Source organism: Schnuerera sp. xch1 (assembly GCF_019931165.1).
In the GTDB taxonomy this organism is placed as follows: domain Bacteria; phylum Bacillota; class Clostridia; order Tissierellales; family Tepidimicrobiaceae; genus JAIOUP01.
Map to the genome: position 1 here is coordinate 230,686 of NZ_JAIOUP010000002.1, position 83,780 is coordinate 314,465.

Below are 83,780 nucleotides of genomic sequence, written 5' to 3' on the forward strand. Positions count from 1 at the left end.
TGCTGCTAGCCACGAAGGATTAGCGCTTATCTCAACCGCTGTTTGCTTTTGTAACTGTCCAAATAATATATTAGCTGAGGTATCACTACCAGTCACAAATGTACCAATAGCACCAATAAGAGGTGAGATGAAGGGATATGCCCTACCTGCTATACTTGCCAGTGAAATAGCTATTATAGATGTCATTCCACTATATCCCATAAGTTTAGCCATTGCTACTATACTAGATACTACTACAATTGTGGGAACTAATTGCTTAATTGTAGCACCAAAGGTTTTTATAAGATCTCTAATCTTCTTGCCTTTTTTCCCTTGAACTAAACCACCAATTACTGCTGAAATAAACATTAATGTTCCCGGAGTAGTAATCCATTGAAAGCTTACAGGCCTTCCACCAGGACCAAAATACAATTGAACTTTTGAAGCTATCTCTTGTAATGACATTAATTGAGGAATAAGATTTACTGACATAATAAGTATAAACAGTACAATATAAGGTGACCATGCTATCAATTGCTGTCTTGCACTAATGTCTTTTATATTATTTTGAGCAGTAGCAATTTCCTGCTGAGCATCTCTTTCCTGTGGAAAGAGCCATACATTTTTAACAGGACGTATTTTTACATATACAACAGTGCAAAGTAGAGAAGCTAGTGAACCCGCAATTGCTGCTAACTCTGGTCCTATATATACAGCTACTAATGTTTGTAATATGGCAAAGGAAAGTCCACTTACTAAAGATACTCCTAAAACCTCCTTTAAGGATTTAAAAGATTTTGTTAATACAAGGATAAGTACTGAAGGCAAAATAATGATAAAAACAATTAATTGATAAGATACAAAAGCTGTCAATTCATTCAACGGTAAGTTTGTTACTTGAGCCAATGTGATAACAGGAATTCCTATTCCTCCAAAGGATACAGGTACCGTATTAGCGATAAGACAAATAACCGCTGCAAATACTGGATTGAAACCAATTCCTGCTAGTAAACTTGCAGGAATTGCAACTGCAGTACCAAAACCAGCTGCTGCTTCTAAAAACCCACCAAAAGCAAAGGCCAGTATTAAGACTTGAATTCTTCTATCAGGTGATATATTAGAAAGAGTTTGATTGATAATATTCATTCCACCGGTTTTAACAGTTATGTTATATGTGAAAATCGACGCAATAATTACCCATATAATAGGCCAAAATGCTGTTAAGATTCCTTCTATGATTGCTTCCCCTGCATAAACAATAGGCATTTTCCAAACTGTTATGCTCAAAACAAATGACAGAATTAGCGCTAGCACTGTAGCTTTATAAGCCTTCATCTTTAAAAAGCCTAAACAAACTAAGACACATAATATAGGTACAAGCGCCAAAAATGTAGAAAAAAACATATTGGATAGCGCATCTCCTATAGGTTGCCACATAATAACCCCTCCTTATAGTATAAAAGTATTTATCTGCACTCTCATTTCTAAGAAAATAAAAATAGTTCAATTTGTTGTACTACTTATCTTAATGAAATTGATCTCTGTCTTAATTACTTAACAAGCATATAGATTAACTTTATAATTGGAGCCAAGTTTTCCTGGATTCATAATCTCATTTGGATCAAAGGCAAGTTTTATCCCTCTGAAAAGTTTCATGCCTTCTTCTCCAAATTCCTCTTCTAGATATGGTATTTTAGCAAATCCAATACCGTGCTCTCCAGAAACTGCCCCTCCCATAGAAAAGGCCTTATTGTACATCTTTTCAAATACTTCTCCAGCTTTTTTATTCCATGTTTTCTCATCCATTTCATCCTTTAAAAGATAAATATGAAGGTTTCCATCTCCAGCATGACCAAAGCTACTAATTCTCATCTCATATTCTTCTTGTAACTTATGAGTATAGATAATAAAATCTCCTACTTTATTTCTAGGTACTACTACATCACATTCATCCATATGAGTAGTAGATGCCTTAATAGCTTCCAAAAACGCTCCTCTGGCTGACCAAATAGAATCATGTCTTTCATCGGTATCTGCGATTAATACATCTAGTGCTCCACACTCAAGACAGATATCTGCAACCTTTTCATAAGCTCTTTCTAATTCTTGCTTTGAATTTCCATCAAATTGCAAAAGCAAATATGCATCCGATGAATTATCTGGGAATTTCTTTCCTAAAAATTCTTCTGCTGCAAGAATTACTTCTCCTTGCATAAATTCTATAGCTGTCGGAATACTTTTAGATTTGATAATTTCTGGTACAGTTTGAATGGCAGTTGGAAGATTTTTAAATGGGATCAATAAACTTAATTTATTCTTAGGAAGGGGTAATAATTTAAGAACAAGTTTGCTAACGACTCCTAAGGTTCCCTCAGAACCCACTACAATATCCTTTAAGCTATAACCAGAACTATTTTTTACAATTTTTCCACCAAACTCCATTACTTTTCCATTGGGAAGTACAAACTCCATACCCCTTACAAAATCCCTTGTTACACCATATTTTACTGCTCGCATACCACCAGCATTTGTGGAAATGTTTCCACCAATAGAAGCACTCTTTTCTCCTGGGTCCGGTGGATAAAAAAGATCATGGGATTCCACAAATTCTGTTAATTCCATTAGTAATACACCAGGCTCAACGGTTACTGTAAGATTTTCTTCATCTAGCTCTAAAATTCGATTCATTTTTTCTGTACTAAGCATGATACCACCACAAAGTGCAACTGCTCCTCCTACCAAGCCAGTTCCCTGTCCTCTTGTGGTAACAGGTATTTTATTCTCATTGGCGTATTGTAATACCTTCGAAATCTCTTGAGTATTCTTTGCATAGATTAGCACTTCAGGGTACTTTTCCATTCCTGCTAATTCGTCTCCGCTATAATCATCATGAATGTTTTCTTCCCCTACAAAAATACTATCTTCTCCCACTACCGATTTCAGATATTGTACATCCTTATCATCTATTTTCTTATAATTCACCATAGTTGTTGTAATCATTTTACCCCTCCTCATTTTATAAAGCTTGTGCAGCTACAGCTTCATCTATTTTTTTACGGTCTAATTTTTCAATTAGTTTAGGTATAATCTCATAAATATCTCCTATTACTGAATAATTTGCGATATCAAAAATAGGTGCCTTAGGATCCGTATTAATAGCTATAATCACATCAGAATTTTCCATACCTGCTCTAAATTGAACAGAGCCACTGACTCCACAGGTAATAATCAGTTTTGGTTTTACCGTTCTCCCAGAAAGCCCAATTTGTGTTTTAGGATCGGTCCATCCTGCTTCTATTAAAGGTCTGGTACTTGCAACCATTCCTCCCAACTTGTCAGCTAACTTATGAACCATTGCTAAATCTTCTTCTTTTTGTATACCTCTACCGGCTACTACTAATACATCAGCATCTTCAATGTATTTTGCCTTTGGTTTTTCCTTATGAGCAAGGACTGTAATTGCTGATTGAAAGGAATTTTTACTAATATAGCATTGAATAATTTCCCCTTTCGCTTTCTTTATTGGTTCAAGGGCAGTAAATATCTTATAGCGAACTGTTGCAAATTGGGGTCTGCTATTTAGAGTTTTAATATGAGCCATAATGTTTCCTCCAAAAGCCGGTCGAATCTGTGATAAATCAGTATTTTCATTAATTTCTAAACTAGTACAATCTGCAGTTAAACCTGTTCTAAATCTAGCAGCCACCCTAGGAGCTAAACTTCTTCCTATTGTAGTACCTCCTACCAGTATCACAGAAGGTTTTTGCTTTTTAATAAAGTCTTCAAAAACTGCTGCATAAGGTTCTATTCTATAGTCCTCAAGCTCCTTATAATCATATACAAATACCTTGTCTGCACCATAATGTAATAACTTTTCGGCTGATTCTATTATGTTGTATCCCGAGAATAATGCTAACACTTCATGACCAATTTTATCAGCTAATTCTCTTGCTTTACCTAATAATTCAAAGGTAACGGGATGAATATTGCCATAGGTATGTTCCACATATACAACCACGTTATTCCAAAGAGATTTATCTATTTCCTTTTTCCATTCATCTTCAACAAACTTAAAATATTCTGCTCTTTGTCTGGTACAAATCTTACAAATCTTACACCCAGAATTGATATCCAATTTCCCGTGCTTAAATTCTATTGCTCCAAAGGGACAAATTTTTGTAATTTCTTGCCCTTCATTAGCCCCTATACTCTCTTTTTGTATCACATCTATTCTTGCCATAATAAACCTCCTATACGATTTTTAGTTCTAGAATTTTTTGGGTTATCCTTTCCGATAGTTCCTCTGCATTTCCTTCCCAAGTCTCAGTTTCTTCATTCGATTCTGGTGGAAATATGCGAACTACTTGTGTAACAGAACCATTCATTCCATATTTTGAATCATCTGGATCTTCAAAATCGTCTACCCCAAAGGTGATAATTTTTTTATTTTGAGTCTTCTTCTTTAGCTTATAGGAAGGAAGTCTAGGTTGGTTAATATCCTTATCTAAGGAAATGAGACACGGTAATTGTATTTCTACTGTTTGTACCATAGTTGGTAGGTCAAAATCTACCACAATAGAGCTTTCTTTTATTTGTTTAACTTCTAATATATTGTTTGCATGGGGGATATCAAGAAATTCAGCAATTTCAGCTCCTACCTGAGCTGTATCTCCATCTGTAGTTTGTTTTCCACAGATAATCAAATCAGCATTTCCTATTTTTTTAATACCTTCAGCTAATGCTTTTGCTGTAGCTAGAACATCAGCGCCAGCACATTTTCTATCTGTAATTAGAAATCCTTTATCTGCTCCCAAAGTAAAGGATTCTTGCAGGACCTCTTCTGCCTGAGGTGGTCCCATTGTAAGAACACTTACACTTGCTTCGATTCTTTCCTTTAACCTAATGGCTTCTTCAATTGCAAATAAATCATAAGGATTGATTTTAGAATCTACACCATCCCGTTTTAGATTGCCTGTTTTTTCGTCAATTTCAACCTCTGAAGTACTGGGAACTTGTTTGATACATACTGTAATATTCATAGTTACCCTCCTTTTTTTATTGATATATACGAACTATTTAGTATGTCTTGAAAACGTTTAAATAAAAGTCATAAGTTTAGCAATTCTTAATCGATCAATTATTGCCTTTGAGGAAATTTATTTACTATAATGTTTCTATAGGTAAAATTATACAGTACAAAAAAATAAAGATAAACGGTCCATAAACCATTTATCTATAATATATGTATTGTTTTTTTGTTTTGTATAACATATAATCGTTATCAATTAACTGAATTTTTTTAATATAAAAGCTGTTCTGAGAACAGTAAAATCTCGAATTTTTCTCATATCATATCCAGTTATTTTATAAAGTTTGTTAATTTTATATTGAAGTGTATTTTTATGGATAAATAGTTCTTCTGAAATTCTTTTTATAGATCCATTATGTTTTTCATATAGTTCTATAATTTTTCCATATTCATTGTATTCTGATTGGGTTAATCCCTTCAGAACTTTATTTGTATATTCATAAATGTAATTAGAAGGAATATTACTTAGAAGTATTTCAAAATCCATTTCATCATAATATGCAACTTCTCTTTTAGTCACTAAAAGAGACCACTTTAGTGCATCATTCGCTTTAATATAGGATTCTTTTAGATTGGATAGCTCTTTTTGTATGTCCCCTATTCCAAATTTTAGATGAAGATTTGTTTTTTGTTTTACAATATTTCGTATATTTTCAATCATATGCTCTATTTGAGCTTTGTTTGTAGTCTTTACTATCATAACAATATTATTTCCTAATAAAGAAATTATTGTATTATCATTTTGTATTGTTCGAAATAATCGAAAGACTTTTTCTTTATTTAAAAGTCTTTTATTTTCATGACCAGCAATGGTTGATACAATTACAATACGTGGAACATGATTTTTAATTCCAAATAAATTTTCATATTTAATAACATAATTTTTATCTAATATATTTTCATTTAATATCAATGAATCTACTAGTATCCTATCTTTTTCAATTTTGTTATTCTCTAAATCTTTGATATAGCCTTCCTTCACTAAAATTTCGGTTAATCGCCTAATGATTTTTACATATTTCTTGACTTCTTCACTATCCCCTGTAATTCCTATAACACCGATAATGGCATCATTTAACTTTACTGGCATATTAATACCTTTTTTCGCTCCCTTATATTCTGCATCACTATTAATGACAAGGTCCTTTCCAGTTTTAGCTACCTTTCTCCCTCCATAATGAAAGTTTCCTAAACGGCTAGGAACAGTAGAAGCGATAATTTTGCCTTTCGGGTTCATAAAAATCAGATCTTGTTCTACAATTTCTCTCATTTCATATAAAATACATTGTAAATAGTTCTCTGATATATAAATATTATCTTGCATAAGAACTCTCCCCCTTATATATAAAAAAGCAATTCCTTATTTTTTCCTTTTTTATTATTTTAACATATAGAATATTTAGAATTGCTGTACAAAAATAAAAAAATACTTACGTAAGAATCATTTTTGTATACTATATATACTATTAAAAAATAGAAGGTTTAATAACAAGGGAGATATTTAATATCGAACCGGGAAGGCGAGAAAAAACATATGCATGATATTTTGTCCCGAATATCTCATTAGCCATATGCTGTCCCTACAAAAATAAAAACCTTCCTTTCGACAGGTTTGTTCTTAACGTTAAACCTCTATTATCTTGTAATTACATAATAATTAATTTTGTATGAATACTTATAATTCTTCTCAATCACTGATCAAAAATGTCTATAATTTTTTATCCAATGCTTCGATGCCTAAATCCAATGAATCCTAACCATGTAAGTGCCGCCGCAATAACTGTTAACACAATCAGTGGAGCAATTGAAAGCTCCTGTATTGGGATACTATAATGGGCATAGGCAAAAGGCGTCCATTGCAGTGCAGACCATCCAACAATTCCGACCTCCCAAAGCATCTCTATGAAGATAAACACTCCCAATATGAGCCAATTGAGAACAGAGGCCATACGGGGCAGCCAGCCGTATAGAAGGACGGCAATGCCAATAATTGTCCAGACGGGAGGGATTTTCGAAAGGCTCATGCCTAACACGCGTGGCAAATGACTGAACTCTCCCGCAGCAATGCTCCATCCCAATTCAGAAGACAAACCGAGGACAAGAAGTATCAATGCGTTGCTTGCAAAAACAACCGTCAAATAGCTTCCCATCCATTTGATCCTGCTCACGGGTTTTGACAATATCAGCTCGGCATAATGCTCCTTTTCTTCCTGCCGCAGACTTTGTACTTTTGTGATGGCAAAGACAGACAAACCTGCCATCAGTCCCAGGATGTAGATTAAAATGGCAATGAAAGCTTCCTGATTGCCCAGCTTTGCTATGGCAGTCCCCCAGGTGTTCATCTGGGCCAGAGTGGAGCTGATAGCTTCAGATATATTGGGCGCAGCCACTCCCATCATCCCTCCAAGCCAAGCCATGTCCAGTTGGTACTGCCACCACCTATATTATTGAGAACCATAGCTACCATGGTTAATCCATATACAGCAAATACACCTCCTCTTGCGCTGCCGCTATGAGCAAAAACCTGGGCACTTAATCCGCCCACCCCAGCAAAGATACAACCGGAAGCGGCAAGGGTTAGTCCAGCCAATAGGGAACCGCTCCCTGCGAAGCCAATCCCTATCAAAACACAGCCGTCAATAAGCCTGCTAACAAGCTCCCTCCACAGGAAAGAAGTAGGGCTGCCGATAGATTAGCATATTTTCCTACGGGTCTTCCTAGTATCAATTCATTTCTTCCAGATATTTCTTCCGTACGGGTATGACGAATCATAGTAAGTGCCGCTCCTATCATAACCGTTATGGAAGCCTGTAGCAATCCCCGCCATAGAATGGCTCCTTCTATATTTAATGGAACAACAGGTCCAAGTAAAGCAGTAACAAGAGGACTTTCTGATAGTTCAGCTATATACACCTGCCAATCTGGCATTGCTTTCACAAAAGACACCTGACCGTTAATCACTATCAAGGCAAGCAATATCCATATAGGCAGAATAATTCTGTCTCGTCGCAAATAAAGCTTAAGCAGCTTGCCTGTACCAGAAAAATGATTTCCTTTCATGTCAGTTCAACTCCTTTCCCTCATGCTTATCTCCGTAGTGACGCATGAACAATTCTTCCAGAGTAGGCGGTTCTGCTATAAGCGATTTAATACCCATTGGTGCAAGCGCATTCATAACTGCGTCGACGGCATTGGTGTCCACTGAAAAACGCCACTTTTCATCCTTTTGGGTTACATCGTGTACCCCTTGTAGTTGTTTTAGATTTGTAGGTTTGTCAAGCTCCACAGTTACGGTTGTGCGTGTCAAATGTCGCAGTTCTTCAAGAGTGCCGGATTCAACGATTTTTCCCTGCCGGATAATCCCTACCCTGTCGCATAGTACCTCTACTTCCGCAAGAATATGACTGGACAAAAAAACAGTTTTTCCCTGCTTTCTTACTTCGAAGATACATTCCTGAAAAACCTGCTCCATTAACGGGTCAAGACCGCTGGTAGGCTCATCTAAAATCAACAACTCTGCATCGGAAAGAAAGGCTGACACCAACGCCACCTTCTGACGGTTTCCTTTAGAATAACTACGGCATTTTTTCTTCGGGTCAAGCTGGAATCTGCCCAACAATTCTTTGCGACGAGAAGAATTGATTTTACCATGCAAGCGGCCTAAAAAATCAATCACCTCACCCCCAGTTAAATTGGGCCACAAGGTCACATCTCCAGGTATATAGACAAGCCGCTGGTGAAGAGCAACAGCGTCCTGCCAAGGGTCGCCGCCCAACAGCTTTGCTTCTCCTGCATCTTTACGAAGCATTCCCAGAAGGATACGAATGGTTGTTGATTTTCCTGCTCCATTTGGTCCAATAAATCCATACACCTCGCCTTGTTTTACGGTCAAGTCAACTCCGCGCAAAGCCTCATACTTACCATAGGACTTAGTAAGTTTTCTTGTCTCAATTACATTCATCATAATACCCTCCAATCATTTATAATAGGTTTTTCGCAATTCATTTAGATAACCATCAAATTCCGTGCGAATTTTTTCAAAATTAAGCTCTGAAATATCTGAACTCCTGAGCTTATCAACTATTTGACCTGCATATCCACTAACAGCCCAAAAAATTAGCTGCTTAGCTTTCTCTATATCCAGCTCACTACGGAAGTATGACGTATCAATATCGCCATAAAATCGTTCAAAACTACTAGTTTCCACCATCTTACGCCTTTTCTTCAGCTCATCCTTTATCACATCAGAATCCGTAAGTACAGCAATTTTAATAAAATCAAAAATCCACGGGTATTTTTGCATCACCTGAATTTTGAGCAAACAGGTTTGTCGAAGTCGCTCAAAAATATCCTTCTCACGTACATCAATTTGATCAAAATATTCTCGGTTCAATATATCTAGACAATAATCGTAAAGAAAGAGAAAAAAATCCTTCTTATTATTGATATAGTGAAACATCAGTGGCTTTGATATGCCAGCTTCTTTGGCAATCACATTAGTCGATGCATCGTCAAAACCTTTACTCGCAAACTCCCTGAGCGCCGCATTCAAAATTGCATTTCGTCTTTTAGGCTCTAACCCCAAAAATTTTGAGAACATTATAATCACCTTCTTGTTATTTTTTATATCATTAGAATGATTTACCTACTAGGTCAATACAATTATTATAACATTATTTACCTAATAGGTCAATAATAATGCATAGATTGTTTATTATGATGCTCTTGCAAGAGAAGGAAAAAAGTTTAATATTAATTTACAATAAATCAAGGGCAATAAGTTCTTTTATCTTTTTCTTAAGATCTCAAATTTCCTTTTTCCAATTTTTTGTTTTTCTAATCGTGTAAATTTTTCATTTCTAACTTTCTGTTTCTTATTCATACAAAGACCTATGATAGTATCTAAACCACAAATTCTATAGAGTGTATCTAATAACTTATCTATAACATTTTCTTCATTCCCTCTCCAATCTACCATATGACCATATGGAACATCAGTAATAATAATATCTGGTTTTGTCTTAAGATTAAGATCCTTTAATACGTCAGACTGAAAAATTTCATATTCAATATTGGTTTTAATTAAACTCTTAAGTGCAATTGCACTATTTTTTGCTTCAATATGTGATTGTTTTTGATAACTTGCTATCATTTGATTAATCTCTATTATCCGTTTATTTATTCCTTCTTCACTCAGTAATGATAAGTTCTTTTTTGCAGTATTAAGTAATTCTATATTTATATCACTTCCAATGATTTTCCCAATCGTATCTTGATTTAAAAATCCCAAAACAGTAAGTAAGTATCCCCCACCACAACAACAATCATATAAGCAAATATTGTTCTCTTTAGGTGAGTATTGTAAGCACCTTCCATATATCTCTTGTGCTAATCTTACTGGGAAGTTTGTCATACCACTTCCATGATACAGAACACGACCACTTGAAAAGTTTTCGTAATTATCGTTTTTGCTGTATTTATATTCCATATGAAGAACCTCCTTCACGTTTAATATTGATTTAATCTAATATCACTTTTGATATTTTAAAAATAATACTTACAGCAACTTCTAAGTATTATTTTCCCACATTTTCATCAAATAGAAAGAACTTTGTTGAAAAAATACTAGAGTTCTAGCAAGTGGATTTCTTAAAAAAAAGCAAGTACTGTCGGTTAAAATTGCTACATCCATATGGATTTGAATTATCAATTATTATTGCCTTTATGTCCTTAAAATTCATTACTACGTTCATAATACTTTACTTAAAGTAATTCGCCAAATCATATGATGCCTATTTTCTCCCCAATAGTTTTTAAGAAAATAATGAGGAGAACCAAATTTCTTAATCCATATTTTTTGAGCATTAGAATACCCACTATCTAAACAAAACTCTTCTATGCCTCTATTTTTCATAGCTTCATATATGGAATTCAAAAGTAAATTACCTATACCTTGTTTTTGATAATCTGGTCTAACAAAAACAGTTCCTACTTCAACGAGATGTTTCAATTCCCCATTAGTACAGCTATCAATCAGGTCACTGGATTGACCATATTCTATGGTACCAATAATATTTTCATTATGTTCTGCTATCAAAAAATATCTGAGTTTACCGTTACTATCTAGGTCATATTGTAAATACTTCTTCTTAAATTTAATTTCCTGTTCAAGATCATATACATTATTTTCAATACCTTCTCTTATAAAGGTATCCTTGATTACTATTTTGAAAAAATTATGTAATTCTTCTTTATCTTTAAGTTTTGGTCTTCTTATCTCAATGTTTAGCAACTTAATCTCCCCTATAGTATAATAAAGATTACTCTATTTCATAGTACCAAAATCAATAACCATTAACAATATACACGCTGAATAATATACCATATTTACTTAAGAATCTTCAAAGCCTTTGATATTAGCCTATTCTTCTCTATCAAGCAAATCATCTCAAATTGTCTTCTGTGCATTTTCTATGTAACAAGATAGCACTTTTAGCTATGCTTAGCATAGTATAATAATAAAAGCTTCTATTGAATCATTAAAAATTAAAGAAGCTTTTCTTGAAACTCACTGACGGAAAGTTCCGTATCTTAAATATTAAAGTAGAATTTTCCTTTTAGTTATAAAAACAATTAATGGAGGGAATGATATGACAATTCAACCATTTATAAATCCGTTACCTATTCCAAAGATACTTCAACCTAAAGAACGTAACAAACACCACACCTATTATGAGGTAAGGATGCAGAAGTTTCTACACCAATTTCATAGTGAGCTTCCACCTACAAGAGTTTGGGGATATGAAGGACAAATTCCAGGTCCCACTATTGAAGTTGAACAAGGAGAAAACATTCATATACAATGGATAAATGAATTACCGGATACTCATTTTTTACCTATAGACCAAACTATACATGGAGCAGGCGAGGGAATGCCAGAAGTAAGAACTGTTGTGCACATACACGGAGCCGAAGTAGAACCAGATAGCGATGGATATCCAGATGCTTGGTTTACAAGAAACTTTGAAAAATGCGGTCCACGATTTGTTAATAGAATTTATAAGTATCCTAACAATCAGAACCCTACTACACTCTGGTATCACGACCATGCTCTTGGTATAACCCGTTTGAATGTGTATGCGGGATTGGCTGGAATGTATATAATCCGTAATGAACAGGAACGTGCACTAAATCTACCTTCTGGTATTTATGAAATACCTTTGGTTATTCAGGATAAAACATTTAATGATGATGGCTCACTTTTCTATCCTAGTACTGTAGACGTGCCAGATCGACCTCCAGATTTTCCTGATGTTTCTATTACTCCAGGTGTTGATGGAGATACTATAATTGTAAACGGTAAAGCTTGGCCTTATCTTGAAGTAGAACAAAGAAAGTATCGATTCCGCATCTTAAATGCTTCAAATGAGAGATTCTATCGTATGAGTCTGGACTCTGGTCAGCAGTTTATTCAAATTGGATCTGATGGCGGCTTGCTTCAACGGCCTGTCAGATTAGATGAGATAACAATAGCTCCTGCAGAACGTATAGATATTGTTATAGACTTTACAAATCAACCCATAGGAACAAATATCATACTTACCAATAGTGCAAGAGTGCCATTCGATTTTGGCGAAGAACCTGATCCAGAAACAACTGGCTTAATCATGGAGTTTAGAGTTAGAGAACGTAATAGTGAAGATAATAGTGTTGTACCTCAGTTTTTAAATGTAATTAAAAGGTTTAATGAATACGACGCAGTTAAGATTAGAGATATCACTTTGGATGTAACTAGAGATAATTTCAACCGCCTGTTATTCCTACTAAACAATCATGAATATATGGATGGAATTACAGAGGACCCAACTATAGGCAACCTAGAGATATGGAGAATTATAAATCAAGGTGCCGCTGTACATCCTATTCACATTCATCAAATTCAGTTTCAAATTCTGGATCGAACACCCTTTGACGTAGACGCTTTTAATCTTACTGGGCAGTTAAGATTTACCGGTGAACCCGAACTCCCTCCAGCAAATGAAAGAGGTTGGAAGGATACAGTTCAAGCCCCTCCAGGATTCGTAACTCGAATAGCCGTACGATTTGGTCCTTATACTGGAAGATATGTATACCACTGCCACATTTTAGAACATGAAGATCATGATATGATGAGACCATTTGATGTATTACCACGAAAACATAAACATATTAAACACGATAATAGTTAAACACAAATAAATCTTATCTAAAGGAGACAGCTAAACAACTAAATGTCTCCATATTTTTTTGATAATTTATACCACATCAAAATAATATCTAATCTCTAAATCCTGCTATCTTTTAAACAGATAATTCCCCAAGCTTTACATTTATGAATATAGACTATTTCTTAATTTTTTAATCCTATTCGATAAATTCTCCATTTCAAGAACTATAATGTTTCAACATTGGATAAGACAAACCGTATCCTCCCATTATGGGTTTTGTTGAGCATCAAATAAAGACTTCATCCTATCGCCCCAATTAGCCAGTGCCTTAAGAGCCGCAATAAGATTTTCTCCGTTATCTGTCAGAGAATATTCGACCCGAAGCGGTATCTCCATAAACTGTTTACGATTGACAACGTCGTAAGACTCCAATTCCTTTAGCGACTGAGTTAGCATCATGTTAGTAATCCCCTGAATATCTCTTTTTAACTCGTTGTATCTCATAGTTTCGTTTTTGTGCAGAGACCAGATAATAGGCAACCTCCACTTACCACCGATAAGGTTTAAGGCAAATGTCAGCGGACAGTTATCAAAGTTGTTTTTATACGATTCTTTACCATTCATAAAATCACTCCAATACTCAGTTTTTTCTTACTTAGGCAGAAAATATTGCATACTTGTTATGATAGTCTCAGCTGATATAATTATAGTTGAAGGCTGATTAATCAGTCAAAATTATTTTATACTTATATGAAAGGGTGATTGATTTGAGTATACATTATGAAGTTATTTCAGAAGATAATATTATTTGTGTTAAAAACTTGTGTAATGATTTAATGGCTTATCAAAAATTAAAGGCACATATCTATCCTGAGTTTTTTGATAATATGTGTTTTGAAACAAGGATGATTCCTTCTATTAAGAGTGCTAAAGCAAATTACATAGTGGTAGCTAAACACGACAATGAAATCGTAGGATATGCCTACAGCACCATTGCCCCTAAGGAAATATACTCTGGTGGCTTTGCCACTTTACAATGTGATACCTTCTTTGACTTTGATTCCGTAAAAACTGATAACGTAGGCAGCCTCTCTCAGTTCTTTATAAAGGATGATTATCGCAATATGGGTATTGGTACAGCAATGTTCAACATGTCTATTGATTGGTTAAATTCATTTGAAGCAATAAATGATTTATTTATCTTTGTATCAAATGGAAATGATAATGCATTAAAATTCTATCAATATAAAGGTTTCAAGGTAAGCCACCAGATACTCAATGGATTTATTACGGTGCTGAGAAACACTTAATCCTTCTCCGCAGACCTCACATCGTCACATATAACCTTTACTTCTTCCTCTCTGTAACAATAATCTTCACGCTGTCGCCTGGCTGTTTGCCAATTTTAGCTCGAATATCCTTACGGAGTCCAATGATGTAGCAAATACTTCCATCGTCATTCTTAATTCCCATATTTACAATGCTCCCATCATATCCCTCTCCGTCAAATGTCGCGTGTACTTTTACTCTGCCTTTTCCAAATTCTTTTCTCACATCGAAGGGTATTTCTATATATGCTCCGTCAATATCAGGAACTTTCTTAATCTCCGCTTCAAACTCATATATTTTCTTCATTACATTCTCCTTTCAGTCTTGTATTGCAAGTTATTTTTTCTTCTCTTTCCAAAGCCTTATGCATTCGTTTTTCATGACTTACTACTTTGTGTATTTGATATAATATCCACTCATATCCGAAAACATCATAAAATATTGCATTTAATGCTTCATAATCAAACAATTTGGTCACCGGTTGCATCTCTTTACCACGATTGACGATGTAATCGACTTCCAATAAAAAAACTATTAAGACAATAGCAAGAAAACACCATATTCCCTGTACAAACAAGTGAGAATAACCGTACAATTGAATATTAATTAGAAATCCACCCCAACAATAACAGAATGATTACCAGAATTCCAGCTGATAACAAGCTAGAAAAATAAGATATATTGCTTAATAAAAAGAATATCGATCCTAATATTAATACAAACAAGCCTAATAGCCAAGGATTAGGAGCTAATTTATTTATGGATTTTGGATGATTATATATACTCATCTTTTTATCCTCATGAAATAATGTAAATCCTAAAACAACAAATATATTAATTAATATTGCGCTAATAATTAATTGTTTAGCTGAAGCAACAAATTGATATTCATATAAAACGCTTAGTCCCATTATAACAGAACCAAGAAAAGACAATATGGCATACATAGTAAAACCAAATCTGCCTAACCACGGTGTAGTTCGATGCCTCCAAAAGAGGGCCTCCGTCATTGCAATAGGGATGCTAATACTCCAGAAAACGTGAATGCTTAGGACATACACCGTCCAGAATGATCCTATACCTAGGCTTGGAATAAATCCATAATTTAGTAGTCCAATTCCAAGATAATTTGGATTAAAAAGAGTTTGAATGACAAATCCTTCTTCTATCAAACCATAGGCTAATGCTAGACAAAAAATTGTTGGCCATCCTCTACCAGTTAGCCGGACTAATTCTCGAATGAACAGTGCCCCACCACCATAAAGCAAAGCCAATAGTGAGAATATTATCAATTGATCTGAAGCTAAATTCCCCTATGAACGGTGATAGTATAAAAAGAAATAGTGCAGCACCAAACCGTGGCAATCTATTTACCCTTGATTTTTGTTTGTTTTCTTGATCTCTCATATCTTTTCTATTCATCAAAATTTTCTTCTAAGTTCAATAATTTTTATTTAATACAGCTAATAGAGCCATTATATATGATAAAGCATGTATATTCAAACATGTTATTAAAAACATAGCCATAAAAAGGTTTATTGTATATTATGATACTCTATAAATTATTTCCTTAAAATAATTGGAGCGTACCAACTTTAAAGCAAAACTTAATAAAATTACAGTTGCGATAATATCAAATTCATATTTTTCAAAATTATGTGCTTTATTCAATTATATTGCTATTTGTCCATGCCAAATATACCTTATATTAATACCAGGACTGACCCTTCCTTTTACTTCTTTTAAAATATCAAAGGAGACGATACGAAAACGTCTCCAATTTTATTATATTACGTTATTTATTTAATATAATTAATAACTAATCTTTCGATTTGCACTAAATCTTCCTTACATATAACTTCACAATTAGTATAAATATTTCTTATAGGATATGAAATATTAGCAACCTTACAATTGCATCCAGCTTTTAGTATTCCTAAAGAATCAGAATGCATATCTTTAGATACTGCTCTTTGAATTAAAATATTAGTATTTTGAGCTATCTTTTCTAAGGATGAAATAATTTCAGTATGACTTATAGTACCATTATCTCTAATAACTAGTACAGGACCCTTACCTAACTTCGTTTTATCTTTTAATGGAATAGCCCCTATACATATAGCTACCGTAGGACGTACACTGTGGGTAGCAACTATTGCTCCTCTTGCATTCAACATTCCATGAACTGAAAATACAAAATAAACATCGTTTTTTACTTCTGGCACAGATTTTATTATGTTTTTAACAATACTACATCCTGCTCTTGGATATAGAGCAACTCCTTTTATATAGTCACTATCTTTCAAATATTCACCATCTAATACACAAACTTTCCCAAGTTTTATTGCTCCATATCTTTTCTCATCTTCTGCAATAGTAGCAATATATAAGTTACTTACATCTAAATCGTTATCCTCTATGCCTTCTTCTTTTAAAATTGTACCCTTTACACCATTTTCAAATAATACAGAAGCATTAACCAATAAGTCTGCATCTACATTACTCAGCATAGAAAATCTATATTTTGTTTGGCCTTCTATATGAGTAACTATAAAACAAATCTGATCCATGGGAACAGATATCATTATTCTTTCTTTATCTATCTTTCCCTTTTTAAAAGCTATTAAATTACCGAGATTATCTACTACTATATCATCAACATTGTTTTTTATTTTATCTTCAATTAACTTTCTAATCTTTTCTTCGTGAGCTGATGTTCCAAATTCTCTTGATATGCTCATTAAGAATTCTTGCATTATAACATCCCTCCATTTTCTATTTCTTTGAGGAATAAATCTAAAAGCTTAACTGTATTTTCAAAATCCGAATAACTAGCAACGGATATAGGTGAATGTATATATCGACATGGAACAGATACTGTTAGACATTTAGCACCATTTCCTGAAACATGAATTGCACCAGCATCATTTCCCCCACCAGTAATTCTTCTTCTTTGATATGGAATTCCATTTTTTTCTGCCAATTCACATATGCCTTCACTTAAGCCAACATTAAAGTAGCTTGTCTTATCAGCAATTGAAATAGCAGGACCATGTCCAATAGATGTTCCGTGTCTATATGCTTCTACCATAGGAGTATCCGAACATACTGTTCCTTCAAGAACTATGCCTATATCTGGATTAATTAAATAAGAAGCTGCATATGAACCTCTATCTCCTATTTCTTCTTGAATAGTAAATACTCCGTAAATAGGAAGATCATAATTACCTTGTAAAATTTCTATAAGAACTTTGCAGCCTGCTCTATCATCTAAAGCCTTGGACTTGACAAGGCCATCTCCAAAATCCTCATATTCTGTAGTAAACATTCCATAGTCTCCTACTTCAACAATTTCTTCAGCTTCATTCTTAGTTTCTACGCCTATGTAAATATAGGAATTTTCATATCCATCTCCTAATCGTATTAGTCCAGGTATTTTATTTTCGCCTATATATACAGTCTTAGATGTCACAACCTTTTCATCTATACCTCCGGATGGTTCAAAGCTAAGGGTTCCATCCTCATTTACGCCTGTTATGATGATACCTACTTCATCCATATGAGCAGCAATCATCACGACGGGTCCTTCTTTTTTGCTATTCTTTTTAGCAATAACGCTACCTAGACCATCGTATGTTATTTCATCCACATAAGGTTCTACTTCACGTTTAATAATTTCCCTTACATCTTTTTCATCACCAGTAACTCCCCATGCCATAGCTAATTCTTTTAAAAGCAACTAAGTTCCCCCCAATCCTTTTTATCCAAAAAATAAATGAAATTTAACAATAATTTAGAAGTATAATCCAAGTCTATATTCTTTACAATTTCAGCAGAAGAATACTTGTACATCACAGGAGTTAGTAAAATAGCTGTTGGTATTCCTCCACAGGCTATTTGAATAGCCCAGGCATCTGTTGGGTTTTTGCCAGATGCAGCCTTTATTTGATATTTAAAGTCATACTCAATATTCTTTGCACACTTAATAAGCCATTTAGTAAGTTTTGAGTCTGCAGTAGGTCCAGAATAAATAGCAGGCCCAAATCCACTTTGTATTTTATTAAGTTTATCCTCTCTTGTTTTACTTGAAACTGAGTCCAAAATCAAAGCTATATCAGGCTTTACTTCATTTGCTGCTACTGTGGCTCCTATAAAGCTATTATAATGTTGCACTCCAAAAACTACATATAATTCCATATCTATATCTTTTAATGCTAACAACGTTTTATATAAAACTGGTATACCTATCCTGTCACATAGAGCTTTAGCACATATTGTATCATCTTTAAACGACATGCATCTTCTCTTAAATGTGACAGTATCACCAATATTTACATACTTCTTAGCCTTTTCCTTTGAAAAGCCTATATCTATTTTCATCTCTTCTAAGGTTACAGGAGCTTTTCTCTCTTTAGCCGACAATATATGAGGCGGCCTTAATCCTAATAGTCCTGGAACTGTTTTTTTGCCCCACACTAAAACTTCTTGCGATGCAAGATCTTTCGGATTAATATCGCCAACTATATCAAAATCTAAAAACCCTTTATCATCAATATTCGTAACTATAAGTCCTGGTTCGTCTATATGTGAAAATATCATGGCTTTTTGTGAATTTTTTTTACCATTTATTTTTAAAATAATATTTCCGATATTATCCATAAATACTTCATGTCCAAATTCATCAAAAATATCTTTAAGCAAATGTGATAATCTAAACTCATCACCACTAACTGCACCAATTTTTGTAACTGATTTTAATAATTCCTCTGCAGTCATATAATATGTCCCTCCTCTATTTGCTAAAAGGGTCCCTAGAAAGGAACCCTTCTTTTCTATAAGAATGTTTTCTCAATTATTGTAGTATATTGTAGAATTTTCATTTTATCTCATAATAAACCCTTTAAATATAATTGTCAATATGATTGAGAATTATTATAATTTTCCGAATCATTGCGATTGGATAAAAAAATCCCCCATGGATATAAAGGGAGACAATTTATTTGAGATCTTTTCATTAAAGGGTCAACTCCCACGTCTCCCCAATAAGGTCTTTGCCAAAGCTATGGTGTTCTTCGTGTTCTACTAGTTTAAATCCGGCTTTATCATAAATGCGACGTGCTTCTACAAGTACGCTATTGGTCCATAAAACAAGCTTCTGGTAACCTGCACGCCTCGCAAAAGTAATACACTCCTGTACTAAACGACTTCCAAGTCCCAATCCACGCGCTTTCGGTTCTACTAAAAGAAGTCGTAATTTCGCTACTGTCTCACTACTTTGAACAACGAATACCGAACCCACAATTTCACTATTCATTTCTGCTATTATGCATCGCTCACGCTCAGGTTTGTAGTTGTTAATGAAATCCGCTGCGATCTGAGCTACAAGAGCCTCAAAACGTTCATCCCAACCATACTCCTGGGCGTACAACACACCATGTCGGTGGGTAACCCAGCCCATATCGCCTGGATGATGACTTCTTAGAAAAAACGCTTCAGAAAATTTAAAGCTTTTCTTATCGAGGATATTTGCAATATCATGCATTGATTTTAAGAGTTTCTGTTGCTCTTCTTCACTAAGTTCGTTTAATATCTCGGCAACTTCATCTCGTGAACGCTGATCTAAAACCGAAAATACTTTCATACCTTCCTGTGTAAGGTGAATAAAAAACTGTCGGCCATCATGCTCTGAACGAACTCTTTCAGTAAGTTCTTTTTCCTCGAAGCGAGTTAGAATGCGGCTGAGATAGCCAGCGTCCAGCCCCAACTCACGACTTAACTTTGTAGCTGTTGGATTATCACTATTGGCAATTTCAAATAAAATCCGTACTTCAGAAAGGGAATAAGAACTGTGTAATAATCCTTCATGCAAGACACCTATCTTTCGTGTATAAATTCGATTGAACTTTCGAACTTGATCAACCTTGTTGTCAAGTGTACTTTTTTTCACAAATATCATCCTTTCATTGTTATTCTTAATTTAAATATATATTAATACACTTGACTTTGTCAATTAATTATTTGACTTTTTCAAATAATATTATCCGTGTCAGACACTAATATATAAATTTATTTTTTCATTGCAATTTTAATGCTTTTCAACCCTTTAACAACAGAATACAGTAATCATAACTCTGAAACCTACAAATGATAAAGAGATTCCCTATTATTTAGCTATTAGAAATTACATGAAAATACTTAGCAATAACGATTATTACCGCCAAATCGTTTACCTCCTTAAGCAAAAACTCCCCCAAACTCATCGTTCAGGGGAATAAAACACACCTAATATTAAACTAAAAAACTTAAAATCCTTTGATTTCAATCCACTTCCTCTCCATCAACAAAACTGTCTCAACGTGTGTTTTGATAGAAAAATGATACTAATACGCATTAATATTCGTTCTGTGTAAAGATATACCTTCTAGAATAATAGGGGTGTAATCTTTTCTAGCTTATACTTTTACACAATATATAGTATGCACCTCATGTATACAGTCATTTTATACCATTAATATAGAATTGATCACTAAGCTTTACTTTATAAATTCAACCTCTGGATATAGTGTTGATGGTGAATCCAATAATGGTTGAGGGATATCTTTTAAATGAAGATCAAAGAATGCGGCTATATAGTTTCTCTGTGCCTCAAACACTTGATTAGATTCAGCTGTACCGATACTTTGTTGAATTACTCTTGGTGAAATACTTAACTTTCTATTAAGTTGTGGAAAAAGAATCTGATAATCAGTAAAGGTATAATGTGCTCCATTAGGTATGGCAAGGTCCAATTTCCATCCAGTTGAATTCTTCCAGAAAGAATTTCTATCCTCTGCAGTTAGATGTGAATCTACTTCCCCATCATCATTATAACCTGCATTCATAAGCATAAATGGACGGTTTAAACCATACTTGGCTACAGGAAGTGGGTAATCAGGCATATATCCCATAGTACCATCCATATCAATACCTGCATCTACTCTGTCATCTTCATACATTACCTGTGCAGAAGTTGCACCACCAGCAGAATGTCCAAATATACCTACCTTCGTAAGATTTAATGCTTTAGCAAGACCTATAGGTAATTCTCGCCGATTGTGATCTGAATTTTTACCACCCTGTATTGCAGCAAGCTGATCAAGTACATATTTCATATCATCAACTCTTACATCCATCATCTTAAGCACAGTCTCTGCATTCATATCTTTTAATTTTCCAGTTTCAACACGTTCATCTGGAAATTCAACTGCAGAAGTTTCATATGTGTGGTCTACTGTAACCACTACGTAGCCTCTGCTTGCTAAATCTTCCACTACTGCAGTACCAAAGTTTCTTGGAACTGTACCTCCCGGAGAATATAAAATTACCGGCCACCCTTCATCACTGTTTGCAACTGGTGCATTAATCCATGCGTTCGTAACTATGCCTGATAAGTCAATTTGTCCAGGATCTAATCCAATAGTTGTAACAGTATTTTCATCATAATGTTTAGCTGCTCCAGGTTTCATATACAATGCTTTTTCTTCGCTTTCTCTCTGTGCAGGATACCAGATACTTACCATAAGCTCCCTTACTTCATCCTTCATCCAAGAATCAACTCGTGTATCATCTACCAGATGTATTTCAGTAGTGCCTATGTCATACTGACCTGTTGGTTCTGGAAGTTCCAAAATAATCTTCTCGCTGGTATAAGGTTCTTCCTTCTCTGCTGGTGGAGTAGTCCAAAGCAATGTTCCAACCAGTGTAATCATAAAGATAAAGACTAAAGCAACTAGTGCCCTAACTACTGGAAGAGATTTACCATTAACTATCTTAGTAGATGAGTTAACTGTAATCCCAAAATAAACTGCATATATAAAACTAAATATAATTACACATAAAACTATAGGCTGAATCAAATTAACTCCTGCTAAATTACTAAAAAATCGTTTGAGGAAGCTTATGATTGCCATATAATGTGCCACACCTATAACTAATGGTAAGCCAAATATAAATGCATTTTGCCTAAGTATGGACATGCTAATATCTCTATTGCTTACCCCTATTTTATTAATAATCTCGTATCGTGATTTATCTGAAGTCACTTCAGATAGTTGTTTAAAATAAATTATGCTGCCCGTTGCCATAATAAAGACTAATCCAAGAAACCCTAATATAAATACGTTAAAGGCTGCACCTTCTATACCTAATCTATATTCCGTATAAAATGTAGACAGCTTAGATTCTGGCGTCTTGATTTCCGCCAATGCGTTTGTAGTTTTCTTTGTAGCCTTTTGACCCTCTACAACATATCCAACATAGTCTACAGTTGAGCTTTGTGCTTCGATTTTATTATAAACCTCATCACTTACTACAATCATAACATCAGGATAGCTCCAGTTTATTACTCTCTCAACAGTCATACCTTCAAACTCAAGAGTTATATCTTCCTTAGGAAGATTAAGAGTAATAGTCTCACCCTTGTAATCAGATGTTTCATAGTCCGTGTACATTGGTCTTATTGCAATTGCTTTTTCATTTTCAATACTAGGTAGAGCAGTTAATCCTAAAATATTTGCAACCTTATTATATTGACCTACAGAGATTATCTTCACAGGATTCTCATCAGCATTTGCTTCTCTTCCTGACAGTATCTTTGAGCTTGAAGCTTCCCCTTTGCTTTTGATTACGGAGATTCTCGTTTGAGCAATAACAGGATGCTCTTCATCTCCTCGGATTATATTATCTACACTCTCATTAAAAGTTTCATCCTGAGAAATATACATATAACTAAAAGGTGTTGCCAATCGAGAGTTTTCTTCAAAACCATAGTACATTCCAACACCAACGCTAACGGCAGATAATGCAACTGCAGATAATAATGATATTACACTTAACATTCTGGAATTACCTTTAATTCGATAAACCAGATTAGATGTAGTTATCAGGTTCATTCCATTATAGTAACTTTTCTTGTTCCGCTTTTTTATTTTAAGCAGCAGAACCACCGCTGAAGAAAACAATAATATAGTCCCTAATATTATTCCTACAAGGGTTATGCCTATATTTCTAAGGACTTCTTCATTATCCGAAAACCTTTGGAATGCAAACCAATATCCTAAAATTAAACAAAGTACAGCCAGTATACCGGAGATAACAGATGCCTTAGGTTCCTGTTCTCCAACCTGTTCTGCTCTAAACAGTTCAATCAGTTTAAATTTATAAATCAATCTATAGTCTTGAATAGACGTAAGCAAAATAATAGATATAAATACAATGGTTGTATTAATAACAGCCTTAAGAGAAAATACCATACCTACATCTACTGCTATTCCAAGGAGTCGTATTAAAATCATGCTGAATAACCTAGATAAAAATGTACCAACTGCAATTCCTATTACTAACACTACAGTACCCATAATAAAGTTTTCATAAAACAGCATTCTACCTATAGTTTTTCTCTGCAGCCCAAGAAGTGAATACAGTCCTACTTCTTTTTTCCGTTTTCTTGCAAAAGTTTTATTTGAATACAGCATAAATACACTTACGAATAGTATCAGTATAACAGACGCCACCAAAAAAATTGACTGCATTGCCTCTGAGGATTCTATGCCCTTTACTATTTCTGTACTATACTGTAAAGAAACGAAGGTATAATAAATAACTACACTAAAAAGCATAGAAATAAAATAAATAAGATAGCTTTTAAAATTTCCTTTCATATTTTTCTTTGCTACATCAAATAATGTCACTCGCACTTCCTCCTAACATATTTAAAACATCCAATAACTTTTTAAAAAAGTCTTTTCGGGATGTATTTCCCTTCACAAGCTCTGTAAATATATTTCCATCTTTTATAAAAAGCACTCTCTTACAATAACTTGCTGCAAAGGCATCATGAGTTACCATAAAAATTGTTGCCTTATCTTGTTCATTAAGTGATTTTAAACTTTCCAAAAGGCCCGCAGCGGACTTTGAATCTAATGCTCCTGTTGGCTCATCAGCTAGTATTAAGCTTGGATTTGATATTATAGCACGTGATGCCGCCGTACGCTGCTTCTGTCCCCCTGAAATTTGATAAGGATACTTTTCAAGTATAGGACGAATACCAAACTTATCTGCAATTTCATCAACTCTGCGTTCCAGCTCTAATACATTCATTTTAGCTATTGCCAAAGGAAGCAGAATATTCTCCTTCACAGTTAATGTATCTAATAAATTATAATCTTGAAAGATGAAACCCAATTTATTCCGTCTAAAAGCAGACAATTGTTCCTCATTCATATTCAATATACTTTCTCCATCTATCACGATATCGCCAGAGGTTGGCTGATCAATGGTAGCTAAAATATTTAAAAGAGTTGTTTTCCCTGATCCGGAAGGGCCCATGATTCCAACAAATTCTCCTTCCTGAACATTCAGGTCAACTCCGTGCAAAACAGGAAAAACAGTTCCCTTTAGACCATACATTTTTTTGATTTTTCTTGCTTCTACAACTGTTTTCATATATTAAATTCCTCCATTTAAATAATTTCTAATCCTGTTTTAATATTAGCATTATAAAATCAAATAATCCCTTTATTAACCTTACGATTTAAAAGTTCAACCTTACAATTTTGTAAGCTGTTTCTAAACCCTTACATTTTTCAGAAAAAGAGGTATAATAAATTCAAGCAGTATTTTAGAACAATTCTCAACCATTGGAGGAATAGAGATGAAGATAATGATTGTAGAGGACGAACCAACTATTAGAGACATGATTGGAGAAAGCATAAGAAAATGGGGATGTGAAACTATAAATTTGGATGACTTTAGCCAGGTACTTGAAGTATTCCTAAAGGAAAATCCACATCTTGTATTAATGGATATAAATCTACCTGTTTACGATGGATTCTACTGGTGCAATAAAATCAGAGACATTTCAAAAGTACCTATTATATTTATTTCATCTCGTAATACACCTATGGATATGGTCATGTCTATGAATATGGGTGGAGATGATTTTATTCAGAAACCCTTCTATGAGGAAGTGCTAATAGCTAAAATAAAGGCTCTACTTCGCAGAACATACTCATATACTGAAACAGTTTCTACAATAATTGAACATGATGGAATTATGCTAAACCTAAATAATGGAGATGTTTTTTATGGAGATAAAAAGGCAGAGCTTACAAAAAACGAATTTAAAATTCTAAATATACTTATGCAAAACAAGGGGTCTGTAGTAAGCCGTGAAAAAATAATGCGCAACCTTTGGGAAGATGAAAGTTTTGTAGATGATAATACTCTGACAGTAAATATCACTCGTATACGTAAGAAGCTTGCTAAACTAGGCAAAGAAAACTATATTACTACTATGAAGGGAGAAGGTTATATAATAAGATGAAATTTTTAAAATATGTAGAAGAGAAACGTTATTTTTTGATACTATTCATAATAATGATGTTGTTTGTAACACTTATGATGATGGTCAGTTCTAGTAAAGAGCAACTTGTAATCAATATTGTATATACAAACTTAGGATGTATATTTCTAGCATCAATTTATATTATTACAGGTTATTTTTATCATAACTCTTTTTATAAACAGCTTAATGAATTGATTAAAAGTGATGAAAAAGAAGTATTGGCAGCAGCTCATCAGCCACAGAACTATGAGCAGGAATTATATATGAAACTGTTAAAAAAGGTGCATAGTAATTATATGGATGATATTGAAAAGCTTCATAATGAGAAAAAAGAACATCAAGATTTTATTATGTCATGGATTCACGAGGTAAAGCTTCCTATTACCGCAAGCCTTATGCTTATGAGAAATAGCGCAGGTAAAACAGTAGATTACCTTGTAGATAAGTTTGAAGATGAATTACACAAAATAGAAAATTATGTGGAGCAGGCATTGTATTATTCTCGTATCGACTCCTTTTCAAAGGACTATTTTATTACAGAAATATCATTGAATAAGGTCATTCGAGAAAGTATAAAAAAGCATTCTAAGTTGTTTATAAATAAACAGATTAACTTCACAATATGGGATGAAGAGCAATTTGTACAAAGTGATAGCAAATGGCTTAGCTTTATAATTGATCAGATTATATCAAATTCTTTAAAGTATACAAATGATGGCGGCTCTATCTTTTTTATATTTGAAGAGAATAGTAAAGAAAAACTACTTCAAATTAAGGACACTGGAATTGGTATCAAGCCCGAGGACATCAACCGTGTATTTGAGAAAGGATTTACAGGCTCAACTGGAAGAAATTACTCCAAATCTACCGGGATGGGACTTTATCTTGCCAAACAAATGGTTTTAAAGCTAGGGCATAATATATCAATTCAATCTGAAGAAGGAAAATACACTATGATTAATATCCATTTTCCTAAAGCTGACAACTATTATTTGCTCTAGTTTTTTCATGGTTAGCCTTAATTAAATGAATTTTTATTCTATACCATAGACAAATATGCAGAACTCTCTTTGGTTTTGCATATTTATTTATTTCTGCGTAATTGTACCACATCAACATCTCTGAAATAGCGAAGTAGCTTATCTACATAACTATCATAAATAGGGTAGTCCAAAGGTTTATGATGGCTACAGTATTTTGTTGTAAAGGTATAGAAGTTTTTCACAGTTCCATTATCCATATCGACTCTGGCAATTTCATTTACTAAAGTTACATCCCCCGTCATCAGTCTCTCATCAATGTTTGAATTTATGATGTGCTTTGCTACTTTAAGCAATAACGGTAAAAAGCATCACTATAAATTACACCCTTATCTTTCAAGTAATCATAATTGTCATTAAGGTATCTCTTAAATTATTGTCTTAGACATTTTATATGTGAATTTCTGATTTTATCCATCACTTAACTCCACTCTCAGCAAGCCAAACAAATGACAGCTGCCTTTCTTTTTCATTATATTTTTTTCTGATTCTACAAAGCTATAAAGTGTCTATTTGCATTTCGTTTTGAATTATCTGGCTATCTAACCAACAACTTGCAATTTGTCATAATGCCAAATCGATGTTTATTTGGCTCTCGATGAATGCTTTAGAAATGAGCATAGCTTGGATTAGGGGTTCAAAGCGATTGAATTGTGAAGTTCCTTTTTCATATTTACTTTGTGCTTTTGTAGTTTTATTTATGATTGAAACCACAGGAGGTAGTGCCTCTCTCAATTCTTTACTTGTATAATTTATTGTTTTATCACCCGTAAGAAGCGCCTCGGAAATATAGAGCGCTTTAATTCTGTTTTTTAAGAGCGAATGTTGAGATGTTCCCTCTGAAAACTTAAGTTGCATTTTTTCGCATTTAGTAATAGTAGAAGATAGTAAGGATATGGCCTTTCCCAATTCTTCTTTTTTAAATTCCATCATGATACCTCCTTATTTCAGTTTCTCTGATATCTTCTTATAATAACTCATTAACTTCAATCATGTTGTCCTCTCCTATCAATAACAATATCAACAACATTGTTATTACATTATATATTCACTCCCAGCTTTAGTCAATTGCAAAAGGAAAACCGCCAACTAAGAGAATTTTATTTCCTGATTGACGGTCGCTGCCAATGTCATGTTTATACATCAATTTCAACACCAGACTTGAATTCAACAGTGAATTTATCATCAAATACCGTAACTTTTTCAATAAGCCGCCTTACCAGTTGCTCATCATATTCCTCCAACTCGCAAAACTGTTCATTCAAGAAGCCTGTCATTTCAGCTATTCGCTGTCTTTTTCCTTCACGCTCTGCATTCTCTACAAGTGCATTTTGCTTCAATTCCCGAAGGAATCAGCAGATCAACCAGCCATGAATTCCTTGTTGGGAACTGTTCTAACAACTAGGCCTTTACCTGGAAGGTTTCAATTAATCGCATTGATGCTTAACATATGTTTCCACTAATGTAACCGCATGATTTTTAGTTTAGATATGTAATTGTGTTTTCTCCTAGTTTTGTTGATTGGTTGCTTTATATATATTTAGGGTAGAGGCAGGAGAATAACCATAAAACCAGCACGCTTGGATCTTATGGCTACTCTGTTTAATCAATTTTCCCATTGTTACCCTAGTGAATCTGTTTTCCCCGAGCATTTTCTTCCTATGTATATATCTTTAGACTACGGTCTATTGGTTAATATTCATTATTAAACCAATCCTCTTTGGGCACATCAATTCCTTGCCTTAGTTTGGCAATATCTCTATCTGTATATTGCTCTCGATTATAGGCGGTTTTTAATAGTCTTTTTATCACAACCATAGTATTTACCTATTTTAGTAAGACTATCGCCAGCTACCAGTTTATCCATAATATCATCTGCATTTATATTTTCCTTAAATGCAGGGTGCTTTTTCATTAAAGTATCGTTGACCTTTTCAAGCTTATCAATACTCTTTTGCATTTCATCTACAAACCAATTTAAACACAATATTTCTTGCACTAAGTCCTCATGCGACATTTCATCAAAATTATAATTTCCGTAGTACTCCATGTTCTTAGCCTCCATTTTCTTAATTCCAACAAACTTTGGAAATATATAAACCTTAAATTACAGTCCTTTTCATTTTGCTGTATCACTAATTTATCCGAACTGTACCATATGAAGAATTTATCCTGCTTTACCTTTTTATTGACTTGATTTTGACTAATTTTAGAAACCAACTAAATACTCACAATTGAATAAAATTTTAACATAATGTGGTAAGTAACTTCTGTTATTCAAATTTGCCAGACTGTATATCGTAAATATTTATAAGGCAGAAGGGGAGATGTTAGCCAAAATCAATCTCGCTGCTATCCTCATATTCCTTCATTTTGCTGTAAAAGTAGAGCGTGATACCCCTAATAGCTTACTTGCCTTAGATATGCTTATCTCATCATTTTTTACAGAAGTGTATTGCTCCGTGAAGTTATCCAATGACTTTTTAGGTCTGCCCTTGTTCTTACCTTGCTGCTTAGCAATTTCAATGTCTTCACGCTGCCGCTGCAACAGACATTCACGCTCAAACTGTGCCAGCCCTGCAAACATAGTAAACATCAATCGTCCCTGTGGTGTTGATGTGTCAATATTTTCTTTTTGGCTGATAAACTGCACTTTTTTCTGATTTAGCTTTTCTACCAAGTCCAGTAAATCCTTTGTGGAATGTGCCAGCCTTGAATAACTCTTAACCACTACGGTATCGCCCTCACGAACAAAGTCCAGCATTGCATTAAGCTATGACCTGTCCGTATTTTTCCCTGATAACATCTCGGTATATAATCTCTCTACCCCTAGGCCTTCCATAATTGCTTTTTGCCGCTGTGTATTTTGCTCTGCGGTTGATACACAAATATATCCTACCTTCATAGCTAATTCCTCCATATAACAAGTATTATTAAAGCTCCAAAACTCTAAAAGTCACCCTGTCTATATGACTATACCCTAATAGAGCAAACTGCCAATATACCCATATGGCGCAAAAGCTGTTCCAATAAAACTATATTGGAATTTTGAAACACCTTTTAGAGTATTGTACTATTTAACACCCTTTTATAATTTTAGAGCAATAATCCTCGATATTTTTGATTTTGGCTATGTTAGCAGAACCCAAACAAACACCGCATAAAGCAATTTATTGTGTCACATTACTATCCATTGCCTTAATTTCTGCTCTTTTTGCTGACACTGTGGTAGTAAAGCATTAAGCATAGAACTAATTTCCTTTATCGAATAACCCTGCTCCGTTAAGTACTTTACCTGTTTTCGAAGGCTGACACCTTTTAATTTTCTGCCCGATTGCATTTTCAAATGTTTCATCAATAAATCCTGATTGGCAAGAAGCTCATCTAATTTTTTATCTATGCCTTCTATGGAGATTTTTTCTACTGTCATCTTTTTATTACACCCTTTCACATATATTTTTTCTATTCCAGCAAATATTTTTCTCTAATAACTAATTTTCTAACTTTACATCCCCATTTTTACACCCATATTAAATCAAATTTTAGTTAGTTGACTAATTTCCTTCTAACTAAAACCTATCTTTGTCATTATTCCGTTGACACATGGCAGAACACACTTATGAAGAATGTCTTTCTCCTTTGAATTAGCAGGGGCAGTCAATTAAAACTGCTTATTTACTTTCACAACCAGTTATAAGAGTGCACCAATTATCCCTGCAATCTTCAATTTCGCCATTTTTCATACCGACTGATAAACTCTTTAATGCCTCTACCTCGCCAAGGAGCTTATCAATTTAATCACCAGAAGCCATGCTGGCAAGACTTTTAAGCCGAACGCTAATTTCAACTAGCTCTTCCAAAGCTTTTGAAAATCCTTCTCTTTCTTTTTTTAGGCAAACCATCTCCCTCACTTGAGATGTTCTACTTTTAAACCGAATGTCGCTCGCCATTGAATTTTCCTTACTGGTTAGCTCCAATATGTCAAGCATAAACCCTGCCGCCTGTCTATCGATCATATTTGTTTTAGTCGTATCGATGCGTATCATTCATTTCACCCCTAATCTCTAAAATCATGTCATGAAATAATTTTTGTGTAGCAACACTTGGATTTTTCAACCTCTTCAATAGTTTTAAGTCATGCTGCAATGATTCATGTGTTACCACGGGCAGCGACTGCAACAAATTGCTCTGTGGAATTGCGAAAAAATAAACATCAAAACTAATCTGTGTCATTATAGTTATTCTTGCTCATTCTTTTACAGCCTTGCCCGTCACAGTAATGGTTTCCTGATCAGTGGCTGCCTGCCAAAGCAGTGATGCACCATTTACTGGCATGATTGCAGATTGATCATAATAAGTAGCATGCAACAGTTCTTCATCATTTTTCTTTGTGTAATATCCAAGGGTGCAGTTTAATGCCAATGCAAGCGACCACATGTGTCGTAGCTATTCTACACAAATATTATGACTTATACCATTTTTATGTCTATAATCTATTAAAAACTTATCATATTTTAAATTTGTACAATTCAAGACTATGACATATAAAAACTCTTTTTTTAAAATTATATTCTACTATTAAACCTAAGGTTTTCATATAACTATTTAGCTCTTCTATGGACAGGTTAAATAATCGGCTCAGGAAGTATTCATCTCTTAGAACAATATTAATACCTCGTTTCGGTATTGATAATAATCCTCTATATCTATCTACATAAACCATATTAAATTCTTTAACTATATGATTACGTATATATAATTTATAATTATACATATATGCTGATTCATCAGGATAACATGTTGCTCACTCATCATAAAATTTTCTATTTCCACCTAAATCATCCCATACAATTTTTACATCTATATTATTTCTTAAATAAGCATGGTTGTATTCTTCTTTAAAAATCCAACCTTTTCTTTTTAGTTTGTATAATACCTATATATTCTTTTTCTGAATTTCTTTTTATATCTAGATCTTCAGAATTTAGTAATGCATTACTAAATTTCTATTAAGAATTTCAAGTATTATTTCCTAGACTAACTTCCCCCAATAAAAAAATACTATAATCATATTAAACATTCTATTTTTACAAGGAAAATCTTAAGATTTTATTATCACTATTTGGAAGTTAGGCCTTTTCATTCTGTTTGTCATGTACTGGAAGTTTTTCCTAGGTTGAACTTAATTACTATAGCCATCTATCAAGATATTATTATCTGATTGGTGGTTTTCATTTAATTTTAAAAAGTATTTTAATCTTGATAAATAAAGAAATTTATGATATTATTTGCATAATGACCAGATGGTCACTAGATGGGATTAGAATAAATAATAGTTATAAGGATGATAAAGATGCCAAGAAAGTCATTTTTTCAATTGAATATAAATAAAAGAAATCGAATTATTAATGCTGGATTAAGTGAGTTTTCTCAATATAGCTATAATGAAGCATCAACAAATAGTATTGTCAAAAAGGCTTATATAAGTAAAGGAAGTTTATTTAAATATTTCATTAATAAAGAAGATCTATATTTTTATATATTGGATTATGTCATAGCTGATTTAAGTAGAAGCCTAAAGGATGAGTTACCAAAGCTTAAAGGAGATCTATTTCAAATAGTTCTCATATATGCTGAGGCTGAATTTAACTGGTACATAGAAAATACTAATAAATATAGACTTTTAAAGCGTGCTTTTAGTGATGATAACTCAAGTATATACATAAAGACTATGGAAAGATATAAACTTATAGGAGATTCATTTTATTATAAAATATTAGAGAATATTGAAACACAAATATTAAATTGGGAAAAAGAAAAGGTTTTAAATATTTTGAAATGGATTCTTGAAGGTCTTAATGAAAAGTTTATGAAAGAAGCAGACCAATATTCTAATATTAATGATATTAAAGACTGTTATTTTAATGAACTTAATCAGTATATTGAAATGCTAAAAAAAGGATTATATAAATAAGGGAGGTATTATAATGTTTTATGAGGCTAAAGAAGGGAATATAAAGGTTGATAGAACTGATATGGACATGTTACTTTTGGGGATGGTCAAAAACCTTTTATTATTATACCAGGTTTAGGGGATAGATTAAAAACTGTTAAAAGAACACAAAAAATATTAGCAAGGGTGTATAAATTATTTGCTGGAGAATATAAAGTATATGTTTTTAGTAGAAAAAATGATATTAAAGAAGGGTACTCAACTAGAGATATGGCATATGATCAGAAGATTGCAATGGGGAATCTAGGCATAAAAAAAGCTCATATAATGAGTGTTTCACAAGGAGGAATGATATCTCAATATATTGCAATCGATTACCCTGATATAGTAGATAAACTTGTTATAGGAGTATCTGTTTCCAAACAGAATAATACTATACAAAATGTAGTAAAAATTTGGATAACATTAGGAGAAAATAATGATTATAGAAACTTAATTATAGATACTATAGAAAAAACTTTTACAGAAGACAAAGTTAAAAAATACAGGATTTTTTATCCGATTATTACAAGAGTTGGGAAACCCAAAGACTTTAAAAGATTTATTATTCAGGCTAATTCATGCCTAACTCACAATGCTTATGATGAACTAGATAAAATCAAATGTCCTACTTTAGTAATAGGTGGTGATAGAGATAATTTTGTATAAAGGTCTTGGGCATGGAGCATATGAAGAGGCTAAGGATTTTAATCAACAAGTGTTAAGGTTTCTAAGATGATATAGGGTAGTTTAAAATAATCTGTGCTTTTAGGAGATAAAATGCTCTTTTCTGACAAGAGTCAAAATAAGATTCAAACTAGAAAAGAGCATTATTTATGGCAACATTACCAAAAGAAACAATTAGTGATTGTGTACAGCCCATTATATCTCTAACTTTGGTCGGCATATCTCCACCAGAGCATAGTACCTATAAACCCAATTGCACTTGTCAGAATTACAATTATAATACTAAAACCTTCGACCATAGCGTTATCACTCCCAGCAAAACCACTTATAAGTGCAGGAACAGCTCATGGAAAATATTCTCCATAACCTGCTATTGCAATAATTTGTGCTAATATAACAATAATTAATATAAATCCAAATGATGATAGATATCCACGTCCAAATCTTGCAAAAAAAGCTGCTGGTGTCGATAATACTAAGGTAAACATGGAACAAATACTCTTCCAAAAATCCAACTGGTATTAAATCCGAATACTATTAACCCACCAATAGACATTGCTTGTGCAAGAAGATTAAGATAGGAAGGCCAATCGGCAGTTCCTACTATTTGCGCCTTAGTAGAAATAATACCTAATCTTTCCGCTAAGACAGGGTCTTTTAAAACAAATACGAAAAATCCACCAGTAAGTGGTACAAGTGTGAGAACAAGCATAGATATCAATGGTACTTTAGATTTGAAAATTTTCTTACTTTCTACTGAAATGCATGTTATTATCCTATTCATTTTACATTCCTCCAGTCTCTTTAATAGATCTTAAAAAATATTTTTCTAAATCTTCATTCTGAACTTTTAATAGTGTCGGAGGATGATCTGAATTTACAAGTAATTGAGCAATTTTATCAGAATTGTTTACAGCATTCTCATTCTCAATTTGCAAAGTAGAGTAACCCTCTGTGTCCCTATGGTAAACTTTATAGCCAGTCTTAGAAAGAACAACTAGATACAAATATTGTAACACCTGAATTTTTTGCTAAATCCAATAGCATTTGACGGACTTTAACAATGCCAGCAGGATCCAATCCATTTATAGGCTCATCAAGTATTAAAATCTTGGGTTTGTGTATAAGTACTTTTGCTATACCAAGCCTTTGTACGTTACCTAGCGACAGGTGCTTTGCTTTCTTAAAGGCATGTTCTTCTAACTTTAGTTTCTTAATAATCCAATTAACACATCTTTTATCTTCAATGTTTCTCAATTTACGAACAATTTCTAAGTTCTCTCTTACTGTTAATTCAGGATAAGAATATGGTGTTTCTACTATATATCCTACATTACGCCAAATATCTATATTGCCAGGGTTTACTTTTTGTCCTTTAAGATAGCACCTACCTGATGTAGGAGATATCATACCTATAACATTCTTATAGTAGTGTGGTTTTACCTGCACCATTAAGGCCTATAAATCCAAATATTTCTCCTTGTTTAACAGATAGATTCACATTGTCAACAGCATGAGTTTTTCCATAAATCTTTGTTAAATTAGTAGTGTTAATAATTTCAGTCATCATTATCCTCCTTAACTATTTGCTGATCAAGACCTCGTATTAAAAGTTTCAGTGCATCATCAAAATTCTTTTCTCCAATTTCCTCAATATGTATCATACTCATAAAAATTGCTCTTAGTGAAGCAGAAACAATGTCTACATCAACATTATCTTTAACTTTTATATAAGAAAAAATCTCCTTTGTAAGTAAATCATCTAAAGAGTGGTGGTTGATAATAAATTCTTTAGGTAATTTTCTCATAAGGAATTCAAATTCCTCATTTTGAATTATATTCATAATAAAAGACGATCTTACATTCTGATATAAGTTATAAATTAGTTCTGTAAATTCATCAACTCCTATATTATCTTTTTTTCTCAGTTTACTATTTAATTCATCTATAATTGATTTTTGATATTCTTCTAATACTGTGAAGAACAAAATTTCCTTTGAATCATAAAAGTTGTAAAAAGACCCCTTTGATATCCCTGTCATTCGAATAATTTGATCAACAGTAGTCTTCCTCACCCCATATTTTAGCAAACAATCATACGTTACTTCTTTTAATTTTTGTCTTATTAATACTTTTTCATTATCACTAAATGCAGTTGCCATAATCCACCCCCATACTCCGTGACTATATTTGTATTTGCAGTCATAAAGTATCATAGCAACAAAACTTTGTCAATAGAATCTATTTCTAATCTTCAATTAACTTTTAAATATTTTTTATTGTATAATTAGCATATTTTTATAATTCAATATTAAATTATAAAAATAATATGGACTATACTTAAAGTCCATATTAGTATTATTGACTCATAATCTCCATTGTACAATTACAAGGGGTTAATATACATATTAAAAATGAAACTACATAGAATTTTTCCTCTTTAGATTTCTATATTTAATTTAGCCCTATATAATAAATGCATCAAGATTTTTTACATCTTAATGCATTTTTGGAATGCTAAATTAATAGACATTCACTTATCTTTTTATTTTATTCTTAATTATTTCAAACAGTGTTGTAAAACTTTTTGTTTGAAATTTACCTTTATGAATTATAATAAGTATGTATATAAAACATTTTCTTGTGTCTACTTACACGACATCCAAACAGCTATTCCTATCTCCAATTCAAAAATAGGCTTTTTATTCCTAAAATCAGGTCCGTTTCTAACAAACTGAAAACTGTCCGAAGCCTTATAAAATCGAGCTATTTCGAAGATCAAACTTTTTGCATCTTTATCACGCACTCCACCGTAGAATGTTGCCAATCCCACTTCGCTATCGCTTGTGCTCTTGGACATTCCTGACATGAGACGTACATCTACTTACAACTCACTTCGTTCCTTGTAAGCATTGTTACGGCTTCAACATGCGGTATCACATTAGTCTTATACAATTTAACAAATCATATAAGAGAAGGGGTAAATACTCAATTCCTATCCTCCCATTTTTACTTCTAAAAGTCTCCATGTGGCTTGAGAGGACTCAATTAATATCTTTCAAATCACAGGTTTTCGGAAACATATCCACTTCATATCAACTTTACCGAATTAGGATCAACTTGTATTAATTTTTATAATATTTAATAATCACTTGATATATTTCGCAAGTAGTATTATACTTATATATAACACTATAATACAATAACACCACTAGTGAAAGGAGGACGCCATGAAGTCAGCTCTGGACAGTAACCGACCCATTTATCTACAAATCAAAGAGATTATTGAGGAGGACATTCTCAACGGGAGGCTGGCACCTGATGAGCAAATACCCTCAAACAGACAGCTTGTCAGCCATTACAACATAAATCCCGTCACTGTACTGAAGGGAATTAATCTTCTGGTAGATGATGGCATAATTTATAAGAAACGCGGGCTTGGAATGTATGTGAGCCCCGATGCCCCTGAAAAGCTTAAAAAACGCTTTTCGCACGCATTTTTTAAGGAACAGATAGAGCCTTTGACGTCTCTCGCAAAACCCTTGGGTTTTTCACTCCAGGAGATTCATGATATGATCGATAGTGCTTGGAAAGGAGAAAAAAATGATTAATTTTGAAAATGTATCGCTTAATTACGGAAATACTCTTGCACTCAATAATGTAAGTTTAAAGCTTCCCGAGCAGGGGATATGCGGGGTGCTTGGCAGAAACGGAGCAGGAAAGACCTCACTTTTGTCGCTGCTCTGCGCCTATCGCAGGCCAACCTCAGGAAAAATAACTATATTCGGCGAAAATCCTTATGAAAACAGGAATATAATGCCACGAATTGCTCTTATCCATGAAGATCAGAGTGGAATAGAAAATGACTTTAAGATAAAAGACCTTTTTAAAATAGCAGCTACGCTCCGCCCCAACTGGGATACCACCTATGCAGAAAAACTTATAAAGCTGTTTGAAATACCGGTGAAGAAGACAATAGGATCCTTAAGTCACGGTATGCGTTCAGCAGTACATGTGATTATCGGCCTAGCCGGACAGACACCGATTACCATATATGACGAGGCATATCTCGGCATGGATGCCGCTATGCGTAAACTGTTTATCAGCGAACTTTTATCAGACTATATGCAGAGGCCTAAGCTTATTTTGTTTTCAACACATTTTCTCAATGAGATGGAGGGGCTTTTTAGCGAAGCCATAATTATTGACAAAGGCCAGGTAATAGCCCACGACGACTGTGATAACCTGCGCTCAAAAGGAACAGCCGTAACAGGATTTAGCGAAGTCGTAGATAGATTCGCAAATGGTCGTGAAATCCTGTCCCAGCGAGCCTTGGGCCGACAGAAAGAGGTTGTATTGTTCGGGGAGTTATCAGAAAACGAGCGCCTTGCTGCAGAAAAAGAAGGTCTTGAACTCTCTCACCCCTCACTGCAGGATTTGTTCATCTATATGACCGAAAAAGGAGGGAAAGAATAATGACGAAAAAAGCTTTGAAGCTTATGCTATCACAACAGACTAAGTCCACATATTGGTTTATAGGTATCTATGCCTTGGTAATGGCTATTCTTCTTATAGTATTTTCTTTTGTAACAATTGATGATACTTCATGGATGCCAATTTCCATCGTGTATGCGCCTAAAATATATCTTCTGGTGATGGGAATTATATATCCTTTGGTTGCAACAAAACTATATGTGTCACAAGGCCTGACCAGAAAGCAGTTCTTTTGGGCTTATACTGTAGCCATAAGCATTATATCACTGTTTCTGTTCATTCCGGTTTTAGCTTCAGTTATTTACTATGATAACTTTTCACTGACGTCTGCAATTACACATTATCTGCAAATGCCCCTATTTTTTCTCATAGGTTGGACTTCTGTGGTTGGTTTTCAAATGAGGAAGTGGTATATGACAATACTTGGGATATTAGGTGCTATAGCTATGTTTCACACCATAACTACAATACCTAGAATCCTTGCATTATCAGACATAGCCGTATTAGGGTCAGTATTATTGCTATTAGCTGCATTGTTACTAATTCTACCACGCATAATTTCTCAAATTCCTTTTAAAAGCTGAGTGGTCTTGGATCAGCCAAATTAGTCAGATTAAAATGAGCAAGGCACTATACGATATTTCACGTAGAGTACCTTGCTTTATTTTAGGTGTAAACCCACAGACAAGCTTGAAAAGTAACTATTTTACCTATTTGGAATATGTTCAGTCTATGATTTCACCCTTGCTTTTGGCTAATTTTTCATGCCATTCGTGTCTATCCGTAGTTGTCAGTTTCGCCCACTCTGTTTCTTCACCAATAATTCTTAAAGGTTCTTGTGAGCGATAAGAACGTGTTAAGTTACCCGGAAATTTTTTATCAGTAAGATTTGGGTCGTTTTCAAATTCACCTGTTGGTTCTATTATATAAACCCGTTCTCTTCCTTCTCCTTTTGCTAATGCTGCTGCAAGTCCTGCACCATTGGCGTTAGCTGTGAAATAAATGTGATTCATTTTAAGCTCAGGCTTGTAATTTGAGATTCCACCCGGTGTCAGTAAATCACCAACCTTTAAATCAGCCTTAGTCCCATGATAAAACGGTCCTTTATCAGAAGGCGCTCCTTTATATAATTCAGATAATTCATAATTTATTTTTGCATTATCTGAGTCACACAATTCCTCATAGCATTTGGCAATGTTTACATACAACGTAGAGTATGCACTCTTTACATTATCATCATTTATATTTAGTGCGCACTGTAAAGATGTTTCCATCCATTTCAATTTGTCTGTAATATTCTTTTGTTGACGAGCTAAATGGTAAGCTGCAATAAATTTTTCATAGTCATCTGTAGCTTCATTCAATGCTTTTTGAAACATAGTGCTTGCTTCTTCTGCTTTCCCACTATCTTCTAAACCCATTCCCATCACACAGAGTTTAATAATAATGTTATTGGGATCAAATTTTATGTTCATCTAATCTTACCTCCAAATTAATAAAATTCATGATTACTTTCCCTTTATTGATAAGTATATTATAGCCAAGGTTGCATTACTTATATCATTATACTGGCATATATCAAATATTATAAGACTATATTTTCCATTTTCCTTGTGTTATAATTAAAGTAGGGAGAGTAATATCGAAGTTTCATTATTTCTCTCCCTGTTCTTTTTGACTTTGTTCTTTCTCAATCAGTGTCAGTGCAACCTTAAGAGCGGCGATTCGCCGTTCATGAAGGGTCTGCTGCGACTTGCCCAGCTTCGCGGCGTCCATCTTCTCACACTTGTGGAGTGTGGACAGTAAGGCGCGATGCGCTTCGCTCAACTCTTCGACTGTATAATCCGCATATTCAATCCTCTGCTTACGTTATTTATCACCGTACAATAACGGCTTTTACTGCATGTTTCTGCTAACAGACTCATGTAAAAAGAGCCGGTTTTTTTCAACATCCAACCTGCTCTCACAACCCCTATAAAATAAGAAAAACATCTAAATCAACCACTCACGAACACCCAACATCTATACTGACCACTCGCCAGACTATGATATCTAAATCGCTCTGCCACTATCATTAAGGCTTGTTTCGATATGTTCCCACGAAGCCTAAAAACAACATTTTTCATACCCTTATTTTCAAACGCAAAAACACACAAACGGCTTATATACTGGGCTTTACGAGCGCCTACTCTTTTACTCTTGACATCAAGACCACACACTCCACATGTGTTGTGATAATAAGATGATAACAATACGCAAAAATAATTCTATCTTTAGAGGGGGCAATCCCCTAGAGCATTTTAGACACCCCCTCGATTTAAAGAAGATTATAATTTCTATTATTCCCTCACTAAATTAAATAAAAAGCATTTTCCTTTGTTCCGCACGTCCTATTCTTCCCATAAAAAATATACTTCCTATCATAATAATTACACAAGTTCTCTATCCTATACCAATAACTGCATAACTGTAATTCCTGGAAAAGCTCTCAAAATCTAAATGCTGATTATAAATATACATTTATCAATATCATTTTATGGTGATTTTATACTATTTTGTAATCAAAAAAGCCGTCCCCAGTGGTTTAGTTAGAATTTTTTAATTTTTCTTTTGATATATTTACAAGATTCAATATTCTAGATATAAGTAGAACCAAACTTCCAATTGCTAAAGTCTCAACAAAAATTAATAATGATGGCCATCCGTATATTAATGTTGTTAATGTAATATCTCTTCCCCCAAATAGAAAGCCTAACATATTTAATAAGAATATTCCTATTAAAATCGAAATTACATAAGTAATATTTCTCATGAGTCTAAACCACCTTCTATGGTAAAATCTCTCTGCCCATTTATTTGCATTTTTAAAACTGTGCACAAAAAATACAATAGCAAATACCGTTAATATTCCTAGCACCATATCTACAATAAATGATACTGGCAATCCAAGTTCTGGAGTTTCATTTTGTACAATAGAAGTCAAACCATCTATAAATGACTGCTGCTCTGCTCCAGATGCCGAGGCACTATTAAACATGATCATAAATGAATATCCGCTTTCTGGAAATAGCGCAGCGTCAGAACTGTATGTGAATAGAGTTCCACCATGCTCGATTCTCTTAGAACCATTTGCAAGTATATCTTGTTCCCATCCATAAGCATAGTCGTTATCAGGTCCCGATGGGGTATGCATTAACTTAATACTTTCATTTGAAATAATTGACTTACCATCTAAAGATCTTCCATGATTGTTCTGCATTGAAATCCACTTAGCCATATCATTTGCACTACTTATAATTCCACCACTACCATTCACAAAATGTGGTAATGTGTTTCGTGCTATTTGTATCCCATAAGAAAATGTGTACCCACATTCAACGTCACTGACATCTTCTGCAAAAGTCATAGAAATTGTGTCATTCATATTAAGAGCACTTAATATATTATCTTTTATATATTGGTTATACGGTTGTCCAGATACTTCTTCCACAAGTCTTGCTAATATATGGTAATTCGGATTATGGTAGTTCCATTGCGTCCCCGGATCTGTAACTAACTTTGAATTACTTAATCTTTTCATTTCTTCACTTAGAGAATGGGGCTGTTTCAAGCTCATCTCCGGAAACCCCTTATCTGCAAGTCCAGAAGATTGATTTAAAAGTTGTGAAACTGTAATGCTTTCCGATCTCTTATCTTTTGTAACATAATCTGAAAGATATGATTTAACAGTTTCTTTAAGTTTTATTTTTCCTTCTTCCACAAGCTGCATAACTGCAAAAGAAGTAAATGATTTACTAACAGAACCAATGTACATCTTTGTATCAGCAGTGATTGGATTTCCCTTTGAGTCCTTTCCGTATCCAGCAGTATATATAACTTTATCATTTTTTGTTATACTTACCGAAACTCCAGGTAATCCAGTTTTTCTTAGATTTGATACCATAAATTCATCTATTAGATCAGAATTTATATGATCATCTGCTTTACTTATATCACGGGATATTGGAATAGGCTTTTGTCCTTGATAAAAACTATATATACTAGCGTATAATATAATTGCTATAAGTAAACCTATTACTAAAAATAATGATTTTGATTTTTTCATTCATACCACTCCTCGCATAAAATCTTTACATGAGCATTATAATATATGTTATTTAAGAATTAATTAATAATAGTCTTAAGAAAATCTTAAGTTTATTGGTAAGTGCTTCAAAAGATGACGTCTAGCTATATCACAATCATTGTGATAAGCTAATGCTATCATTTTTAGATACTCATACACATCCAAAGTATTTGATTTGGCAGATTCCACCAACGTGATTTAACTATATACGATTTAAAAGATGAATTCATAAAAAAACAACCAAGTTATGAAGAGATAATAGCACAGGCTGGAGAAATGCTAGATGTTTATGAGATTAGTTTTAAAGAAGCATCTGTAATTTTAGAACTTGGTAGAGGCGGTAAAATAACTTTATAATTGGATTTTTATTATAATCTTCAATTAACTGCTTAACTAGTTCTATAGAAAACCCTTCTTTATATCTATACCATCTTTGAAGTGGCTTCTTTAAGTCATCAGAGTAGTTCATAATGCTGGAATAGGTAGCATTTTTATTTGTTGGATGTATTACATTAAACTTATCTTCTAATTTCTGGTGCATTTTAAGTCCCTCTTTTTCTCTTTTTTTGTCCTTCTGTCTTCCGGTTTATTTGCATCCTTAGGTATAATCCACATATTGCCCATCTTTTCTGCACCCTCAATTCTGTTTTCTGAACAGAGTATCTGAACACGTCTTTTTGTGATCCCCCATTTATCAGCAGCTTCTTGAGCTGACATGTAATTCATGCTATACACCTCCATGGTCTATTACAATATTATATTCCTTTTCGCGAACATTATCAAGGATAGTTTCTTGAACTTAATGCCACATATCTACCATTTCTTTTGCTAAACGGTTGAACCTTTAAAGCAAAACTGCGTTTACATGGGTGAGCTTAATTCAGCTCTTTTTCCTTAATCCCTTAAAACACACCCAAAATCTATCACTTTACCCACCATCAAAAAATAAATAAACCCCTGAAAATACCGTAAATACGCCATTCTCAAGGGCTTATACATCTATTCTCTTGTCAGCAGACAGACGGTCTCCACGTGCCTTGAAGAGACGATTATGATGCTGCAGGTAGATAGTCCCCCCTTGGTGTCAGATTATATTTTCAATAATTCCAACACTCAACCATTGTTTTTATAAAATAGCTACATAGATTATATCATGACAACTATTATTTTTTGATGTCAAGTTTAGTAAAAATAAAAGCTGCCTACAATAAAACCCTCAGTGTACTGAGGATTTTACTCTAAGCAGGTTTTTAATAGAAACTAATACCATAGATTATACAGGAGAGTTATAGCAAAATCCTTTCTTTTTTATAACTGCTGTCTGTCTTTAAATTAAAATTAATTGCTCTCTGTTTCCAACTCTTATATAAATTGCAACCTTTGGAGTTCTGTTCTCTTTATCTACATTTTCATAATTATTCTTTTTCATGATTCCATCCTTTCTTAGTTTCAATACTTTACTGTTACAATTGATCCTGTAATAAATTCAAAATGATTAATAATATTAATCCACAATCAGATTGTCCTCATTATCCGAGCAGTAACTACTTCCTATATTCTAGTTACTGCTCCTATATTTCTAGTCATAATAATCTACTATCTGTTCCATAACTATCCCTGATTCAAACTGTATCTCCAGTCTTTCACCTTTACTCACTTTGGTGGTTTCAATTAACCTTCGTACCAAGTCCTCATCAAACTCTCTTACCTTTGGATTTACAGTCTTTAAGGTGCTGTCCGCCTCCGTTATTCGTTGCTCGTACATCTCATCCCTTTTCTTCTCTTGTACAAGCCTTATTTTTGCCTTTTTTAGCTCGTTTATCTCTTCGGATATCCTTTTGTATTCATCATCAAAATCTTCTGTTACAGCTCCTTGTTTTGCGTTTTCTTCGATTAATGACAGCATTTCTTTTTGCAGATTTTCTATCTTTACATCATATTCTGTTGAGATATCTTTTGTGGAATAGTTGCCTATGACCCTGATAATATTTTCTCTGAATGCTCCGATAAACTCTCCATTATTTTCTACCACATTATTAATAGCTGTCATTATTGTATGATGCAGTGGTTCTTCTTTAAGGGTAGGTGAGTTTTTACAAGTTGCCTTTACACCATTTTTTAGCCTATTTTCACATCTCCATACTGCACTTTTTTGCCCATATTTTGACCAGACTTGTCTACGATAGGGATGCCCACATTCGGCACATACCAATATTTCTGTTAATGCATATTTAGAGCTGAACTTACTTTTTTCTTTCTTTAGTTTATTTGCTTTTCTTGTGACTGCAGATTTATTAAGGCTGGCACGCCTTGCTTTTTCTTCCTGTACTCTATAAAATATCTCCTTTGGTATAATGGCCTCATGGTTATCTTCAATATAATACTGTGGTACGATCCCATTATTTTTTACTCGCTTCTTTGTCAGAAAGTCTACAGTATAGGTCTTTTGCATTAAAACATCTCCCATATACTTTTCATTAATTAACATTCTTTCAATTACACCAGGATGCCATGTATCTTTTCCTGTTACTGTTTTGATTTTATCTGCTTCTAAGGCTCTAGTAATCTCTAAAATACTAGAACCTTCCAAATACATTCTGAAAATACGCCTTACTATCTCTGCCTGCTCAGGCACTATGACTAGCTCACCTGTTTTTTTATCTTTGGTGTAACCCATAAACTTTTTATGATTAACTGTGATGATTCCATTTTCATATCTTCTAACGATTCCCCATCTTGTATTTTCACTTATATTTCTACTTTCTTCCTGTGCCTGGCTGCTTAAAATGGTGATTAGTAACTCTCCTGAACCCTCTAAGGTATTTACGCCTTCCTTTTCAAATAATATGCCTATATTTTTTTCTTTTAGCTTTCTTATTGTTTGTAAGGCATCTACGGTATTTCTTGCAAATCTGCTGACTGACTTAGTAATTATCATATCTATATTTCCTGCCATACAGTCTTCTACCATGGCATTAAAATCGTCTCTTTTTTTCGTATTAGTTGCAGATATACCATCATCTGCATAGATACCTGCCAGTTTCCAGTTAGGATTACTATTTATCTTCTCTGTATAATAAGCAATCTGGGCTTCATAACTGCCCTCTTGTTGTTCTAACTTTGTACTGACCCTGCAGTAAGCTGCTACTCTTAGGACTTTTAATTCTGGCCTGATACCCTTATTATAAATATTCTGCGCAGGAATAATTGACACTTTCTTCTTTACTGGTACTGCCACCTTTATCCATCCTTTCTTATGTTTTCATAATCTTCCTCCATAGTAATTTCATTTATAAATTCAACTAGGATTTTTCCATCCTTGTGGATGGTTATCTGTTTTATTATGGCTTCAAATAACTCTTCATCAAATTCCATCAGTTCTTCTTTCCCTGTCAGTGCTTGTCTCATTTTTTCAGTACTATAGGCATAATCATCTATTTTACTGATGCTATAATAGGCTTTCGCTCTTTTAAAGATTAGTTCCGATAGCTCCTTAGAAGAAAATTCTTCTTCATCCTCCAGTTCTCTGATTCTTTCTTCTATCTTTCTGATCTCTATAGTTGGCCTTAGAGGTTCTTTTTTCTTTTCTTCATCCAGTAGCCACATTTTTGATAGGACTTTATTGGTCGCTGATATAAATATATTTTCTATCTCTTCACCTGTTAGAAATGGATTTCTGCAGCATACTTTATTCTGATAAATATATCTTTTGCATTGCCAAGTTCTAGTCTCTGATGCTTTTCCGATATTTTTTATATACTCTCGGTAAATGTCTCCACATTCCCCACATATTATTTTCCCACTATATACGGCTTGATTTTTTATTTTATTTACCTGGCTAGTTTTCCCTAACCTAATTGCAATTGACTCCCTACGTTCCTGTACTAGATTGAAGGTTTTTTCATCTATAAGCTGAGGATGCATTGTATCTCCTAAGTATTTAACGTTGACCAATATTCTTCTTACAGATCCATAACTCCAACTAATCTTGTTATTTGCATTAGGTATTCCCTTGCCTATAAGATATTCTGCTATTTTATCCGTAGATACTCCATTCAAATAGTCCTTAAAAATCTTTTTAACTAATTCTGCTTTTTTCTTATCCAAGACTATTTTTCCATTTTTCATCTTATAGCCTATTGTTACATTTCTTCGCATACACCTTCACCTCACTTTCCTACATATACTGTTAGCTCTAAAGTATTAATCAGTCTGAAGGCAATTTCAGGATCTTTCCTTATGAAAATTTTATCTACGGTCTCCATAAATAAATTCTCATCGTAGTCTTCCAATATCTCTGAATTGCATTTGATAATGTCAATTAATCGTAAAGTTCCTTCTATCTCCTTTTCAAATCCATTATTAACTAGTAACTGGTTTCTTCTTTTCCTAGTTTCTTCAATCTCTATAGTCAGTGCATTTTGCTTTTCTATAAAAATAGCAGGGTCAATATATCCTTTTGATACTACTCGATTTAGGATTTGACCCTGCTCTGTTAACTCCATTATTTTATTATTTAATTCTGTTATTTCCTCTCCCTGTTCTTCACTAGTTCTTAGGTTTTTTAAGGAGCCAAGTAGTGGATACAGAATGTCTGTGTAGTTAGTCACTAGTTTATTCCACATGGTTAAGAAAGCTTCTTTTATAATTTCATCTCTCGTAGCCTTTATGCTACATTTTTCTTTATCTCTTATATGCTGAACACAGGACCATTGGACTCTTTCGCTTGGCTTTCCTATGTTCACTTTTTGTCTATGGTATATACCTCCACATTCACTACATATAATTTTACTGCTAAAATCATATCTGTTTTGGGTTTTACCACCCTCTCCTACTCCTATCTGTTTTCTTCTATATTCAAGGATTTCACTTACCATTTGTCCTTCTTCTCTTGTAATAATAGCTTCATGATTATTTTCAATAAAATACTGAGGTAGTTCCCCTTTATTTATTTTCTGCCTAAAGGGAAGTACCTCAGTGCTATATGTTTTTTGTAATAATAAATCACCTTGATAGACGGGATTTTGTAATATATCGTTTATCACACTATGTTTCCATTTTTCTGCTGTTCTAATGGTCGGTATATTATCTTGATTTAGCCCACTGGCAATTACATAAGTCCCTCTGCCATTTAAATACTCTGTGAAAATTCTTCTAATAATTTTAGCTTCATCTTCTTTAATTATCAGCTGTCCATTCTCATCATTCATATATCCATAGGCAGGGGTATTTATTTTATATGTTCCATCTTCAAACTGTTTTCTGATTCCCCACTTAGTGTTAGCTGAAGTATTTTCTGACTCAGTTTGTGCAATGGAACTTAGTATTGTAGGCATTTGTTCACCTTTTTCTGATAAGGTATTGATTTTTTCCTTTTCAAAGTATACTCCTATTCCCAAAAGTCTTAATTTCCTTATTGCCTTAATACTGTCTACTGTATTTCTGGCAAATCTTGTGAATGATTTGGTAATAATCATATCAATCTTACCATCTTCACAATCCTGCATCATTCGTGAAAAGTCATCTCTTCTTTCTACCTGTGTACCACTTCTACCCTCATCAGAATAAATTCCTACATATTCCCAGTCATCCCTTTCTTCTATATAACTTTTATAATACTCCACTTGATAATAAAGGGAATCCTGCTGCTCTATAGAATCTGTACTGACTCTTGCATAAGCACATACCCTTTTTTTAGGCTTTAATTCTAGCATGACCTTCTGATGTATAGGCTCTATTTTCTTGACTTTCTTCACCTTATTTATCATGGTTTTTCCTCCTTCCTTTGATATTTACTACTTCTTAGCAACATACACTACCACAGAAAATCATATATAGCTATTGTTATTAGACATATACTCCAGAAAATTCTGGTAAAAAGGTCTGACGGTTTAGTTCATCAATTTTTTCATATTCATCCTCTGTTATAATCCCTCTGGTAAGCAGTATATTTAGAAGTTTTAAAGCCATCTTATATTCTACTTCCTTAATTGACTGCTCCTTTGTCATATGAATTCCTCCATTCTATGTAATTTGTATTTTAATTCTAATATCTCTCTTCTTAATATCACAAAAATAGGGACCACTATATTTGTAAAACAAAATATATAAACTCTTGCCTTAAATAAGTGATCCCCATTGCTTCTAATATTAAAATTATTAGATACCTAAAAGTATGTGTTGTACTTAGACACTACTATCCCAAACACATAAAGCCTTATATAAGGCTTATAGGGCGATTTCATAAACTGAAGTTGGTTATTCTTCATCATAGGAGTTTCACCTCCACCGGGATCTCCGCTGGCTGCCCCCATTGTGATGTCTATGGCTGGGCAGAAGTATCATTATAGGCTGATAAGGTTATGGCGAACAATCTACCATAGATTGTTTTTAGGAACAGATGGGTACCGCTCTTTACCTTAGAAGGCCGACTTTTATATAAAATATATTTTATACAGGTGGTCCTGGCGCATCTACCTTTGTCGCTTTTCCATTTCTGGTTTATCAGCTAATGTATTTATAAAATCGGATATTTATTTTTCAAAGTACAACCTGTAAAAACAAAAAACAGGGAAGAGAAAAATATCCCTTCACCTGTTTCCACATTTAAAGCCTGTTTTTGAAGTCTAAAATTAAAAGTTTTTTATCTTTTCTTTTAATTTCCTTTTTGCAATGTCTATACTATACTTAACTGCACGTATAGAGCAGTTTTCGATTTTTGCAATTTCTTTTAGTGTAAATCCATAATCATAATATAAAAGTAATCTTCTTCTTTGAATATCAGGTAATTCACCTATGGCCTGCCAAAACAATTTCTTCATCTCTTTTTCTAGAATAAGTTCTTCTATTCCTTTTGGCTTTTTAAAAGATCTCTTAATTAAAGTTTCATCTGTAAGTTCAGAATGTTCTAAATTTCTTTCATCTAATCGTGTAAGATTTCTATCTCTTTTATTTAATTCAAATAAAGCAAAGTAAATATCTTTATTAATCTCTAATCTTTGAAACTCTCCATATCCATCTGTAAATGATACAAAGTATCTATCCTTGTGTTGCCCTTTAATTATATCTAAGCTATAATCATTCATAAAATTTGCCATTTCCATTCCTCCATTTTTTCTTTTTCTGTTTTTTAGAAAAAATTAGAGTCATGGATATCTGGCTATGTAAGTTTCCCAGCGTTTCATACTGCCCTCCTAATTTTGGGCAATAAAAAAGCCGAGAATAACAAAAGTTATTCTCGGCCTTTTTATATGCCGTATTATTGGAAAAGAGCATAAATATAGCCCTGGCAAATCTTTATCTGCCAAGGCTTATTATTTTCTTATTTAATTTATGCCATACTCTTCCATAATACTTAGTATAGGGTAATCCATATCCAAAGTCAGTATGTAGTTAGTATGTAATTAGTCCACAGTTTGTCCACTAATAAAAAAACTCATTTATTACAAATTCTTCTTCAATATCTCCTTTAAATACCTGTCCAAATTTCGGAAGTGCATATCCCCATAATGCTATTCCAAATAGTTTTATTGCCTCTTTTTTCTTTAAATAATAATTAGATCTTTCCATCCCTAGTGCTTCAAGCATTTCTCCTTCCACCATAGGATATGCTGTCACATAAGATTTCGATAAAATCTCATGATAGAGTTTTCCATTGTCATGATATTCATATACCTTTAACATTGCTGTATCAATTAAATCTATCATCCATTTAGTTTCAAAAACACCTGATATTTTCTCCATAAAATCTTCTTTTCTTTCTATAGGAGCAAAATCATGTAAATAAGTTAAAGCCACAGCCAAATCATTACTATAGTAGGCTTCACATATTTCCCTAACATTATCTACTTTTTTTAAAGATGCCCATACCACATCCCTATAATTGGCTAGTAATAGTTTCGCTTTTCGAAAAACTTGTTCTTCGTCAAGTTGCATCCCCTCATACATTCTTGAAATATTTTTCATCATCCGTGTTTTTCTCATAGTTCTCTATCCCCCTTATTTTGCTACTACAAGTTTGTATTATGGTAAAACTTACAACCATAATTTTTGTTGACAATATGTGCAATTTAAAGTAATATGAATATGCAAGTATCTTGCATTAAATTAATTATATGCAATAGAGTTTCTATTGTCAATAGATTTTAGTAATTTTAATGCAATTATATTGCATATTATAATTTGTTAAAGGAGGATGAGTATGAAATTCGGTGAAAAGCTCCACGACCTTCGCAAAAAAAATGGCTTAACCCAAGCTCAATTAGCTGAAAAGGCAGGCATTTCCTTGCGAACAGTTAATTATTATGAGAGTGGCACCACATATCCTAAAAATAGGAAAATCTATACAACCCTTGCCAATATACTAGATGTGGATGTAAATTATCTACGAAATGAAGGCGATATATTTATCACAAGTGCAAGTGAAAAATATGGTTATCGAGGTGCAAAACAAGCAGAAGAACTTGTAACAGAAATCGGGGGATTGTTTGCAGGAGGTGAATTATCTGAATCCGATAAGGATGCAGTTATGCAAGCTTTACAACAGGCTTATTGGAATGCAAAAAAAGAAAATAAAAAGTATACTCCTAAGAAATATAGAAAAGACAACGATTAATATTTAATTTATGGGTAATCATTTAATAGGACAAATAGGGGGTAGTCTTCTTTTTAGGAGGTGCTATTTTGATTGACTCTTTCGGAATATTTAATAAAGCAAATAATATTGTAAAACACATTGGTACAAGGAATACTTTACAAATTGCAAGTGAACTTGGTATTAAAATATATTATGGAGATTATCAAGATCTGCTAGGGATGTATACCTATCGCTGGAAGCAACGAATTGTTTTGCTTAATAATAACTTGGATGATTATTTACGCCAGATGGTTTTAGCACATGAAATAGGTCATGATACCTATCATCGTGACCTAGCTGAAACTGGGCTTAAAGAGTTTACTCTATTTAATATGAAGAATGATACAGAATATGTTGCTAATGCCTTTGCTTCACATTTGCTTTTAGATAATAATGAGGTTTTCGAACTTGCAGTGGATGGCTATGACATAGTTCAAATCGCTAGTTTTTTAAATTCTGATATAAAGTTATTACTGATTAAAATGCAAGAAATGAATAAAATGGGATATAACTTTAATGTACCATGTCATCCAGAAAGGAATTTTCTAAAAAACATTAAGGCATAAAGATAAAAAGCAAAGTATCATGCATCATACTTTGCTTTCTATCTTTTGGCAATATCCAACAAAAGATGTAAACAATTTTAAATATTCAGGATATTCTTCTAGCAACATCTCTGGATGCCATTGTACTCCAACAACAAATCGCTCCCCTTTCATTTCAATTGCTTCAACTATGTTATCTTCAGAAGTCATTGTTGCCTCAAAGTCTTCTCCCATAACTTTTATACCTTGATGATGAAAACTATTTACTGCTATTTTATCCACCGAAAAAATAGCATGTAACTTTGAAAAACGGTTAATGTTAGCCATATGGCTAGGCTCATCTTTAGGGAAAATATTAGTTAATGAATGATTAAACTCTGTCACCTTCTGACCTAATAAGTCTTGATATAAGCTTCCTCCTGCTGCCACATTTAGAATCTGCATTCCCCTACAGATCCCCAAAATTGGAATATCTGTATCTAATAAAATTTTTTTAGCCAAATTTATTTCAAATTTATCTCTAATAGGATCTACTAACCCTAACTCCATATAAGGCATTTCTTCATAATTAAGTGGGCTAATATCTGTTCCGCCCGTAAAAACAATCCCATCTAGTATTTGATTAATCGGATTGATAGTACTTATATTTTCTACCTCACTGAGTACAACTGGACACCCTCCAGCTTTCTCAATAGCCTTTATATACTCTCCTTGAGTTCCTTCACAATTAGTAGCTAATATGCCAATAATGGGTTTCATTCTATCTACCCCCTTTATAATAATTTACACTTATGTTGTTAATATTTTCTTTATTTCTTTTACAGAAAGGGCTTTTCCTACAGACTTGACTTCATCATTGACTACAAATCCAGGAGTGCTCATAACTCCGTAACTAACTAACTCTACCAAATCATCTATCTTTTCTATTGTGGCATCTATATTTAATTCCTTTAAGGCTTTATTAAGGTTTTTCTCTAATTTTTCGCATTTTGAACAACCTGTACCTAATATTTTAATCTCCATCTTTTATATCCCTCCCTCTTTTTACATCAATAATGCTGAAAAGGCATTAAGACCATATCCTACTATGATTATCCCTATGGATACTAAGACTATAAAAGTTCCTAATAACTTTGGTTTTATTACCTTACTTAACATTACCAAAGAAGGTAAAGACATGGTGGTTACACCCATCATAAAGGCTACAACTGTTCCTATTCCTACTCCCTTGGCAACTAAAGCTTCCGCTATGGGTATAGTTCCAAATATATCTGCATATATTGGTACTCCAATAAATGTAGCTATTAATACAGAGAATGGATTGCCACTTCCTAATACCTTTTCTATAATTGACTGGGGTATCCAATTATGGATTCCTGCCCCAATACCAACTCCTATTAAAATATAAGGCCATACTCTACCAAATATGTCCTTTACCTCTCCCTTAGCAAATTCGATCCTATCTTTAGGGGTCATTTCTTCTAATTCTGTTTCCCCAGCTTCCACTCCCCATACATAAGATTCAACATATTCTTCCATTTTCATCTTTTCAATTATGACTCCACCTACTATGGCTATTAATATCCCCGTAACCACATAGGCTATTCCAATCTTGACCCCAAAAGTAGAAATCAATAGCATAAAGGCCGCTAAGTCTACCATGGGAGATGATATTAGAAAAGAAAATGTTGCTCCTAAAGGTAAACCCGCTGAAATAAATCCTATAAAAATTGGAATACTAGAACATGAGCAAAAAGGTGTCAGAATTCCTAATATACCTCCTAATATATTTCCTTTAATACCCTTAATCCCTCCAAGAAGCCTTTTAGTTCTTTCTGGTGGAAAGTAAGATTGTATATATGAGATAGCAAAGATCATAACTGATAGTAGTATAAATATTTTTATTACATCATAGATGAAGAAGTGAACACTTTCCCCTATCCTACTTTCCATAGATAATCTAAATACCTTTACTACCAATTGTTCTACTAGATACCACAGCCACTGCATTTTTAGCAATTGAGCATTTAGCCAGCTAAATACACTCATATTATCACCCCTTTAGATTAATTAGCCTCTTTTATTTCAATATATCTTGCCGCAGCTTTACTTTTTTCTATATCTAATCTTAAAATTGGATACTCTTCCACATTATTTACTATATCTTCAAGTATATTAATAAATAGTTGTTCTTCAAGATTTAGTGAGTAAAAAGTATACTGTTCTTTTCTTTCATCTTTAACAAGGTTCATATCTCTAAGTCTAGCAAGATGCTTTGATACATTCGGTTGAGATATTCCAGTTATACCTGTTATCTGGCATACACAGAATTCATTATGAAATAGAAGAACCATTATTCTAAGTCTAGTTTCATCTGACAGTAATTTGAAATAATTTATTAACTTATTCATCTTTTGCCTCCTATCTTAATTTCATCTCTTTGCCTACCACTTCTTCCCAGGCATTAAATATAGGTCTAATTATTTGAGGTCCAATTCTAGATATTATTACTAGTTCAGACTCTGGAACCTCATTGTCTGTACTTTTATAATCAATTCTCTTGCCTACCACATCTACCTGATTCCAACCATCTTCCAATCTAAAGAATCCTTTTACTCTATAGCAATCCTTTTTAATAATCTCTAAAAACTGTGTAAGTTCTTTCTTAGTTATATCTCCATCATACTTTAAGGTTAACGTTTTTGGTCTGTTTTCAGGTGTATTAGTAGTGTCCTCTACTCCTAGCCAATCTTTCTCTATTAGGTTTTTCTCTAGGAAATTATAATCTATATTGCCATTTATAGATTCTACAATATCTACTCTTTCATTTATTTCTCTAATTTTTGATTTAACTCTATTTAACTTTTCTTCATCTATAAGGTCTACTTTAGAAATAATTACTAAGTGAGCAAATTTAAGTTGTCTCTCTACCGTTTCTATATCTCCTACTTGCTCTAAAAAGTTAACTCCATCCACAATACATATTGCTCCACTATAATCATAAACATCTCCCTTGGCCACTATAACAGAATCTAGAAATTCCCCTATATTTGATGGATCAGCAAGTCCTGAACTTTCGACAAATACATATTCCATTTCCCTATCTGCCATTTCTACTAAAGCAGATACAAAACTAAGCTGTAGACAGGAACAAAATATAGATCCACTGTTTAATTCTACAAGATCCATTCCTTCTTTTTGGACTATGGGTCCATCTATACCTACCTTCCCAAATTCATTCATTATTACTGCTACTTTACTTGTCTGTAAATCATTTAATACATTTGTAAGAAATGTAGTTTTACCTGCTCCTAAAAAACCTGTAAGTAAATATAATTTTGTTTTATTTGACATATATACTCCCCCTCATTATTATCATATTCCGATATGCCTATATGGGAATGTCGGTATATGATAATAATAACTCTTTTATCATTGATTGTCAATAGTTTATCATTAAATATAATTAATTAATTTAAATACTTTTTGCAAAAAGAAAAAGGCTAGCATTAACTAGCCCATCTTTATTATAATTTGATTTCATTATTCTTAATTCTTTCCGCTAAATCTTTTACCTTTTCTTCAATTATCTTAGCTGTTTTAATAAACTCTTCATCACTTTTGCCTGAAGGATCATCCAATCCCCAATCCTCTTCATGTTTAGAAGGCAAAAAAGGGCAAACAACATTGCAACCCATTTTTATGACTATATCAACTTCTGGTATATCATTTAATAACTTGGATTTCTGGGTCTTATTCATATCAATATCATATATATCTTTTATTATCCTCACTGCATCTTGATTAATTTCAGGTTTAGTTTCTGTACCTGCAGAATACGAATCAAAAACCTCTGATGCAAATAGTTTTCCTAGTGCTTCTGCCATTTGAGATCTACATGAATTGTGAACACATATAAATGCTACCTTTTTTTTCATTTAACTTTCACTCCCTATCTAAATAAGTTCATTCTATTATTATTTTATTGCTTCTATAATATATGAACTAACAAAATCCTCCACGTTTCTGTCGGGTGCCCATGACTTAACTATTTCTTTTCCAGTATCCTTTGGTATAAGTTTAATATCTTTAAAGCCAGCTCTATTCATCATGGCTCTAATATTTTCAACATATTCTGCACCAGCAATACAGCCTGTCATCATTGCAATATCCTCTTTTATTTCTTCAGGTATTTCAGCTGTGGCAACTATATCAGAAATAGATAGCCTTCCTCCTATCCTAAGAACCCTATATGCTTCTTTAAAAACCTGCTCTTTATCAAGTGATAAGTTAATTACACAATTTGAAATAATTACATCGATTATTCCATCAGCTACAGGCAAATACTCTATTTCTCCAAGTCTAAAGTCTACATTTGCATACCCATCTTCTTTCGCATTATTTCTTGCTAAATTTATCATATCGGGGGTCATATCAACACCTATGACCAATCCAGATTCTCCAACCCTACTGCTGGCAAGAAAGCAATCAAATCCTCCTCCACAGCCAAGGTCAAGAACTGTTTCTCCTTCTTTTAGACTTGCTATAGCTATAGGATTACCACAGCCTAATCCCATATTAGACCCAACAGGTACATTTAAAATATCATCTTCAGTATACCCTATCATTTTAGATGCTATATTGGCATCAGTTGTAGTGCTATTACAGCAACCACTTGTTGAACAACAGCCTCCTGCTGAACCCTTTGTAGCAATTGAAGCATAATTTTTACGAATAACTTTTCTTGTTTTTTCTTTATCACCCATCATAAAACCTCCAATTAAGAGTCAGTCGCTACTTTACTTAATTATTTCTTAAATTCAAATATACACGCACAAACACCATTTATTGAATAACTCGGATTCTCAAAAATTTTTCATAGTCTTTTCTTTTTCTTATTAAGATAAGGTATTATACATTCTACTTACAATCAAATATGTTCTCATATTATCAACTGGACCTTTAAATGCAACTTTTCCTTCTATAAAGGTAAGTGGTAGTTGATGACCTTTTTCTATAAATCTTTGTTCCTTTGGATAATGATTTAAGTCATTATCATTTAAATCTATAAATGATAATTCAAATTTATCCTTTACATCTGTATCTTCCAGAAATTTCTTAAGCTCTTCATACATTTCAATGGTTGTAGGATCCTCACTAGGACCGCAGCTACTGCTTGGCCCTCAGCCACATGAATCTAAAATTACATCATTTTTATAACCAAACATTTGAATATTAACCTTTTTTGACATTATATTACCTCCATATTTGTTTTTATAGAAGATTACAGAGAGAGTATTATATTATACTCCCTCTACAATTTATAACTTTGTTATTATTTACTCTTTAAATATTACAATTACTGTATTTTTAGCAAATTCTATTCTAAAACCTTACTCAGGTTTTCACCCTTTAATTCTTCTGGTGTCCACTTAATTATCGCTAGATTTCCCTTAGATACTTCATTTATCTTATTTATCCATTGTACTTCATTACTTGCCTTTGCTTTTAATACTTCATTTGTAGTATGAGTTGCATAGAGACTTGAGTTTATAATCCACCATTTACTATGGATACCTGCTCTATCTAAGTCCTCTTGTAATCTCTTTGCTTCATAAAATGGAGTAGCTTCAGCTAATGCTACAATTAATACCTCCGTCAAACTTTGATCTTTTAACTTTGGTAATAGATTTTTAACTGATTCTGGAATGTCACCTTGGGTACGTGCAATTTCATTATTATAACTTTGTGTCGATTCTAATAGTAATAATGTGTGCCCTGTTGGAGCAGTATCTATAACTACTATCTCATCTTCTGAGAGTGCTACTATTTCAGCCAATGCTCTAAATATGGCTATTTCTTGAGTACACGGAGATCTTAAATCTTCCTCTATATAGGCAATATCATCATCATTCATTGTTTCTCTTGCTTTACTAAGGACTTCTTCTGTATATTTTTCCAATTCCTTCTTCTCATCTATTTTACTTATAGTAATCCCATGGGTTTCTTCTAAAACAAATTTTAAATGATCAGCAGGATCAGTAGTTGTAAGATGTACCTTTTTCCCCTTCTTCGCTAATTCTAATGCAATAGTAGCGGCAATAGTAGTTTTTCCCACACCACCCTTACCCATGGTAAATATTACTTTCTTGTCTGTTTTATATAAATCATCTATCACATTATTTAATTTAGGAATATGATTTATAGCTAACTTTTCATCTGAATATTCTATATCTCCACTTTTAAATAATCCTCTTACATTATCTATTCCCGTTATATTATAAGCTCTTAGTGGTATTTCATATGTTTCAAGGGTTTTAAGACCATCTGGAATATTTTCTAATACCTTCTGTTGCATATTATACATCTGGTTAGAAAGGCTATCATCATGTTCTTGCAGCACTCCATTAACCACTAGTAATTGATTGTTTACTCCTATGTCTTGTAGCTCAATGGATGCTCTTTCAGCTTCTATTAAAGTTGATGTCTCAGGACGTGAAATTAGTATTAAGGTAGTCTTTTCTTTATCAGAAAGGTTCTCTACTGCCAGCTTATATGTTTCCTTTTTATCTTCAAGTCCCGATAACTGTCCTAAACATGATGCACCGTGTGTGCTTTCACTGATGAAATTAGTCCAGGCTGAAGGAAGCTCAAGCATTCTAAGTGTATGACCTGTTGGTGCGGTATCAAATATTATATGGTCATATGCTTGTGCTGCTTTTTCATCTGTAATAAAACTAGAAAATTCATTAAAAGCTGCTATTTCAACTGTACATGAACCTGAAAGCTGTTCTTCCATATTTTGCAATACTGCATCTGGTAGCTTTCCTCTATATGGTGCTAAAACACTTTCTTTATATTCTTCAGCTGCTGCTTCCGGCTCAAAATTTGCTACTACTAAGTTTGGAACTTTGTCTATAATTACCCCTTTATTGTCTAATTCTGTTTCAAATACATCTTGAAGGTTAGAGGCTGGATCGGTACTTACAAGCATAATCTTTTTACCTTCATCGGCTAAAGCTACTGCTATAGCACAAGCTGTTGAAGTCTTACCTACCCCACCCTTTCCAGTAAAAAATAAATACTTTGTCAGGTTTATATCATTTAAGTCAAATTCTTTAAACAAGTCTATTCCTCCTCTGTTATGTTAGCAACATCATTATTTTGTTTCATTAATTTTTTTGCTCCCAATCCAGACATTGTATATTCCTCTGGTATCTCCAAAAATTTTATAAATTCTTCATTTGTAGGATATTCCTTAGTCTTCACAACTTCTCCATCTACCATAGTAATAGGAAGTGCATCAACACCTTCATCTATCAAAAATTGATTTACTATCTTATTATCTATATAAGCCTTGGGATTTTCGGAAAGGTTATGCCTTTCTACCTTAACTCCTTTTTTCTCCAGTCTATTTAAAAGTGTAGACACTCTTAAAAGATTTTTATCAACCGATGGTCCACAAACTCCTGTAGAACAACACATTGCTGGATCAAATATTTCCATTCTTTTCATCATTTATCATCCTTTCACTTTGTATTAATGTTTATATTCGATTATACTCATATATGTTATAAAAAATATTCCATATCATACCCAAAATCAACCTTTAATTGTTTAATCTTCTCTTACTGTCTTTGGGAACCAATGCTTAGTATTGTTGGCTATCTTAACAAGAAACAACATTAGGGGTACTTCAGTTAAGACTCCTACTGTTGTTGCAAGTGCAGCTGGTGAATCCATTCCAAACAATGCTATTGCTACTGCAACTGCTAGTTCAAAGAAGTTTGATGCACCTATCATACCTGCCGGTGCTGCTATGTCGAAAGGTAGTTTAAGCCATTTAGCTGCCCCATATGCTATAAAGAAGATTAAAAATGTCTGGATGGTAAGTGGAATAGCTATAAGCAAAATGTGTAATGGATTATTCAATATAGTTTCACCTTGGAATGAAAATAACAACACAAGCATTAACAATAATCCTGCAGTTGTTGCACCATCAAATTTAGGTAAAAACTCATTTTCAAAATAATCAATCCCTTTTTTCTTTGTTACCTGAACTCTAGTTAATATACCACCTGCCAATGGAATTACTACAAAAAGAACAACAGATAATATTAAAGTATCCCATGGAACCACCACATTACTAACTCCTAGTAAAAACTTAACTATAGGAATAAATGCTACCAATATAATTAAATTATTAGTTGCCACTTGAACCACTGTATAAGCTGGATTACCTTTTGTTAATGTACTCCATACGAATACCATTGCTGTACATGGTGCAGCTCCCAGTAAAACTGCTCCTGCTAAATATTCCGTTGCAAGCTCTGGTGTTATAAAGGTTTTGAAAACTACAAATAAGAAAAATGAAGCTATTCCATACATCGTAAAAGGTTTTATAATCCAATTTGTTATCCATGTCACATACAACCCTTTAGGATTTTTCCCTACATTTTTTGTACTTTGAAAATCTACCTTCATCATCATTGGATAAATCATTACCCAAATAAGTATAGCTGTTGGTATTGAGACATTTGCATATTCAAACTTGCCAAAAAATTCAGGTATTGCAGGTAGATATTTACCAATCAATACTCCAGCTACCATACAGATGGCTACCCAAAGTGTTAAATATTTTTGAAAAAAGTTTATTCCTGATTGTATTTCTTTTTTTGCCATTATAATTCCGCCTTTCATTTATTATTTGATTAAGTATCTAATATAGTCACCAACTAACTGGACTTGTAATTTATTGATTGAATAACATTTATTTTTTCCCTGCTTTTCTTCTACTATTAATCCAGATTCCTTTAAAATCTTTATATGATGAGAAATAGTTGGTTGAGTTAACTCTAAATTGCTTTCCATATTCTTAAAAGTAGACTTCCCCTCTTTCAAAAGATATAGAATTTTAATTCTATTATTGTCTGATAAAGCTTTGAAAATTTTTATAATACCTTTTTCTTTCATATTTTTATCACATTAAAATCTCCTTTTTACGTAAAGACAATTGTATCCATTTCTTTTATATTGTCACAATTCAAGCCACTTTCTTTATATTTAGATAATCTATCTAGGTCTCTTATAAATTCATTATTTTGATCCATCTTTTCAATTAGAAACTTATATAATAATTTATTTTCTTTAGTAAACTCTGGGTTTATCTGATAATATGTCCATTGTGCTTTCTTTTCAAAAATAACTATTTCTTCATTCCTAAGCCTAGTTAAATGTCTTGATACATTAGATTGAGTTGTATCTAAGATAATTTCAATCTCACAAACGCATAACTCACCTCTTCGCAGTAAGTTTATTATCCTTAATCTATTTTCATCTCCTAATACTTTAAATAAATTATCCATTAACTTTCACCTCCTAATATGATTATATTCGATTATACTCATATAATATGCTTCTATTCTTTAATTGTCAATCCTTTTTTATTTTTTTTAAAAAGAGTTGACAAAATCAAAACTTATGAATATTATAATATTAAATATATATATCAATTTTTCTTGATATATATATCAAATTTTCTTGATGTATATAGAAAGTAGGTGAATAGGATGGATATGTTAGGTGGATATGTTACATTATTTAACGCTTTATCCGATGAGTTACGCTTAAAAGTTCTCTTATATTTATATGTTAATGGAGAACGGTGTGTGTGTGATATAGAAAGTTTCTTTGATATTAGTCAATCTAGTATTTCTTATCATTTAAAGATACTCTCTGATGCTAGCATTATCAAAAAGAAGAAAGTAGCAGTATGGAACTACTATTCATTAAATGAGAATAGTAATGTTAATAGTATAATAATTGATATTTTTAAAAATATAAATAAAGAGGAGTGGAAAGATAATGTTCCAAATAACTAATCTTGTGGATGTAGGAAAAATGTTTTTATTTCTAATGGGCGAATTATTGCTACTTTTTATAGTTATTAGCTTTATTGTAGCATTAATTCAAATTTACTTATCTAAAGAAAAGATAAAAAAAATACTTACTACACCAAATAAGATCTTAAACAGTATATTAGGTGCTCTTTTAGGTGCTGTAACACCATTTTGTTCTTGCTCAACCGTGCCTATTTTAGTTGGATTATTAAAATCTGGAGCTCCATTTTCCGGTGCAATTTCATTCCTTCTAACTTCTCCTGTATTAAATCCTGCCATCATAATATTGTTTTTAACCTTCTTTGGATTAAAAGCAACTATAATCTATACAGTCTTTACATTTTTTATAGCAGTTGTAATTGGACTATTGCTTGATAAACTCGGCTATCAAAAAGAAGTTAAAAACGTTAGTATCAAAGGAGAAAACGACGATGAATTAGTTTATGAAAATCTTGAAGGAACATTTTTAGAAAAAAACAAAATAGCATTTAAGCATGCATTTACTGAGTCTTTAGTATTACTTAGACAAGTAATACCATACTTACTTCTTGGTGCTGGTATAGGTTCATTTATCTATGAGTTTATACCTCAAGATTTATTATCTAAATTTGCTGGAAAGTCAAATATATTTTCAGTGCCTGTGGCTGCTATAGTTGGAATACCTATGTATATAAGAACAGAAACCATGATACCAATAGCAAGAATACTTATTGATAAAGGTGTAGGCTATGGTACAATGGTAGCACTTATAATAGGTGGTGCAGGAGCAAGCATACCTGAACTATCCATACTAAATTCAATATTTAAAAAGAAAATGATGATTGCATTTGTCCTCTCTATTTTCTTTGTAGCTGTTATAACGGGTTATGTATTTAATATAATTATGTAGGAGGGGGTGTTAAATATGTCCGATAAAAAGAAATCATTCTTCTCTAAAATTCGAAAACCTAAAAAGTCTTCTTGTTGTTCTATGGAAATTGTAGAAGAAATTAATGATGAAGAAAACAAGAATGAAGAACAAGCAAATAAGAAAGATGATTAATAAGAAAAATACAGAAAGAATAATTTTACTATTCTTTCTGTATTTTTCTTATTAATATTATTTTTAATAAATTTAAATCATCCATTATACTCACAACGATAAAACATTGACGCAACAAATTCAGCATGCTTTTTTCCGAGTAATAGTGCTAAGTTTATGATAACTGCCATAGTTCCGCTTCCTGTAATAGAATAGCCAACTAAAGCCATCTTAACTTTTGCTCTAATCGCGGATATTGTCGCCCCATCTAAGGGCACATCTTCGCCCAGTTATATTCTCACTTTCCTATATTCTTTCCCTTATATCTATTGAGCCATTTAGTCATTAACCCTTGATTTACTTGTTCCATATCTTGGAAACCTTCATTAAATAATAAATCAAGTATATGATAAGATTTTTTATCACCCCTACGCATAGATTCTACACATTCTTGACAATAAGTAATTATATATTCTGTTTTTGCTTCTTCAGCTCTTCTCCTAGTATGGGCACTAGCTATTTCATTTTGAGTAACAAATACCATACCACCAGAGCCGCAACAAAGTGTTTTTCCTTTGTTATACTTCATTTCCTCTACCTTAAAACCTAGATCATCTATTATTTTTCTTATGGAACTATGTATTATATCTATATCCCTAGTAGGACATGGATCATGTATGGTAAATTCTTCTGTTACGGTTTTGCCAATACCTTCTCTGCTATTTGGAATCCCTATATCAGCTAATACTTCCCATAGGGAAACTACTTCTATATCCTTACTATTATTTCCTATGGTCATAAAACAGTTTTGACATCCTGTTACTATCCTTTTAATATTTTTATCTTTAAATTCTTTTTCAAGTATAGAATAATATTCTTTAAACTTATTATCTTTTCCCATAAAAGCTGTTGGTTTTCCACAACATTTAGTATATATTCCAATTCCATCTATTTTAGTTCGAAGATAATTATATGCATTTTCTACTATCTTTGGACTATAAGAAAGAAGCCCGCAGCCAGGGAAAAATATAGTATCTGATTGTAGATTTTGGATATCAGATGTAAATAGATTAGAGAAACTAAGCTTTTGATGGAACTCTACTCCGCCAATATTAAGTTCCTTAGGTAATTTACCATCACCCTGATTAACTACATCCCGTCTGAGTTCTAAAAATAAATTCTTTAAATCTACTTCCTTTGGGCATACTTTAGTACAATACCCACATAACATACATGAGTAAGGCAAGGAATATTCAAAATCCACATTAGAGTTAAGCTCACCTAATAATTCCTTTGGAGAATCGCAGAACTTATCTAACATAGGACAACCTTTCATGCACTGTTTACAATCTATGCATTTTTCCTCCTCTTTAATTATCAATTTCATAGTCTTACCTGATATTTGCATATTCTACACCCTTCTTATTAAAGTAATCAAATTAGCCCCATATCTAATGACTCTGGTAATCTATCATAAAAATAGAAGGGTCACCTCTTTTTTTGAAGCAACCCCTGTATAATTTTTATTTTACAGATTTCTTATTCCTATCAGTCCAAATCTTTCTAACAGTATATACTAATGCACTGATTCCAAATAAGAGTAATAACCCTCTTACAAATGTAGATGGATCAGAGGACTTAGCTGAAGCATAGGAATAAACAATAGTTGCTGGCAATTGCCCAAGACCTGTAGCTAAGAAAAACCCACCAAATTTCATAGGTGTTAATCCTGCTGCATAACTAATGGGGTCAAATGGTACAAATGGCAAAAGCCTCGCTACAAGTATAGTGTTTTTTCCGTATTTTTCAAAAAAAACTTCTACATCGTCAAGAGCCATCTTACTAGCAAATTTCTCAGCGACTCCTCTTCCATAAAGTCTTGAAATTCCAAAACATATAGCTGCACCAGCCATGGCACTAGACCAAGATAGTATAGCTCCTCTCCACCATCCCCAAATAGCTGCATTTGCAAAAGTTATAAAAAAGGCAGGTATCGGAGCAGCAATAGATTGCAAAATCATCATCATAAAAGAAATGACTACAGCCCAAACTCCAAAAGATCTAATATATTCCTTTACCGATTCTACATCTTTAAATGCGCCAATCATGTTTTTCAAACCAACATTTAGTGGTTTAACAAAAACAAACAACAGTATCACTACGACTAAAAGTAAAATTTTTATAAACGTAGATTTTTTAATTTTATTCATTTATACCCTCCCAATATCTTTATGGTATCTCTTTGCAATAATTACAAATACTAGGATTGATAATATAAGTCTTATAAATGTCGTTCTCATTTCATAGCTATAGCTATAATAACCTTTCTTTATTGAATAGGATACAGTTGTAAGGATAATCCAAACAATTGAGTTTAGCATATACTTTTTTGAATCTAATTGTATAATCCCAGCAACATAACTGATTAAATCAAAATTTAATGGTAAAATTCTAATAAATACATGTACTAAGCCACTACTTCTCATATAATTGGTTGTGATTTCACTTATATTTAACTTCTTTATGATTAATTCTATTCTGTTAGATAATAAGGTTTTACCAATATCATAACAAATATAAGCTCCGATAATCCTACCTATAAGACTTAAACCAAGTCCAATTAATTCACCAAATACCTTTATGTTTGCAAAAATCATAATTTCATACTTAAAAGGAAAGATCAATGCTTGCAATAACATTAAAGCAATAGAAACTGCTGGTCTAATGATATCATAAGAGTTTAGATATCCTATTATAGACTCTGAACTCTTTGAAGTAAATAACATAACAGTTTCGCTACTGAAAGCCTTAAAGGGCTCATAGGCGATATAAAGTACTGCTGCTGATAATAAAATAGTTAGGTATATATAGCTTTTTTTAGTTCTTCTTGTACTTTCCAACTTTTAATACCCTATGATTAGTTCTCTACTTCATTGTGAACACACCATGTGTTATAGGAACCTTCATAATTTTTTACAACTTCATAATCTAACATTTCCATAATCAATTGTGTATAAGCCGATCTAATTCCAGAAGTACAATAAGCAACTACTTTATCAGTCTTTTTAATATTTGCATTTTCAAATAGCGAAGTAATCTCCTCATTTGATTTTAAATATCCATCAGAATCAAATAAATCTATAAATCTTACTTGAATCGCTCCAGGTAAACGTCCACCTTTTGCTTCTCCATAATGAACTCCACCATTATATTCCTTATCTTCACGGACATCAAGCATTATATAATCATCATATGATACTTCTAATTCTTTTGTATTAATAACATGTTCATAGTCCAATGCATCTATTGCTACTTCTACAGGATCAAGTTTTTTAACATCCTTTGACTTAGGTAACCCAATATCTTGAAGAGCTTTTAATCCTCCATCAACCATCCTTACATTCTCATAACCTGCTGCTCTAAGCGTCCACAGAATTCTACCATCTTCACCCCAACCCTTTGGCCCTTCTGCAAACAAAATTATTTCTTTATCTTTTGATAACCCTAATTCACCTAGTTTTTTAGATAGTACTTCCGGTTCAAGGATTAAACCCCAATCATAATCTCCTTTTTTTGCATTTTCAATATTAGATAGATTTTGCCATGTAGTAGTAATTGCTCCTTCTATTGTACCTTTCTTTGTAGCTTCTTCACCTCTAGCATCCATTAATATAACATTATCGTCTCCATAATGTTCCTTTACATAATTTGCATCTACAATATATTTACCTGTAAATACAGATTCTTTTGATGTTCCTTCATTATTCGTAGCTTGTTCATTACTGCAAGCTACCATTGAAAAAGTTAATACAAATGCTAATACTAAAAATAACAATTTTTTAATCTTCATTAAAGCCATCTCCTTATTTAATTAAGTAAAATATCTGCCCTACTAATTTGAGTTAATTCTTAAGCACCTTCATACATCATCCCCTTTCATGTAAAAATATGACTGTCTTTCCTTCTCTCCTTAACCATTAGATAATATCGTATTATCACCCATAATCTTTTCCAAATAGTCAACTGTATTTTTAGGCAAAACCTTGTCCAAGAAATACCCACTATTTACTTTTTCTTTAAAACTAATTATATCTTCCTTTGTATCAATATCCAGATGCTTACTAACTAGTCCAATACTTAAATCTAAATTATTTGCTATATGCATAGTGCCCTCAAAAACCGATTTTTTACCCCATTTTATACTTTCATCAAACACCTCTTTATATAACCTTTTCATTCCTATTAGATAATAACCGCCATCAAATGTGGTCCCTAGACATATGTCATTGCTCTCTAACATTTCAAATCCTTTAATTATATCCTCTGGTTGCATGCTAGGTATATCAGAGCCTATTAATACAATCTTTTCATATCCCAAGTTAAACACACTCTTAAAAGCATTTTCCATTCTTTCACCTAAAGTCTCTCCTACTTGAGGAAATGATTTGGTATATTTAGGCATAATGTTTTCTATAATATTCAAACTGCCTTCTGGTGTATAGGTTAAATAAATATCAACATCTTCCTTAATGTACTCAAAAATATTGAACAAATCTAACAAAAAGCATTTATGAATTTCCGCACATTCTTCTCTAGTAAATATATCCATTAATCTAGTCTTAGTTTTGCCTGGTATAGGTATTCTTGTCATAAGTATTAGCGCATTCATTATCTGGCCTCCCTATAAATTTTATTGAGTTTAGAAGGAGAGACTCCTAGTACATATAGTATTTTAATCTTATGCATTAGAAGCAAGGTCCTAAGCTGGCCTCCGTTTTTAAACCTTCTTGCTGATGTGCCTATTTTTATATCAAGCAATTTCATATTTCCTTTTTTCTCCATCCTTTTAGATATATCCCAATCTTCCATTAAGTCTATTTCCTCATATCCTTCAATCTCATTAAATATGTCCCTTCTAATAAATAAACCTTGATCTCCAAAGTACAGTCCCAAGTATTTAGCCCTCCAATTAGAAGTTCTAGATAAAAATCTCATGAATTTAGTATCATAGTCATAAAAAAACAGGGAAAAGCCTCCCCCAATATATCCTTCATTAATAGCACTTTCTATCTCATACAGGGAATTTTCAGACACCATAGAATCAGAATGAACAAACCATAGTATATTTCCTTCTGCTATTTTAGCACCTTTATTCATTTGATTAGCTCTTCCTTTTTTGCTTTTCACTACTTTACAAAATTCAGAGGCTATTTCTATTGTATTATCATTGCTACCACCATCAATAACAATTAATTCCTTTTCTCCACTAAGACTATTAAGCTGCTTGAGGAGTTTCTCTATAGTTTTCTCTTCATTCAATGAAGGCACAATTATTGAAACCAAAGTACCACGTCCTTCGATCAAAAAAATAAAATATTATTAAACTCTTATTTCTCTTCACTTATACTTTCTCTTCTCATTTTATATATCTTTTTTATAATAAATGATACTATAAATAATACTATTAGCATGGTTATTGCTTGGTAAAATCCTTTTGAACCAATTTCATTAGCTTTATCTCCAAGGTTTGTATATACAATGATTCCGGGAAGTGAACCAATTACTGTTGCCATAGAAAAATCTTTCAATCTAATGTCAGACAAACCGGCGCTATAGCTAACTACTTTAAAAGGAAATAAAGGTATAAGTCTAAGAATTAGAATCACTAAAAGTCCACCTATTTTATTATCCTTATTAAACAAAACTAAATCATTTTTGATTAACTTTTTTACAGCTTCACGCCCAAGCTTTCTAGATATTATAAATGCAATAATACCTCCAAGAAGTGAACCTATGGACGTAAGAATAGTCCCCCCCACTAATCCATATACCATACCTCCACCTATTACAAGCACTGAATCTGGAAATAATACAAGGGGCAGCAATGCTAACAATATTATATATACTACTGGACCTAAACTTCCCTTGCTTAAAATAAACTCCTTTATATCCCCAGGACCGTAGTCATTAATATTAAATTTATTAAACAAAAATACTATGGAAACAATAATGATTACGAAGATAATTATTTGTAATAAGGACTTATCTACTTTCCTTTCCATCCGCTTCGACGCTCCTTCCTTTTAGTTTGTTGGACCATCTAACCATAAGACTTTGGCGTTCTGGCTAAGTAAGCCCGCCACCACAACTAGAACCAGCTGCGGCTGTACATCCATAACAATGATTTTCAAATACAATTTCTCTATCTAAGGTTTCCACCTCTAACAATTCCTTTAGATTTTGTGGACCATTTGCTTGAAGTCCTAACATTTGATTAAAATCACAGTCATAAATAATTCCTCGGTAATCTACAGAAATCTGACTTCTACACATAATTTTCTTTGCGGCTTCCCCATTATAGTTGTCTTCCAGCGTATTCATATAATCTTCTAATAAATTTTCACTCCTTAAATGCTGTGCAAAACGACCTATAGGAAGGTTGGTAATGGCATAGAGATGGTTGAATTTAATTCCATGGTTTTCTCCTAGAACTTTTTTATATTCATTCTCCAGTTCTTCTTGGCTTCCTGGTAAGAAATCTCCTCCAGGGTTATGTACTAGATTTAGTTCTAGGTCTTCCTCTATTCCATAACCAGCTGCATTGAGATTTTTAAGGACTGAAACACAAGCAGTAAAGGTATCGTCCCCCCTCATGGCATCAGTATTTTCCTTTGTATAGCATGGAAAAGATGCAACCAAGGTTACCTTATTTTTTACATAAAAATCAATATAATCCTTATAGCTCTTCTCTTCTAGGATAGCTAAATTAGTTCTCACTATAATAGTATCCACATAATTTCTTCCATTTTCTATAAGATATTTAAAGTTAGGATTCATGGCTGGTTCTCCCCCAGTGATATCCAATACCTCGAAATTAAACTTTTTTAATACTGCCAGTACCTGATCTACAGTTTTCTTAGACATAACTTCAGATCTGTTAGGTCCAGCATTGACATGGCAGTGGGTACAAGTCAAATTACAAACCTTCCCTAAATTTACTTGTAATGTAGTAATAGAGGTTGTCCTTCTACACGAGTCCTCTATTTTATCTATAAATTTCATTGAATTGTCTCCTACTCTCGTTTAATTTGTAATTTCTCATCCTTAATTTTTCTATACTAGCTATTGTTAATAATATCACATGAATTCTTATGAGTAAATTAGGAAAACTTAATAACAAGGGGTAATGTTATTAATCTTATCTATTCACCAACTCCTTCAACTTGTATAAAGATATCCATCCATCTTATAATACGAACTTTAAAAAACATAATTTTTCTTTATCTAATAATAATTTATATTAATACAACAAATTCATCATACTCTTTTCTATAGTAATAGTGTAGAGTTTATGATAACAACCATAGTTTACGCTTCCTATAATAGAATAGCCATTACTGGATTTAAAGACTATAATGCATCAATTATAATTCCAATAATATTGAAACTTTCAAACTACAAAAACAATAAACTTTATCATTTCTATACTATCTTGTTTTTTCAGGTTCATTTATATATTGATTAAATACAGGAAGGTATATTGTTCTTTTTCTGATGTTATATAAATTCTTAAAGTGAGTCCTTCTTGTAGGTTCACCCTGAACTCCACCTCAGTCCATGTAAAAGACAAACTATCCTCTTGGCGGATAGCTTATCTTCTTCACTTATATCCCATTATTTTTTCAAAAGATATCTATTGGATGAATTACTTCCATTTTCTCTATACCGTGGTTCTTTGGTAAGTAGACCACATCGTATAAGATCAGCTATACCTCGTTTTACTGTACTCCTTGACATGGAAGTTTCCCTTGCAATGGTATTTATAGCTGGCCAGCATTCTCCCTTTGCATCACTTCTATCTTTTAGATACATATATACTGTTTTTGCACGGGTTGGAAGTTCATCCGATGTATAGGAATAAATTGTTCCAAAATAACTCAAACCTTATCCCTCCTATGTTCTTAGTGTCGACCTTCTCTTTTTATTAATTGGATCTATTTTTGATGATGGATTATGTGATATTCCACCACTTTTACTTTTTATATCTCCTGATTCCATTTCTTCAATATCTTCATCTATCCCTTGTTCTTCAATATTTTCTTCTAAGGTTTCTTTATCTGCATATAAAACCCTTCGATGGGATTTTTCATCCATAATATATGGTTTACCAAAAGTGATACCCCAGTCTAAAAACAACCGAAGTACAGTCCTCATTGGATGCACCCCGGTTTTCATGATTACAAAATTTCCCTTTGGTAAAGACTTTAATTCATCGGCTGTTAAAAGTGGCCTCTCCATCATCTGTAAGCTTTGGGAAGGATCATTTTTACCCCTGCTAATACTTCCACTCATAACAGTTCTACTGCCAAGTGCCTTTGATAAGACTTCAGCTGTTTCTGAATTGGGTGCAAATCCTCCAAATATAGTTAACTGACAATTATCAGTTATGATTTCACTACCTTCCTTTCCATAGTTTTTATCAAGCTGTGCAAAGGATTGAATAATGGGTACTAATGATATTTTTCTGGAACGACCTGCACTAAGCATCATTTCAAAAGATTCTATTTTTGGAATTGTACCTATTTCATCTGCATAAATCATTACTCGATTTGGAAGCTTTCCCCCATTTTCATCAGCTACTGTTAACATTTCACGATAGAACTGCTGTAAAAATAAGCTTACCATAAAATACTTCGTATTATCTTCCTCCGGAAGTATTAAAAAAATAGCAGATTTTTTATTACAGAAGGTTTCCGCATCAATTGCTGTATCAAAACACAAAATCTGTTCCATTTCTGTGTCTAAAAATGCATTAAGTCTTGACAGTACTGTAGATAGAACTGATGCCATTGCTTGTTCAGCTGAGTTCAAAGCTGCACCTGCAAACCATCTCGCCTTATGTTCTGGTGGAAGTTTATCCATTAGTAACTGAAATTGACTTTTTCCCTTTACTTTACTTGGTTCCATTAAATCCTGTACCATTTTGAATACACTAATTATATGCCTGGTATCTGCTACTTCACCATCTTCTTTTGTAGGTGGAAGATACTCTGCTATAAGTAAAATAACAGCAGTTAAGAGTCCTTCAGCTGCATCATAAAAGAAGGCATTTTGTCCATAGGCAGAACTATCACCTGTGGAATTTATAATAGTCTTGGAGATAATTTTTGCATATTTTTCAGCCTTTGCTTTTGCTGAGATATCATTATTATCTTCCCTATATTTGTCCATATACTTATTAACCAAATGCAATAAATTGTTGCCATCACTTCGTGTTGGATTTCTTAAATCTATAACTGCAATATTATATCCATAGCATTCTTTAGCAATCCTTCCATAGTTTCTGGCTAGATCTCCTTTTGTATCCGTAGTTATAAAACTCATTCCAGTTGCACAGGCATATTCCAAGTTAGGATAAAGAAAAAATGCAGTTTTTCCTACACCTGCTGCACCAATCATAAGACAATGGACATCTGCAGTATCTACAAGTGCTATTACATTATTTTTAGCTCCCTTACACCCAACTATGATCCCTTGCTCTGTAGGTAAATTCTTTCCTTGCCTCCAATCTGAAACATTAAATGGTACATGCTTATAGGTTTTTAGAATTTCATTCTTAGTAGCAAATCTAGCTGTGCCATGTTGACCATCACCAACTGTTTTTGACTTAATTCCATTTAAGGTATAATAGTGTGCAATTAGTGAAATACCACCTATTACCATAAACATCAAAGCCGCCATTCCCATAAGCCAATATACTTGCGAGTCCATAAATCAACCCCCTTTCATCTTCCGCACTTTAAAATCACATTATAGAATTTATCTTTTCTTCAACTACATAATCATCTCCTTGATTTGATTTTGATCTTGTCTTTGTTCCTGCTTTTGTTCTTGTAGTTCAATCAAAATAATTGCCTTTAAACTATGTTGGGCAATTGCTTCATAAGCTTTTGCAATATTTAATTTTTCATCTTTGGAAATAATTCCTTCAGACCCACTGATTTTTAATATTTCCTGTCCAATCATATCTAAACGATTATTGAGTCTACTGCGATTCTCATATGCTTTAAATCCATGGTAAAATCTATTCTTAACTAGATCTATATCCTGGCTACTTCCTAGTTGCTTATATTCCTTTTCAGCTAAAAGCAAAGAAAAAGCAGATAGTTGTTTTAAAGTTTCAACTATCTGCTCCATATTACTTGTTTTGGTTTTTTGGAATAATTTATTTAACTCTTGTAAAGAAATATCTTTTTCTTTCAGCTGGGATATTAGGTTGTAAATCTCTAAACAGATTTTATCTCGTAAAGGATAATGTGGATGTTCCTCTGCTGGTATTGCAGGAAGATTAAGACTTGCTTTTAGGTCTTCGTTCCAGTCTTTATATTCAGGCATAAGCTTACCACACCCTATTTTCTTATAGGTCAATATATCGTAGAACTTTTCGCTTGTTTCAATACCTGCATTATCATGATCTAAACATAATATTACATAATCAATATGAGGATTTACTTCAAGCATCTTTAACATTGCCTGTTCTGATAATCCACATAATGATATATAACTATTGGACTGCCAATCCTTCTGATATATTGTAATAAAGGATAACATGTCAATAGGTGCCTCAAAGACATAAAGCCTATTACTCTTTCCAATATAATTAAAGCTATAGCATGGATTACTGCCATCAATATTTCCTTTAAAAGGTTTACCAATGCTATATAATCCTTGCTTATGGCCATGTCTTGGAACCTTATTTTCATCGAAACCAACAAATACCGCATTATGATATTCCCTTGTTTTATCCTTTGATAATTCACAGCTTTCATATATTAATTTTTCTTTTGCAAAAAAACTGATTATATCCCTATCTATATGTCTTTTCTTTATTAAATAAGCAAAAACCCTACGCATATTAATATTCTTATTTGGCAAAGCGAAAGGTTTTTTATCTTCTTGTTTATTCTCTTCTGCTCTTTTATATGTTTCCCCATAACCATCTCCTAGCAAGAATGTAACTGCATCCGGGAAACTCATTTGGTAAAAATATTGAACAAAATCAATTGCTAAACCACCTTCCCCATTACTATGATCATACCACCTATTTCCCCTGATAGTTATGCTGCGATCACTGTCTAGTCTTTTTTCTCTTCCTGATTTAAGTAGTTTTTCTCCATGTGCTTCAAGAAAATTTACAAGATCAATTTCATTTGCTCGCTGTTTTTGTTCTTCTGTAAAATGAATATAAGTAGACATTATTATCTCTCCTTTAATCCTATAATTCAAGATTCTGCTCTTCATAGTCATCTTTCTTGTGTCCCTGTGCCATCTTCTTTTCTCTTAGTTTTTTCAATAGCTTGCTATCAATCTTAACTCCAACTCCAGATGACTTTAATGGAACATTATCTTCAAATGTTTTACTCATATGATGAAACATCTTTGATACTGCAAGTGAAACAGATGGGTTATAAAACTTATCCATATTATCTAGAAAAAACTGAGCATATTCATTTCCTTGTTCAGCAGATAATGTAAACCACTTTATTGCTTCTTTCTTATCCCTTGGCACCCCTTCACCCATTAAATATATTTTTCCTAATAAATACTGTCCATATTGATTTCCTTTTTCTGAAGATAACTTAAGCCATTTTACTGCCGATGAAATATCTTTTGTTATGTCTTCTCCCTTCAAATATAATTTACCAAGCTGATATGCTGCATATTCATTTCCTTCTTCTGCTGATAGTTTAAATAATTCCAAAGCTTTCAGTATATTTTTATCTACATACTCCCCATTTAGATGAAGTTTCCCGAGGGAATACTGAGCAAATTGATTTCCAGTGTCCGATGTCTGTTTTAAATAATCAATTGCTTTTTTAACTTCTTCTTTTTCTGGATTTTCCTCTGCAAGAATTAATTTTGCAAGGGAATAACATGCAAATGTATTTCCAAGCCTTGCTGACTTTTCATAATATTCTTTTGCTTTTCCTATATCTTTTTCAGTACCAACTCCATTTTGAAGCATCCAACCAAGCCTATATTGAATTTTATCATCGTGACTTTTCTTTTCTAGTTTTTTAAATCCCATAAAGGCAGATGAGAAATATTTATTTGACTCTTCCTCATTTCTATTAGTTCCAATCCCATCATGATACATCTTTGCCAGTTCGAATTCAGCATAGGGGAAACTCTGTTTTGCAGATTTTAAATATAGCTCAAAGGCTCTTTCACAACTTTGCTCAACACCTTGACCCCTGTAATAAAGACCACCCAGGGAATACTCTGCAAACTTGTATCCTTCCTCTGCTGATAGACTAAGCCAGTATGCTGCTCTTTCATAATCTACTTCTGTTCCAAGTCCTTGTGAGTACATTTTACCTGTACAGTACTCTGTATATTTCCAAGACTTTTTATCTTCTACCTTATGAAAGGCATTAAGAGCTTTTTCATACCATCTATATGATTCTTCCATATCAATTTCTACACCAAGACCATCTGCAAAGATTCTTCCCATATTCAACATGGCCAGGGCATTTCCTTTTTCAGCTTCAGATTGAAATAAATAAAGGGCATCCTTAAAATCTTGTACTATATCATCTGTACCATATAAGAATTTGCAAGCCCTTTTATAATCATCACTCCACCTGACATAAACATCTTCAGCTATATCCTCACTAACTTCTATTTCATTGGTTAAATCTAAGTTGCCGCCTTCTAGCTCAATAAATTCTGTATTTTCTTCAGCTCTATTATCCATTACTTTATCTATTTCTTCATCAACAATATCAATATCATCATTGGTTATTTCTTCAAAGGAAAAGATGCCTTTATTAAAATTATCTGCCTCTTTAATAATCATGTTTTTTACTGATTTAAATTCTTTTTGTTTTGATAATGGTAAAGGCTCTGGTAGGTTATCTATATAGCTATTAAGAACTTCCTTACGCATTTCATACCATAAGCCATATGCCTTGCTTATCCTTTCATCCTTAGCTAGTTCATCTACAATCTCATCTACCATAGCTTTAAGCTTTGGTTGTAAATATCCATACTGTTTCTTTCCTTTGCTGAATTTCAATCTTTCTGCAAACCCTATAAATAATTCTTCTACATTACTGTTTTGAAAAGTATCCTTTTCCATTTCAGAGATTAGCTTTAATAACACTTCCCTTGATTCTTCTTTTAGTTTATCCCTTCTTTTACTTTGTTCTATATAGATTTCTTTTAGCTCTTGACCAAAGATATTTTTTACAAATCCTGATTTCATCTTCTCTATACCTTTTTTAGTTAGGTATCCTTCCTTTGGATCTGTTGAATAACAAATCATATGGATATGGGGATGATGACCCTCATTATGAAAGGCTGCATACCACTGAAAGTTCTCAGGCTTTATCTTTAAAGATTCAGCAATGTCTATAGCATAATAGGAAAGCATATTATGCCAGCTTTCGGCATTATCAAAACCAAGTCTTTTAGCATCTTCTCTTCTAAGTGAAATAATTGGAGTCCAAACATTTCCCTCATGATTTACAACTTCATCTGCAATCCTACTAAGAACTAGGTTATCATCCCCACCAGTAAAGAGACCATGCTTTCCCATTCTTTCTACCCTTGGCCTATTTGCAATATAATCCACATAGTTTTTTCGTTTTCCAATCTTATCGAAATTTTCTTCTATTGCTATGGAAATAAATTCAGAGGCATTTTCTAATGTTGGATTTTTAATATAGTCTTCATACTCAAATAAATTTTTGGTATTTGGAAATTCTTTAATCAGTTGCAATATTAGTTCTTCCTGTTTTGTTGTAGAAGAAAGATTTCCATTCTCTATATTAATTTTTTCTACTCCATCACGAGTAGCTATATAATTTACTAAATTTCCAAGGTGGGCTGATGCTCTTTTACTTCCTCCTTTAAAATAAGGGCATTTTAAAATTAGCCTTGCCATGGACTATCACTCTCCAATTCCTTGCTGAAACTTTACCGCCTCCTCCATGGATATTTTACCTCTTGTTTTTCTTACTTGCTGGACACATCTTCCCCTAAGACTACGAAGTTCTTCATCACTAATTTCTAACCCTGCGGCGAGTATATTCATCATCATACTCATTTCAACTGATAGACGAAATAAATTATTAGCGTTTCTATTTTCTGTTTCTTTAAGTATTCCTTGCATGGCTGAAATTAATATCTTAGACAGATATCCTGTAGTATCTTCACTTAATAAATATCCCATATAAAAGTTTAAAGCCTTATCTATAAATTCACTTCTGCTTTTGCAATTATCCCTTTCTAGTAAACTATCCATCTCTTCCATTGTTTCAGGATATAACCATACTGCTGTCCTTTTCTTTACTGAATTCTTTTTCTCTGTCAATTTATCACACCTCAAACATCTATTATTTTCCCTTGACCACCTATAGGGTACACCTATTAAGTCCTTGTTTTATGGGGTTCTTACTAGATAGTGACCACCTATGACAGCACAAACCCCATTTTCCGACCACCTAGCTTAATTCCTTCAACCCACGGCACTGCCGGGGGATGTGACTGGAAGGTGGAATCTTTTGACCACCTTCCTTTATCCTGCACAGAAATCAATAGGGTGGTTCACCCCTATTATTCTAATAACAATCACCTATAACCCAGTAGTTTAGCCACTTCTATACTATTCGTGGTAGTCGGCACATTCGCCCCAAATTTTGATTTACTTTATATTAGGTATAAACATACCAACCCCTTCCTTTAAAGGGCACACAAGGGCCATGTGGCTCTCAAAAATTGTCTTATTCCTCTTTTATTGATGGTATATTAGCATTTACCTGCTTTTCAGCTGATTTTTTAGGTCTTCTCTTCTTTTTTTCATCTTCTTGCTTTTCATCAATATATTCTCTTACATTGGCTGGAACATATTTCTCATATTGTTTTTGAAGTTGATCCATTAGTTCATCTTCCAGATCCAATTCTTTTTTCTCCATATATAGGTTTATAGCTCTTAATTTTTCGGCATTAAAATCTACCCTAACAATATCTTTTTTCATCTACATTACCCTCCTTAAAAGTCAAATCCTATAAACTCCATCCTTGGCTGTGCTTCTGGTTCTTCCCCAGTAAATTCTTGAATCTGTCCAAATTCATCTGCATATTCTTCTATTTGGTCATCAGTAAGGGATATAAATTCTCCATCTTGGCTATCTCCTACAATAAAAAAAGGACCAGCAATAATATAATTACCAACCCTTCGATTTAATTCCATTCCATTTATTTTTCCTTCTTCATTACATACTAATATGCAATTATCATCTAGATAAATACATTCAAATAATCCTTCGACTTCCCCTTGGATACCCTCTAAATCATTATTTATTTCCTTTTCATAGGGTAGCCTTTGTGGTTCAATTTTTAAGATACGAATTCTCTTTTCTATATTATCCATATATATTCCTCCTACATTTCCATATTTTCAAATGGTTTTATTTCACTCCAATGCTCAATATAAAGCATCATATCAAAGCAATCCTCTCCTATTTCTAGCTCTGCAAGTTCTTCCCTATTTTCTAATTCTGCCAGTACCATTGATCCTATTCCATTGTTTTCCTTTATTATAAGACCATAGTTTTCTTCTATCTCATCAAAGTATATTACCCAACTTCCATTGGAGGTATTTCTCATGGCTTCTTCCATGATTTTATCTACAACCATAGATATCTGCTTATCAATATAAGATTTTATATTTGGCATAAAAGCAGTATTTCTCGGATAGTCATAGCCCTGGCTATCTATTAAAATCCCATCTCCACTATCCATATTAAGTGCCAATAGAGCATGAACTTTCCCAGTGGAATCTATATACATTTCATCTTTCCTATCTTTAATAAAATCTCTGTCCTTTAATAAATCCATACTAAATTCTTTAAATTCCTTTTCATCCATCAATTCAATTCCTTCAATTACACAATCCTCTGTATTAAACCTTGGAATTTTTCTTTCAAATACTCCTTTTGTAATTAACATAGGGTCCTCCTTTTTATTTTAAAATATGTGGTCTTCCATATAAAACTTGCTTATTAGAATCAAATAAATTTCTATATACAACCTTCCCTTTTGAATATGATGCATCGACAACCTTACCACCACCTGCATAAACTCCAACATGAGTAATATTCATAAATCTACCATTTGGTTTATGACTCCAAAATACTAAATCCCCAGGTACTAAGTCTTTTTTTGAAATAGTAATCTTCTTTTTTACACAAAATCTTGCCTGCTCTGCTGCAGTTGCTGGAAGATTAACACCTATCTGTCTATAGCTCCATAAGGTTAAATAGCTGCAGTCAGTATATCTACCTTGTCCCCTTTTTTCTTGTGAATAGGGGTCTCCAAGTCTTGACATGGCTAGCTGTACAATCTTTGAACCCTTATCACTATTAGGTAAATCATTATATAAATCTTCTAATTCTTCAGGAGTTAAACCTTGAACCCAATCTTCCCATTCTGTAAAACCATCACCTTCATTTGGGGCAGGGGTTCCATATTGTATCCTATAATAAATTTCATTAGCATTTGACATGCTTTCATAAGCTACAGAATTTCCCATCTTTTCTTCTATATTTTTATAAACCTCTGATAGATTAGTTATAGCTACTGGCACTATATAAGTCTCTTCGTATTCATTACCTTCATCAGTTACAGTTCTTTTAAGCTCTTCATACTTAATAAAGCAATCTACAAACTTTGCTTTATCTATATTTGACGGTTGATTTTCGCCGAAATACAGAGAATAAAAAATAGCCTTAATCCTAATGGAATCTAGACTATTTCCATCCTCTATTTGCATATTTATATCCCTTATCTTTCCATCAAGCATTGCAAAACTTCTACGCATATCTTCTATATGTCCCCTATATTCTTTTGGAATATTGGCTGATATACTGCTTTCATCAAAAGATAAATACATAGCATTATTGTTATGGTTTGTTGTTCCCGAGAGAAGACTTATTACAACAACAATGATTAATATAAAGGGAGAGAGGATTGCTGCAATAGTCCACCCTATCCCTTTTCTTAGTCTTCCATCTGATAAAGCGGCTAAAGCTGTTTTTACAATAATCCCTAATGTTCCAGGGTCTGCCATTTATATCACCACCATTTCATCCCAAATATATCTCCCTGTTCAACTTCTTCTTTCTTTATTTCTTCAAAGTCTTCCATTTGACTAAGGGTTTTTTCCACTGCATTATATAAAATATCTAAGTCAAATCCTGAATCAATATAACCTTCTTCTATGGTTTTTAAATAGTTATCCGATGGATTTCCAAGTCGATGGCCTTCTGTCATTATATAAACCATGGCTGTGGCTTCATGATCACCTACAATAATATCTACTCCAGATTTCCCATAAAAGCTTGGGTATCCTTCATACCTATCAAGGGCCTTTTCATCTTCTGGCTTTATACTCCACAGTAAAATAGGAACTTTACCACCTTCACATGGTTCAATAGTTGCAACTGCACTATGCTTTGATCCTCGAAATACAAGTTCGTAGTCTTTTAACTCCGAAGCACCTATAACCTTTGCAGTGGGGCATCGGTACTTCATCTGATTTAAATTTAAATTACTTCCATAGGCGATATATAGTTTATAAATTGAATCTTTAGCCATATTTGTTTCTTCCATATTGACCTCCTTTTTAGTTCATAGACATAGTAAAAGCAGGAGAATCTTCCTCCTGCTCATTTATTTCTATATCATTATTTTCGATTTCTATCTCTTCTTCCTGACATAAAAGTTCTAATTCTCTCTTTTTTCTTAGCCTTTCTTTTTGTGCTTCAGCCTGCTCTGGTGACTTCCAAGCAATATTTCCTTCTAGATTATCTAGCAGATGTTTTCTTGCTGTTTTAAATTCATCCCCAATTAGGTTGAGTCTTAAAAGCCATCCTCTAAATGTATATTTCTCATTCTCTGATACAGTTTTTCTTGGACTTGCAGACCTTTGATTATAGGCCTGTGCTGTAATTGCCATACAAAATTGAAGGTAAGCCTTAAGTTTTCCTGCATGAAGTGATCCATTAAAGGCACGAAATTCTATTGTACCTTTTTGGAATACAGAATGTAAATTTAAGCACCTATATCTGCTGTCATGATAATGCTGATGACTTCCATCCCTTCCCTTATACCAAAGATTTTGTACTCCACTGATTGTTTTAGGCTTCTTTTTATTTAATTCTTCTAGAAAATCTTTATCTATCTTTCTGCAATATCTCCTTTCCCTTTCTGAATCTACCTTTAATGCTTTATAGATCATATCTTCTTTTGCTGCTATAATATTCACAAGATTTCTAAGCTGATAAGCCTTAAAGGGAGCTGCATTTATGTGGATATGAATACCACAGGATTTATTACAAAATGCCCCAGCCCTTCTTAATTCTCTTATCATCTCCTGAATATCTTCTATATCTTCATAAAAACATATAGGACTTACTAACTCAACACTATATTCGCCATCTGCTATTTGCTTTCTATTTCCTACTTTCTTTTGGCAGGTGATACTAGCATCCCTTACTAGCTGCCATTTTCTATTTTGATTATCTGTTACAGTATAATTTCCATATCCCCCTCCCATATAATTTACTCTACCATTTAAATATTCGCCTATAACCTGTGCGGCTCTTTTTCTTGTGATACCTGTCATTTCAACTTCTACACCAAATTTTTGCTCCCTAAGATCCATCTTCTCACCACCTTACCATAATCTTTTTTCATTTATAATGTTTATGGCATTTTCATATCCTAGATATTTTACAGAACTAGCTATCAATTCTACAAGTCTTGTATTTCTCCAAGAATCTATTAATTCTCCATAACATTTATCATGAAGTTCATTGATTTTAAAGATGGTATCTCCAATAATCTTTTCAACTTCCTCATCTAAATCATTAGATGCTTTGCTAATAAATCTTACTTTATCAATAAATTCATCTAGAATATTATCTAGCTCTTTTATATCTTTATCTTCATAATAGTTATAGGCTAGGAATGGATTTATATATTTTTCTCCATTAATACATTTCTCTATTTCCTTTAATATTTGGGGTCTATTTTTTTCTTCTGCCTTTAAATATTGCTCCATAAAACATAAAAGGTCATTATCTTTATTTGGGGTATAACTGATACACACCTTTAAATCCCCTATAATATCTTCCTTTTGATTTATAATTGATTTAAATTTTTCAATTATCACTACCTGCCACCTGCCTTTCCAAATAGCTTTTCCTTGTATGAGGGAGCATGGACAGCTAGGTTATATCTTTCATTACCACATTTATATAAGCAGACTCCCCTTTGTGGAAATTTAATTAAATTATATTCTGATTCCTCAAGCTGCAGTGTATCCATGTAAAACTGCTTATCAATATTTCCTGCATTAAATAAAAAAGCGTGTGCTGGAATAGAAAACAGCGGTTTAGTCAGTTCCTTAATTCCTTCTATATTGAAGTCTTCAAGGTTTTGGCTGCTAAGTATCACTGCTGATTCTTTCTTTCGCACTCGCTTCATAAAATTACGAATATACTCAATTGCTGTAAGATTTGTTAGGAATAAATATAATTCATCAATTCCTGCTGCAGTATTTCCTTCTGTTAGTAGCTTATCTGACATAAAGGATAATACATTAAATAGAAGGGCATTTTTAACATTTTTACTAGCTTGAAGTAGACCTTTAACCCCAAATACAATAAACCTATCTGATTTTATATTAGTGTGTCCGTTGAAAAACTTACTCTCTGCCCCTTGGCACATGGAGTGAAGTCCAAGGAGTATTTCCTGTAATAATTCTTTAGTATAGAGTTGGTACTTTTCATCATCATAGCCTTTGTATTCTTCCTCTATTAATAGATGAAAATCTGATAAAATAGGATAGTCCATGGATTCCAGCCTAGTAAAATCTGTACTGTCACTGATCTTATATTTGGTATAAAGCTTTCCCAGCATAATTTCAATTACATCAATATGCTTATCTTCAAAGTCTTTATATGAACGGAAAAAGTCCTTTAAAAAACTAATATGCTGACTTAACTTAGTTGATTGTCTAAATGCAAGAGGGGCATCATTATCATGTGGACTTCCTTCCTCATCCCAAGTTTTAGGTTCTAGCGGATTAATCATATATTCCCCACTCATTAAATCTACAAAGCATCCACCTGTATTTTCAGCTAACTCAACATATTCATGCTCAGGATCTAAACATATTACATTCTTTCCTGATTCTAAAATATTACAGAGGATTAGCTTTAATAAATAGCTTTTCCCCTGCCCGGAATTTCCCAAAATCAGAATACAGGGGTTGGTTTTATCATCATCTCTTTTATCAAAATCTACGATAATATTTGAACCAAATTTATCTCTTCCTAGATAAAATCCATTGCTATCTGTTTTGCCTGAATAGTTAAAAGGATAAAGATTAGCTACAGAAGATGCAGGCAGTACCCTTTCATATCGAGTGTCAAATACATTTCTTCCTGCTGGTCCAACACATAAAAACCCTTGCTGTTGGCGAAGCATTAGCCTATCTACATTTAATTTACTTCTTACCAGTTCAGTTAACACATCTGTCTGAAGTAGTTTTAACTCCTCATAATCATTGGCAATAAGCTCAATATATACTGCACAATGAAATAGTGGCTCCCTATTTCTATGCATGGTAGATACTAGTGTTACCACATCTTGCAGATTACTTTCTGCTGTTACAGTCTGCTGTAAATCATTTGTATTTGAAGTATTCATCCTGTTTTTATTGGCTGCATTATGAATGATTTTCTTTTCCTCATTTGGCGTTACCTGCCTTGTATAGATTCTGAGGGTAACTCCATCCTTTTCTCCAAGGTGACGGAGGATTGCCTGTTCATTTGTATTTGTAGGGTATTCCCTTAAGGCCCATACACATCTAAAGGTATTTCCACAAATAAAGTGATCCGTGTTAAATTTGATAATAGATGGTGCAATCATGTCTATAAAACTTTTGATTTTTTCATCTTCCACTATAGGTATTTTCTTTTTTATCATATTATTATATTACCTCCATTTCATTTTTTACATAAAAAAAGCCCTACACATTAGTGCAAGACTTAATCAATATAATACATAAATCATCTTCCTATTCAATTCCTAACCTATCACAGGAATGAAACATCATGACATCAAATATTTCCCCCTCAATCCTTATGATTTCATCAATAGGAATCGAGGTACCATTGGTCATAAAAATAATATGCTGGTATTCGAGGTCACTGAAAAACATTAAGTGTTTTCTAGATTTATAATCTAAAGTAATAAAATTAAAACGAACTAGTAATATAT

Annotated in this window: 99 protein-coding genes (1 of these 99 running past the window's edge); 15 read left to right on the plus strand and 84 right to left on the minus strand. The window is 33.1% G+C overall.

Translation table 11 applies throughout. The features are described from left to right. The 12 genes from K8M07_RS03475 to K8M07_RS03530 form a co-directional block, all read right to left on the minus strand. A protein-coding gene (locus K8M07_RS03475) for an L-lactate permease (protein WP_223376496.1) crosses the window boundary here: on the minus strand, positions 1 to 1,416 show its 5' portion. It extends 183 nt beyond the left edge of the window; 1,416 of the gene's 1,599 nt are visible here — the first part of the coding sequence; it begins with the start codon at positions 1,414 to 1,416; its stop codon lies beyond the left edge, outside the window. Positions 1,417 to 1,533: 117 nt separating this feature from the next. After that, positions 1,534 to 2,979 carry an FAD-binding oxidoreductase gene (locus K8M07_RS03480; protein WP_223376497.1) on the minus strand — a complete coding sequence of 482 codons (1,446 nt, stop codon included), beginning with the start codon at positions 2,977 to 2,979 and terminating at the stop codon, positions 1,534 to 1,536. 16 nt (positions 2,980 to 2,995) lie between these two features. Next, positions 2,996 to 4,219 carry an electron transfer flavoprotein subunit alpha/FixB family protein gene (locus K8M07_RS03485; protein ID WP_223376498.1) on the minus strand — a complete coding sequence of 408 codons (1,224 nt, stop codon included), beginning with the start codon at positions 4,217 to 4,219 and terminating at the stop codon, positions 2,996 to 2,998. Positions 4,220 to 4,229: 10 nt separating this feature from the next. Further along, complete coding sequence (locus K8M07_RS03490) at positions 4,230 to 5,018, minus strand: electron transfer flavoprotein subunit beta/FixA family protein (protein WP_223376499.1); 789 nt, start codon at positions 5,016 to 5,018, stop codon at positions 4,230 to 4,232. A gap of 246 nt (positions 5,019 to 5,264) precedes the next feature. Further along, positions 5,265 to 6,392: a CdaR family transcriptional regulator gene (locus K8M07_RS03495; RefSeq protein ID WP_223376500.1), complete on the minus strand. Its 1,128-nt coding sequence runs from the start codon at positions 6,390 to 6,392 to the stop codon at positions 5,265 to 5,267. Between the two features lie 394 nt (positions 6,393 to 6,786). Further along, a complete protein-coding gene (locus K8M07_RS03500; protein ID WP_223376501.1) occupies positions 6,787 to 7,467 on the minus strand; it encodes a hypothetical protein in 681 nt (226 codons plus the stop codon). After that, the gene (locus K8M07_RS03505; protein WP_223376502.1) at positions 7,464 to 7,613 is read right to left on the minus strand and encodes a hypothetical protein; all 150 of its coding nucleotides are present in this window, start codon (positions 7,611 to 7,613) and stop codon (positions 7,464 to 7,466) included. The genes K8M07_RS03500 and K8M07_RS03505 overlap by 4 nt, the downstream gene beginning before the upstream one ends. 77 nt (positions 7,614 to 7,690) lie before the next feature. Then, positions 7,691 to 8,128, minus strand: coding sequence for a hypothetical protein (locus K8M07_RS03510; RefSeq protein ID WP_223376503.1), 438 nt, complete (start codon positions 8,126 to 8,128; stop codon positions 7,691 to 7,693). Position 8,129: 1 nt separating this feature from the next. Next, positions 8,130 to 9,029 carry an ABC transporter ATP-binding protein gene (locus K8M07_RS03515; protein ID WP_317845467.1) on the minus strand — a complete coding sequence of 300 codons (900 nt, stop codon included), beginning with the start codon at positions 9,027 to 9,029 and terminating at the stop codon, positions 8,130 to 8,132. Between the two features lie 15 nt (positions 9,030 to 9,044). Continuing rightward, a complete protein-coding gene (locus tag K8M07_RS03520; RefSeq protein ID WP_223376505.1) occupies positions 9,045 to 9,668 on the minus strand; it encodes a TetR/AcrR family transcriptional regulator in 624 nt (207 codons plus the stop codon). Between the two features lie 186 nt (positions 9,669 to 9,854). Further along, positions 9,855 to 10,556, minus strand: a complete 702-nt coding sequence (locus tag K8M07_RS03525; protein WP_223376506.1) for a hypothetical protein — start codon at positions 10,554 to 10,556, stop codon at positions 9,855 to 9,857. A 261-nt stretch (positions 10,557 to 10,817) separates the two neighbouring features. After that, complete coding sequence (locus tag K8M07_RS03530; RefSeq protein ID WP_223376507.1) at positions 10,818 to 11,360, minus strand: GNAT family N-acetyltransferase; 543 nt, start codon at positions 11,358 to 11,360, stop codon at positions 10,818 to 10,820. A 358-nt stretch (positions 11,361 to 11,718) separates the two neighbouring features. On the opposite strand from K8M07_RS03530, the gene K8M07_RS03535 reads away from it, so the two are divergent. Continuing rightward, on the plus strand, positions 11,719 to 13,296 hold the full coding sequence (locus tag K8M07_RS03535; protein ID WP_223376508.1) for a multicopper oxidase family protein: 1,578 nt from the start codon (positions 11,719 to 11,721) through the stop codon (positions 13,294 to 13,296). A gap of 246 nt (positions 13,297 to 13,542) precedes the next feature. On the opposite strand, the gene K8M07_RS03540 is transcribed toward K8M07_RS03535, so the two are convergent. Continuing rightward, positions 13,543 to 13,899 (minus strand): winged helix-turn-helix transcriptional regulator, encoded by a 357-nt coding sequence (locus K8M07_RS03540; protein ID WP_223376509.1) that lies wholly within the window; start codon positions 13,897 to 13,899, stop codon positions 13,543 to 13,545. Between the two features lie 143 nt (positions 13,900 to 14,042). On the opposite strand from K8M07_RS03540, the gene K8M07_RS03545 reads away from it, so the two are divergent. Continuing rightward, positions 14,043 to 14,585: a GNAT family N-acetyltransferase gene (locus K8M07_RS03545; RefSeq protein WP_223376510.1), complete on the plus strand. Its 543-nt coding sequence runs from the start codon at positions 14,043 to 14,045 to the stop codon at positions 14,583 to 14,585. A gap of 37 nt (positions 14,586 to 14,622) precedes the next feature. Here the strand turns inward: K8M07_RS03545 and K8M07_RS03550 are convergent, their stop codons facing one another. The 9 genes from K8M07_RS03550 to K8M07_RS03590 form a co-directional block, all read right to left on the minus strand. After that, positions 14,623 to 14,910, minus strand: a complete 288-nt coding sequence (locus K8M07_RS03550; protein WP_223376511.1) for a DUF1905 domain-containing protein — start codon at positions 14,908 to 14,910, stop codon at positions 14,623 to 14,625. Continuing rightward, a complete protein-coding gene (locus tag K8M07_RS03555; protein ID WP_223376512.1) occupies positions 14,894 to 15,082 on the minus strand; it encodes a hypothetical protein in 189 nt (62 codons plus the stop codon). Before K8M07_RS03555 ends, K8M07_RS03550 begins: the two co-directional genes overlap by 17 nt. 124 nt (positions 15,083 to 15,206) lie before the next feature. After that, entirely contained in the window at positions 15,207 to 15,896 is a 690-nt protein-coding gene (locus K8M07_RS03560) for a hypothetical protein (protein ID WP_223376513.1), read from the minus strand. A gap of 507 nt (positions 15,897 to 16,403) precedes the next feature. Next, complete coding sequence (locus K8M07_RS03565; RefSeq protein WP_223376514.1) at positions 16,404 to 17,360, minus strand: hypothetical protein; 957 nt, start codon at positions 17,358 to 17,360, stop codon at positions 16,404 to 16,406. Then, a complete protein-coding gene (locus K8M07_RS03570; RefSeq protein ID WP_223376515.1) occupies positions 17,360 to 18,343 on the minus strand; it encodes a M42 family metallopeptidase in 984 nt (327 codons plus the stop codon). Before K8M07_RS03570 ends, K8M07_RS03565 begins: the two co-directional genes overlap by 1 nt. After that, positions 18,334 to 19,380: a hypothetical protein gene (locus K8M07_RS03575; protein WP_223376516.1), complete on the minus strand. Its 1,047-nt coding sequence runs from the start codon at positions 19,378 to 19,380 to the stop codon at positions 18,334 to 18,336. The genes K8M07_RS03570 and K8M07_RS03575 overlap by 10 nt, the downstream gene beginning before the upstream one ends. Before the next feature lie 238 nt (positions 19,381 to 19,618). After that, positions 19,619 to 20,551, minus strand: a complete 933-nt coding sequence (locus K8M07_RS03580) for a GNAT family N-acetyltransferase (protein ID WP_223376517.1) — start codon at positions 20,549 to 20,551, stop codon at positions 19,619 to 19,621. A 586-nt stretch (positions 20,552 to 21,137) separates the two neighbouring features. Further along, positions 21,138 to 24,332, minus strand: coding sequence for an FtsX-like permease family protein (locus tag K8M07_RS03585; RefSeq protein WP_223376518.1), 3,195 nt, complete (start codon positions 24,330 to 24,332; stop codon positions 21,138 to 21,140). After that, positions 24,319 to 25,086 carry an ABC transporter ATP-binding protein gene (locus K8M07_RS03590; protein ID WP_223376519.1) on the minus strand — a complete coding sequence of 256 codons (768 nt, stop codon included), beginning with the start codon at positions 25,084 to 25,086 and terminating at the stop codon, positions 24,319 to 24,321. The genes K8M07_RS03585 and K8M07_RS03590 overlap by 14 nt, the downstream gene beginning before the upstream one ends. 208 nt (positions 25,087 to 25,294) lie before the next feature. Between K8M07_RS03590 and K8M07_RS03595 the strand changes: the two genes are divergently transcribed. Both K8M07_RS03595 and K8M07_RS03600 read left to right on the plus strand, forming a co-directional pair. Next, entirely contained in the window at positions 25,295 to 25,966 is a 672-nt protein-coding gene (locus K8M07_RS03595) for a response regulator transcription factor (RefSeq protein WP_223376520.1), read from the plus strand. Further along, a complete protein-coding gene (locus K8M07_RS03600; protein WP_223376521.1) occupies positions 25,963 to 26,988 on the plus strand; it encodes a sensor histidine kinase in 1,026 nt (341 codons plus the stop codon). Before K8M07_RS03595 ends, K8M07_RS03600 begins: the two co-directional genes overlap by 4 nt. A gap of 83 nt (positions 26,989 to 27,071) precedes the next feature. Here K8M07_RS03600 and K8M07_RS03605 read toward each other — a convergent pair whose 3' ends face one another. The 9 genes from K8M07_RS03605 to K8M07_RS03640 form a co-directional block, all read right to left on the minus strand. Further along, on the minus strand, positions 27,072 to 27,272 hold the full coding sequence (locus K8M07_RS03605; protein ID WP_223376522.1) for a hypothetical protein: 201 nt from the start codon (positions 27,270 to 27,272) through the stop codon (positions 27,072 to 27,074). 319 nt (positions 27,273 to 27,591) lie between these two features. Beyond that, positions 27,592 to 27,957: a hypothetical protein gene (locus K8M07_RS03610; RefSeq protein WP_223376523.1), complete on the minus strand. Its 366-nt coding sequence runs from the start codon at positions 27,955 to 27,957 to the stop codon at positions 27,592 to 27,594. A gap of 206 nt (positions 27,958 to 28,163) precedes the next feature. Further along, entirely contained in the window at positions 28,164 to 28,304 is a 141-nt protein-coding gene (locus K8M07_RS03615; protein ID WP_223376524.1) for a hypothetical protein, read from the minus strand. A 503-nt stretch (positions 28,305 to 28,807) separates the two neighbouring features. After that, on the minus strand, positions 28,808 to 29,077 hold the full coding sequence (locus K8M07_RS03620) for a hypothetical protein (RefSeq protein ID WP_223376525.1): 270 nt from the start codon (positions 29,075 to 29,077) through the stop codon (positions 28,808 to 28,810). A 318-nt stretch (positions 29,078 to 29,395) separates the two neighbouring features. Beyond that, the gene (locus tag K8M07_RS03625) at positions 29,396 to 29,791 is read right to left on the minus strand and encodes a recombinase family protein (RefSeq protein WP_223376526.1); all 396 of its coding nucleotides are present in this window, start codon (positions 29,789 to 29,791) and stop codon (positions 29,396 to 29,398) included. Positions 29,792 to 29,800: 9 nt separating this feature from the next. Continuing rightward, positions 29,801 to 29,932 carry a hypothetical protein gene (locus K8M07_RS12610; protein WP_263282431.1) on the minus strand — a complete coding sequence of 44 codons (132 nt, stop codon included), beginning with the start codon at positions 29,930 to 29,932 and terminating at the stop codon, positions 29,801 to 29,803. A gap of 273 nt (positions 29,933 to 30,205) precedes the next feature. Continuing rightward, a complete protein-coding gene (locus K8M07_RS03630) occupies positions 30,206 to 30,457 on the minus strand; it encodes a hypothetical protein (RefSeq protein ID WP_223376527.1) in 252 nt (83 codons plus the stop codon). Positions 30,458 to 30,821: 364 nt separating this feature from the next. Next, entirely contained in the window at positions 30,822 to 31,073 is a 252-nt protein-coding gene (locus tag K8M07_RS03635) for a hypothetical protein (RefSeq protein WP_223376528.1), read from the minus strand. Positions 31,074 to 31,275: 202 nt separating this feature from the next. Continuing rightward, positions 31,276 to 31,449 carry a hypothetical protein gene (locus tag K8M07_RS03640; RefSeq protein WP_223376529.1) on the minus strand — a complete coding sequence of 58 codons (174 nt, stop codon included), beginning with the start codon at positions 31,447 to 31,449 and terminating at the stop codon, positions 31,276 to 31,278. Between the two features lie 931 nt (positions 31,450 to 32,380). Here K8M07_RS03640 and K8M07_RS03645 point away from each other — a divergent pair. Further along, on the plus strand, positions 32,381 to 33,001 hold the full coding sequence (locus tag K8M07_RS03645) for a TetR/AcrR family transcriptional regulator (RefSeq protein ID WP_223376530.1): 621 nt from the start codon (positions 32,381 to 32,383) through the stop codon (positions 32,999 to 33,001). 153 nt (positions 33,002 to 33,154) lie between these two features. Further along, positions 33,155 to 33,688, plus strand: coding sequence for an alpha/beta fold hydrolase (locus tag K8M07_RS03650; RefSeq protein WP_411741950.1), 534 nt, complete (start codon positions 33,155 to 33,157; stop codon positions 33,686 to 33,688). Between the two features lie 362 nt (positions 33,689 to 34,050). On the opposite strand, the gene K8M07_RS03655 is transcribed toward K8M07_RS03650, so the two are convergent. The 7 genes from K8M07_RS03655 to K8M07_RS03680 all read right to left on the minus strand — a co-directional run bounded on the left by K8M07_RS03655 (position 34,051) and on the right by K8M07_RS03680 (position 36,575). Further along, positions 34,051 to 34,194 (minus strand): hypothetical protein, encoded by a 144-nt coding sequence (locus K8M07_RS03655; protein ID WP_223376532.1) that lies wholly within the window; start codon positions 34,192 to 34,194, stop codon positions 34,051 to 34,053. Beyond that, complete coding sequence (locus K8M07_RS03660; RefSeq protein WP_223376533.1) at positions 34,182 to 34,490, minus strand: hypothetical protein; 309 nt, start codon at positions 34,488 to 34,490, stop codon at positions 34,182 to 34,184. The genes K8M07_RS03655 and K8M07_RS03660 overlap by 13 nt, the downstream gene beginning before the upstream one ends. Position 34,491: 1 nt before the next feature. Beyond that, a complete protein-coding gene (locus K8M07_RS03665) occupies positions 34,492 to 34,644 on the minus strand; it encodes a hypothetical protein (protein WP_223376534.1) in 153 nt (50 codons plus the stop codon). A gap of 46 nt (positions 34,645 to 34,690) precedes the next feature. Then, positions 34,691 to 35,158 carry an ATP-binding cassette domain-containing protein gene (locus K8M07_RS03670; RefSeq protein ID WP_263282432.1) on the minus strand — a complete coding sequence of 156 codons (468 nt, stop codon included), beginning with the start codon at positions 35,156 to 35,158 and terminating at the stop codon, positions 34,691 to 34,693. Then, positions 35,130 to 35,273, minus strand: coding sequence for an ATP-binding cassette domain-containing protein (locus K8M07_RS12615; RefSeq protein WP_263282433.1), 144 nt, complete (start codon positions 35,271 to 35,273; stop codon positions 35,130 to 35,132). The genes K8M07_RS03670 and K8M07_RS12615 overlap by 29 nt, the downstream gene beginning before the upstream one ends. Beyond that, the gene (locus K8M07_RS03675; protein ID WP_223376535.1) at positions 35,266 to 35,868 is read right to left on the minus strand and encodes a TetR/AcrR family transcriptional regulator; all 603 of its coding nucleotides are present in this window, start codon (positions 35,866 to 35,868) and stop codon (positions 35,266 to 35,268) included. Before K8M07_RS03675 ends, K8M07_RS12615 begins: the two co-directional genes overlap by 8 nt. A gap of 485 nt (positions 35,869 to 36,353) precedes the next feature. Then, positions 36,354 to 36,575: a hypothetical protein gene (locus K8M07_RS03680; RefSeq protein WP_223376536.1), complete on the minus strand. Its 222-nt coding sequence runs from the start codon at positions 36,573 to 36,575 to the stop codon at positions 36,354 to 36,356. 361 nt (positions 36,576 to 36,936) lie between these two features. Here K8M07_RS03680 and K8M07_RS03685 point away from each other — a divergent pair, with 361 nt between their 5' ends. Genes K8M07_RS03685 through K8M07_RS03695 form a run of 3 tightly spaced genes read left to right on the plus strand, consistent with a single transcriptional unit; the run spans position 36,937 to position 38,784 of the window. Continuing rightward, a complete protein-coding gene (locus K8M07_RS03685) occupies positions 36,937 to 37,317 on the plus strand; it encodes a GntR family transcriptional regulator (protein ID WP_223376537.1) in 381 nt (126 codons plus the stop codon). Beyond that, a complete protein-coding gene (locus K8M07_RS03690; protein ID WP_223376538.1) occupies positions 37,310 to 38,182 on the plus strand; it encodes an ATP-binding cassette domain-containing protein in 873 nt (290 codons plus the stop codon). The genes K8M07_RS03685 and K8M07_RS03690 overlap by 8 nt, the downstream gene beginning before the upstream one ends. Next, complete coding sequence (locus K8M07_RS03695; RefSeq protein ID WP_223376539.1) at positions 38,182 to 38,784, plus strand: hypothetical protein; 603 nt, start codon at positions 38,182 to 38,184, stop codon at positions 38,782 to 38,784. Before K8M07_RS03690 ends, K8M07_RS03695 begins: the two co-directional genes overlap by 1 nt. Positions 38,785 to 38,925: 141 nt before the next feature. Here K8M07_RS03695 and arr read toward each other — a convergent pair whose 3' ends face one another. Both arr and K8M07_RS03705 read right to left on the minus strand, forming a co-directional pair. Beyond that, positions 38,926 to 39,351, minus strand: a complete 426-nt coding sequence (gene arr / locus K8M07_RS12765) for an NAD(+)--rifampin ADP-ribosyltransferase (protein ID WP_317845468.1) — start codon at positions 39,349 to 39,351, stop codon at positions 38,926 to 38,928. Positions 39,352 to 40,784: 1,433 nt separating this feature from the next. After that, on the minus strand, positions 40,785 to 42,305 hold the full coding sequence (locus K8M07_RS03705) for a serine hydrolase domain-containing protein (RefSeq protein ID WP_223376541.1): 1,521 nt from the start codon (positions 42,303 to 42,305) through the stop codon (positions 40,785 to 40,787). Positions 42,306 to 42,554: 249 nt separating this feature from the next. Between K8M07_RS03705 and K8M07_RS12820 the strand changes: the two genes are divergently transcribed. Continuing rightward, on the plus strand, positions 42,555 to 42,683 hold the full coding sequence (locus tag K8M07_RS12820) for a hypothetical protein (protein ID WP_411741951.1): 129 nt from the start codon (positions 42,555 to 42,557) through the stop codon (positions 42,681 to 42,683). Here K8M07_RS12820 and K8M07_RS03710 read toward each other — a convergent pair. The 8 genes from K8M07_RS03710 to K8M07_RS03745 all read right to left on the minus strand — a co-directional run bounded on the left by K8M07_RS03710 (position 42,628) and on the right by K8M07_RS03745 (position 50,309). After that, on the minus strand, positions 42,628 to 42,867 hold the full coding sequence (locus K8M07_RS03710; RefSeq protein WP_223376542.1) for a hypothetical protein: 240 nt from the start codon (positions 42,865 to 42,867) through the stop codon (positions 42,628 to 42,630). The genes K8M07_RS12820 and K8M07_RS03710 overlap by 56 nt on opposite strands. Next, entirely contained in the window at positions 42,852 to 43,052 is a 201-nt protein-coding gene (locus K8M07_RS03715) for a DNA-binding protein (protein ID WP_223376543.1), read from the minus strand. Before K8M07_RS03715 ends, K8M07_RS03710 begins: the two co-directional genes overlap by 16 nt. Positions 43,053 to 43,905: 853 nt before the next feature. Next, positions 43,906 to 45,564, minus strand: coding sequence for a recombinase family protein (locus tag K8M07_RS03720; protein ID WP_223376544.1), 1,659 nt, complete (start codon positions 45,562 to 45,564; stop codon positions 43,906 to 43,908). A 2-nt stretch (positions 45,565 to 45,566) separates the two neighbouring features. After that, positions 45,567 to 46,484 carry a recombinase family protein gene (locus tag K8M07_RS03725; protein ID WP_223376545.1) on the minus strand — a complete coding sequence of 306 codons (918 nt, stop codon included), beginning with the start codon at positions 46,482 to 46,484 and terminating at the stop codon, positions 45,567 to 45,569. Positions 46,485 to 46,495: 11 nt separating this feature from the next. Beyond that, complete coding sequence (locus K8M07_RS03730; RefSeq protein ID WP_223376546.1) at positions 46,496 to 48,094, minus strand: recombinase family protein; 1,599 nt, start codon at positions 48,092 to 48,094, stop codon at positions 46,496 to 46,498. A gap of 79 nt (positions 48,095 to 48,173) precedes the next feature. Beyond that, a complete protein-coding gene (locus tag K8M07_RS03735; protein ID WP_223376547.1) occupies positions 48,174 to 48,335 on the minus strand; it encodes an SHOCT domain-containing protein in 162 nt (53 codons plus the stop codon). A 623-nt stretch (positions 48,336 to 48,958) separates the two neighbouring features. After that, complete coding sequence (locus tag K8M07_RS03740) at positions 48,959 to 49,423, minus strand: RNA polymerase sigma factor (RefSeq protein WP_223376548.1); 465 nt, start codon at positions 49,421 to 49,423, stop codon at positions 48,959 to 48,961. A gap of 325 nt (positions 49,424 to 49,748) precedes the next feature. Next, entirely contained in the window at positions 49,749 to 50,309 is a 561-nt protein-coding gene (locus tag K8M07_RS03745; RefSeq protein WP_223376549.1) for a hypothetical protein, read from the minus strand. 217 nt (positions 50,310 to 50,526) lie between these two features. Here K8M07_RS03745 and K8M07_RS03750 point away from each other — a divergent pair, with 217 nt between their 5' ends. Further along, positions 50,527 to 50,940, plus strand: a complete 414-nt coding sequence (locus K8M07_RS03750; RefSeq protein WP_223376550.1) for a helix-turn-helix domain-containing protein — start codon at positions 50,527 to 50,529, stop codon at positions 50,938 to 50,940. A 68-nt stretch (positions 50,941 to 51,008) separates the two neighbouring features. Continuing rightward, positions 51,009 to 51,527, plus strand: coding sequence for an ImmA/IrrE family metallo-endopeptidase (locus K8M07_RS03755; RefSeq protein ID WP_223376551.1), 519 nt, complete (start codon positions 51,009 to 51,011; stop codon positions 51,525 to 51,527). 24 nt (positions 51,528 to 51,551) lie between these two features. Here K8M07_RS03755 and K8M07_RS03760 read toward each other — a convergent pair whose 3' ends face one another. The 13 genes from K8M07_RS03760 to K8M07_RS03820 all read right to left on the minus strand — a co-directional run bounded on the left by K8M07_RS03760 (position 51,552) and on the right by K8M07_RS03820 (position 60,871). After that, positions 51,552 to 52,265: a gamma-glutamyl-gamma-aminobutyrate hydrolase family protein gene (locus tag K8M07_RS03760; protein ID WP_223376552.1), complete on the minus strand. Its 714-nt coding sequence runs from the start codon at positions 52,263 to 52,265 to the stop codon at positions 51,552 to 51,554. A gap of 30 nt (positions 52,266 to 52,295) precedes the next feature. Next, on the minus strand, positions 52,296 to 52,529 hold the full coding sequence (locus K8M07_RS03765; RefSeq protein ID WP_223376553.1) for a thioredoxin family protein: 234 nt from the start codon (positions 52,527 to 52,529) through the stop codon (positions 52,296 to 52,298). 21 nt (positions 52,530 to 52,550) lie between these two features. Further along, entirely contained in the window at positions 52,551 to 53,555 is a 1,005-nt protein-coding gene (locus K8M07_RS03770; RefSeq protein ID WP_223376554.1) for a permease, read from the minus strand. Positions 53,556 to 53,572: 17 nt separating this feature from the next. Next, positions 53,573 to 53,917: an ArsR/SmtB family transcription factor gene (locus tag K8M07_RS03775; protein WP_223376555.1), complete on the minus strand. Its 345-nt coding sequence runs from the start codon at positions 53,915 to 53,917 to the stop codon at positions 53,573 to 53,575. A gap of 10 nt (positions 53,918 to 53,927) precedes the next feature. After that, on the minus strand, positions 53,928 to 54,860 hold the full coding sequence (locus tag K8M07_RS03780) for a CobW family GTP-binding protein (RefSeq protein WP_223376556.1): 933 nt from the start codon (positions 54,858 to 54,860) through the stop codon (positions 53,928 to 53,930). Positions 54,861 to 55,033: 173 nt separating this feature from the next. Beyond that, the gene (locus K8M07_RS03785) at positions 55,034 to 55,444 is read right to left on the minus strand and encodes an arsenate reductase ArsC (RefSeq protein WP_223376557.1); all 411 of its coding nucleotides are present in this window, start codon (positions 55,442 to 55,444) and stop codon (positions 55,034 to 55,036) included. A 39-nt stretch (positions 55,445 to 55,483) separates the two neighbouring features. Further along, positions 55,484 to 56,272, minus strand: a complete 789-nt coding sequence (locus tag K8M07_RS03790; RefSeq protein ID WP_223376558.1) for an arsenite methyltransferase — start codon at positions 56,270 to 56,272, stop codon at positions 55,484 to 55,486. 132 nt (positions 56,273 to 56,404) lie between these two features. After that, positions 56,405 to 56,641 (minus strand): hypothetical protein, encoded by a 237-nt coding sequence (locus K8M07_RS03795; protein WP_223376559.1) that lies wholly within the window; start codon positions 56,639 to 56,641, stop codon positions 56,405 to 56,407. Between the two features lie 245 nt (positions 56,642 to 56,886). Further along, positions 56,887 to 58,632, minus strand: a complete 1,746-nt coding sequence (gene arsA, locus K8M07_RS03800) for an arsenical pump-driving ATPase (protein WP_223376560.1) — start codon at positions 58,630 to 58,632, stop codon at positions 56,887 to 56,889. A 2-nt stretch (positions 58,633 to 58,634) separates the two neighbouring features. Further along, entirely contained in the window at positions 58,635 to 59,021 is a 387-nt protein-coding gene (gene arsD / locus K8M07_RS03805; protein WP_223376561.1) for an arsenite efflux transporter metallochaperone ArsD, read from the minus strand. Between the two features lie 102 nt (positions 59,022 to 59,123). Further along, positions 59,124 to 60,188 carry an ACR3 family arsenite efflux transporter gene (gene arsB / locus K8M07_RS03810; RefSeq protein WP_223376562.1) on the minus strand — a complete coding sequence of 355 codons (1,065 nt, stop codon included), beginning with the start codon at positions 60,186 to 60,188 and terminating at the stop codon, positions 59,124 to 59,126. A gap of 21 nt (positions 60,189 to 60,209) precedes the next feature. Then, positions 60,210 to 60,479, minus strand: a complete 270-nt coding sequence (locus tag K8M07_RS03815) for an ArsR/SmtB family transcription factor (RefSeq protein WP_223376563.1) — start codon at positions 60,477 to 60,479, stop codon at positions 60,210 to 60,212. A 26-nt stretch (positions 60,480 to 60,505) separates the two neighbouring features. Further along, positions 60,506 to 60,871: an ArsR/SmtB family transcription factor gene (locus K8M07_RS03820; RefSeq protein WP_223376564.1), complete on the minus strand. Its 366-nt coding sequence runs from the start codon at positions 60,869 to 60,871 to the stop codon at positions 60,506 to 60,508. 210 nt (positions 60,872 to 61,081) lie between these two features. On the opposite strand from K8M07_RS03820, the gene K8M07_RS03825 reads away from it, so the two are divergent. The 3 genes from K8M07_RS03825 to K8M07_RS03835 are packed head-to-tail and all read left to right on the plus strand — an operon-like array spanning position 61,082 to position 62,447. Then, positions 61,082 to 61,387 (plus strand): ArsR/SmtB family transcription factor, encoded by a 306-nt coding sequence (locus K8M07_RS03825; RefSeq protein ID WP_223376595.1) that lies wholly within the window; start codon positions 61,082 to 61,084, stop codon positions 61,385 to 61,387. Then, on the plus strand, positions 61,371 to 62,294 hold the full coding sequence (locus tag K8M07_RS03830) for a permease (protein WP_223376565.1): 924 nt from the start codon (positions 61,371 to 61,373) through the stop codon (positions 62,292 to 62,294). Before K8M07_RS03825 ends, K8M07_RS03830 begins: the two co-directional genes overlap by 17 nt. 15 nt (positions 62,295 to 62,309) lie before the next feature. After that, positions 62,310 to 62,447: a hypothetical protein gene (locus tag K8M07_RS03835; RefSeq protein WP_223376566.1), complete on the plus strand. Its 138-nt coding sequence runs from the start codon at positions 62,310 to 62,312 to the stop codon at positions 62,445 to 62,447. Positions 62,448 to 62,524: 77 nt separating this feature from the next. Here the strand turns inward: K8M07_RS03835 and K8M07_RS03840 are convergent, their stop codons facing one another. The 23 genes from K8M07_RS03840 to K8M07_RS03950 form a co-directional block, all read right to left on the minus strand. Next, positions 62,525 to 62,704: a hypothetical protein gene (locus tag K8M07_RS03840; RefSeq protein WP_223376567.1), complete on the minus strand. Its 180-nt coding sequence runs from the start codon at positions 62,702 to 62,704 to the stop codon at positions 62,525 to 62,527. 20 nt (positions 62,705 to 62,724) lie between these two features. After that, complete coding sequence (locus tag K8M07_RS03845) at positions 62,725 to 63,834, minus strand: (Fe-S)-binding protein (RefSeq protein WP_223376568.1); 1,110 nt, start codon at positions 63,832 to 63,834, stop codon at positions 62,725 to 62,727. A gap of 115 nt (positions 63,835 to 63,949) precedes the next feature. Further along, entirely contained in the window at positions 63,950 to 64,636 is a 687-nt protein-coding gene (locus tag K8M07_RS03850) for a TVP38/TMEM64 family protein (RefSeq protein ID WP_223376569.1), read from the minus strand. Next, positions 64,637 to 65,326, minus strand: coding sequence for a TVP38/TMEM64 family protein (locus K8M07_RS03855; protein WP_223376570.1), 690 nt, complete (start codon positions 65,324 to 65,326; stop codon positions 64,637 to 64,639). It abuts the gene before it with no gap. A 17-nt stretch (positions 65,327 to 65,343) separates the two neighbouring features. Then, positions 65,344 to 66,276: a sulfurtransferase gene (locus K8M07_RS03860; protein WP_223376571.1), complete on the minus strand. Its 933-nt coding sequence runs from the start codon at positions 66,274 to 66,276 to the stop codon at positions 65,344 to 65,346. Between the two features lie 120 nt (positions 66,277 to 66,396). Beyond that, positions 66,397 to 67,095 (minus strand): TIGR04282 family arsenosugar biosynthesis glycosyltransferase, encoded by a 699-nt coding sequence (locus K8M07_RS03865; protein ID WP_223376572.1) that lies wholly within the window; start codon positions 67,093 to 67,095, stop codon positions 66,397 to 66,399. After that, positions 67,095 to 67,769 (minus strand): TIGR04283 family arsenosugar biosynthesis glycosyltransferase, encoded by a 675-nt coding sequence (locus tag K8M07_RS03870; protein WP_223376573.1) that lies wholly within the window; start codon positions 67,767 to 67,769, stop codon positions 67,095 to 67,097. Before K8M07_RS03870 ends, K8M07_RS03865 begins: the two co-directional genes overlap by 1 nt. A 44-nt stretch (positions 67,770 to 67,813) precedes the next feature. Beyond that, on the minus strand, positions 67,814 to 68,488 hold the full coding sequence (locus tag K8M07_RS03875; RefSeq protein WP_223376574.1) for a TVP38/TMEM64 family protein: 675 nt from the start codon (positions 68,486 to 68,488) through the stop codon (positions 67,814 to 67,816). A gap of 64 nt (positions 68,489 to 68,552) precedes the next feature. Then, positions 68,553 to 69,488, minus strand: a complete 936-nt coding sequence (gene arsS / locus K8M07_RS03880) for an arsenosugar biosynthesis radical SAM (seleno)protein ArsS (RefSeq protein ID WP_223376575.1) — start codon at positions 69,486 to 69,488, stop codon at positions 68,553 to 68,555. A 612-nt stretch (positions 69,489 to 70,100) separates the two neighbouring features. Next, the gene (locus K8M07_RS03885) at positions 70,101 to 70,367 is read right to left on the minus strand and encodes a helix-turn-helix domain-containing protein (RefSeq protein WP_223376576.1); all 267 of its coding nucleotides are present in this window, start codon (positions 70,365 to 70,367) and stop codon (positions 70,101 to 70,103) included. A 12-nt stretch (positions 70,368 to 70,379) separates the two neighbouring features. After that, on the minus strand, positions 70,380 to 72,197 hold the full coding sequence (locus K8M07_RS03890) for a VirD4-like conjugal transfer protein, CD1115 family (protein ID WP_223376577.1): 1,818 nt from the start codon (positions 72,195 to 72,197) through the stop codon (positions 70,380 to 70,382). Positions 72,198 to 72,260: 63 nt separating this feature from the next. Beyond that, positions 72,261 to 73,682, minus strand: coding sequence for a DUF3991 and toprim domain-containing protein (locus tag K8M07_RS03895; RefSeq protein WP_223376578.1), 1,422 nt, complete (start codon positions 73,680 to 73,682; stop codon positions 72,261 to 72,263). A 19-nt stretch (positions 73,683 to 73,701) separates the two neighbouring features. Continuing rightward, the gene (gene mobP3 / locus K8M07_RS03900) at positions 73,702 to 76,374 is read right to left on the minus strand and encodes a MobP3 family relaxase (RefSeq protein ID WP_223376579.1); all 2,673 of its coding nucleotides are present in this window, start codon (positions 76,372 to 76,374) and stop codon (positions 73,702 to 73,704) included. Positions 76,375 to 76,380: 6 nt separating this feature from the next. Further along, positions 76,381 to 76,803 (minus strand): hypothetical protein, encoded by a 423-nt coding sequence (locus tag K8M07_RS03905; RefSeq protein ID WP_223376580.1) that lies wholly within the window; start codon positions 76,801 to 76,803, stop codon positions 76,381 to 76,383. Between the two features lie 409 nt (positions 76,804 to 77,212). Then, a complete protein-coding gene (locus K8M07_RS03910; protein WP_223376581.1) occupies positions 77,213 to 77,467 on the minus strand; it encodes a DUF6103 family protein in 255 nt (84 codons plus the stop codon). Positions 77,468 to 77,481: 14 nt separating this feature from the next. Further along, a complete protein-coding gene (locus K8M07_RS03915; RefSeq protein WP_223376582.1) occupies positions 77,482 to 77,862 on the minus strand; it encodes a DUF3846 domain-containing protein in 381 nt (126 codons plus the stop codon). Positions 77,863 to 77,873: 11 nt separating this feature from the next. Next, positions 77,874 to 78,440, minus strand: a complete 567-nt coding sequence (locus tag K8M07_RS03920; protein WP_223376583.1) for a DUF6329 domain-containing protein — start codon at positions 78,438 to 78,440, stop codon at positions 77,874 to 77,876. Positions 78,441 to 78,453: 13 nt separating this feature from the next. Then, a complete protein-coding gene (locus tag K8M07_RS03925; RefSeq protein ID WP_223376584.1) occupies positions 78,454 to 79,560 on the minus strand; it encodes a C40 family peptidase in 1,107 nt (368 codons plus the stop codon). A 5-nt stretch (positions 79,561 to 79,565) separates the two neighbouring features. Further along, positions 79,566 to 80,102, minus strand: coding sequence for a gamma-glutamylcyclotransferase family protein (locus K8M07_RS03930; protein WP_223376585.1), 537 nt, complete (start codon positions 80,100 to 80,102; stop codon positions 79,566 to 79,568). 13 nt (positions 80,103 to 80,115) lie between these two features. After that, complete coding sequence (locus K8M07_RS03935; RefSeq protein WP_223376586.1) at positions 80,116 to 81,156, minus strand: amidoligase family protein; 1,041 nt, start codon at positions 81,154 to 81,156, stop codon at positions 80,116 to 80,118. Between the two features lie 12 nt (positions 81,157 to 81,168). Further along, on the minus strand, positions 81,169 to 81,666 hold the full coding sequence (locus K8M07_RS03940) for a hypothetical protein (RefSeq protein ID WP_223376587.1): 498 nt from the start codon (positions 81,664 to 81,666) through the stop codon (positions 81,169 to 81,171). Next, positions 81,666 to 83,486: a VirB4 family type IV secretion system protein gene (locus K8M07_RS03945; protein WP_223376588.1), complete on the minus strand. Its 1,821-nt coding sequence runs from the start codon at positions 83,484 to 83,486 to the stop codon at positions 81,666 to 81,668. Before K8M07_RS03945 ends, K8M07_RS03940 begins: the two co-directional genes overlap by 1 nt. A 91-nt stretch (positions 83,487 to 83,577) precedes the next feature. Then, on the minus strand, positions 83,578 to 83,780 hold a 203-nt coding region (locus tag K8M07_RS03950), incomplete at its 5' end, for a hypothetical protein (RefSeq protein ID WP_223376589.1).

Coding starts and splice junctions, on each gene's coding strand:
- K8M07_RS03480 (WP_223376497.1), bottom strand. CDS start 2,979: ATGATTACAACAACTATGGTGAATTATAAGAAAATAGATGATAAGGAT.
- K8M07_RS03485 (WP_223376498.1), bottom strand. CDS start 4,219: ATGGCAAGAATAGATGTGATACAAAAAGAGAGTATAGGGGCTAATGAA.
- K8M07_RS03490 (WP_223376499.1), bottom strand. CDS start 5,018: ATGAATATTACAGTATGTATCAAACAAGTTCCCAGTACTTCAGAGGTT.
- K8M07_RS03495 (WP_223376500.1), bottom strand. CDS start 6,392: ATGCAAGATAATATTTATATATCAGAGAACTATTTACAATGTATTTTA.
- K8M07_RS03500 (WP_223376501.1), bottom strand. CDS start 7,467: ATGATGGGAGTGGCTGCGCCCAATATATCTGAAGCTATCAGCTCCACT.
- K8M07_RS03510 (WP_223376503.1), bottom strand. CDS start 8,128: ATGAAAGGAAATCATTTTTCTGGTACAGGCAAGCTGCTTAAGCTTTAT.
- K8M07_RS03515 (WP_317845467.1), bottom strand. CDS start 9,029: ATGAATGTAATTGAGACAAGAAAACTTACTAAGTCCTATGGTAAGTAT.
- K8M07_RS03520 (WP_223376505.1), bottom strand. CDS start 9,668: ATGTTCTCAAAATTTTTGGGGTTAGAGCCTAAAAGACGAAATGCAATT.
- K8M07_RS03525 (WP_223376506.1), bottom strand. CDS start 10,556: ATGGAATATAAATACAGCAAAAACGATAATTACGAAAACTTTTCAAGT.
- K8M07_RS03535 (WP_223376508.1), top strand. CDS start 11,719: ATGACAATTCAACCATTTATAAATCCGTTACCTATTCCAAAGATACTT.
- K8M07_RS03540 (WP_223376509.1), bottom strand. CDS start 13,899: ATGAATGGTAAAGAATCGTATAAAAACAACTTTGATAACTGTCCGCTG.
- K8M07_RS03550 (WP_223376511.1), bottom strand. CDS start 14,910: ATGAAGAAAATATATGAGTTTGAAGCGGAGATTAAGAAAGTTCCTGAT.
- K8M07_RS03565 (WP_223376514.1), bottom strand. CDS start 17,360: ATGCAAGAATTCTTAATGAGCATATCAAGAGAATTTGGAACATCAGCT.
- K8M07_RS03575 (WP_223376516.1), bottom strand. CDS start 19,380: ATGACTGCAGAGGAATTATTAAAATCAGTTACAAAAATTGGTGCAGTT.
- K8M07_RS03590 (WP_223376519.1), bottom strand. CDS start 25,086: ATGAAAACAGTTGTAGAAGCAAGAAAAATCAAAAAAATGTATGGTCTA.
- K8M07_RS03595 (WP_223376520.1), top strand. CDS start 25,295: ATGAAGATAATGATTGTAGAGGACGAACCAACTATTAGAGACATGATT.
- K8M07_RS03600 (WP_223376521.1), top strand. CDS start 25,963: ATGAAATTTTTAAAATATGTAGAAGAGAAACGTTATTTTTTGATACTA.
- K8M07_RS03605 (WP_223376522.1), bottom strand. CDS start 27,272: ATGACGGGGGATGTAACTTTAGTAAATGAAATTGCCAGAGTCGATATG.
- K8M07_RS03610 (WP_223376523.1), bottom strand. CDS start 27,957: ATGGAATTTAAAAAAGAAGAATTGGGAAAGGCCATATCCTTACTATCT.
- K8M07_RS03615 (WP_223376524.1), bottom strand. CDS start 28,304: ATGACAGGCTTCTTGAATGAACAGTTTTGCGAGTTGGAGGAATATGAT.
- K8M07_RS03620 (WP_223376525.1), bottom strand. CDS start 29,077: ATGGAGTACTACGGAAATTATAATTTTGATGAAATGTCGCATGAGGAC.
- K8M07_RS03625 (WP_223376526.1), bottom strand. CDS start 29,791: ATGCTGGACTTTGTTCGTGAGGGCGATACCGTAGTGGTTAAGAGTTAT.
- K8M07_RS12610 (WP_263282431.1), bottom strand. CDS start 29,932: ATGAAGGTAGGATATATTTGTGTATCAACCGCAGAGCAAAATACACAG.
- K8M07_RS03630 (WP_223376527.1), bottom strand. CDS start 30,457: ATGACAGTAGAAAAAATCTCCATAGAAGGCATAGATAAAAAATTAGAT.
- K8M07_RS03635 (WP_223376528.1), bottom strand. CDS start 31,073: ATGATACGCATCGATACGACTAAAACAAATATGATCGATAGACAGGCG.
- K8M07_RS03645 (WP_223376530.1), top strand. CDS start 32,381: ATGCCAAGAAAGTCATTTTTTCAATTGAATATAAATAAAAGAAATCGA.
- K8M07_RS03655 (WP_223376532.1), bottom strand. CDS start 34,194: ATGTTTACCTTAGTATTATCGACACCAGCAGCTTTTTTTGCAAGATTT.
- K8M07_RS03660 (WP_223376533.1), bottom strand. CDS start 34,490: ATGAATAGGATAATAACATGCATTTCAGTAGAAAGTAAGAAAATTTTC.
- K8M07_RS03670 (WP_263282432.1), bottom strand. CDS start 35,158: ATGGTGCAGGTAAAACCACACTACTATAAGAATGTTATAGGTATGATA.
- K8M07_RS12615 (WP_263282433.1), bottom strand. CDS start 35,273: ATGACTGAAATTATTAACACTACTAATTTAACAAAGATTTATGGAAAA.
- K8M07_RS03675 (WP_223376535.1), bottom strand. CDS start 35,868: ATGGCAACTGCATTTAGTGATAATGAAAAAGTATTAATAAGACAAAAA.
- K8M07_RS03680 (WP_223376536.1), bottom strand. CDS start 36,575: ATGTCAGGAATGTCCAAGAGCACAAGCGATAGCGAAGTGGGATTGGCA.
- K8M07_RS03685 (WP_223376537.1), top strand. CDS start 36,937: ATGAAGTCAGCTCTGGACAGTAACCGACCCATTTATCTACAAATCAAA.
- K8M07_RS03690 (WP_223376538.1), top strand. CDS start 37,310: ATGATTAATTTTGAAAATGTATCGCTTAATTACGGAAATACTCTTGCA.
- K8M07_RS03695 (WP_223376539.1), top strand. CDS start 38,182: ATGACGAAAAAAGCTTTGAAGCTTATGCTATCACAACAGACTAAGTCC.
- K8M07_RS03705 (WP_223376541.1), bottom strand. CDS start 42,305: ATGAAAAAATCAAAATCATTATTTTTAGTAATAGGTTTACTTATAGCA.
- K8M07_RS03710 (WP_223376542.1), bottom strand. CDS start 42,867: ATGCACCAGAAATTAGAAGATAAGTTTAATGTAATACATCCAACAAAT.
- K8M07_RS03715 (WP_223376543.1), bottom strand. CDS start 43,052: ATGAATTACATGTCAGCTCAAGAAGCTGCTGATAAATGGGGGATCACA.
- K8M07_RS03725 (WP_223376545.1), bottom strand. CDS start 46,484: ATGCGAAGAAATGTAACAATAGGCTATAAGATGAAAAATGGAAAAATA.
- K8M07_RS03730 (WP_223376546.1), bottom strand. CDS start 48,094: ATGATAAATAAGGTGAAGAAAGTCAAGAAAATAGAGCCTATACATCAG.
- K8M07_RS03735 (WP_223376547.1), bottom strand. CDS start 48,335: ATGACAAAGGAGCAGTCAATTAAGGAAGTAGAATATAAGATGGCTTTA.
- K8M07_RS03740 (WP_223376548.1), bottom strand. CDS start 49,423: ATGGCAAATTTTATGAATGATTATAGCTTAGATATAATTAAAGGGCAA.
- K8M07_RS03745 (WP_223376549.1), bottom strand. CDS start 50,309: ATGAGAAAAACACGGATGATGAAAAATATTTCAAGAATGTATGAGGGG.
- K8M07_RS03750 (WP_223376550.1), top strand. CDS start 50,527: ATGAAATTCGGTGAAAAGCTCCACGACCTTCGCAAAAAAAATGGCTTA.
- K8M07_RS03760 (WP_223376552.1), bottom strand. CDS start 52,265: ATGAAACCCATTATTGGCATATTAGCTACTAATTGTGAAGGAACTCAA.
- K8M07_RS03765 (WP_223376553.1), bottom strand. CDS start 52,529: ATGGAGATTAAAATATTAGGTACAGGTTGTTCAAAATGCGAAAAATTA.
- K8M07_RS03770 (WP_223376554.1), bottom strand. CDS start 53,555: ATGAGTGTATTTAGCTGGCTAAATGCTCAATTGCTAAAAATGCAGTGG.
- K8M07_RS03775 (WP_223376555.1), bottom strand. CDS start 53,917: ATGAATAAGTTAATAAATTATTTCAAATTACTGTCAGATGAAACTAGA.
- K8M07_RS03780 (WP_223376556.1), bottom strand. CDS start 54,860: ATGTCAAATAAAACAAAATTATATTTACTTACAGGTTTTTTAGGAGCA.
- K8M07_RS03785 (WP_223376557.1), bottom strand. CDS start 55,444: ATGAAAAAAAAGGTAGCATTTATATGTGTTCACAATTCATGTAGATCT.
- K8M07_RS03790 (WP_223376558.1), bottom strand. CDS start 56,272: ATGGGTGATAAAGAAAAAACAAGAAAAGTTATTCGTAAAAATTATGCT.
- K8M07_RS03795 (WP_223376559.1), bottom strand. CDS start 56,641: ATGTATGAAGAGCTTAAGAAATTTCTGGAAGATACAGATGTAAAGGAT.
- arsD (WP_223376561.1), bottom strand. CDS start 59,021: ATGAAAAGAATGGAAATATTTGATCCAGCAATGTGTTGTTCTACAGGA.
- arsB (WP_223376562.1), bottom strand. CDS start 60,188: ATGGCAAAAAAAGAAATACAATCAGGAATAAACTTTTTTCAAAAATAT.
- K8M07_RS03815 (WP_223376563.1), bottom strand. CDS start 60,479: ATGAAAGAAAAAGGTATTATAAAAATTTTCAAAGCTTTATCAGACAAT.
- K8M07_RS03820 (WP_223376564.1), bottom strand. CDS start 60,871: ATGGATAATTTATTTAAAGTATTAGGAGATGAAAATAGATTAAGGATA.
- K8M07_RS03825 (WP_223376595.1), top strand. CDS start 61,082: ATGTTAGGTGGATATGTTACATTATTTAACGCTTTATCCGATGAGTTA.
- K8M07_RS03830 (WP_223376565.1), top strand. CDS start 61,371: ATGTTCCAAATAACTAATCTTGTGGATGTAGGAAAAATGTTTTTATTT.
- K8M07_RS03835 (WP_223376566.1), top strand. CDS start 62,310: ATGTCCGATAAAAAGAAATCATTCTTCTCTAAAATTCGAAAACCTAAA.
- K8M07_RS03845 (WP_223376568.1), bottom strand. CDS start 63,834: ATGCAAATATCAGGTAAGACTATGAAATTGATAATTAAAGAGGAGGAA.
- K8M07_RS03850 (WP_223376569.1), bottom strand. CDS start 64,636: ATGAATAAAATTAAAAAATCTACGTTTATAAAAATTTTACTTTTAGTC.
- K8M07_RS03860 (WP_223376571.1), bottom strand. CDS start 66,276: ATGAAGATTAAAAAATTGTTATTTTTAGTATTAGCATTTGTATTAACT.
- K8M07_RS03865 (WP_223376572.1), bottom strand. CDS start 67,095: ATGAATGCGCTAATACTTATGACAAGAATACCTATACCAGGCAAAACT.
- K8M07_RS03875 (WP_223376574.1), bottom strand. CDS start 68,488: ATGGAAAGGAAAGTAGATAAGTCCTTATTACAAATAATTATCTTCGTA.
- arsS (WP_223376575.1), bottom strand. CDS start 69,488: ATGAAATTTATAGATAAAATAGAGGACTCGTGTAGAAGGACAACCTCT.
- K8M07_RS03890 (WP_223376577.1), bottom strand. CDS start 72,197: ATGGACTCGCAAGTATATTGGCTTATGGGAATGGCGGCTTTGATGTTT.
- K8M07_RS03895 (WP_223376578.1), bottom strand. CDS start 73,682: ATGTCTACTTATATTCATTTTACAGAAGAACAAAAACAGCGAGCAAAT.
- mobP3 (WP_223376579.1), bottom strand. CDS start 76,374: ATGGCAAGGCTAATTTTAAAATGCCCTTATTTTAAAGGAGGAAGTAAA.
- K8M07_RS03910 (WP_223376581.1), bottom strand. CDS start 77,467: ATGAAAAAAGATATTGTTAGGGTAGATTTTAATGCCGAAAAATTAAGA.
- K8M07_RS03915 (WP_223376582.1), bottom strand. CDS start 77,862: ATGGATAATATAGAAAAGAGAATTCGTATCTTAAAAATTGAACCACAA.
- K8M07_RS03920 (WP_223376583.1), bottom strand. CDS start 78,440: ATGTTAATTACAAAAGGAGTATTTGAAAGAAAAATTCCAAGGTTTAAT.
- K8M07_RS03925 (WP_223376584.1), bottom strand. CDS start 79,560: ATGGCAGACCCTGGAACATTAGGGATTATTGTAAAAACAGCTTTAGCC.
- K8M07_RS03930 (WP_223376585.1), bottom strand. CDS start 80,102: ATGGAAGAAACAAATATGGCTAAAGATTCAATTTATAAACTATATATC.
- K8M07_RS03935 (WP_223376586.1), bottom strand. CDS start 81,156: ATGGATCTTAGGGAGCAAAAATTTGGTGTAGAAGTTGAAATGACAGGT.
- K8M07_RS03945 (WP_223376588.1), bottom strand. CDS start 83,486: ATGATAAAAAAGAAAATACCTATAGTGGAAGATGAAAAAATCAAAAGT.